The sequence below is a fragment of the Niastella sp. sgz303648 genome (assembly GCF_059587045.1).
Genome location: NZ_JCAPSW010000001.1, coordinates 288,357 through 403,699, shown reverse-complemented (window position 1 = coordinate 403,699; position 115,343 = coordinate 288,357). Strand labels below are relative to the sequence as shown.

Annotated in this window: 73 protein-coding genes and 1 tRNA gene (2 of these 74 cut by a window edge); 58 read left to right on the top strand and 16 right to left on the bottom strand. The window is 43.0% G+C overall.

Translation table 11 applies throughout. The features are described 5' to 3' along the window. Together AC59IL_RS01450 and AC59IL_RS01445 are read left to right on the top strand one after the other, a co-directional pair. Window positions 1–221, top strand: partial view of a RagB/SusD family nutrient uptake outer membrane protein gene (locus AC59IL_RS01450; RefSeq protein ID WP_496550286.1) — the 3' portion only. Its footprint begins 1,330 nt before the window's first position; 221 of the gene's 1,551 nt are visible here — the last part of the coding sequence; the start codon falls outside the window, past its left edge; its stop codon occupies window positions 219–221. A gap of 330 nt (window positions 222–551) precedes the next feature. After that, window positions 552–1,490, top strand: a complete 939-nt coding sequence (locus AC59IL_RS01445) for a glycosyltransferase family 2 protein (protein ID WP_496550285.1) — start codon at window positions 552–554, stop codon at window positions 1,488–1,490. Between the two features lie 54 nt (window positions 1,491–1,544). Here the strand turns inward: AC59IL_RS01445 and AC59IL_RS01440 are convergent, their stop codons facing one another. Both AC59IL_RS01440 and AC59IL_RS01435 read right to left on the bottom strand, forming a co-directional pair. Beyond that, window positions 1,545–2,354, bottom strand: coding sequence for a glycosyltransferase domain-containing protein (locus tag AC59IL_RS01440; RefSeq protein ID WP_496550284.1), 810 nt, complete (start codon window positions 2,352–2,354; stop codon window positions 1,545–1,547). A gap of 461 nt (window positions 2,355–2,815) precedes the next feature. After that, a complete protein-coding gene (locus AC59IL_RS01435) occupies window positions 2,816–3,715 on the bottom strand; it encodes a hypothetical protein (RefSeq protein ID WP_496550283.1) in 900 nt (299 codons plus the stop codon). A gap of 370 nt (window positions 3,716–4,085) precedes the next feature. Here AC59IL_RS01435 and AC59IL_RS01430 point away from each other — a divergent pair, with 370 nt between their 5' ends. Beyond that, window positions 4,086–4,439, top strand: coding sequence for a hypothetical protein (locus AC59IL_RS01430; RefSeq protein WP_496550282.1), 354 nt, complete (start codon window positions 4,086–4,088; stop codon window positions 4,437–4,439). A gap of 267 nt (window positions 4,440–4,706) precedes the next feature. On the opposite strand, the gene AC59IL_RS01425 is transcribed toward AC59IL_RS01430, so the two are convergent. Together AC59IL_RS01425 and AC59IL_RS01420 are read right to left on the bottom strand one after the other, a co-directional pair. After that, entirely contained in the window at window positions 4,707–5,957 is a 1,251-nt protein-coding gene (locus tag AC59IL_RS01425) for a site-specific integrase (RefSeq protein WP_496550281.1), read from the bottom strand. A gap of 262 nt (window positions 5,958–6,219) precedes the next feature. Further along, a tRNA-Lys gene (locus AC59IL_RS01420) sits at window positions 6,220–6,292 on the bottom strand. Window positions 6,293–6,498: 206 nt separating this feature from the next. Here AC59IL_RS01420 and AC59IL_RS01415 point away from each other — a divergent pair. The 14 genes from AC59IL_RS01415 to AC59IL_RS01350 all read left to right on the top strand — a co-directional run bounded on the left by AC59IL_RS01415 (window position 6,499) and on the right by AC59IL_RS01350 (window position 34,520). After that, entirely contained in the window at window positions 6,499–7,305 is an 807-nt protein-coding gene (locus tag AC59IL_RS01415) for an SDR family oxidoreductase (protein ID WP_496550280.1), read from the top strand. Window positions 7,306–7,431: 126 nt separating this feature from the next. Next, entirely contained in the window at window positions 7,432–8,247 is an 816-nt protein-coding gene (locus tag AC59IL_RS01410; RefSeq protein WP_496550279.1) for an SAM hydrolase/SAM-dependent halogenase family protein, read from the top strand. 398 nt (window positions 8,248–8,645) lie between these two features. Next, window positions 8,646–11,552: a triple tyrosine motif-containing protein gene (locus tag AC59IL_RS01405; protein WP_496550278.1), complete on the top strand. Its 2,907-nt coding sequence runs from the start codon at window positions 8,646–8,648 to the stop codon at window positions 11,550–11,552. Window positions 11,553–11,950: 398 nt separating this feature from the next. Further along, window positions 11,951–14,344: a cellulase family glycosylhydrolase gene (locus AC59IL_RS01400; protein WP_496550277.1), complete on the top strand. Its 2,394-nt coding sequence runs from the start codon at window positions 11,951–11,953 to the stop codon at window positions 14,342–14,344. A gap of 214 nt (window positions 14,345–14,558) precedes the next feature. Then, a complete protein-coding gene (locus AC59IL_RS01395) occupies window positions 14,559–16,562 on the top strand; it encodes a glycosyl hydrolase family 18 protein (RefSeq protein WP_496550276.1) in 2,004 nt (667 codons plus the stop codon). Between the two features lie 796 nt (window positions 16,563–17,358). After that, window positions 17,359–21,531, top strand: a complete 4,173-nt coding sequence (locus tag AC59IL_RS01390) for an alginate lyase family protein (RefSeq protein WP_496550275.1) — start codon at window positions 17,359–17,361, stop codon at window positions 21,529–21,531. A gap of 47 nt (window positions 21,532–21,578) precedes the next feature. Continuing rightward, complete coding sequence (locus AC59IL_RS01385) at window positions 21,579–23,492, top strand: RICIN domain-containing protein (protein ID WP_496550274.1); 1,914 nt, start codon at window positions 21,579–21,581, stop codon at window positions 23,490–23,492. 296 nt (window positions 23,493–23,788) lie between these two features. Next, window positions 23,789–24,340 (top strand): RNA polymerase sigma-70 factor, encoded by a 552-nt coding sequence (locus AC59IL_RS01380; protein ID WP_496550273.1) that lies wholly within the window; start codon window positions 23,789–23,791, stop codon window positions 24,338–24,340. 103 nt (window positions 24,341–24,443) lie between these two features. After that, window positions 24,444–25,679 carry a FecR family protein gene (locus AC59IL_RS01375; protein ID WP_496550272.1) on the top strand — a complete coding sequence of 412 codons (1,236 nt, stop codon included), beginning with the start codon at window positions 24,444–24,446 and terminating at the stop codon, window positions 25,677–25,679. A 345-nt stretch (window positions 25,680–26,024) separates the two neighbouring features. Next, window positions 26,025–29,447, top strand: coding sequence for a TonB-dependent receptor (locus AC59IL_RS01370; RefSeq protein WP_496550271.1), 3,423 nt, complete (start codon window positions 26,025–26,027; stop codon window positions 29,445–29,447). A gap of 33 nt (window positions 29,448–29,480) precedes the next feature. Continuing rightward, window positions 29,481–31,265: a RagB/SusD family nutrient uptake outer membrane protein gene (locus AC59IL_RS01365; RefSeq protein ID WP_496550270.1), complete on the top strand. Its 1,785-nt coding sequence runs from the start codon at window positions 29,481–29,483 to the stop codon at window positions 31,263–31,265. Between the two features lie 68 nt (window positions 31,266–31,333). Next, the gene (locus AC59IL_RS01360; RefSeq protein ID WP_496550269.1) at window positions 31,334–32,638 is read left to right on the top strand and encodes a LamG-like jellyroll fold domain-containing protein; all 1,305 of its coding nucleotides are present in this window, start codon (window positions 31,334–31,336) and stop codon (window positions 32,636–32,638) included. Between the two features lie 17 nt (window positions 32,639–32,655). Further along, the gene (locus tag AC59IL_RS01355; RefSeq protein ID WP_496550268.1) at window positions 32,656–33,927 is read left to right on the top strand and encodes an alginate lyase family protein; all 1,272 of its coding nucleotides are present in this window, start codon (window positions 32,656–32,658) and stop codon (window positions 33,925–33,927) included. A gap of 200 nt (window positions 33,928–34,127) precedes the next feature. Further along, on the top strand, window positions 34,128–34,520 hold the full coding sequence (locus AC59IL_RS01350) for a winged helix-turn-helix transcriptional regulator (protein WP_496550267.1): 393 nt from the start codon (window positions 34,128–34,130) through the stop codon (window positions 34,518–34,520). A gap of 450 nt (window positions 34,521–34,970) precedes the next feature. Here the strand turns inward: AC59IL_RS01350 and AC59IL_RS01345 are convergent, their stop codons facing one another. The 3 genes from AC59IL_RS01345 to AC59IL_RS01335 all read right to left on the bottom strand — a co-directional run bounded on the left by AC59IL_RS01345 (window position 34,971) and on the right by AC59IL_RS01335 (window position 38,279). Next, entirely contained in the window at window positions 34,971–35,816 is an 846-nt protein-coding gene (locus AC59IL_RS01345) for an AraC family transcriptional regulator (RefSeq protein ID WP_496550266.1), read from the bottom strand. 78 nt (window positions 35,817–35,894) lie between these two features. After that, entirely contained in the window at window positions 35,895–37,607 is a 1,713-nt protein-coding gene (locus AC59IL_RS01340) for an ArnT family glycosyltransferase (RefSeq protein WP_496550265.1), read from the bottom strand. Between the two features lie 63 nt (window positions 37,608–37,670). Then, window positions 37,671–38,279, bottom strand: a complete 609-nt coding sequence (locus AC59IL_RS01335) for a phosphatase PAP2 family protein (RefSeq protein WP_496550264.1) — start codon at window positions 38,277–38,279, stop codon at window positions 37,671–37,673. Between the two features lie 171 nt (window positions 38,280–38,450). Here AC59IL_RS01335 and AC59IL_RS01330 point away from each other — a divergent pair, with 171 nt between their 5' ends. From AC59IL_RS01330 to AC59IL_RS01305, 6 genes are all read left to right on the top strand, one after another. Beyond that, window positions 38,451–39,287 carry an endonuclease/exonuclease/phosphatase family protein gene (locus tag AC59IL_RS01330; RefSeq protein ID WP_496550263.1) on the top strand — a complete coding sequence of 279 codons (837 nt, stop codon included), beginning with the start codon at window positions 38,451–38,453 and terminating at the stop codon, window positions 39,285–39,287. A 175-nt stretch (window positions 39,288–39,462) separates the two neighbouring features. Beyond that, on the top strand, window positions 39,463–40,131 hold the full coding sequence (locus AC59IL_RS01325) for a phosphatase PAP2 family protein (RefSeq protein WP_496550262.1): 669 nt from the start codon (window positions 39,463–39,465) through the stop codon (window positions 40,129–40,131). Next, complete coding sequence (locus tag AC59IL_RS01320) at window positions 40,106–41,683, top strand: ArnT family glycosyltransferase (protein ID WP_496550261.1); 1,578 nt, start codon at window positions 40,106–40,108, stop codon at window positions 41,681–41,683. Before AC59IL_RS01325 ends, AC59IL_RS01320 begins: the two co-directional genes overlap by 26 nt. 141 nt (window positions 41,684–41,824) lie before the next feature. Next, complete coding sequence (locus AC59IL_RS01315) at window positions 41,825–42,394, top strand: helix-turn-helix domain-containing protein (RefSeq protein ID WP_496550260.1); 570 nt, start codon at window positions 41,825–41,827, stop codon at window positions 42,392–42,394. A gap of 153 nt (window positions 42,395–42,547) precedes the next feature. Then, window positions 42,548–45,799 (top strand): SusC/RagA family TonB-linked outer membrane protein, encoded by a 3,252-nt coding sequence (locus AC59IL_RS01310; protein WP_496550259.1) that lies wholly within the window; start codon window positions 42,548–42,550, stop codon window positions 45,797–45,799. Between the two features lie 41 nt (window positions 45,800–45,840). Further along, window positions 45,841–47,412 carry a SusD/RagB family nutrient-binding outer membrane lipoprotein gene (locus AC59IL_RS01305; protein ID WP_496550258.1) on the top strand — a complete coding sequence of 524 codons (1,572 nt, stop codon included), beginning with the start codon at window positions 45,841–45,843 and terminating at the stop codon, window positions 47,410–47,412. Here AC59IL_RS01305 and AC59IL_RS01300 read toward each other — a convergent pair. Next, entirely contained in the window at window positions 47,402–47,548 is a 147-nt protein-coding gene (locus tag AC59IL_RS01300) for a hypothetical protein (RefSeq protein ID WP_496550257.1), read from the bottom strand. The two genes, AC59IL_RS01305 and AC59IL_RS01300, sit on opposite strands and share 11 nt — an antisense overlap. Before the next feature lie 460 nt (window positions 47,549–48,008). Here AC59IL_RS01300 and AC59IL_RS01295 point away from each other — a divergent pair, with 460 nt between their 5' ends. The 5 genes from AC59IL_RS01295 (at window position 48,009) to AC59IL_RS01275 (ending at window position 52,948) form a co-directional block, all read left to right on the top strand. After that, complete coding sequence (locus AC59IL_RS01295) at window positions 48,009–49,085, top strand: alkaline phosphatase family protein (RefSeq protein ID WP_496550256.1); 1,077 nt, start codon at window positions 48,009–48,011, stop codon at window positions 49,083–49,085. A gap of 2 nt (window positions 49,086–49,087) precedes the next feature. Further along, a complete protein-coding gene (locus AC59IL_RS01290) occupies window positions 49,088–49,657 on the top strand; it encodes a phosphonate degradation HD-domain oxygenase (RefSeq protein ID WP_496550255.1) in 570 nt (189 codons plus the stop codon). 88 nt (window positions 49,658–49,745) lie between these two features. Then, the gene (locus AC59IL_RS01285; RefSeq protein ID WP_496550254.1) at window positions 49,746–50,429 is read left to right on the top strand and encodes an HAD-IA family hydrolase; all 684 of its coding nucleotides are present in this window, start codon (window positions 49,746–49,748) and stop codon (window positions 50,427–50,429) included. Between the two features lie 7 nt (window positions 50,430–50,436). Further along, the gene (locus tag AC59IL_RS01280; protein WP_496550253.1) at window positions 50,437–51,714 is read left to right on the top strand and encodes a DUF5690 family protein; all 1,278 of its coding nucleotides are present in this window, start codon (window positions 50,437–50,439) and stop codon (window positions 51,712–51,714) included. A gap of 106 nt (window positions 51,715–51,820) precedes the next feature. After that, window positions 51,821–52,948, top strand: coding sequence for a TIGR03364 family FAD-dependent oxidoreductase (locus AC59IL_RS01275; protein WP_496550252.1), 1,128 nt, complete (start codon window positions 51,821–51,823; stop codon window positions 52,946–52,948). A 95-nt stretch (window positions 52,949–53,043) separates the two neighbouring features. On the opposite strand, the gene AC59IL_RS01270 is transcribed toward AC59IL_RS01275, so the two are convergent. Then, window positions 53,044–53,340 carry a hypothetical protein gene (locus AC59IL_RS01270; protein WP_496550251.1) on the bottom strand — a complete coding sequence of 99 codons (297 nt, stop codon included), beginning with the start codon at window positions 53,338–53,340 and terminating at the stop codon, window positions 53,044–53,046. 312 nt (window positions 53,341–53,652) lie between these two features. On the opposite strand from AC59IL_RS01270, the gene AC59IL_RS01265 reads away from it, so the two are divergent. Next, window positions 53,653–54,108, top strand: a complete 456-nt coding sequence (locus AC59IL_RS01265; RefSeq protein WP_496550250.1) for a hypothetical protein — start codon at window positions 53,653–53,655, stop codon at window positions 54,106–54,108. Between the two features lie 38 nt (window positions 54,109–54,146). Here AC59IL_RS01265 and AC59IL_RS01260 read toward each other — a convergent pair whose 3' ends face one another. Continuing rightward, on the bottom strand, window positions 54,147–54,428 hold the full coding sequence (locus AC59IL_RS01260; protein ID WP_496550249.1) for a hypothetical protein: 282 nt from the start codon (window positions 54,426–54,428) through the stop codon (window positions 54,147–54,149). A 338-nt stretch (window positions 54,429–54,766) separates the two neighbouring features. Further along, the gene (locus AC59IL_RS01255) at window positions 54,767–55,402 is read right to left on the bottom strand and encodes a DUF6266 family protein (protein ID WP_496550248.1); all 636 of its coding nucleotides are present in this window, start codon (window positions 55,400–55,402) and stop codon (window positions 54,767–54,769) included. A gap of 306 nt (window positions 55,403–55,708) precedes the next feature. On the opposite strand from AC59IL_RS01255, the gene AC59IL_RS01250 reads away from it, so the two are divergent. The 3 genes from AC59IL_RS01250 (at window position 55,709) to AC59IL_RS01240 (ending at window position 60,855) form a co-directional block, all read left to right on the top strand. After that, entirely contained in the window at window positions 55,709–55,819 is a 111-nt protein-coding gene (locus AC59IL_RS01250; protein WP_496550247.1) for an integrase core domain-containing protein, read from the top strand. Window positions 55,820–56,520: 701 nt separating this feature from the next. Beyond that, a complete protein-coding gene (locus tag AC59IL_RS01245) occupies window positions 56,521–58,062 on the top strand; it encodes an AbiV family abortive infection protein (RefSeq protein ID WP_496550246.1) in 1,542 nt (513 codons plus the stop codon). 312 nt (window positions 58,063–58,374) lie between these two features. Then, complete coding sequence (locus AC59IL_RS01240) at window positions 58,375–60,855, top strand: T9SS type A sorting domain-containing protein (protein WP_496550245.1); 2,481 nt, start codon at window positions 58,375–58,377, stop codon at window positions 60,853–60,855. 48 nt (window positions 60,856–60,903) lie between these two features. Here the strand turns inward: AC59IL_RS01240 and AC59IL_RS01235 are convergent, their stop codons facing one another. After that, window positions 60,904–61,932 (bottom strand): LacI family DNA-binding transcriptional regulator, encoded by a 1,029-nt coding sequence (locus AC59IL_RS01235; protein ID WP_496550244.1) that lies wholly within the window; start codon window positions 61,930–61,932, stop codon window positions 60,904–60,906. 55 nt (window positions 61,933–61,987) lie between these two features. Here AC59IL_RS01235 and AC59IL_RS01230 point away from each other — a divergent pair, with 55 nt between their 5' ends. The 10 genes from AC59IL_RS01230 (at window position 61,988) to AC59IL_RS01185 (ending at window position 79,881) form a co-directional block, all read left to right on the top strand. Beyond that, entirely contained in the window at window positions 61,988–63,484 is a 1,497-nt protein-coding gene (locus tag AC59IL_RS01230) for a DUF4832 domain-containing protein (RefSeq protein WP_496550243.1), read from the top strand. 252 nt (window positions 63,485–63,736) lie between these two features. Next, the gene (locus AC59IL_RS01225; protein WP_496550242.1) at window positions 63,737–66,742 is read left to right on the top strand and encodes a SusC/RagA family TonB-linked outer membrane protein; all 3,006 of its coding nucleotides are present in this window, start codon (window positions 63,737–63,739) and stop codon (window positions 66,740–66,742) included. Between the two features lie 12 nt (window positions 66,743–66,754). Further along, entirely contained in the window at window positions 66,755–68,260 is a 1,506-nt protein-coding gene (locus AC59IL_RS01220; RefSeq protein ID WP_496550241.1) for a RagB/SusD family nutrient uptake outer membrane protein, read from the top strand. A 4-nt stretch (window positions 68,261–68,264) separates the two neighbouring features. Further along, window positions 68,265–69,125: a PKD domain-containing protein gene (locus tag AC59IL_RS01215; protein WP_496550240.1), complete on the top strand. Its 861-nt coding sequence runs from the start codon at window positions 68,265–68,267 to the stop codon at window positions 69,123–69,125. A gap of 278 nt (window positions 69,126–69,403) precedes the next feature. After that, window positions 69,404–72,061 carry a bifunctional YncE family protein/alkaline phosphatase family protein gene (locus tag AC59IL_RS01210; RefSeq protein WP_496550239.1) on the top strand — a complete coding sequence of 886 codons (2,658 nt, stop codon included), beginning with the start codon at window positions 69,404–69,406 and terminating at the stop codon, window positions 72,059–72,061. Between the two features lie 225 nt (window positions 72,062–72,286). Continuing rightward, window positions 72,287–72,883: an RNA polymerase sigma factor gene (locus AC59IL_RS01205; RefSeq protein WP_496550238.1), complete on the top strand. Its 597-nt coding sequence runs from the start codon at window positions 72,287–72,289 to the stop codon at window positions 72,881–72,883. Between the two features lie 90 nt (window positions 72,884–72,973). Continuing rightward, entirely contained in the window at window positions 72,974–74,023 is a 1,050-nt protein-coding gene (locus tag AC59IL_RS01200; RefSeq protein ID WP_496550237.1) for a FecR family protein, read from the top strand. 70 nt (window positions 74,024–74,093) lie between these two features. Continuing rightward, entirely contained in the window at window positions 74,094–77,282 is a 3,189-nt protein-coding gene (locus tag AC59IL_RS01195) for a SusC/RagA family TonB-linked outer membrane protein (RefSeq protein ID WP_496550236.1), read from the top strand. A 126-nt stretch (window positions 77,283–77,408) separates the two neighbouring features. Continuing rightward, on the top strand, window positions 77,409–78,815 hold the full coding sequence (locus tag AC59IL_RS01190; protein ID WP_496550235.1) for a RagB/SusD family nutrient uptake outer membrane protein: 1,407 nt from the start codon (window positions 77,409–77,411) through the stop codon (window positions 78,813–78,815). 160 nt (window positions 78,816–78,975) lie between these two features. After that, window positions 78,976–79,881, top strand: coding sequence for a glycerophosphodiester phosphodiesterase family protein (locus tag AC59IL_RS01185; RefSeq protein ID WP_496550234.1), 906 nt, complete (start codon window positions 78,976–78,978; stop codon window positions 79,879–79,881). A gap of 73 nt (window positions 79,882–79,954) precedes the next feature. On the opposite strand, the gene AC59IL_RS01180 is transcribed toward AC59IL_RS01185, so the two are convergent. Next, entirely contained in the window at window positions 79,955–80,182 is a 228-nt protein-coding gene (locus tag AC59IL_RS01180; protein WP_496550233.1) for a hypothetical protein, read from the bottom strand. Between the two features lie 128 nt (window positions 80,183–80,310). Here AC59IL_RS01180 and AC59IL_RS01175 point away from each other — a divergent pair, with 128 nt between their 5' ends. Further along, window positions 80,311–80,799 carry a hypothetical protein gene (locus AC59IL_RS01175; RefSeq protein WP_496550232.1) on the top strand — a complete coding sequence of 163 codons (489 nt, stop codon included), beginning with the start codon at window positions 80,311–80,313 and terminating at the stop codon, window positions 80,797–80,799. Window positions 80,800–80,823: 24 nt separating this feature from the next. Here the strand turns inward: AC59IL_RS01175 and AC59IL_RS01170 are convergent, their stop codons facing one another. Together AC59IL_RS01170 and AC59IL_RS01165 are read right to left on the bottom strand one after the other, a co-directional pair. Further along, window positions 80,824–81,258 (bottom strand): GNAT family N-acetyltransferase, encoded by a 435-nt coding sequence (locus AC59IL_RS01170; protein WP_496550231.1) that lies wholly within the window; start codon window positions 81,256–81,258, stop codon window positions 80,824–80,826. Between the two features lie 66 nt (window positions 81,259–81,324). Then, a complete protein-coding gene (locus tag AC59IL_RS01165) occupies window positions 81,325–82,143 on the bottom strand; it encodes a tyrosine-protein phosphatase (protein WP_496550230.1) in 819 nt (272 codons plus the stop codon). Window positions 82,144–82,283: 140 nt separating this feature from the next. Between AC59IL_RS01165 and AC59IL_RS01160 the strand changes: the two genes are divergently transcribed. The 14 genes from AC59IL_RS01160 to AC59IL_RS01095 all read left to right on the top strand — a co-directional run bounded on the left by AC59IL_RS01160 (window position 82,284) and on the right by AC59IL_RS01095 (window position 110,299). Then, window positions 82,284–83,417, top strand: coding sequence for a helix-turn-helix domain-containing protein (locus AC59IL_RS01160; RefSeq protein ID WP_496550229.1), 1,134 nt, complete (start codon window positions 82,284–82,286; stop codon window positions 83,415–83,417). 187 nt (window positions 83,418–83,604) lie between these two features. Then, window positions 83,605–86,916, top strand: a complete 3,312-nt coding sequence (locus tag AC59IL_RS01155) for a SusC/RagA family TonB-linked outer membrane protein (RefSeq protein ID WP_496550228.1) — start codon at window positions 83,605–83,607, stop codon at window positions 86,914–86,916. Window positions 86,917–86,941: 25 nt separating this feature from the next. Beyond that, window positions 86,942–88,546, top strand: coding sequence for a SusD/RagB family nutrient-binding outer membrane lipoprotein (locus AC59IL_RS01150; protein ID WP_496550227.1), 1,605 nt, complete (start codon window positions 86,942–86,944; stop codon window positions 88,544–88,546). A 132-nt stretch (window positions 88,547–88,678) separates the two neighbouring features. Further along, window positions 88,679–89,293, top strand: coding sequence for a DUF6886 family protein (locus AC59IL_RS01145; RefSeq protein ID WP_496550226.1), 615 nt, complete (start codon window positions 88,679–88,681; stop codon window positions 89,291–89,293). Window positions 89,294–89,568: 275 nt separating this feature from the next. Beyond that, window positions 89,569–90,594, top strand: a complete 1,026-nt coding sequence (locus AC59IL_RS01140) for a LacI family DNA-binding transcriptional regulator (protein ID WP_496550225.1) — start codon at window positions 89,569–89,571, stop codon at window positions 90,592–90,594. A 13-nt stretch (window positions 90,595–90,607) separates the two neighbouring features. Next, on the top strand, window positions 90,608–91,696 hold the full coding sequence (locus AC59IL_RS01135; RefSeq protein WP_496550224.1) for a glycoside hydrolase family 43 protein: 1,089 nt from the start codon (window positions 90,608–90,610) through the stop codon (window positions 91,694–91,696). Between the two features lie 140 nt (window positions 91,697–91,836). After that, on the top strand, window positions 91,837–95,106 hold the full coding sequence (locus AC59IL_RS01130; RefSeq protein ID WP_496550223.1) for a S41 family peptidase: 3,270 nt from the start codon (window positions 91,837–91,839) through the stop codon (window positions 95,104–95,106). Between the two features lie 465 nt (window positions 95,107–95,571). Then, window positions 95,572–97,788 carry a glycoside hydrolase family 43 protein gene (locus AC59IL_RS01125; protein ID WP_496550222.1) on the top strand — a complete coding sequence of 739 codons (2,217 nt, stop codon included), beginning with the start codon at window positions 95,572–95,574 and terminating at the stop codon, window positions 97,786–97,788. Between the two features lie 58 nt (window positions 97,789–97,846). Further along, on the top strand, window positions 97,847–100,444 hold the full coding sequence (locus AC59IL_RS01120) for an alpha-L-arabinofuranosidase family protein (RefSeq protein ID WP_496550221.1): 2,598 nt from the start codon (window positions 97,847–97,849) through the stop codon (window positions 100,442–100,444). A gap of 82 nt (window positions 100,445–100,526) precedes the next feature. Beyond that, on the top strand, window positions 100,527–101,330 hold the full coding sequence (locus AC59IL_RS01115) for a polysaccharide deacetylase family protein (protein WP_496550220.1): 804 nt from the start codon (window positions 100,527–100,529) through the stop codon (window positions 101,328–101,330). Window positions 101,331–101,491: 161 nt separating this feature from the next. Continuing rightward, on the top strand, window positions 101,492–102,808 hold the full coding sequence (locus tag AC59IL_RS01110) for a glycoside hydrolase 5 family protein (RefSeq protein WP_496550219.1): 1,317 nt from the start codon (window positions 101,492–101,494) through the stop codon (window positions 102,806–102,808). A 103-nt stretch (window positions 102,809–102,911) separates the two neighbouring features. Then, window positions 102,912–103,574: a DUF1349 domain-containing protein gene (locus AC59IL_RS01105; protein ID WP_496550218.1), complete on the top strand. Its 663-nt coding sequence runs from the start codon at window positions 102,912–102,914 to the stop codon at window positions 103,572–103,574. Window positions 103,575–103,718: 144 nt separating this feature from the next. After that, the gene (locus AC59IL_RS01100; RefSeq protein WP_496550217.1) at window positions 103,719–105,896 is read left to right on the top strand and encodes a glycoside hydrolase family 3 C-terminal domain-containing protein; all 2,178 of its coding nucleotides are present in this window, start codon (window positions 103,719–103,721) and stop codon (window positions 105,894–105,896) included. 239 nt (window positions 105,897–106,135) lie between these two features. Further along, window positions 106,136–110,299: a hybrid sensor histidine kinase/response regulator transcription factor gene (locus AC59IL_RS01095; protein ID WP_496550216.1), complete on the top strand. Its 4,164-nt coding sequence runs from the start codon at window positions 106,136–106,138 to the stop codon at window positions 110,297–110,299. A 1,002-nt stretch (window positions 110,300–111,301) separates the two neighbouring features. Here the strand turns inward: AC59IL_RS01095 and AC59IL_RS01090 are convergent. After that, window positions 111,302–113,629, bottom strand: a complete 2,328-nt coding sequence (locus AC59IL_RS01090; protein ID WP_496550215.1) for a T9SS type A sorting domain-containing protein — start codon at window positions 113,627–113,629, stop codon at window positions 111,302–111,304. A 447-nt stretch (window positions 113,630–114,076) separates the two neighbouring features. Here AC59IL_RS01090 and AC59IL_RS01085 point away from each other — a divergent pair, with 447 nt between their 5' ends. After that, window positions 114,077–115,343, top strand: partial view of a glycoside hydrolase family 95 protein gene (locus AC59IL_RS01085; RefSeq protein WP_496550214.1) — the 5' portion only. It continues 1,157 nt past the right edge of the window; the window shows 1,267 of its 2,424 coding nt (coding positions 1–1,267); its start codon is at window positions 114,077–114,079; its stop codon lies off the right edge, out of view.

Sequence of the window (115,343 nt, the reverse complement as noted above, 5' to 3'; positions counted from 1 at the left end):
ATGTTGAGCTGGCGCTGGAATTTAACCGCTGGTTCGACCTGGTTCGTTACAACAAGGTGGCTGCTGCCGATGGCAGCAACGGCACCGGGTACACTGAAAACCTGTTGAAAACTGTGTATGGAAGAACCGGTTTTAACTATGCCAGATACAGCCATTTTCCCATACCGGCTACCTATATTACTTCTTCGAACGGAGTGTTGATTCAAAATAGTAACTGGTAAAAAAATATAGCCATATATAATCATAAGTCCGGCAGGCATTAGGCTTTGCCGGACTTTTATTTTTGGGGGTTTACCAAATACGAACTTGCCTTTTTGAAATTCCGATCCTGTTACAGGACATCAGTATGTATAGAAAAATCATTTCGTAGAACCCGCAAAAAAAAAGATGACTACTACTAATACGGTTTCCCCTTTTGCGATTAATTTGTACTTATTGTTAATCCATCCCCTTTGAATATTCTCATTCACCCTTCACTTTTTTTACGCAGATGATTAAAAAACGGCAGTGTTATCTGCAAAAGCGAAAGGTGTATTCTTAATTATTAGTATATGAAATTAAGCGTTTGCATTTTTGCATACAATCTTGAAAAGTTCATTGCAGAGGCAATTGAAAGTGCTTTATGTCAGGTAACAGATTTTGAGTATGAAATTGTAATTGGAGAAGATTGTTCCAAAGATTCAACCAGAGAAATAGTGATTGGTTATCAAAATAAATATCCTGAAAAAATAAGAGTGCTGTGCAATAAGCAAAATCTTGGAATAATGGAAAATTATAGTCATACTATAAATCAATGCAGGGGTGAATTTATTGCTTTAATGGATGGCGATGATTATTGGATAAGTAATCGAAAACTTCAGGCTCAGGTCGATTTTTTGACTGCCAATCCTGAATTTGCCCTTTGCTTTCACGATGCAAAAATATTTAAAGCGGATGGCGGCTGGGATCACAGAACCTGCTGCGGTGCAGATCATAAAAAAATTGTTTCATTCAACGATGTAGTTTGTGATGTACATATTCCCACATCTTCCCTTGTTTTCAGACGAAATGCACTTACCGATTTCCCTCCAAAATGGTTTAATTATTTATATTGCCCTGACCGGCCTATATTTTTAATGTTATTGGCAAACGGGCCGGGATATTATTTTAATGAACTGTGGTCGATTTATCGAAAACATCCAGATGGATTCTGGACAGCCCAGGACTCTCAATCGCAATTGCGTATTCACCTGCAGATATACAAGTTGATGAACCAGCGCTATAAAGATCGGTATAAACCTGCATTTTGTAAATGCGAAACGAGATTGAACTACATTTTAGCAATTGATTTGATTAAAGATAACAAGGTTAAAAGGGCGCTTTGTTGTTTCAGGAATTACATTAGAAACGGTAGAAAGACCTCCCTTTCAATGAAATTCAACTTTTATTGGAATATTTTCTTTTTTATCTTATTGTACTTCAAAAGAAGGCTTGGCTTATCGACGAAATAAAGTAATATTGTTGGCCTGTCAAATGGCGGTGCCTCTCATAAGGTGGTTTAATTATTAATAAGTACCTACCGGCGAATTAATTTCTACTTCAACAAACTGAGCTACCGGTGAGCCCGAAATTCCGCTAAATACCATATTGATTATATCAAAATCCGCTATCAATTTGGACCGACCGTTAAAATGAGCCTGGCATGGCCTGGTACCGGAAATTTTACTGAATAGTCTGCCCTTTTCAATTACAAAGTTCGATGTGAACCATTCTTTCATACAATTATAGTATGGAATCGTATTGTTGCTTTCGTCTACCGGCCAGTAATGTTCACCAACTTCGGGAGAAAATGTTTGAAATATTTCACAGCCTGTATCCAATCCTATTAAATCAGGATTTTTTAAAAATCTCTTTGTCCATACATATTGATTGCTTCTGTCAAAATTGTTGTCGAAGCGCAGGTCATCCTTCAAAAATTGTTTTATTAAACCTGCTTTACCCATAAAACCTCCGCTATTGAGATATCGGTAAATAGAAGTTGTGGTTGGATGCAGTTCTGCAAGATTTATATCGGGCCAGCAAGCGCTTTCAGCCGAAAAAAACAAATCTTTACCTGTTTGATAAAATTTATGAAGTATCTCCGCTTCCGAACACATTAGTATGGCATCATAGCCATCAGTAAAAAAAATGATTTCATCATCTTTTACATGATTATCCAGATAGTTTACCAGTATTTCATCTTTTATGCGATTGGTGTAAAAATCTTTTTGTTTCCTTATAAGTGCTATCAGCTCCAGATTATTGATAGCGCACGACAATCTGAGCAAATTAAAACCGGGGTGGTTTTGATTATTAATAACGGTAAACACTTTCATATTTCATTGTATTGTTGCGTCATCAAATTAATTGACCAAACGATGGAATAATTAGGGCCGTTACTAAAATTTATTGTGGTTTTTGCGAAAGGAATGAAGCGGAACACGGGTTGCCTGGGAAGTGAGTGATCCGGAAAAAATCAGGGATCCACCACCACCTGAACTGCGAGAGGATCAAATAAGAATTTTAGTAAATAAAAAAGAGGCTACCATTTCTGATAGCCTCTTTCCGTTTTTCTGTGATCCCGCTGGGATCGGGAAATATCTTTTGAAACCCGCGTAAAATCTGTGTTTTGGGATGGTGCGCTTGTTTGCTAACCTGAATGCTAACCTAGATTTTCAGTTGCCAATAAGATGTCAAGAACTGTGATATTCAAAAATATAGATAATATTTGAATAATATTGATACAAACTAATTCAATATTATTCCAACTATACCTATAATTCAATGTATTAGTGATTTATTTCTTTCCTCCCTTTAATGCATCTCGTACCTTTTTCAACTCGGAAGATTCCTCATTTAATCTTTTTATAACGAATTTTAGTACGGTATCGATAGATTCAGCAAAATCTAAGCATTCAGCTTCTGTATATTCATGTATGCCTCCTGATAGTTGCTTATATAAAAACTTAACAGGATTGGAGTCGACTTCCTTAAAGGAATTTGGCAGGTAATCGCCGATTGCAGAAATGAGCTTCTCCATTTGATGATCCTTTTCATAATTACTTAGGAGAATTTTAATTTCTTCGCTTTCTGGCCTATCAATTTTGCTTAAATCCTCAACAATTTGAAGTATTTCATTTTGGACGATTCGTCTTAAATACGCATAAGCTCCCATGCCATAATTCTGGGAAATACATATAAGCGCTTTCTTATAGTTCACCTTATCTTCTTCTTTTAAAAACTTTAAGACTTCAGCATCAGGGGAAATTTCATAAGGAGGGAATTGCCCGACTTTAGTATAATAGATTTTACCATCTGGGTTACTGAAAATATGGACTAGAAAGTGAATTCTACATTCGTTACAAAACTGGCAGCTGGCTGAATAATATTGAAAATAATTGTATTGACTTTTTTCCTTGTCCATAAAGTTGAAAAGAGCACGGACATTTGGATCTTGACCATGATAATTAAATACCTCAGTTATGAAACTATCAGGTTCTGCACGTAATTTAAATGTTTGACGCCCATCAGTAGGACATATTGCACTAAAAGTCAAACCTTGAAGCCCCATAGGAAGGGCTAAGGGAGGTGCACCTTCGTTAAACGCAATAGGCAACTTTTTATATAATGGATAACTTTCAAAAAATTTGGACAACTGTTGTTTTACGCTATTACCATTATTAGAATTGTTTTGCATGGAATTTATTTTGGCCTTTGGAAGCGGAAAAAAGCATATTAATATTATCAAAAATACTATTTAAAAACGCTTCTATAATTATCCATTGAAAGAAATACTTAAATTATATCAACCGAATTTTGAATTCAGACAGTCACCTGGAATTCGGGTAGCCAGCTATGTTTTGGTCGGACCAAAACTGTTTTTCTTCATCCCGCTTTGCGGGATTCAGGAAAATTACGGTTTATCCGCTTTGCGGGATGATATTCCGGAAACTGGTTAAATTTTCTTTAGAGCTATTTGCTTATCCTTGTATATTGCGGTAGTTTTTTTGATTTCATAGCACCTTAAATTTTAAAAGCATCAGTGACTATAAATGAGAAATTAAAAAATGAGTTTTTGGAAAAAGACAAAAAAACAAAATGAGAATAACTCAACAGTAACCAAAGCAGAAGTTCTGGCTGGTTTACAAATGGTATGCGCACATTTTGAACGCAATAGCCAAAATTATCCGCTATTTATTCCGGAATACGAAGTATCGAAAGCTATTAATTCGATAATAGAGCAAAGAGATAATCTCGCAAAGGCTGATGTTATTGAAGTGCTGAATTTGTTTAATGATATAGACAAAGTAGAGCATTATGACGGTACCGCGTGGTTTGACTACAAAATACGGTTAGCATTTTTCCTTAAATTAAACGGCTTTAAAACGGAAACAAGAGAAAGAAGGCTTTACTTGGTATAAGGTTTTCAAAACCCACTACAACAACGGAAGAAACGAATTTTTAATCGACACCTAACAAATTTTCTTTTCACCAGCCTCTTATTTATTGCGACCAACAGGAGCAATAACGAGCGTGTTTTTGGCCCCTGCCAATTTTTGTTCGACAAAAACACCGCTCGCCTTAAACGTCGATCTGTCTGCGTATCGGCTAAACCCTGTTACTACGCTGGTGAAAAAAGAAAATAAAATGGAGCAGATCATCTCTTAGTATGACTGCTCCGTACAGTTTCAAACAGATTTTTGTTTTAACGTCTTCTCGTCCCCAAACAACTTATTCCGTAAAGCCTGCATATTATTACTGATCTTTCGCTGGGTAATCTTAGCATATATCTGTGTAGTACGTATGCTTTTATGCCCTAACATTTGGCTAACCGTTTCAATGGGAACATCGTGTTCCAATGTTATTGTCGTTGCAAATGTATGTCGGGCTGTATGGGTGGTAAGGTGCTTTTTTATACCACAAATTGTCGCTACTTCTTTTAGGTACGCATTATACCGCTGGTTGCTATTTACCGGTAATAATTTTTTTGTCAATTGGCAATAAGGAGAGTTTTTATACCGGTCAATTATTTCCATAGAAATGGGCATTAAAGGCAATCGTTCCGGTGTATTCGTCTTTTGTCGATCTTTTACAATCCATTTTTCACCGTCAATGCCCGCTACAATATTATCGGGTGTAAGCTGCAGCACATCCAAATAAGAATAACCGGTGAAACAACAAAACAGGTACACATCCCGTACTTCGGCCAGCCGGGGCATTAGTTCTTTAGTATAAAGCACCAGGATTTCATCCATAGTCAGCCGTTCCCTTTGTGGATCGGTATATGTACATTTAAACCCCGACAAAGGATTCACCGTAACCCAACCCTGGTCTGCCGCTAACTTTAATACTTGCTTTACGATTTTTACGTACTTCATTGCCGTGTTACTACCAATACCCTGTACCGTTGTAAGAAAATGCTCTAAATCGGGGGCGAAGGAAAATTTCAATTCATCAAGTGCCAGGTCTGTTACCCGGAAATGATACTTTAAAAACGCAGTCACTTTTTCTTTGGTTAGCTCAAACCGTTTTAGGGTATTGGCTGATTTTTTATCGGCTTTTACCTTTTCAGCAAAACGGCGATTGTGAAATTCGAATGCTTCAACAAGGGTGCGCTGTCTTTCACCTATACCCAGGAAAGAATTTTTTATGGTTTCTGCTGTGATTGGTTTACCCAATGCCAGCAAATGGCTATAATGCCGCTGCAAGTCAGCTTTCATCACCGTTAGCTGCGAATTGATGGCTTTTGCTTCCTCGGAATTACCTTTTACACATTGGCCTTTCTGGTTCCATAAATTGGGTTCAATGTACCGGTACGTTGAAAGTTCTACACGCTTTTGATCAATGATCAGCCGGAGATAAATGGCGGGCTTGTTGTTTTTGCAGCGATGCTTGTTAAGCCAGAATAAAATAGAAAAACTTTGGTGACCTTTTACCATACAACACAGATTTTTGTTAACCAATTTTGTTTCAACTTCACTTTTCCTGACACCACTAAAAGTTGGTCAAACTCAATCCAGATCGGCATTTCAGCCGATTCAGGTTAGCGCAATTTAGAGAATTGTCTGCTAACCTACATGCTCACCTTTTCCACATGGGTTAATTTGATATGCTTTGATACAGATAAAAACAAAAAACCCACGCAATCATCGATTTACGTGGGCTTCTTTACTTAGTTGTTCTTAGTTGAACATTTTTCTGTGATCCCGCTGGGACTCGAACCCAGGACCCCAACATTAAAAGTGTTGTGCTCTACCAACTGAGCTACGAGATCAAGATCTTACCCAAAATTACTCCAACTCCTTCATTCTCTTCCCTTTTGCACCGTTTCCGTATCGCTGCGTTTATTTTGGGAGTGCAAAAATAGGGGAAAATCAAATTGTACCAAATTTTTTCAAAAAAAATTATTCGTATTTTCTGAATATCAATTTTTTCAGCGGAAACAACTCCGCTATTTTTGTGTTACTAATCGAAAACGTTATGTCATTTTTAAAAGATAAGGTAATAGCTATCACGGGAGGCAGCGACGGAATAGGAAAGGCTTTGGTAAACGAATGCATTGCCGCAGGCGCCAAAGTGGCCACCTGCGCCCGTAATTATGATAAATTGTACACCCTTCAGCTCGAACACGCCAATGTGATGCTGCATACCATCACCTGCGACGTAAGCAAAGAGGCCGATTGCCGCCGTTTTATCGAATCTACCATTAAAACCTTTGGCGGAATCGATATCCTTATCAATAATGCCGGCATTAGTATGCGCGCCTTATTCAACGATGCCGATATTGAAGTGATTAAAAAAGTAATGGATGTTAACTTTTTTGGCGCCGTATACTGCACTAAATACGCATTACCGTCCATTCTCGAACGCCAGGGTACAGTAGTAGGGGTGTCTTCAATCGCCGGTTACAGGGGCTTACCCGGCCGCGCCGCTTACTCTGCCTCAAAATTTGCTCTACAGGGATGGCTCGAAGCCATCAGGACCGAACTGTTACATACCGGCGTGCACGTAATGTGGGTGTGCCCCGGATTTACCGCCTCTAATATTCGTAATGTTGCGCTCAACCAGCAGGGGCAACCTCAGGGCGAATCTCCGCTCGATGAAGCCAGCCTGATGTCTGCATCAGCATGCGCCCGCGAAATTCTTAAAGCCATGGAACACCGCAAACGTACTTTGGTGCTTACCTTTAATGGCAAAAGAACCGTTTTTATGAATAAACTGTTTCCCTCGCTTACCGATAAACTGGTTTATAAATTCTTTTTTAAAAACAATGAACTCACGAAATAGAAATGAGAAATGAAAAATGAAGAATGAAAAATTAAATAGGATCACCTTTTGCGTATACACATTAAAATAAGACACACTTTTGCATTTCAAATTTTTTATTTCTAATTTTTAATTTCTATTTCTCTAATGCCTTTACTAACCCTCACATCTGATATTGGTCAGCAGGATTACCTGGTGGGTGCAGTTAAAGGCAATTTATTGCAGCTCAATCCGGCTTTTTTGCTGGTTGATATCTCGCATACTATTTCTCCGTTCAATTATCCGCAGGCCGCTTATATATGCCGTAATGCCATTAAACAATTCCCTTCACATACTTTTCACCTGTTACTGATCAACCTGTTCGAAAAAAAGCCTGAACAATTGTTACTGGCCTGGCATAACGAACAATATATTCTATGTGCCGATAACGGCTTGCTCACCATGATACTGGAAGATAAACCCGAAATGGTCATCGGTCTTCCGCTCGATAAAAATGCTATTAAAAATACTTTACATTGTGTGCAGGTAATGGGCGAAGCCATTCAGCAATTGCATAACGGCGCCCGCCTGCAGGATATCGGTATCCCCGATGTGTCGTTCATCGAAAAAAATCACCTGCGTCCTTTGTTTGGCGAAAACTGGATGGAAGGACAAATTATTTTTATCGATCATTTCGAAAACATTGTGGTTAATATTACCCGCGATCAGTTTGAAGAACACCGAAAAGGCCGCAAATTCAAGATCGTGTTCAAACGCGATGAAGTGATCGATAAAGTTGCCGATAGCTATGCCGATGTGCCCGAAGGCGAAAAGCTGGCATTGTTTAATTCGGCCGGATACCTTGAAATTGCCATCAATAAAGGCAATGCCGCCGGATTGTTCGGTTTACAGGGCTTTACCGAACAGGCGCAACATCTTCAAAACCGGCTGTTCTATCAAACGGTTAAAATTATGTTCTCATAACATAAAACTGTTTAAATCCAAAACAGGCGTTTCTTCAAAAGAATTTCGAAAACTGAATTAAGGATTCCTTCTATAACCTGCATTTTAAAGAATAATCTGCATCTGCTAAAAATCTGTTTAGCTGAATATGTGCATAATGTTGACAAATAAAGTTATCGTGCCGTACTACAATATCTACCAGTAACCTATATTTGTTTTACCAATGTATCCTACCTTCTTTCATTGGCCGTTATTAGTATTAATATAAGATAATTGCCTCTTGCTTATCGTAAATGGTCCGGTGTATCAGGTTATACCCGGTTTTATCCCCTGTTTGCTGCTCGTAAATCGTATGGAATTTTATTGTCACAACGCTTTAAAAAACACCAATGAGCTAATAAAAAATATTGTCGCTACCCATGAAAAAAACGATTGTGATGTTGTTTGTAATAATCCTGAAACAAACAGCATATACACAAAACACCATTGGCATTCCGAATATCAGCAATTACAGCGAACAGGATTATAAAGCCGGCCGCCAGAACATGTGTATAGCACAGGACAGCCGGGGGATTATGTATTTTGCCAATAACAATGGATTGCTCAGTTTCGATGGTACATTCTGGCGGGTTTATCCATTGCCCAATGCCACTATTGTGCGATCGATTGCTATTGATAAAGACAACCGGATATTCGTTGGCGCACAACAGGAGTTTGGGTATTTTAGTGCGGGCGCTAATGGCGAACTGACGTACACTTCGTTGCGAAACCTGTTGAAACCAGCTGACAATGATTTTGCCGATGTATGGAATATTCAAATTGTGCAGCAGCATATTTTCTTTCGGTCAAATTTTAAAATATTCGAATATACCGGCCATACGATCAGGGTATACAACAGCGATTACTGGGCATTTTTTGGCTATGCAAACGGAGAATTACTGGCATATGATTATGAAAAAGGACTCGTTTATTTAAAAAACTCACAATGGCTGCCACGTCTTAAACCCGGCAGTTTGCCGAAAGGAATTCAAATAACAAGCGTTACCCATATTGGCACCGATAGCCTGTTGCTCACTTCTGAAAGCCATGGATTGTTTATCCTGAAAAACAATACCGCATCCTGCTTTGAAAGTGCAGCCATTAAAGAAGTCGCCGCCAAAAATATACTGGGGGCCTGTTTGCTGGCGCCTGATAAAATTGCGTTGAATACCAGCCTCGGTGGTTGTATTGTTATTGATAAAAAAGGAAAATTTATACAGCGTTTTACCCGAAATGAAGGTGTGCAAACAAACAATGTACTTTGCCTTTTCACCGATCAGCATAAAAACCTGTGGCTCGGTCTCGACAATGGGATTGATTGCATTAGCTATAACAACGCCATCAAAAATATTTTTCCCGAATCCCCCGATCGCAATAGCGGTCATACATCTATTATTTATAATAACCGGTTATACCTCGGTACTGCAAGTGGTTTGTATAAAGTAAACCTTTCGGCTACAGATTCAGATCTCAGTTATACAATTGGTTCATTTTCGCTCGTTGAAAACACAAAGGGACAGGTATGGAATGTATCGGAAGTGAATGGCCAGTTATTGCTGGGTCATACCAATGGTGCTTTTTGGGTGAACAACGACAAGGCTGTTAGTATTGATAACAGATCGGGTTTCTGGGCATTTGTTCCGGTATACGATAGTATTCCTTCTTCCGTGATTGCGGCAGGAACATACACCGGTGTTAACTTTTATCGGTTTAAAAACAATCGCATCATCGATTCCATTAAGGATGTACAATTTGAATCGGCCCGGTTTGTAGTTCGGAATAACAACATAATTTGGGTCATTCATCCCTATAAAGGGTTGTATATGGTAACTTTTAATGAACAAAATCGTCCGGTTGTAATAAAATATAACGATCGCAAAAAAATATTATCTAAAAACCATAATCATCTGTACCGTCTCACAAACAAGGTAGTGCTCACAACCGATAATGGAATTTTTGAGTTGGATGCCAAAACAAATGATTTTATTCCATCCCGGTATTTCAATCAGTTATTTGGTTCTATGCGGGTTGATTATCTGAAAGAAGATAATGCCAGTAAAATATGGTTTTGCAGTAACAAACGGGTGGGAGTGATCGATCGGTCGGGAACAGGTTCACGGGTCGTATACATTCCGGAACTGGATGATCAAATCATGCCTAACGGCTTTGAGCACATTAATAGTATCGATAGTAATAATGTGTTGATCGCTGCAGAAAAGGGTTTTTTTCATCTCAATTATGCACAGTATACCAAAAGCTGCTACCCCATAAATACGCTTATCAGAATGGTGCAAACGGCCGGTAAAAACGAACAGGTTGTATACGGCGGCTATACCGGTACAGTGAACGCGTGTGCCGCTCCTGATATTAAGTACAGCAGTAATTCATTATATTTTCAATGCAGCGCTGTTGTATTTGGCCGGCGGCAGCGCATTTCCTACAGTTATTTTTTAAAAGGTTTCGATAAAGACTGGTCGGGCTGGACTTCCAAAGCCGAAAGGGAGTTTACGAACCTGCCTCCGGGACATTATGTATTTCAGGTAAAGAACCGTATCAATTATACCAGTGAATCGGCGGTTGCTGCTTTTTCTTTTACCATTTTGCCTCCCTGGTATCGCACCTGGTGGGCTTATGTCATTTATACCATTCTTTTTGGCGGAGTGATGTATTGTTTTTACATATGGCAGCAAAACAAATTCCGGCGCCGGGAACAACAAAAACTATTACAGCAACAGCAACGATACGCCGAAGAGCAAAAGCAGCTGACAATATTGCACGAACTGGAGATAAGAAAAAGCGAAAAGGAGATCGTTCAGCTCAAAAACGACAAACTGCAGTCTGAAATTGAATATAAAAACTCGCAACTCGCTTCTACTGCAATGAACCTGGTACGAAAAATTGAGGTGTTTTCAAAAATAAGAGATGATCTTAATGAGTTCAAAGGCAATCACACCCTTAATGGCGGATTGAAGGATTTTGAAAAAATCATCCGTTTAATAAATGGTGAGCTTGATGTTACCAGTGAATGGGAACAGTTTACCGAACATTTTGACCAGGTGCATGCTAATTTTTTAAAAAAGCTGAAAGAGCACTGCCCCGCGCTTACCACTACCGAATTAAAACTGGCCGCTTATCTGCGTTTAAATTTAACCACCAAGGAAATTGCGCAACTGATGAATATTTCCATTCGCGGTGTTGAAACTGCCCGTTACCGGCTGCGCAAAAAACTGGGTATTACTTCCAACGACATCAACCTGTACGATTATTTAATTTCTGTTACGAGCTGAAATTCAATTTCTGAAATCTCAAAATCTCACATCCGAAATCCCATATCCATAATCCCAAAATCCCAAAAATCCCAATATCCCAGTAAAGTTTTCCATTGTAGAGGTTTTGACGTACCCCACAATTTGGTTTCACACCTGTTAACAGTGCATTTTTACAGCCAATAGTACTATTCCCCTTTACATGTTGCAAAAGCCAATACACGGCTCAGGTTATATAATCTATCGATAATATGTTCGGTCAGGTTAGTAATCAGGCATCATGTTTTTGCCCGCCCGATCTGTAGATATCAGCTTGTATTCTTTTTTGTAAACCTATAAAATAGAAAAACCATGAAGAAAGATTCGGGGATGCATAAATCCATCCTGTTGCATTTTCCTAAAATTAAAAACCACATTCTATGAAATTAAATTTTAAAAACTGTTATGCTATGTCGTACCGTTTGATGCGGTATGCGTGTGCTCTTTTGCTTATAATAAGTATCGGAAATATGCAGCCCGCATGGGCACAGTTGAGCCGGTTGAGCGCCGGCGGAACAAAAATTGTAAATGCTGCCGGTCAGGAAGTGATATTAAAAGGCGTAGGCCTTGGTGGCTGGCTGTTGCAGGAAGGCTATATGATGAAGCCGGGAGGCGGTGGCACCCAGTGGTCGATGAAAAAAGGGTTATACGATCAGGGTGTTTCAGATGCCGGTGTGGAAGCATTTTATCAAAGCTGGCGCGACAATTTTATTACCAAAGCCGATATTGATTATATCGCCTCGCTGGGATTTAACTGTTTGCGGCTGCCGTTGCATTACGAATTGTTTTTAACCAGCGCCCAACGCGCAGTTCGTAATAGCGTGGCACATAATACAGGAAATTATAATAATTATGTAAGCTCCTTAACCAGCTGGTATAACGGTAACTCGCTGTTCACCGATGCAAACCTCGAAGGGTTTCGCATTAGCGACAGCCTGTTGAAATGGGCAGGCGCCAATAACATGTATGTAGTGTTAGACCTGCATGCGGCCCCCGGTGCGCAGGGTACCGACACCAATATAGCAGATGCTTTTGTAGGAAATGATTTATGGAACAAAAGCATTTACCGGGATATTACGGTTCGTTTATGGCAAACCATGTCGACCCGCTATAAGAATGACGACCGCGTGGCGTTTTACGATCTTATCAATGAACCCAACAATGTACCCTCAAACAGTCAGATACACGATCTGTTCGAGCGGCTTATTAATGTTATAAGAAACCAGGGCGATAACCACCTGCTGATGATAGAAGGAAATGGCTACGGTAATAATTACGATTACATGGAGCCGTTTACATTTACCAATAAAAGCAACCTCGTATATAACTCACATCGTTACTGGTTAACCAATTCTACTACCGCAACCGATCCAAATGTGAACCAGATTAATCTGATTGCCAATATCGTTAATTTCCGCAATACCAATAACGTTCCTGTATGGGTAGGCGAAACAGGCGAAAACGACAATGGATGGCTTGCTGAAAACATCGCAGCCCTAAATTCAAAGGGCATTGGCTGGTGCCACTGGACCTATAAGCGTTTTGATGCAGGTGAAAACCCTGCCCTTATGCACATCAACGGGCCCTATTTGCCTGATGGGGCCGGTAATATGAGCGCTGTGCTGAACAATATAAAATTTGCAAACTGTGTAAAGAACACTGGTACCATTGCTGCGGTAGCGCCGGGTAAACCTGCTGCTGTGGCACCTGTTGGCAAAACCATTTCATTATTGGGAGTGAATGGCCAGTATGTGAGTTCAAATGGTGCAACCGGTCCTATGTGGTGCAACGCCACCGCAGTGCAAAACGGGAACCAGTTCCTCGTTGTTGACGCCGGTAATGGAAAGGTTGCCCTTCGTAATCAGGGCAAATATGTTAGCAGTGAAAATGGCGCCGCTGCCATGAACTGTAACCGCGATACCATTGGCTCTTATGAAAGATTCGACTGGATCGAAAATGCCAATGGCTCCATTTCTTTAAGAGGTAACAACGGATTGTATGTAAGTTCTGAGAACGGTACACAGGCTATGAACTGTAACCGTACAGTGAACGACGCCTGGGAACAGTTTACCGTTGGTGTTATACAGGTAGCCCCCGTAAACAAAACCATCTGGCTGCAGGGTAATAATGGATTGTTTGTAAGCTCTGAGAACGGACAGCAGGCTATGAATTGCAACCGTACTACAGCCCAGGCATGGGAACAATTTTTAGTGGCCGATGCCGGTAATGGTAAAGTAACGCTGCAAAGCATGGGCAAATATGTGTCATCTGAAAATGGCGCACAGGCTATGACCTGCACCCGCACGGCCGCACAGGGCTGGGAACAGTTCGACTGGGTGCTAAATGATGATAGTACTATTTCGTTGCGTGGCAACAATGGTTTGTATGTAAGTTCCGAAAATGGTGAACAGGCTATGAACTGTAACCGCACCAGCATACAGGGATGGGAAAGATTCAAATACGGAATTGTTTCTGCAACTATTACGCGGGTTGCTGCATCTCAGGCGGCTTCATCGCTGGCTGCGGCTACTCAACCCGGAATCGTTTATCCTAACCCGGTGCACCGTGGTTCATCCCTAACCGTTTCGGTAAAGGAATACAATGCAGCTTCACGGGTTCAGGTAACAGTAATTGATATTACGGGCAAAGCTATCGCTCAATATAATGCTAATAAGGCAACATTAACAATACCTGCTGTTAATACTACAGGCGTATTTATATTGAAAATTAAAAACGGAAATAATACTTATGCTGAAAAGATAATTGTGCAATAGTCCCGTCAGGGACTAAATATCGGTAGCAAGATATTGAACAAAGGATACGTCCCGTAGGGACGAAACGCAGGATGGGTCTGAATACCTCATGTGTCGTCCCTGACGGGACGATAAAAACCCAAACGATCTTTCTACCAATATGCAGTACCTAACGGTACAATTAATGCGCAATTATGACATCTTTTTTATTATCACAATTTAAACCAGTTACCAAATGAAAACAAGGTTATGCAGAATGATGTGCTGTATAATGCTGGTGCTGCTATCGTCGGTGATAGCGCCCGCACAGGCACAGTTTAAAGTAATAGGATACCTGCCCACCTGGGCCGGTTCGGTGAGTGACATACAGTTCAGCAAATTAACGCATGTAAACTATGCGTTTTTGATACCAACTTCCACAGGCGGGTATCAGGGAATTGAAAATCCATCTAAACTGCAAAGTCTGGTGGCTGCTGCACACGCCAATGGCGTAAAAGTGCTGGTATCAGTTGGCGGCGGCGGCGGTGGCGATGGCTTTCATAGCATAGTGGCCAATGCAACCTATCGTACTAATTTTGCAAACAACATGCTTGCTTTTGCAAACCAGTATAACCTCGATGGTATTGATATCGACTGGGAATATCCGAGCGATGGAACTGAGGCCAATAACTTTTTAGTGATGATGCAACAGTTGTCGACCACCATGCATAATAATGGAAAGCTGTGCACCGTTGCAGTTATCGGCGATTATGGCACCCACATTGTAACAGGTATTTTTGATGTAGTAGATTACCTGATGATTATGGCTTATGACGATAACGACTACGAGCATTCTACCTACAACCTCGCCGTACAGTGTATGAATTACTGGTTGGGCAGGGGCGTGCCGGCTGCAAAAGCTATACTGGGTGTTCCTTTTTATGGACGCCCTACCTGGGAAACATATGCGCAATTGCTGGCCAAAGGAGCCGATCCTTATTCCGATACCTATAATGGCGTAGGCTATAATGGTATTACCACTATTAAAAGCAAAACCAACCTGGCCTTTGACCGGGGCGGTGGTATTATGATGTGGGAGCTTTCAGGCGATGTAAGCGGTCAGTACTCTCTGGTATCGGCCATACATGATGTGGTTGTAACCCACGGTGGCGGAAATGTAATAACAACAGCTCCCATCGGAAAAACCGTATCGTTGCTGGGCGTGAATAGTCAGTATGTAAGCTCAACAGGCAATGGTAGTGCCGTATGGTGCAATGCCGCTGCTGTACAAAGCGCAAACCAGTTCTTAATTGTTGATGCCGGTAATGGTAAAATAGCTTTACGTAACCAGGGCAAATATGTTAGCAGTGGAAATGGCACTGCTGCCATGACCTGTAACCGCGATACCATCGGCGCTACAGAAAAATTTGACTGGGTATCCAATAGCAATGGCTCTATTTCATTAAAAGGCAGCAACGGATTGTATGTAAGTTCTGAGAACGGTGCACAGGCTATGACCTGCAACCGCACTGCTATCAATACCTGGGAACAGTTTACGTTGGGTGTTGTACAGGTAGCGCCGGTGAACCAAACCATCTGGCTGAAGGGCAATAATGCATTGTTTGTAAGTTCCGAGAACGGAGAGCAGTCCATGAATTGCAACCGCACTACTGCCCAGGCATGGGAACAGTTTTTGGTGGCCGATGCCGGCAATGGTAAAGTAACGCTGAAGAGTATGAGTAAATATGTGTCGAGCGAAAATGGTGCACAGGCTATGACCTGCACCCGCACTGCTGCACAGGGCTGGGAACAGTTCGATTGGCTGGTGAATGCAGATAGCACTATTTCGTTGCGTGGTAACAATGGTTTGTATGTAAGTTCCGAAAATGGTGAACAGGCTATGAACTGTAACCGCACCAGCATACAGGGATGGGAAAAATTCAAATACGGAATTGTTTCTGCAACTATTACGCGGATTGCTGCATCACAGGCGGCTTCATCGCTTGCTGCAGCTACTCAGCCCGGTGTTGTTTATCCTAATCCGGTGCGCCGTGGTTCGTTGCTGACTGTTGCCATAAAAGACTACAATGCAGCAGCACCTGTTCAGATTACAGTGGTTGATATCGCCGGCAAAACAATTGCTCAGTACAATGGCAATAAGCCAACAATAGCAATAGCCGCTGTTAACACTACAGGTGTATTTATGTTAAAAGTTAAAAACGGAAATAATGCATACGTTGAAAAGATAATTGTGCAATAAAATCTGTCCCGTCAGGGACCAGAATGTTGGTAGGAAGATGTTGAGCAAGGGGGACGTCCAGCATTTGGTACCTAACGGTACTATTATTGTCACCATATACTATGCACGAGGCTTCCCGGTACACCGGGAGGCCTCTTTTTTTGTTATGCAAAAGCTTATATTGGGTCACAGAGGCTCTGAATGGGGGTAGTTCAATGATGCGGTGCAAAAGGCGACTGATTTAGCGTTTAGCCTTTGGCATTGCACGTACTGCGTTTTGAGTTGTGCTAACGTTTGCCCAAATAAATTTCGGGTTCTGTCATTTTGTGATTGTCAATAATGTTAATTTGACATTATATTATTTTTCTCTCATTCAATTTACCCAATAGCCTTTTTGCTGTTCATACCCGAAGTACTGCTTCGGTAAATGATCAATGCAATAAGGCAAAACCAGATTGTTATGCCACTTAATAAAACTTTATTGAGCTATTTATTATACAGCCGGCATTTGTATGGTTGTATACTTATTTATGCATCGCTGAAGCACTGAGCAAGTCATTAATACACATGATGGTAGCAGTGAATAACAGCCTGTTATAAGCAGTAGCAGGTTGTTAAAGGGACTGCTTTTTTAAAAAATAATCGCCTAATCGATTAGGCTAAATCGCCAAACGCAGAACGCCAAACGCCAAACGCAGAATGCAAAACGCAGAACACCAAAACGCTTAAAGCAAAATACCAAATGCAGAACGTGCATTCAGCGTTAAGCGTTGAGCGTTAAGCATTCAGCGTTCGGCATTAATTAAAAATATATACAATGAAACACGTTTACAACGAATTGCCTGCTTATGATACGAAGTATAAAAGCCGGTTTGCATACATGCTGATAAGTATACTGGTTTTTGTTGTCGCAGGTTTGCAACAGGCAACTGCACAGGATTTTGTTCATCCGGGTTTGTTGCACAAACAGTTTGATTTCGATCGCATGCAAACAAAAGTAGCTGCAGGCGCCCAGCCATGGAAAGCAGGCTGGGATGTGCTGGTAGCCAATTCGCGTTCATCACTTTCAACAACATATGCCAATCCTGCTCCTTCCATAATTTACCGGGGTTTCGACGGTACGCATACTGAAAATTATGCAACACTGTTCCGGGATATTGCATCGGCTTATCAAACTGCCTTACGGTGGAAGGTATCGGGCGATACCGCTTATGCCAATCGCTCTGTTGCCATTATGAACTCATGGTCTGCCTCGTTAACACAGCTCAGCGGTACATCCGACAAGTTTCTCGCTTCCGGTATTTACGGATATCAGTTTGCGAATGCTGCTGAAATTATGCGCAGCTATCCCGGATGGGCAGTTGCAGATTTTGCCCGGTTTCAGAATATGATGCTGACCGTGTTTTATTCAATGAACCACGATTTTCTGGTGAATCACAACGGCGCCTGCATCAGCAATTACTGGGCAAACTGGGACCTGTGTAATATGGCTTCGATGCTGGGCATCGGTGTTTTATGCGATCGCAGGGATATATATAACGAAGCGATTGATTATTTTAAAAATGGAGCGGGTATGGGTTCTATTAATAATGTGGTGCCTTATCTGTACGATAGTTTAGGGCAGTGGCAGGAAAGCGGCCGCGACCAGGGACATACAACACTGGGGGTAGCACTGGCCGGCTCATTTGTCGAAATGGCCTGGAACCAGGGCGACGATCTGTATGGTTATGATAACAATCGCCTGTTAAAAGGTTTTGAATACATCGCCAAATACAATCTGGGTTACGAAGTTCCTTATACTACTTACCAGAATTGCATAGGTATTGTGCAAACTATTATTTCCGACGATGGACGGGGTGCTATTCGTCCGGTTTGGGAAATGGTGTATAATCATTATGTAAACCGCAAAGGATTAAACGCACCTTATACCACTTTGTTTGCACAACGTGTAAGGCCCGAAGGTGGCGGCGGTAATTATGGTCCGAATAGCGGCGGTTACGATCAGTTGGGATTTGGTACGCTCACCTTTTCGCTCGATGAAGCGTTGAAACAGAATAATCAAACCATTACATTTCCTGCTGTTGCCAATAAAAACATCGGCGATGCCGATTTTAATCCGGGTGCTGTGGTAAGCTCAGGATTGCCGGTTGTGTATTCGGTAGCAGATCCTGCCATTGTTTCGGTAAATGCCAATGGCACGCTTCATGTATTGAAACCCGGCACTACTATCATCTATGCGCAACAAATGGGTAACGGGCAATACAATGCAGCGCCCATTGCGCAACAAGCTGTTACTGTGAACCAGATCCCCGGCACTAAAGATGGTGTATGGAGTAACACTGCAGGAACAGTTACTACTGCGTTGTCGTTTGTAAATGGCAGCGCCAATGTAAAATGGAACGGGCAGTCATTTGTTGCCGGTGAACATGTTAAATTAACCGGAACTGTAGCCGGAGGTTTTACTGCCAATACTGTTTATACGGTAGCAGCCGTTAACAACGATAGTTCGTTTCAGCTGAGCCTTACACCGGGCGGTACTGTTATAAAAGCAACCAGTACTATCACCAATGGTACAGCGCAACGGTTTCAAAAATGGGGTACTGCTTCTAACTGGACAAATTCAATTTTACCCGGAGGCTTAAATGCTACAGCCGATTTTGGCGGTATTTCATACAGCAATATTCCGGGTGTAACCTTGAACGATACCGTTACAATAGGCACCTTACGATATGCATCTAACGGAACAGCCGAACTGGTGCTGGGCAGCGGTATTAACAACGGTTCGCTCAAATTTCAAAGTTACTCGGGCATGCCGCATATCATTATGTACAACACGGGTAGCCGTAAACTGTTTATGGGATATGCAGTAAACAATACCCGCGTACCGCTGAAGATAAGAGGAACGCAGGGGCTGGCTGTTAATACGCCGGTATATGGCGGTGGTAATCCGGCCGGTTTGCGCATACAGGCAGCTATGGATTGGAGCGGTTTGAGCGGCGGTCTTGTACTTGAACAAGGTACCATTGAATTGCACAATACACTGAATAGTTTAACGGCTTCCGATAATGTACTATTGCCATTGCAACGGTTGAATATGGGAACGCAAAACACAGCGGTTATGTATTTCGCCGGTGTAAGCTATGCCAGCAAACAAACCATTGGTGCATTGAATGGTACCGATGCGGCCTTCATTTTTTCAAAAACGAATATTACCAATGGTATTCCTGTACTGGTAGTAGGTGCCGATAACGGCGATGGTGATTTTGAAGGCACCATTGGCATGGGACCGGTTTTGTCGAACACCGTTGATATGGGAAGAATTAATATTGAAAAAACGGGAACCGGTTCACAGATACTCGGCGGCAGTATAAAGAACAGTTCATTGGGAAATAATGCGGTTACGCTGAATGCAGGAAAATTAATTCTGAACGGCGCCAATGAATATGCGGGAAATACTACGGTTAATGCAGGTACGCTTGAAGTGAATGGAAGCGGTCCCAGCCCCGTTATTGTTAATGCAGGTTTACTAAAAGGTACAGGTAGCATCTCAGGAACTGTAACTGTTGGTACAGGTTCGGGTATTGGAGCAACACTGGCACCCGGAAATTCAATCGGCACTTTCACTACTACAGCTGCACTTATTTTAAACGCCGATGCAACTTATGAAGTTGAATACAACAGCAGCACCGGTTCTTTGGATAAGATCGTAAGCAATGGCATAACAATTTCCAATGCCACGCTTAACCTGGTTGAAACCGGTAATGCGGTTACACAGCCTGCAGGTTCCGTATTCACAATTATCGATAACACAGGCAGCTCGCCGGTGTCGGGGAACTTCAACAATCTTCCCGAAGGCGCCATTATTGATAACGGCGTTAACCTGTTTAAAATAAGTTACCAGGGTGGAACGGGTAATGATGTTGTGTTAACCGTTATAAAACTTGATCAAGCCATAACTTTCGATACGTTACAAAGCAAAGCAGTGGATAGTCCCGATTTTGATCCTGCTGCGGTAGCTTCTTCGGGTTTGCCTGTAACCTATACCAGTTCAGATACCAATGTGGTAACTATTGTTGATGGCAAGGTTCATGTTGTTGGCGCCGGCTCAACAAATATTACCGCAACGCAGGTTGGTAATTATAAATACAATGCAGCAAACCCCGTATCGCAAACGCTTGTTGTTTTCAAATTAGATCAAACCATAACTTTAGATACACTGCAAAGCGTAGGTGTGGTGAGCGCTGATTTTAATCCCGGGGCCGTGGCTTCTTCGGGCTTACCGGTAAGTTATACCAGCTCAAATGCCAGTGTGGCTACCATTGTTGATGGCAAAGTACATCCTGCAGGTGTTGGAACTACCGTTATTACCGCAACGCAGGATGGCAATTATAAATACAATGCAGCCGGTGCTGTATCGCAAACACTGGTTGTATTTGATAATGTAGCGCCTGCGGCGCCGCAGGCATTGACCTCGTCCAAAACTGCCGATGGCAAAGTGTTGTTGTTGTGGCAGGCTTCAACCGATAATGTAGGTGTAACAGGGTACTTCGTGTTTTGTAATGGCGTTCAGTTGAATGCCGATCCCGTTGCAGCAACATCTTATATTACCAGCGCTCCTTCGGGCAATACCTATAATGTGTACACGGTAATTGCAACCGATGCCGCAGGCAATTTATCAGAAGAAAGTCCGATTGAAATATTCTCCAACAGCAATAGTGTTGGTGGTTCTTCAGGTGTTATGGATGTGGTGAAAATATTTCCCAACCCTAACAGCGGCAACTTTAAAGTACGTGTAAATACAAAAGAAACCGGCAAAATTGTGATCACTGTTTATAATGCCGGTGGTTCTGCTGTGCAAACGATCGAAGACTCGAAGATGGGTGATGTATACCAGAAAGAAATAAAGCTGGGTTGCATGCAACAGGGAACCTACTACATAAAGATAATGGTCGGCAGCTTCAGTAGCATTAAAACGGTACTTGTACAATAATCAACAGACTACACTTTTTATTTACTTAACCATAAAAACTAACGATCATGCAAGCCATTTTTATTCCTTTGGGAAATTATTTGAAAAAACTAACCGCTGCGACATTGATGCTTTTAACAGTGATGTCGTATAAGGCACAGGCGCAGGCTTTTGTTCATCCGGGTCTGCTGCATAAGCAAACAGATTTCGATCGCATGAAAGCGCGGGTTAATGCCGGCAGGGAGCCCTGGGTTTCGGGCTACAACAAGCTTACTGCCAATTCGCATTCGTCATCAACATATACAGCTCGTCCGGTTGATTCGGTATTCAGGGGGGCCGATGGTGTTCATCCCGAGAATTATGCGCTGTTGTTTAATGATTGTGCGGCCGCTTACGCAACGGCGCTTCGCTGGAAGATATCAGGCGATAATGCCTATGCCAATAAATCGATCGAAATCATGAATGCATGGTCGGCCAAACTGAAATACATTGGCGGTACCTCCGACCGGTTTCTGGCAGCTGGTTTTTATGGATACCAGTTTGCAAATGCGGCAGAAATTATGCGCAGCTACAGTGGATGGGCGGCTGCTGATTTTGCCCGGTTTCAGAATATGATGATGACGGTGTTTTATCCAATGAATCACGATTTTCTGGTGAACCATAACGGCGCCTGCATCAGCCATTACTGGGCTAACTGGGACCAATGCAATTATATGTCGGTATTGGCCATTGGTGTGTTGTGCGATAATCGCACATTGTACAACGAAGCGATCGATTATTTCAAAAACGGCGCAGGCAACGGCGCCATTGGCAAAGCGGTGTATTATATTCATCCGGGCAACCTGGGTCAATGGCAGGAGAGTGGCCGCGATCAGGGACATGCCGTACTGGGTGTTGGTATGATGGGCATCTTTTGCGAAATGGCCTGGAATCAGGGCGATGACCTGTATGCGTATGACGATAGCCGTTTTTTAAAGGGAGCCGAATACGTGGCCATGTATAACCTCGGTAACGATGTTCCGTATGTAACCTATAACAACTGCGATAACGTAAATCAAACGGTTATCAGTGCAAACAGCAGAGGTAACATTCGTCCCATCTGGGAACTGATATACAATCATTATGTACGCCGTAAAGGACTGTCTGCTCCGTATTCAACACAATTTGCACAACAGGTGCGGCCTGAAGGTGGCGGAGGCGATTATGGTCCGAACAGCGGTGGTTATGATCAGCTGGGGTATGGTACTTTGGCATATACGCTCGATTCGGTGCCTGTTGCCGGCGGAACCTATCGCATCAATGCGCGTCACAGCGGCAAGTCGGTTACCGTAACCGGAGCCAGTACGGCTAATGGCGCTTTTATTGAACAGCGCACGTATAGCGGCGGCACTAACCAGCAATGGGTAGTAACGCATCTGGGAAATAGTCAGTATAGCATTACCGGTGTTGGAAGTGGTAAAGCACTGGATGTTTCAGGCGCATCAACTGCCGATGGAGCACGACTGATCATCTGGCCTTACAGCGGCGCCAATAACCAGCGTTATATTTTTACCGAAATAAGCAGCGGTTATTATCGCATTACACCTATTCATAGCGGTAAGTGTGTTGACGTAAGCGGCGCATCAACTGCCGACGGAGCTACTGTTTTTCAGTGGACTTATAATGGCACTAATAACCAGCAATGGCAGTTTACGTCTTTATCGGGCCGGATGGCAACATCGGCTGCAACAACTACCGAAGCGACAATTGCGCCAAATATGATTTACCCCAATCCGGTTGTAAACAGGCTTACAGTGCAATTAAATGAATTTAAACAGGGCGCTTCACTTTCGTTATTCGATGAAAGCGGTCGCCTGATAAGCACCCGCCAGGTAAAGGGCGCCCAGTATGTGCTGGATGTTAGCAGGCTGGTAAAAGGTATATACTTTATAAAGCTCACCAATGGAACAAAAACAAGTACGGTGAAGGTGGAGAAAAAATAATTTAGTTGCAACGGCCAAATCCCCGAGGGATGATAGGTCGGTAGAATAAATTGTAGGTTTTAACAACGTCCCGTAGGGACGAAACCCAACGTTTCGTCCCTACGGGACGTTCTACGCATATTTGTATTTGCTACCAACATATTGTCCCTGATAGTACATGCTGCATAATGATAATGCATTACATAAAAATCACCCACAATCCTTTCCCCGCTTTACTATTAATTTGTTAGTTTTACGTTTATTTCAAAGGGTATTTGGAAGCACACGTAATCCATACTGATGAAACTTTGCTTGCAATGATGGCGGAGGGTGATAAAAACGCTTTCACGTTGCTTTATCGCCGCTATTGGGAGCAATTGTTTGAAACCGCCGCCAAAGCCCTCCGTTCAAAAGATGATGCAGCCGATCTTGTACAGGACGTTTTTCTTTCCATCTGGAACCGCCGGTATGAATTAAATATTACCGGTTCACTGGCTGCCTACCTGCAAACCAGTGTTAAGTACAAGGCAATTAATTATATAGAAAAGAATATTACCCGCCGCGATTACCTCGCTTTGCTCACCGAAATGCTTGTGACCTGGCAGCCGCCCGATGCAGAATCGCAACTACAGATAAAAGAATTACAGCGCGTTATTCAAACGGCAGTTGATCAAATGCCGAATAAAATGCGCGAAGTATACCAGCTCAGCCGGCAACAGCACCTTAGCCATAAAGAAATTGCAGAACAGCTGGGTATTTCTGATGAAACAGTAAAAAAGCACATTCAGCATGCACTGCAGGTTATTAAAGCGGCTGTTGGTCAAAATGCGGTTTCCTTTGCTGCATTGTTGCTTCACTGGCTGAGTTAAAGCAGGTTATAATGATCTGAAAAAAGTTTTTCTTTTTTTACCCCCTCTTTCCTTTTCAGCTGACTAATATATATCGGATACCGAATCATTTTATAAACCACACATGGGCGTACAACAATTGACGGATATTTTAAAAAGATACAGCACAGGGGAGTGCTCTGTTGCTGAAAAACACCTCGTAGATGCGTGGTATGAAAAGCTGGTAAATACCGGCGAATTACAATGGAATGAAGAAGAAAAGGCATTGCTGCAGGCAACTATCGAAAACCGGTTGTTGCAAAGTATTTCACAGGATGAGGTGCCGGCAGAACCCGCTGGTCGTATTCGCTTTATAAATCGCAGCTACTGGTGGGCTGCCGCCGCAGTATTGATCGTGCTGGCAACAGGCGCTTATTTCTTTTTTAATAAAACTGAAAAACAGCCAGCCATTGTAAAAACCAAAACACCGGTACCCGGCGATGTGGCGCCCGGTGGCAATAAAGCGGTGCTTACCCTGGCAAATGGTTCTGCCATCGTTCTCGATAATGCAGCCAATGGAACCCTCGCGCAGGAAGGAAGTAGTGTGGTGAATAAAACAAAGGATGGGGAAGTGAAGTATCAATCGATTCCGCAAGGCGGGAGTCCCGCCAAAGGGCGGGAGCAATCTGCAATGGTGACCTACAACACGTTAAGTACACCTCGCGGGGGACAATACCAACTCGTATTGCCTGATGGAAGCAAAGTGTGGCTGAATGCCGCTTCTTCTATCCGTTTTCCCACGGTATTTACAAGTAATGAAAGAAGAATTGAAATAAGTGGCGAAGTATATTTCGAAGTGAACAAGGTGTTCGACGAGAGCGGGCATAAAAAAACTTTTGTTGTTGACCTTCTCCCCTCCACCGGAGGGGTTGGGGGAGGCCGTCGGGGAGGCCGTGTTGAAGTTTTGGGAACCCACTTTAATGTGAATGCCTATGACGATGAAGATGCCATCAAAACTACTTTGCTCGAAGGTTCGGTAAAAGTAACCAGGGATGCTGCTTCAGTAATTATTAAGCCCGGCGAGCAGGTATCAATATCCCAATCATCCCGGATATCTCACCCCATCCCAGTCCAGACAGATGAGGTAATGGCCTGGAAGAACGGACTATTTCATTTTGAAAGCGCAGATATAAAAACAGTGATGCGGCAATTGAGTCGCTGGTACGATGTTGACATTATTTATAAAGGAACAACGGTAAAAAACGATCCGTTGTTTGTTGAAATATCGCGGAATACCAATTTGTCTGATGTGCTGAAGGCGCTGGAATTATCCGGTAGCGCCCGCTTCAGCATTGAAGGAAAAAAGGTCATTGTATTGTAAAATTAAAAACGATTTGTATGCTTATGCCATTGAAAAAAATTCTTCATACACAACTTCTTTTACGTGAAACGTAAAATGTAAAACGGAAAAAAGAATGAACGGCTTCTGATCGTCGATTGCCGTTTGCCGTTTCACGGTTGCCGACAAAAAAAACCGGAAGTACAGCGAATACCTCCGGTTTGAATGTCAGGTTAAGCCAATGCAAGACTGTCTACATCCTTTTATTGTTTAACCCAAACAATCCCGACGCTGCCGCCGGGGTTCAAAACCAAATTTATGGATTTAACTGCTTGCCGCAACCTTTTATGCAGGAAAATAAAGGTTGGGCGAAAACAATTGCTTGTGATGAATTTCATGTCAATTTTCTTACTGGTTGCCTGTTTAAACGTTACCGCCGGCGTGTATTCCCAAAAGGTTACGCTGTCGGGCACCGACATGCCCCTGAAACAGGTTTTTAAAGAAATTAAAAAACAAACCGGGTATACGTTCGTATACCGCGAAGTATTGCTGCAGAAAGCCGGGAAGGTTACTGTAAACGTAAGCAATGCATCTATCGAAAAGGTGCTTGAAATTTGTTTTCAGCATCAGTCCCTTGGGTTTACCATCATCAACAACAATATTGTTGTGGTGAAGGAAAAAGAATTGCCACTTCCTCCCAAACCGGTTCAACAGGAAGCCGCCCCGCCATTAAAAATTACGGGTAAAGTGTATAGCGAATCAGGCGTGCCCCTGGCAGGCGCCAACATAAAGGAAAAAGGAAAGAATTATGGTACCTATACAAAAGAAGACGGATCATTTGAAATGGAAGTGGAAAGCGCCCGGTCTGTGCTTGTTATAACTTATGTGGGGTACGAAAGCACAGAAATGACTGTCGGTAATCAAACTGAAATTTCAGTAAAATTATCACAGGCGCCAATCTCCATGAACGATGTGGTTGTTATTGGTTACGGCACCGCAAAAAGAGCCACAGTGACCGGTGCTGTAGAGCAGGTAAGCAGCAAAACATTCGAAAGCCGTGCGGTTACTAATCCTGCTCTTGCGTTGCAGGGCCAAACACCAGGTCTGCTGGTAACACGCTCTTCTTCGCGACCCGGTAATGAAGCCATCAACTTTCAGATACGCGGCGCTACTTCAGTGAACGGCGGTTCTCCACTGGTTGTGATTGATGGAATCCCTGCTGCAACAGGCAATGCATTTTTTACCATGAACCCCGATGATATCGAAAGCGTGAGCATATTGAAAGATGGTATGGCTGCTATTTACGGAGCACGTGCCGCCAATGGAGTTATTCTTGTAACTACCAAACGCGGCAAAGGAAAAATGAAGATCGATTATAATTTCAATACCCGCTTCAATACCGTGGGCATTAAAACCCCATCACCTTCGATGCAGCAATATGCCACCATGTGGATAGAAGCGAATAAAGAAGAAGTGGTGCCCGACTACTGGGGATGGCAATCGCTTGAGAATCTGCAAAAGATGCAGCAGGGTATCGAAGGTATTTATTCAACGGGGAGCTACTGGGGCGATATATTTATTGGCCAGGCCAACCGCTATGATGAATTGTTTGCACCCCGCCTGTCGCAGCAACATACATTGAGCCTTTCAGGATCATCTGAAAAAACATCGTATCGTTTATCCGCCGGATATGCCGATAACCAGGGTAACCTCGCCACGGCTTACGATGGACAAAAACAATACAACCTTCGTTTAAACTACGATTACAAAATATCCGATAAAATAAAATTGCAATCGGGGGTTACTTATCAGAAAGATGTAACATCAGGCCCCTCGGGAGGATTAGGTTTTGATATGATTGCCGAAGACCCTCCCTTCTTCCCGGCAAAAAATCCATACGGACAATGGTATGCCAATTTTAATGTTGCCGGAAACAGAAACTCGGTGGCCAGCACTACCGACGGCGGAAGAGACATTAAAGCGAATGACCTGATAAGAGTTGATATGAAAGGTACCGTTGAGTTGTTGAAAGGTCTTGAACTGGAAGGTACCGGTTCGGTGCAGAGTAACCAATACAGATGGGATAATTATAATCTCACCATTCCAATGTACCAGTGGGATGGCACCCTGGCCCCTTCAACAATAAATCCAACTTCCAATATCAGGGCTGAATCGGATAATGTTTTTTACCAGAACTATACCGGTTTGGTGCGTTACACCAAAAACATCGGCGAGCATCATATAACCGCTATGGCCGGTGCGAATGCCGAAAAAAATGATTTTAAAGGATTATATGCCTATCGCACCAATATCGGCAGCAATGGCGTGTATGATCTGAACGCAGCGCCTACTACTTATGTTGAAGGTAGAGGCGGCCGCAACCACTCGGGATTTTATTCATACATCAGCAGAGTAAATTATTCCTATAAAGACAAATACCTGCTCGAAGTGCTCGGTCGCCGCGATGGTTCTTCGCGTTTTGCACCAGGTTATAAATGGTCAAATTTTTATAACGTATCTGCCGGCTGGGTAGTGACCAATGAAGAATTGTTCCGGCGCCTCAATGTAAATGTGATCGATAACCTGAAACTGCGGGCAAGCTATGGCGTTACCGGCAATCAGGCAGACCTCGGTTTATATGAATATGTTTCTGTCATCAATACCGGTAATGCTGTATTTGGCAGTACGGCGGCCAGCCAAGGTTCGGCCTCGATATATAACAGCGGATTGATCAGCAATACACGTACCTGGGAACGGGTGCATATGATGAACCTTGGTATTGATATGGCATTTCTGAAAAACCGGTTGACTGCTCAGTTTGATTATTATAAGAAAAGAAATAATGGCATGCTTATAACTGTGGCCTATCCTTCGGTATTGGGTGGCACAGCGCCCAAATCGAACAGCGGCGTGCTGGATGTTCATGGCTGGGAAGCCATTCTGGGATGGCGCGATAAAATAGGGGCCGTTAGTTATAATGTAAGTATTAATGTAAGCGATAGCCGTAACAACCTTGTATCGATGGAAGGCGCCACTACCTGGAACGCCGGTAAAGTAACTACTATAGTGGGGCATCCGTTGAACTCGTGGTTTATGTATGCAACCAATGGTTATTTTAAAGACCAGGCAGCAGTAGATGCCTATTATTCCAAATACACTTCTGCAGGTCAGGGTGAAGTGCCCTCACAATTCGATAATAAACTGAACCTGCGCCCCGGCGACACCCGTAAGCTCGACCTCGATGGCAATGGTTATATCAGCGCCATCGGCGACCCCACCAAAGGCGATAAAGGCGATGTGAAATATATGGGCGATGCCGCACCGCATTATATATTCGGATTGAACCTCGGCGCTTCATGGAAAGGTATTGACCTTACCGCTTTCTTCCAGGGCGTGGCCCAACAGTATATCGAGCGCGATGGAACACTGGCATATCCCTTCTGGGCTGTATGGACCAACTCAAATACCTCTTTCCTCGGCAAAACTTGGACAACCGATAATACCGGTGCAAAATATCCAAGACTTACGGTGAATAATGTACGCGCTCAATGGAATTACCTGCACAATGATTTCATGCTGCAGAACAACCGGTATGTGCGTTTGAAAACATTGATCGTAGGATATACATTGCCCAAATCATTGTCATCAAGGGCAAAGCTCGACAGAGTGCGTGTGTATTTCTCAGGCAACGATTTGTTTGAGTTTACTTCTATCAAAGATGGTTTTGATCCCGAGCAAAGCACCGTTTCTCAAAACAACGGTTATCCGTTTATGAGAAGCTGGTCGTTTGGTCTTAACCTTGGTTTGTAATTCAATTTGATCAGTTTAAAATTATTATATAGAATGAAAAAATTTTTGATTCCTGTTGTTATCGGTGCGGTAATGCTGTCGGCCGCTTCGTGCAGGAAAAATTACCTCGACCTGTTGCCGGAGGACCAGCTTACCGATGCAGCATATTTTACCACTCCCGACCAGTTCAAATTTGCTGTGAATGATTTCTATAATAAAATGATCAGCTGGCAGGCGATCAACAGCAGCAATGTGTACGATTTTATGGATTTCGGTTCCGACCTTTCATCGAACGTCACTGTAGGGAATACGATAAATTATGGCCGCGGATCGGTGAATGCACCCAATAAGGATATTTACTGGGACAATCCATATAATTATATCCGCAATATCAATATACTGCTGTCGAAAGCCAATAGCTATAAAGGCAACAAAGCCGATATAAAGGAATATGCGGCTGATGCTAAGTTTTTCAGGGCATGGCAGTATTTCTTTTTATTAAAGCGCTTTGGTGGTGTTCCTATTGTAACAACCGTACTTGATTTGAATTCGCCCGAACTAACATCTCCGCGGAACAGCCGCTACGAAGTGATTAACCAGATCAATGCCGATTTAACCGAAGCTATTGCCGATCTGCCAACAGAACAGGCCATTCCTTCGGCCGATAAAGGACATGTTAGCAAATGGGCGGGCGAAGCATTCAAAGCGCGTGTATTGTTATATGAAGCAACCTGGCGCAAATACACGCAAACCACTACCGATTTTAATGGCTCTGCCGGTCCGGCTACCGATCAGGTATCGGCGTTTTTAACAGAAGCCGCTACGCTGGCAAAAGATGTGATGGACAATGGCGGGTACAAATTATGGAATTATAACAGCACGCTGAACAACAGAAGCTATTACTACCTGTTCAGTATAGACGGCGCCAATTCAAATCCTGCCGGATTAGATAAAACCACCAACAACGAGTTTATCCTGAAAAGTATATATGATTACAATTTGCGCAAAGGCGGCATCAACCTCACCCATACCGTGCAGGGCTTTATGACACCAAGCCGAAAAATGATGGATATGTATTTATGTGCCGATGGATTGCCCGTTACCAAATCGCCTTTGTTCCAGGGATATACCGATGTAACGAAAGAATACCAGAACCGCGATTACCGCATGCTCAGCTATGTGCTGGGATATGGCGCCATACCGCCGGCCGGCTCAATAACCCTGAACGGTGGTATTGGTTATGGCAATCAGAAGTTCGCGGCGTACAATTATCCAACATACCGCAACGATCTTCAGGAATCGCAGGATTATCCGCAGATACGCCTGGCAGAAGTGTACCTGACTTATGCCGAAGCCCTGATGGAAAAGAACGGAAACATCAGCGATGCCGATCTGAATGCTTCGATTAATATAATAAGGGCAAGAGCCGGTGTAGCTTCGCTCACCAATGCGTTGGTTACTGCCAATGGGTTAAACATGCTGGATGAAATACGGCGCGAAAGAACACTGGAGTTATACGGAGAAAATACCCGTTTCGATGACCTGAAGCGTTGGGGTATTGCAGAACAGGAACTGAACCAGAATATATGCGGCATGGTAGTGGGCGATGCTTCTTATCCCACCGAGTTCAGGGATGCCGGCGGTAATGCAACCAGTAAATATATTCCTTCGAAATATGTAAATGGCGAAACTAACGTAGCTACCGGTAAAGGCAACCTGAAATGTGTTGTGATAGATGCATCTGTAAACCGCAATTTCAAAAGAATGCACTATTTATATCCTTTGCCATTGCAGCAAATTCAGCTAAACCCGAAATTGGTTCAGAACAACGGATATTAATTGTTGCCGGTTACCAGTTGCCGGTCACCGGTAACTGGTATCTTTTCATCAGCTAAACGAATTGTAATATGAAATCTTCTATAAAAAATATTTCTTTCATACTGTCATTGCTCTGTGTGGCAGCCATCTACAACAGCTGCACCAAAGGCCCCAATTTAAAAACATATACCTATCCGGCCCCATTGCCGCAGGCATTTAACCCCGGCAGCGGTTATCCCGGCACCGATATAACCATTACCGGCTCCAGCTTCGGTGATTATAAAAATGCCGTGAAAGTATTTTTTAATGGCGTAATGGCCGACACCATAAAGTCCTGCACCGACGGACAAATTGTTGTACGTGTGCCTGATAAAGCAGTTACCGGCAAAGTAACCTTACAGGTTTGGACAAATACGGTTGATTCCATCGGCATTTTTACCGTTATACCGCCGCCCTTAATTAAATCGGTCAGTGCCGATGCAGGTGCACCCGGTGATACGGTTATTATAAAAGGTACCGGTTTTGGTGTGAATATGTTGAATGTGAATGTAAGTTTTAATGGAACCAATGGCGCTGTTAATGCGCTGGCCGATACGCTGATCAAAGTAATAGTTCCGGCCGGGTTCAGCTCAGGTAATATTATTGTATATGTAAATAATTATCCGGTAACAGGTCCCGGTTTTGCCTACCTCGTTCCGGTACCCAATGCGGTTTACCAGCTGGATTTTGATGGCGACCTTACCGATAAAGTGGGTGGAACTGCAGCTACCTACATACAGGGCACCGGAGCAGCCATCAGCTATGTAACGGGTGTAAACGGAAAAGCGGTTTATCTTCCCGGTTATGCCAATACAACAGGCGGTATTAATCAAACCATATCGCTGCCCGCACAAATAAGCAAATACAGTGAGCTTACGGTTACCTGCTGGGTGAATTGGCTCGGGCAAAGAGACCAGGAGCCTGTTTTTGATTTCGGCGAAACCAGGGGAAACCGCCTTTGTTTGATAACCCGGATGCCAGGCTGGTGGAATGGAGCCGGTTCAAATCTGGTGGGCCGCCTGATCTTTGAGAATAAAACAGGGTTTACCGGCTATAATGAATACAATTTAATAACCTCCAAATCGCTGCCTTTAAGTTCATGGCATCATCTGGCAATGACCGTATCATTCGCTACAAACACTATGAGCATTTATCTCGACGCTACTTTGATTGGTACAAAAACATTGCCTGCTGCAGCAAACCTTACCCTCTTCAATCACAACAGGGAGTATATCGGTGCGCCTGCATACGGAGTGGCCAATGAACCGGCCTTTGGAGGAAGCATCGACAAGTTCCAGATATTTAATTCGGTATTATCTGCGAACCAGATATATACTATCTATTATAAGAAGTAACACAATCCAATCACAATATGAAACGAGTATTTATATTAACAGCGCTGTGCATAACTATCTTATCAACGATGTTCTGCTCAAAGAATAGTTCGGGGGGCGAATCACCGGAAGACAGCACTTCGGTTACTACGAGTATAAAATACATCGATACGTTGCCCGGTACCACGCCAATGGTGCATCCGGGTGGTTTGCAAATAGCCGAAGATTTTACCCGCATTAAAAACGCCATAAGCGCCAATACCGAACCGTGGGTTTCGGGGTGGAATAAACTGCTGGCCAATTCACATGCGCAGTTAACGTATGCGGCAAGTGCGACCGTAAAACTGATCAGGGGTGGTAATAGTCGCGAAGAACCCGAGCCCGACAATTACTCGCATGCATTCAATGATGTAGCTGCGGCCTACCAAACAGGATTGCGATGGAAGATATCGGGCGATACGGCCTATGCCGAAAAATCTATTCAGATACTGAATGCCTGGGCCGCTACGTGTACTACTTTAAGCGGCGACCCGAATATAGCTTTGGCTGCTGGTATATACGGTTTTCAGTTTGCTGTTGCCGGCGAACTGATGAGGGATTATAAAGGATGGAAAGCTGCCGACTTTCAAAAATATCAGCAATGGATGCTGAATGTCTTCTATTCTTATAATCATAGTTTTTTACTCAATCACCAAAATACTTGTCCTGATTTGTTTTGGTCGAACTGGGACCTGTGCAATATTGCTTCTGTAATGGCCATCGGCATATTAGCCGATAAACGTACGATTTATAACGAAGCGGTGAATTATTTTCAACATGGCAATGGGAACGGCAATATTCGCAAAGCGATCAATTATGTATTCAGGGACCAGGGGCTGGCGCAGCTACAGGAAAGCGGCCGCGATCAGGGCCATGCTACACTGGTGATATCTTTACTGGGCCCCATTTGTGAAATGGCATATCACCAGGGCAATGATTTTTATGGCTTTAACGACAATATGTTGCTGAAGGCTTCGGAATATACCGCCAAATACAATGTGGCGAATTTAACGGTGCCTTTTCAAACATACACCTATTATAATTGCAGCACTACCACCACGCTTACACAAATAAGCGCTGATGGCAGAGGTACCGTGCGCCCTATGTATGCCCTGATCTACAACCATTATGTAAAGCGCAAAGGTTTAACAGCGCCCTATACGCTTATGGGCGTTCAAACTACGCAACCCGAAGGCGGCGGCGGCGACTATGGCCCCAACAGCGGAGGATTTGATCAGTTGGGTTTTGGTACGCTGCTGTACACGAGATGATCTGTCAACAGGCAACAGGCAATAGGCAAAAGGCAAAAGATAGAACTTCCCTATTTAAAAGGCGAGCAAATTTTATTTTGTTCGCCTTTTTCGTTAATGTTAAAACTTACTCTACCGGAAAAATGGGGTAATGGGCCGTTAAAAATGAACTATCTTTACTTTCCAAATGTTAGTAATGTACAAAATGTAAGTGCTTACCAATGGAATCAACAACCAATCAAACGCTACAACAACTTTCGCCTATAGAATGTACTGCGCGCCTGAATGCGGTAGGAGATGCCCTGTATGCTATTGGCGGTAAATGGAAATTACGCATCATTGTTGCCCTTATGAACGGTCGTAAGCGTTTTAATGAGGTGCAGCGGCAGGTAGAAGGCATTTCAGCAAAAGTGCTTTCGTCTGAATTAAAAGACCTTGAGCTGAACGGTTTTATAATGAGAAACGTAATTCCCGGATCACCTGTTGCTGTTGAATATGAGTTGACCGAATACAGCATGACGCTTTATGACGTTTTAGCCGCTTTAGGTAACTGGGGCCTGATGCACCGCGAAAAGGTGAAGGCCGGCTTTAAAAAAGAAGTAGTTGCTGAATAGCAGAAGATTTAGAGATTTTGAGATTTAGTGATTTTTAGATTTATCGAATAGCAGAGTTTTCTGATTTCTTTTGCAGTTGAAACAAAAGAAATCTCAAAATCCGGAACCCCCGAAATCTAAAAATCAATTTATGATATTCAATGTTAAATTTGTGCCAACGTTAGCACAAATAAATTTCAGCGAATGAACCTTAACATATTAAAAAAGATTTTAGTTTTGCATCCGAAACGAAAATTTTGTGTTCGCTACGGCTATATGATTCATTTCTGATAACTTACTTATAGCCTCACCAAAAGGACCTGAGCCATCTGCTAATACGGATGGCTCAGCTATTTAATGAAGGCACAGGGAACAAGTCACAAGGCACAAGTCGTTCAACATTGAACAGGTTACCTGTAATCAAATAGACCGAATCTCAAGACTTGTGCCTTGTACCCTGGATCCTGTACCTTATGATTTATACTTCTTCCTGAACTCAACCGGCGATACACCCGCCAGTTTGGTGAACAACCGTACAAAATAAGCAGGATCGTCGTACCCCAGGTTATACCCGATTTCCTTTACGTTTAAAGCGGTATGCGCCAGCAGTCTTTTGGCTTCGAGCATTATTCTTTCCTTAATCAAATCATTTGGGGCGGTATGGGCATGTTGTGTTATGCGCTTATGTAGCATTTTAGGCGAAACAGATAACATATTGGCATAACCCGCAACCGTATGTTCGGTTTTATAATGCAATTCAACCAGTCTGCTGAATTGCCGCATAAATTCAACATCGGGCCGCGCTTCGGATGAAGCAACGGCATGCCCGGTTTTCCATATGCGGGTAGCTTTAATAATTAGTTCCTTCAATAAAATGCGCAGCATTTCTTCCATCGACGATTCATCATTATTTACTTCCTGTACTATTTCATCAATAATACTCTGCACCCGCCCCGATTGCTCTTTCGACAAATACACGACCGGTATTTCATAAACATTATTGTACAGTATGCCGTCGCACGACACTTCGCGGTCGTGAATTTCAACGCAATAAAAATCGCGGTTATAATAGAGCAGGGCGCCGGTGCCGGCATTCTTTTCTGTATCCAGCTGATACCACTGATTTACATTGATAAAGAAAAGAGCATCTTCCTTTAATTTATAAGTATTAAAATCAATGGTAACACAACTTCCTTTTTTTAAAAAGAGTATTTTGATATAGGGATGGTAAACTGTTTCATTCACTTGTGCCGAAGCGGCAGGGTCGAATGGCAGAATGCCGAATTTCTTATAGGTGAATTGCCTGAACAGGGTCATTACGGGTGATTTTCAACAGCAAATGTCGTGAATTTATAAGTCCTGAGCGTAGTCGAAGGATGCGCCTTTGTGCGGTTATTATTTGGCGACTGCTTTCGATGGATTAACAACCTTTGCCAATACAAAATAATCAATAACGCTGTCGCGCGTATGTTGATTCAGGAACTTACCCGTAAGCTGACTTATATGAAAATGCGGGAAGTGCTGAAGGGTTTCAATGGCATAACCTGCCTGTTGCAGGGAGTCGGCCTTCACCTTTGGTGTATATACAATTATATCGCTTTTTAAAGAATCAAGATCGGCCCTATTGATTTTGCTAATAGGATTACGCGAGTAGAATTGAAACGCATATTCCGACGAAAAACCATTAAATAAGTATACCGGGCGGCTGTATGATTGCTTTTTCATAAATGCAGCTGCTGCATTGCCCGACTGATAGTTAAACAAATCAGGATAAAATACCAGGTTCAAAAAAAGGGTTACTGCCATTATTCCTGCAAATGATCTTGCTATTGCATGTTGCAACGTGCGGGTAGGAAAAAGCCAATAAATCAATACCGCCGCCAGTACCAGCATAATAATTACCGGAACAACAGGCTTAATGCCAAAAATTATGGCGAGGGCAATGCATGCTATAAAGAACAGTGCATATAAAACATGCTGGCTGTATAGTATTGTTTTGGTGATCAGGTTATTGCTGAGTTGTATTAAATAGGCGGCAACAATTATTGAAAAGAAAGGGAATAAAATATTCAGGTAGTGAGGTAGCTGAAAAGATGATAAGGAAAAGATCACAAAACCGGTAAATGCAATGCCTTCACAAATATAGCTGCCTGATTGTTGAATAGCCGATTTGAAGTTTTTGATCTTCGAAGCGATCATAATAAATAATATAAGCGACCAGGGTAAAAATGCCCATAACAAGGTGTGCACATAAAATAACCTGTCACCGGTACCTTTAATGGGGCCCGTATTAAAAAAGCGGCCGAACTGGCTATCCCAGAAAAAGAAACGAACGCCCGATACATGGTTGCGGCCAAATACTATTTTTTCAGGATGCATATCGAACTGTAAATACAAACTGATCAGCTCGGGCATGGTGAACAACAGCACCAGTAGTACACTCAGCCACCAGCGGTAATTCAGCAACTCGTTCCATTTCTTTTTTAACATCCATTCAATGCCAAAACCTGCAAACACCATTACGGCAATAAAAATGCCTTTTGTCATTACAGCCAGTGCCAGGAAAAAAGAGCCTGCAACAAAATTTTTGAGTTTGTTGTTGCGATATGCCAAAAAATAATAATAAGCGGCTGCAATCATTAACCCGGTTAAATAAGGTTCGGCCCGAACATCGTTGTTGGAAATAATAAGATGCTCAGCCGCTAAATAAATAAGAACCGCTACCTGTGCTGTTTGTTTGTTGTATAATTTTTTCGCCAATGTAAAGGTATAATAGGCACCGGCCAGCCAGAATAATAAGGCAGGAAATTTATAGGCGAAGGAGTTGATGCCGAAAATTGTAAAACTAAGCGCGGTGATCCAGAACGGAAAGTGCGGTTTATCGAGCCAGTCGCTGCCTTCAACCATCAGGTTTATGTAATCGCCTGTAATGGCAATTTGTTTTGCTATCATGGCATACAACGCACCATCGGGCTCCAGTATGGGAAGCAATAAACCGCTGGCATTAACCACAATGCCAATAACTGTTAACCATACAAACCATTTATCAAACCAGTGTGTCCATTGAGGAGAAGCAGTTGAATTGTTTAGCGGGGTCAATGCGTTCATTCGTATAATTATTGCCTTTAAACAGATATGCCATGCCTTAAAGACGTGACATACCTTTCAAAATTACGGCAAACTTAAAGAAGGGTTTTTCAAATATTTTTTATGGTCGCGTTTAACCCAGACTTCAAATAATTTAAAAAGTCCAAGTCCGGTAGCGATGCCCGGCAGGGCGCCGGCTACTATATCAAATGGAAAATGTTTGCCTATATATACCTGTGCCATACATATAAAAAATGCCCAGGGCCAAACCCACAACCATCTTTGCTTTGTTAAATAATAAATGGCGAAAAACCAAAAGGTAGCCAGGCCAAAATGGTTGGCAGCATGGGATGAGGGGAATGAATATTTTCCACCACAGCCGATTATACCCCGAACTACACCTGCGGTATCTTCGTCGTAACAGGGGCGCAGGCGTTCGAAGTATAATTTAAAAATACCTGAGCTGGTATAATCTGTAATGGCAAAGCACAAAAAGGTTAGGCAAATAAATTTTAATCCGGTAGTTCTGTCAATTCGCAACGCCCATATGAGCATGAATACATACAGGGGAATCCATGTGTACGGATTTCGTAACAATAGCATAAACCCATCGAGCCAGCGGGCACACAAATGTTGTTGAATAAAAGTAAAAGCAATTTTATCAACATGATCTAACCATTCGATAAACGACATGCTTTGTATTTTTCATAAAAATATCCCCCATGTGATGTCATTTTTACCGGCGCATTAATTGAATATGATCATAATATGATGTAACTATTATTGTTATGCCTGTTCCTTATTTCCTGTACCTTGCGCCACGTATATTGTGTTTTGTTCTTTTGTCATTTATTAAATCATGATATGCTATTCAAAAAAATATTTCTTTCACTAACAGTTATTGTATTTATTACAATTGTCAATGGTCAAACGCTCACCGTAGGTACTTTCAATTTACGGTATGATAATCCAAACGACACCGGTAACCTGTGGGTTCATCGGTTGCCTATAGCAGCAGCGCTGATTCAGTTTCACGATTTTGATGTGCTGGGCACACAGGAGGGATTACAAAATCAACTCGATGACCTGAAAGCAGCTATGCCGGGATATACTTATTATGGCATCGGACGCGATGATGGTAAAGAAAAAGGGGAGCATTCTGCTATCTTTTACAAAACCACAAAATTCGATGTATTGAAAAGCGGTGATTTCTGGTTGTCGCCCACTCCCGAAAAACCGGGACCCGGCTGGGATGCTCACCTGAACCGTATTTGTTCGTGGGTGTTGTTACAGGAACGTAAAACAAAAAAGAAGTTCTATTTCTTTAATGCGCATTACGACCACCAGGGTGTGCAGGCGCGTATTGAAAGCAGTAAGCTGATCGTGCAAAAAATAAAAGAAATAGCAGGCAATGAACCCACCGTTTTCACCGGCGATTTAAACGGTTCGCAAACCAGTGAATGGTATCAAACGCTCAGCAACTCGGGTTTTGTAAAGGATGCTTTTAAGCAGGTGGCGAAGCCTTACGCGAATAACGGCTCGTTCAATGGGTTTGGAGAAACTTTACAAAGCAATGAGATCATTGATCATATTTTTATCACAAATCAGCTACATGTGCAAAAGTGGGGCATATTAACCGACAGCTATCATGGTAAATTTCCATCCGATCACTTTCCCGTGCTGGCAGTGATTATATTATAAATAAAGCAAATAAATCGCGCAGGCGCAGTGCAATAACTATTATGCACTGCGCCTTCTTTTTGACCTGTAAACCTGTTAACTTATCAACTTATCAACCCATATTTATATTTTCTTAAAGTTGCGGTAACGGTTCGGTAACATGACAGCTATACTTTAGCGATGTTACTCTTATTGTATGCAACAACCAGGCAAACTCACCGGCACCCTTTTTATACAATTATCTGTACTGATGGGGGCATTTCTTTTGTTCTTCGTAATATTCTTTTCGAAGGCCACATCATTTATGTGGTTTAACTTTTATCATAATAACCGGCTCGATGTTTTTTTTACGTACTTCACTTACCTGGGCGATGGGTTAATAGCGGTGTTGGTTGTGGTGTTGTTGCTGTTGCTGGGATACCAAAAGCTCGCAGGCAAATGCTTTGTTGCTTTCATTGTATCGGGCCTGGTGGCACAGGTGTTGAAAAATTTATTTCATGCACCGCGCCCCCAATCTTATTTTCTGCATCAAACCTATCAGCATTTTATTGCCGGTGTAACACACGCCGGTTTTCATAGTTTTCCTTCGGGCCATACTACTACAGCATTTGCCATAGCCACCCTGCTGGCCTGCCATATGCGTAGAAATATAACCTGTATTGTGTTTTTTGTACTGGCATGCGGGGTAGGGTATTCACGCATTTACCTGGGACAGCATTTTGTGCCCGATGTGCTTGCCGGTATGGTGATTGGAATTTCAACCGCCATGATCGTTGAAAATCTTACCTTGTTCATTAAAATTCCTAAATTAAAACGATACGCGGCTACCATACAACATCATGAACAACCCGCTCTTGAGCTTTGAAAAACGTACCTTTTTACTGATTGCTGTAGCTACCTTCATACGATTATTTTTTAGTGGAATAGTTGAGTTGAATAATGATGAAGTGTATTACTATACCTATGCACAGCATCTGCAATGGAATTATTTCGACCATCCGCCCATGGTTGCTCTGTTCATCAGGTTCTTTACAGCAGGTTGTAATTTGAACCATGAATTCTTCATAAGGCTCCCGGCTGTTTTTGCGGCGGCAGTTTGCACCTGGATACTATTCAATATTGGTAAACTATTGCAGGATGCTTATACCGGTTGGCTGGCTGCTTGTTTGTTTACGGCCTCGTTTTATGCCAGCGTTATAACCGGACTGATCATTTTACCCGATTCACCACAGCTTATTTTCTGGATGCTGAGCGTTTATTGTATGCTGAGCATCGTTAAAAAACAGCTTACCAAACGGGCATTGAATATCCGGTTGCTGGCAACCGGACTTTTGATCGGCCTGTGTATGTTGAGTAAAATTCATGGCGCTTTTTTATGGGCCGGCTTTGGCGCATATATACTATTCAAAAAGCAGGAGCTGCTTAAAAATCCTTTTTTGTACATCGCCGGGTTGATCACTGTTGCGATGCTTATTCCATCTTACTTATGGACTGTTCACAACCAGTTCAGTACCTATAATTATCATAGCAGCAGAATCAGCTTCAGGCATGTGCAGGTTGATAGCTTTTTCAGGGAGTTGATCGGATCGTTCTTTTATAATAATCCGGTGAATGTGATTTTGCTTATCAGCGGCATTGTATATTTTAAAAGAAAGCGTATGCCTTTAGCTACAAACGGGAACGGGTTGTTGTGGTGGCTGGGCCTTCCTTTAATTTTTACGGTGCTGCTGCTGGCAGTATTCAACGATACACTGCCACACTGGAGCGGGCCCGGATTTACTACGCTGATTCCATTAACGGCGCTATATGTACGAAACAGAAATAAAACCCAATTATATACTGCACGATGGAGCATGCCTGCGATCATAAAATGGGCATTGGGGCTAACATCCGGCCTGCTGGTTGTTGCTATTTTATTAATCAATTACTGGCCGGGATCGTTGGGAAAAAAGCAACTACCTGAATGGGGAAAAGGTGATGTTACATTAGATATGTGCGGATGGCGTCAAATTGGAAATAAATTCAGTGATGTATATAAAAAAGACCAGCAGCTGTGGCAACACAACGCGCCTGCCACTATTTTTGCCGATTACTGGTTTCCGGCAGGTCACCTGCAATTTTATGTTGCTTCGCCTTTGCATTTGCCGGTGATGGCTGTTGGCAGCATGGGCGACATTCATCATTTTGCCTGGTTGAATCAACGACTTATTCCCCTTAAAAAAGGCGCCAACGCATATTATATTACGGTGTCGAATTTTTATGAACCACCGCCGGCTGAACTGCTCTCTTATTTTGAATCAGCATCTCTGCCTGTACTTATTGCGCAAACAAGAAGCGGGAAGGTGGTGCGGTATGTTTACGTGTACATGCTTATTAATTACAAGGGTGGGTTGCCGACAAATGGAGTTGTCAAATAGTTAACCGGTTAACAAGTTGATCAGTTAACAAGTTGATAAGTTAACATGTTAACCAGTTAACTTGTCAACTTATCAACTTATCAGCTCATGTCCAGGTTTTTCCATAACTTCTCGTCTTATGATTATAAACAAACCGCGGTTATGCATGAAGATTTAATATTACTCATTGGCCAGCACATTAAATATAAGCGCACCGAAAAAAAGATCACCCTCGAAGAGCTGGCTAACCGGGCCGGTGTTACCAAAGGATTAATTTCACAAATTGAAAATAACCGCACTGTTCCCTCTTTACCGGTATTGTTCAATCTGATACATGGGTTGAACGAGGATATTAAAACTTTCTTCGATGGTATGCATGAACATTTCACCAATGGCCATGTATTGATTGTTCGCAAAGGCGACGAAAAGCCCTTTGAAAAAGAACCGGTAAAAGGTTTTTCCTATAAACGCATTTTGTCAAAAAGTCTTATTACGCAGGCGGTTGATTTTGTATTGCTCGAATTAAAAAAAGATGCCGGGCGAAAACAACTAATCCGTACAGAAGCATTTGAATGCAAGCATGTACTTAAAGGAAAAATCGAATACGAAATAGAAAACGAAAAATTCATACTGCAATCCGGCGATACTATTTTTTTTGATGGCCGCGCCCGCCACCGCCTCCGCAACATTGGTAATTCAGATGCTTCGCTGCTGGTAGTTTATTTCTTTTAACAGGTCGTTTTCTGATATTTATAAATACTGTACAACGGTTTAGTATTTATAAACCTTAATGTTTTCATAAAATAGCCCTAACTATTACTTTACAGTACCTCGATAATTTCGCTGCCGTACTGGTTCCACTCTATTCATCCAAAAAAGCTGTTTATGGACCTGCAAATCCTAAAGAGAGCATCTTCTTTTTTGCTGCTGCTCTTATTACCTTTTTTTGTTATCGCTCAAAAATCAATTTCAGGAAAGATCATTTCTTCAAAAGACAATATGCCGGTTGCCGGTGTATCTGTGCTTATTAAAGGATCTTCAAAAGGCACATCAAGCAGTAGTGATGGCGCTTTTATCATTCACGCCAAAGAAGGCGATGTACTGGTAATAAGCGGCATTGGCTTCGAAACAAAAGAAGTAAAAGTTGATGGCGGAGATAATATTTCAGTAACGCTTAGTGAATCTACGAGGGGATTAAACGAAGTAGTGGTAACCGCACTGGGCGTAAAAAAAGAAATTAAAAAACTCGGTTATGCCATCCAAGAGGTGAAAGGCGAAGACCTGGTAAAGGCAAGAGAGCCAAACCCGATCAACAGCCTTGTTGGTAAAGTGTCGGGGTTAGATGTGGCTATTTCGCGTGAAATGCTGGCAGCGCCTGCTGTTTCGTTACGAGGCGCCAACATTTCGTTATATGTGGTAGATGGCATGCCCATTACATCAGATACCTGGAATATTAGTCCGGATGATATTGAAACCTACACCGTATTAAAAGGCCTTGCTGCTACTGCTATTTACGGCAGCCGTGCCCAGAACGGCGCCATTGTTATTACCACAAAACGTGGTAAAAAGAATGGCAAAGGCTATTCGATCGAATATAACTCCAGCACACAAATCGATAAAGGCTTTATTGCCATTCCCAAAACACAGGCTTTATATGGCGGTGGCGATTATTCGCAATACGCGTTTGGCGATGGCAAAGGCGGCGGTACAAACGATGGTGATTATGATGTATGGGGGCCTAAATTTGAAGGACAACTGGTACCGCAATACGATAGCCCGGTGGATCCTGTAACCGGTGTAAGAAAGGGTACGCCTTATGTTGCACGCGGTAAAGACAACCTGAAGAATTTCATACAGGCTGGTTTGTTAACCACCAATAGCCTTAGCTTTTCCGGCGCTACCGACCGGGGAAGCATCAGAATGTCGTTAAGCCACAGTTATCAGAAAGGCATTGTTCCCAATACGCGGTTGAACATTGCCAACTTTAATGTGGCGGCTTCTTACGATTTGAACAGCCGGTTGAAAATTGATGGTAACCTGAATTATAACCGCCAGTTTACGCCGAATATTCCCGATGTATTATACGGTCCCAACAGTGTTATATATAACCTCACTATCTGGACGGGCGCCGACTGGAGTGTAAACGATATGCGCAATTACTGGCAGCCCGGTAAAGAAGGCGTTCAATCTTTATTTGCCGAATACCAGCGCTACCACAACCCCTGGTTTATGAGCTATGAATGGCTGCGGGGTCATTATAAAACCGATGTATACGGAAACATTGGATTAACGTATAAGATCAATTCGCACATCGATGCCATGCTTCGTTCGAATGTGAGCACCTACGATGTATTGCGCACTGAAAAAATGCCTTATTCAGCCCATCCTTACGGACGTGAAGGAAACAAAGGCGATTATCGCGAAGACAGGCGTTCGTTATTCGACAACAATATCGAGGGTATTGTAAAGTACAGGTATCAACTGCCTGCCGGTTTTTCATTAGAAGCTTTTACAGGTGTTAATGCCCGTAACTTTAAATATAACTCAAGCTTTGTAACCACCGATTACCTGAGTGTTCCCGGTTTATATAATTTCGCCAACTCATTAAATCCGGTAAAGGCTTACAGCAGTGTGGCTGATATGACTGTGCTGAGCGCCTATTATTCGGCTACCATCGATTATAAAAATTATTTCAGCATTTCTACAACCGGTCGCGTAGATAAGCACTCGGCCCAACTCCAGAATAACAATACCTATTATTATCCGTCTGTTTCAATAGCTTCAAGCATTTCAGACTATGTGCAGCTGCCGGCATTAATTAGTTTTTTAAAGGTGCGCGCCAGCTATGCATCTGCCAAAGCAGCTAATACCACTACGTATATCGGCCCGGCTGCATATCCTCTTGGCTATGGATCACCTTATGTAACTATATATAATGGTCCAAATTACGATGTGAACAACGGTAGTATAACTGATCCGGCCTATACTATCGGCACCGTATATAATAATCTTACCGGCGCTTATGCACCCGGCAATAAAGTAGATCCCAATGTAAAATCGTCGGTATTAAAAAGTACTGAATTCGGTCTCGACTTCAGGGTGTTACAAAATCGCCTCGGACTTAGCGCTACATACTATACGAATATCAAAGGCCCCGGTATACAAACCACACCGGTGTCGCAAACAAGCGGCATTACAGGTATCACCACCAATGCCATTACCACCAAATTATCAGGTGTTGAACTTACTTTAAATGGAACACCCATACAAAGCGGCAAACTGCGCTGGGATGTACTGGTTAACTGGAGCACCTTTAAAGAAATATACAAAGACCTGCCCGCTGCTTTTGAAAGCTACCAGTTTCACCAGGGCGACCGGGTTGATAAATTGTTTGCCAGTGTAGCCGCTAAATCACCCGACGGACAGGTAATCAACAACAGCGCCGGCTATGCCGTGTATTTGCCCAAAGCGCAATATGTAGGAAACGGCGATGTTGACTTTAGCTGGGCTATCAATAACCGGTTTACCTATAAAACTTTCAGCCTTTCGTTTCAGTTCGATGGCAAAGTGGGTGGCATGGTACAGGATTACGTAAAAAGAAAATCTATCGAAGGCGGCAGCAATATCGAAACGGTTCAGGGTAAAGTAGGAGAGGCGAGAGATTATGAGTTTCATCATTACAGCGATGCCGGTTTTAAAGGAACCTATATTGGCGAAGGTGTGCAAATTTCAAACGGTGCTACTATTCAATACGATCCTGTAACAGGTGTTATTACCAATTATAAAGACCTGCAGTTTACACCCAATGCTTCACCTGCCAAATACATACAGGATTATGTAAGCAGCTTCTTCAATAATTTTGAGCATACATCGGTGGCAAAAACATATGCCAAGCTGCGTGAAGTGGTGCTTACCTATTCGGTTCCCACAAAATTTTTCGGCAATCAATCATTCATTACCCGGGTAGATGTGTCGCTGGTAGGCCGCAACCTGTTGTATTTCTTCCCTTCGCGTTTTAAGGATATCGATGTTGACCAGTATTCGGGAAGAAATATTTACAATACCAACCCGCGTGAGCCGAACCTGCAAACACCTACTACCAGAAGCTACGGGTTTAATTTAAATTTTGTTTTCTGATAGAAACAGAAAAGATATTTATTCAAACCAATACTATTAAAATGAAGAAATATATAATACACATTGCATTGCTGGCAGCCGTTATCACCGGCGCCGGTTGCAATAAACAGTTCGAACAAAATACCAATCCCAATGCGCCGGTGAGCGTGCCTGCCTACCTCGTATTGCGTCAGATATTAAATGATATGGTGGTATTGCCCGGTGGTGATGCCGATAAATTTTGCCAGTATACTTTATCATCGTATACCTATTATGGTAACAATGAATACTGGACGGGTGCTGCCACCCTGAATTATGGCACCCTGCGCAATGTGGTGGCTATGGAAAAAGAAGCCTCGAAATCTTCAGGCGATAATACACCTTATAGCGCCCTGGCCAAATTTCTGAAAGCCTACTTTTATGTAGGCATGAGTTTAAAGGTAGGTGATCTGCCAATGAGCGACGCCTTGAAACAACTGGATAATCTTACGCCGAAGTACGACACACAGAAAGATATCTTCAAACAATCGCTGCAGTTGCTCGAAGATGCCAATACCCAACTGGCATCTCTGATCAGCGCCGGTAACAATACATTGCTGGGAGATTTTTATTTTCAGGAAAGGATCAATAATGCCAAAGATCCGTTTGCCGCTTTAAAACTATGGCAAAAAGTGGTGAATACATTTAAGCTAAGAGTGCTTATTCATTTAAGTCATTATGAAAGCGATGCCGATCTGAATATAAAACAGCAATTCAGCAACGTTATCAACAATCCGTCGAAATATCCCATCATGACCGATTTGTCGGATAACCTTGAATACGTGTACAATGCCACGTACAATAAATATCCGAACAATAAAGACAATTATGGAAATGATGCCCTGCGCTTATGCGTGGCGGCTACCTGGTTAAATACGCTGGCCGGTTTGAATGATTTACGCGCCATGAAAGTGGCCGAGCCTGCCCGTGGTTTGGGTCATTCTGATACTTCTTATAATTCATTTGTAGGCGCAAGCAACGGCGAAGATTTAAGTACCATGGGTGGTAAGGTAGTGGCAGGGATGTATTCAACCATCGGTCGCAAACGGTATTACGACGGATATACCGGTGAAAATACCTTTATCATCAGCTATCCCGAAATGTGTTTGAATATTGCCGAAGCTATTAACCGCGGCTGGGTATCGGGCAATGCCGAAGACTGGTATCAGAAAGGGGTTAAAGCCATGTTCGCGTTTTATGGAATTGTTGATGGCGATAATACCATCAGTTTTTTACGAACCAATGCGCCCGGCGATTACATCAATTACACGGTAAATTTCAGCTTTACAAATTATTTCAATCAACCCGCGGTCAAATATGCGGGTAATAATGCGGCCGGTTTAAACCAGATACTTACGCAAAAGTACCTGGCCTTTGCCCGCAACTCGGGTTTTGAAGCCTATTATCAATGGCGCAGAACAGGCGTACCTGCATTTGCAACCGGACCTGGCATTGGTAACAGTGGTGTAATTCCGCTGCGTTATCAATATCCGGCATCTGAATTATCAACCAATAAAGACAATTATACGGCTGCTGTTAAAAGTCAGTACAACGGTGATGATAACATCAATGCAAAAATGTGGATCATAAAATAGCCCTGAGCGCCCTGTGCGAAGTCGAAGGGCTGCTGCAAGCGTTGAGTGTGCTGAGCGAAGTCGAAGCATCGAAGGGATGTTGAGCGCCCTGAGCGTAGTCGAAGGGTGAGCGTAGCCGAAGGGTCGAAACGCGCATAGTGAATAGAATTTACGTACCCATAATAAGTGTATATAATATCCTTGGGTTCATTCATGTGACACGGCGAAGCTTGTCGAGGTTTCGCCCTTTTTTAACCTACAGGTAATGTATAAGACATAGGTTTACATAGAGTGAGCGTAAAGAAAATGTTGAGGTATTCAAGATTGACCATTGACCATTCATCATTCACCATTGACCATTGACCCCGTCCGACCGGGTCGTCTGGGCGGGCATTCACAATTTTTGTCATAGGTAAGTAAGCTAAGTAGTTTTTTAAAGTAAACACGGCGACGCCTTTTCAGGCATCGCCCTTTTATAGATCCTGAGCGTAGTCGAAGGATTGAAGGATGAAAGACCCTGAGTCCCGCCATAGCGGGAAAGGGTAAGCGTTGAGCGTCGAGCGAAGTCGAGACGCGGGGATGGGAGTAATTCGGTCAGCTATAATAAATACATCTATATGAAAAAACTCATTCTCTTCTTTATCATAGCCGCCAGAGCCACACAACTGTCGGCCCAAAGCAAAACCGAAAACGTGGTAATAGTTACCCTCGATGGTATGCGCTGGCAGGAAGTGTTTTCGGGCGTTGATGCTGCTTTGATGGCCAATAAAGAATTTACCAGAGACAGTGCCGACATGGTACAAAAATTCTGGAGTGAAGATGCCATGGAACGCCGCAAAAAACTGTTCCCCTTTTTCTGGAATGTAATTGCCCAACAGGGACAATTATATGGCAACCGAAAGCTGGGCAATAATATTGATAATGCGAACAGATACTGGTTCTCGTACCCCGGCTATAATGAAATATTTACAGGCTATCCCGATACGGCTGTTAATTCGAATGACAAAATTCCAAATGCCAATGAAAATGTGCTGGAGTTTTTGAACAAACAGGCTGCGTTTAAAGGAAAAGTAGCTGCCTTTACTACCTGGGATTGCTTTCCGTATATTTTAAATGCCAAAAGAAGCGGCGTATATGTAAATGCCGATGTTGATACCCTTAAATTCAATTCACCTGCGCTGAAGCTGATCAACGATATGCAGTTTTTGACCACGCGTCCCATTGGCGTACGGCCCGATGTGTTGACCTATATGGCAGCGCGTGAATACCTGAAAGAATATAAGCCCAAAGTGTTGTACATAGCTTTTGACGAAACCGACGACTTTGCCCATGCCGGCATGTACGATCAATATATTGGCAGCGCCCATGCAGAGGATAATATGATCGCCGACCTATGGAAAACCCTGCAATCGATGCCCCAATACAAAAACAAAACAACGCTGATCGTTACCTGCGATCACGGTCGCGGTGACAAGGTAAAAGAAAACTGGCGCCATCACGGCGAAAAAATTGAAGATGCACATGAAATATGGCTGGCTGCCATGGGACCCGGTACACCCGTGCTGGGCGAAGTAAAAACAGCCACACAGTTATACCAGAAACAAATAGCTGCTACCATAGCCGTATTGCTGGGATATAACTTCACGGCTAATCATCCTGTTGCCGAACCTATTACCACCATCAGTAAAAAATAAATATGGATACAACACAGGCAACAATAATTGCCAACGATATCATATCGCTATATGAAAAATATGGCCACTCGGCCTATGCCGGTGAAAAAGTGTCGCAGTTGGAGCATATGGTACAGGCTGCTCAGCTTGCCGAACAACAGGGGTATGATGAAGAAGTTATACTGGCCGCCTTTCTGCACGATATAGGACATATATGTGTGGCTGTATCAGGCGATAACCACATGGATGGATGGGGCATCAAAGATCATGAAGAAGAAGGCGCCGCCTTTTTGCGCGAAAGAGGATTTTCAAAACGTCTTGTTCGTTTGGTTGAATCGCATGTTGAGGCGAAGCGGTATCTCACCTGCAAACATCCTGAATACTACGAACAGTTATCGGAAGCCAGTAAAAAAACACTCGATTACCAGGGCGGACCTATGGAGAACGATGAGACGGCTGCCTTTGAGCAGCATCCGTTATTTGACCTGATCATTCAAATGCGGCATTGGGATGATGATGCGAAAGTAGAGCACCTGCCCGTCGCTGGTTTGGAAAAGTATCAGGAAATGATGATACGGCATTTAACCCATTAAGTAATGTCGAACATCGAATGTCGAATGTTCAACTTTGAAATTCGATATTCAATATTCAACATTCAATATTTAATTTTTAACGGTTTTCATGAGCAACATACAACTTATTGTTTTCGATATAGCAGGTACAACGGTGAAAGACAAGGGGAATGTGGCTATCGCATTTACCGAGGCATTCATGGAGTTTGATATTAAAATATTTCAAAACGAGGTAAGCCAGGTAATGGGTTTCAGAAAGAAAGATGCCATTCGTATACTGCTTGAAAAATCGCGCATCACTGCTGCGGATGATAATCATGAACTGATCGAAAAAATTCATGAGGCTTTTACCCGGAACATCATTCGCTCTTATGAAAATGATGCAGACTTAAAGCCGATGCCCTATGCCGAACAGCTATTTACCATGCTGAAACAATGGGGCATCCGGATCGCGCTGAATACCGGTTTTACCCGAAGCGTAACCGATACCATATTACAAAAACTGCAGTGGGATCAATCGGCCAATATTGACATGGTGGTTTGCAGTGATGAAGTTCCGCAGGGACGTCCGTACCCGTATATGATACAAGCCATCATGCAGCAAACAGAGGTTGCCGATAGCAGGTTCGTGGTAAAAGTAGGGGATACTTCTGTTGACATAGAGGAAGGACGTAATGCAGGATGCGGACTGGTAATAAGTGTTACCACCGGTGCGGCCACCCGTGCCGAGCTGGAATTGTCAAAACCCGATAGGATCATTGATAGTCTTGAAGAATTGCCGGCATTGATATAATCATCTTTTGAGTACCATTACCACCACCATACCATCCAATTCAAAAAAGCAGGTTGGCCTTGCTTTAGCATCAGCTGCTGTATCATTTCTGGCTTATACTTCTGTGTATGCTTTTCGCAAACCATTTACCGTAGCCGGTTACAATGATAGTTCTTTTGCCGGTATAAGCTATCAAACCCTGTTGATCATCAGCCAGGGCCTCGGCTATATGCTCAGCAAATTCTGCGGCATTAAATTCATTGCCGAATTAAAGCGGTTGCACCGGTGGAAAACAAGCGCCCTACTAATTACCGTTGCCTGGTTATGTTTACTGGTATTGGCCCTTGTACCTGCCCCCTGGGGCATGCTGTGCTTATTTGTAAACGGCTTTGTATTGGGTTTTATGTGGGGTGTTATTTTCAGTTATGTAGAAGGACGCAGAGCAACCGACTTCATCGGATCGGCCATGGCGGTGAGTTTTATATTTGCCGGCGGCTTCACCCGTTCTGTAGCTTTGTGGCTGCACGATACCTGGCATGTGCCCGGCCCCTGGCTGGCGTTTGTAACCGGATTGGTGTTTGTTGTACCCCTTGTTATATTTATTTACCTGCTTGAAAAAATGCCTGCACCCGATGAAAAAGATGTGCAACACAGAAGTGAACGGCTGCCCATGACTGGGGCCGACCGCAAAAACTTTCTGAAGCGCTTTGGTATTGGTGTTATAGCAGTAACCATCACCTACCTGATGTTAACCATCATGCGTGACATACGCGACAATTTTATGGGTAATTTGTTTGAAGAACTCGGCTATGGGTCAAAGCCGGCTATTTTCACGCAAACCGAAACCAATACTTCGGTGGTATTACTGCTGGTGATGAGTTTGCTGGTATTCGTTCGCAACAATATGCGCACATTACGTTTGGTGCATGTAGTGGTGATCATAGGTTTTTTACTGGCCGGTATATCTTCTGCTTTATTTATTGCCGGTGCCATGAATGGTTTGCTGTGGATGCAGCTGGTGGGGCTTGGTTTATATATGGGATATGTGCCTTTTAACTGTATTTTTTTTGAACGCCTGATTGCATCGTTCAAGGTAGCCGGCAATGTGGGATTTTTAATTTATGTGGCAGATGCCTGGGGTTATCTGGGCAGCTCGGCCGTGATGTTATCGAAAGAAATATTTCAGATAAAATTAATGTGGTCGCAGTTTTATCCTGCCATTGTAGTACTATTTTCGATAGCAGGGTTATTGGGAACCTGCTTTTCGTTGATATACTTTAACAAAAAGTATTTTTCTACCATGTAGGATACAGTGTTGTTACAAGTTACAGGTTCCATGTTACATGGACCTTGTAACTAACCTGGAACCTGAAACCTGAAACATGCAACCTGAAACCTGAAATACAACTTCAATGTCTGATAAAACCGCAATAGTAATCGGCGCCGGTATAGCCGGATTGGCTATGGCCCGTGCGCTGGCTATAAAAGGAATTTCGGTAAAAGTTTTTGATCGTGCCCCACAGGCAAGCGGCGCCTCCATTCGTAATTTCGGAATGATATGGCCCATTGGTCAGCCACCCGGCAAATTATTTGAATGTGCTGTTCGTACCCGCAATATATGGAAGGAGATCAGCGATGCAGGCGCGTTTGATTACAACCCATCGGGTAGTTTGCACCTGGCGTACCATGCCGAAGAATGGAACGTGTTGCAGGAACTGCATGATCAGTTCAAACAGGAAAGAAAAGTGAGTTTGTTATCGCCGCAGCAGATTGCCGGTAAATCACCAGCTGTAATAACTGATAATCTGATTGGCGGTTTGTATAGTGAAGAAGAAGGCATTGTTGATCCGCGTGCAGCCATTGCCGCCCTGCCGGTATGGTTACACGAAAAATATGGAATCACTTTTTGTTTTGGCAAATGCGTTAGCTATGTAGCCGATAACACCGTTTATGTTGGACAGGATGAAGATTATGAGGCCGATCTGATTGTTATTTGTAGCGGCGCTGATTTTGAAACCCTGTATCCCGAAGCATTTAGTCAGTTAAAGATCACCAAATGCAAACTGCAGATGATGCGATTTGCTGCACAGCCCGGTAACTGGCATATTGGTCCGGCCCTGTGTGGCGGGTTGTCGCTGGTACATTATAAAGGGTTTGCAATGGCGCCTTCGTTACTGTTATTACGCCGGCGGTATGAGCAGGACCATCCCGATTACCTGCGGTATGGCATACATGTAATGGTATCGCAAAACAGTAAGTTCGAATTAACCATAGGCGATTCGCATGAATATGGCCCGTCGCCCGATCCGTTCGATAAAGCCTTTATCAATCAGATGATCCTTGACTACCTGAAATCATTTGCGCGGTTTAAAGACAACACCATCACTGCCACCTGGAATGGAGTATATGCAAAACTTACCAATGGCGACAGTCATTTATTTGTTTCTCCGGAACCAGGTGTGTATTTTTTTAACGGGCTGGGTGGTGCAGGGATGACCCTGTCGTTCGGACTGGCAGAAGAAGTTACAGCCTCTTTATAACCATTTATTCTACAAATATCAACCCCTGATCATTGCAATATTCGAAAGCCAGGGGAAGTTAGAAAAATGAGTTTGTTATAGTTGCTGCTACGTGTTTATTCAGCCGCCGCCTGTTCCTTTTGTTTTTTTACCGGTTTTTTACGGGTGCGGGTCTTACCGGCTTTTGGGGCTGCTTTCTTTTTGCCTGCCGCAGATTTTTTATTGGTTTTTATAATGTCAGAAGCCAGTTGTTTGCTTACTTTTTCAAGCCGGTTTTCGAGCTTTTTTTCTTTCAGTTTATATTCAACCAGGCTGCCGGAGAGCTTTTCAAATACAATTTTAGACAGTTGCTTTTTAGTTACCTTTTTAGGTTTTGCATCCCGCCCCGGGCGGGATTTTTTTGCCTTAGCCATAGAATAGTTGATTTTTAAGATTTAATACAATAATAATAATTACTTAACATTTGCAATGTTAAGTTTTGCAATGTCCCACCTGCGGCGGTTCTGAGTGAAGCCTGCCCGACTATTGGCGGGTTGAAGGATGTCGCGCCAGGGCGCAAAGGCGCAAATATGATCGCTTCGCGATCTATAAGAACGCTAAGAAAAAGGCTTTGCGGCTTAGCGCCTTTGCGCGAAATTTAAAAGCGAATTAGTAACAATGACTTAATTCTATCAGTCAGCGCTTATCGATACCTTGCGTCGGTTTTGGCTAAATACTTACACTGCATGAAATGGACCCTGATAAGCACTTCATCGACCGGCATTAAAGAGTATCATCTGATAAATGACAATCAGGTTATAATGGTGCTCAAGTACAGTATAGAGCAGCAATCGGTTCGTATTCGAATAAGTTTTGCCAATGAGCATCTTGTTTTTCTGATGGAGCCTACGGGTTTTGCCAACAGGATCTTTATTAAAAACGCCTATGGCGTTGATCTGGGAAAATTTGCATACAATAGTCGCAGTAACACCGGCAATATCGAGATCAATAATGCGGCACTTCAGTATAATGTTATAGATAGTAATCCTTTCAAATTAATCCTTCACAATCGTTCGCGGCAGCAGCCGATGGCGGTATGCCATTTACCGGTAAATTCAGTTGGCTTATCAATATATGAATATGCCTGTTTTGTATTGAGTGTGTATTGGTATACGGCTGTGCATGCATCTAATAAAGTGTAAGCGCATCAACAAAAAAGCCCCGCATTTCGCGAGGCTTATTATTGACCGTAAGCGGCCACGATTATAATAGCAAGATTATAAGGCGTTACCTGTTTATTCCAATAGCAGAAGCTAATCTTTATCAAATCTTTTATACTGTGCAAAAAAAATGTTGCTGTTGCCATTTTTAATCGTTGTGCTGATTGCGCCGCCGTACCTGTGGCCTTTATCGTGCCGGAAGGCATACTGCGTACACATTGTTTGCCATTTTGTACATAGTAAATTTTGTCGCCTAATTTGCCTGACAACTGGCCTGAAAGAATTGATTTATATTTTGCCATATAAGTAAGTTTTGAAAATGAATAATTTGTTTTTTGTTTTTGGTATTGCCTTGTTTTAATCATTACCGCCTATCGTTTAAAGCACGTAAAGCAACAAGCACGAAGTGTAAAATTGTTAATACTATTAAATAAGTTTTTATATTTTCCATACGTTTAAATATTATTAGTGATGAAATTTGTTGGTGTTAAAATGTTACTTGTTCCAGGTTACATGGTTCCAGTGAACTCCCGGATTGTCGGGTTACAGTGGCTCAACTAAAGTATCTTGCCCGTTAATATGCTCATGAAACCTGTAACCTGAAACTTGCAACATAAAAGGATAAGGTCTTAATTAACCATTAGGTAACGGTTACCACACCCGTGTAGGAACTGTCGAAAACGGTTTTACCATCGGCCGAAATAAAAGCCAGCCAGGTATGTACCTGCTGCCCGCTGAATTCGGGCATTTCAAGGCTTGCAGTACCTGTGCTGCGTGCAGGGCCTTCCAGCGCGTATTCGCTTACGTTAAGCGCTTCGCAATACGCTACCAGAATAGCCTTGTCATCGGGCTTTACGCCACTTTTACTTCTGTTACTCCAGGTAAACGTAATGGTTTCCTTTAGCGTTGATGATGCAGTGGCGGCTATTGCCCCTCTTACTTCACCGCGGCTTACCATTACCTGGGTGTAATCAATACCAAAATCGGGCGACTGACCGATGATGGCATTTTTCATAAGGTCTCTTACGGCTGCGTTAAATCCCGAAATGCTGGATGACACATCGCGGAAACCAATCCGTACGACCTTTTTGATAGACCTAAGGAACTTTACTACTGCAGCCATTTTCTCACGGTGTTCCTGTTGACCGGGAGTTGCTGGTTTGTTACTACGTGATCCACGGCTGCGAACATAATTTGTGTTCTTCCATTTGCCGCCTACCACGGTGCCTACTTTGCCGCGAACGCCGCCAAGTATGCCTTCTTCGATTCTAGCCATAAAAAGCTGTTTTTAAGTGAACAAATTGGGTTTACTAACAACCGAACCGCCGGCTGTAACCGGTATATTCCATTGGCCCGATTGACAACACAAACATACTTCGGCAAAAAAAAGGGCCATTCGCGTTTACTCACATTCGCTCACTTTTACTCATTCTTACTCACTTTGACTCACATTTGTCCGCTTTTGGCGCATTTGTCGCCATTTTTTTAAACATGTTGTTGTAATTTGTATCTGCGTGTGAATTCCGGATTGGCTTACCAGTGAGTAACTGCTATGAAAGAGGAGAGACTATTTTAAATTTAGATGGACAAGCCATTTTCAGTGAAAGATGTTTTGACACAACCCGGCAGCCCTTATGACAACGCTATTGCAGAAAGAGTAAATGGTATACTTAAAACCGAACTGGAGCTGTAAAGCTATTTAGGGCAAAACCACAAACTGTAAAGTTATATCCGTATTATTGTGAGCACTGTAAAGCTATATCAGTATTAATCACCCCCACCTGTAAAGCTTTTTCAGTATAAGACATTTACCCATTGTATACCCAACGTTTACCCAAAGTATACCTGTTGTTTACCTTTTGCTTACCCTTTGCTTACCTTTTGTTTACCCCGCGGTTACCCGTTGTTTACCCTTTTCGATACCCTGAAGAGGTATTTTCTTTATACCTCGCATATATTTTCTTTACCCCTTCTTTACCTAAGGGGTAATAAAAAGGTAAGCATGGTATTTACCAAATACTAAGGAAAACTAAAGAAGGTGGTAAAGAAAGGTAAACCAACCCTGTTAATGGAGCGTGCAGGATTAATTAACAGTATATCTCCGCATAAAGAAAAAGCCCCGCGATGCGGGACTAAAAATTAAAACAAACTTAAAATGATTCTACCCGAATCACAGGGCATGCTATTGATCATGGGCCCGGCGTCTGTTGTTTCAGGAATACCTTAGCTCGATATCACCGTCCACAGACGGATGATCTTTTATATGGCGCGACGTTAATATGGCCTGTTAAAGCCGTTGTTATTCTATGTTACCAGTTAAAAGGGAACAGCTGTATTATATTTGGTATTTTTACAAATTGTGATACATATTAACGATTGAATTTAATTAGCTATATGGACAAAAAGGATAGAATTATTAAGTTTAATGCATTCCGGGAGTTTTGTTTGACTAATGCTGAAACTGCATTGAAATCTGCAAAATTATTGACAAATCAAAATGCAAACCATATTGCATACCACATAATTGTACTTGCACTTGAAGAAATAGGGAAAATTTTTGTCGGGTTTAACGAGTTTGTAAGGGATAAAAGTTGGAATAAAGAGGAGCTAAACTTTGGCTTTGATGACCATATTAAAAAACTGTTTTGGGCGATTTGGGGTACTTCAATTGGCAAAGATATAATTACGAAAGAACAGTGGGCTGAAAATCAAAAAATGGCTTCTACACTTCACCAAAAAAGATTAGATTCTTTATATACAGCTCTCTCTGATACAGCGGCAGCTTCTACTAAAATTAAAGACGAAGAAGTAGCAACGCTGTTATCTTTTGCAGAAGCACGGTTAAATCTGGCTAAAGTGGAAGGGGAAGTTGATATAAACAATGAACCCAACCCTGACATGGATTGGTTAATGAAGGTAATGGATGATCCTGCTAAACGTAATTATATATTAGGTTCCGAATCACAGGGAAAATTGATCGAATTAGGAAATCCTAAACTTTGGGCAGCTTGGCTACGGGATTACTACAAAAAAGAGGAAACAGACTTAGCTACACTTGCGCAAAATGAAATAGATCGTGAAGTTGTATCCGACCTTGTGAAGGTTACTCCAAAATGGAAATTGAAAATTAAAATAATTACACCTTCTCATTCAATTAGACAAAAGACTTTAGATTCATTTAACAAAACTGAGGAAACAATTAAGTTATTCAAGGGCGGCGATAATCAAACTTTATATATTGAATTTATTTTTGAAAATAATGTATCAGTAACTACACTGTGGCAACAAGGTTGGCTATTTAGTAAGCTGTATGTGGCTGCTTTAAATGTAGGGACAAATGGTTTTTTCTATTGGAACTCTGTCATTGATACTGAAAAATATTATGATACAATAAGAGATTTAGAAAATAATAAGCTTTTAGAATTACGGCTTTCATCCGAATTAATATTAAATTGGGAAATAAGAAAAATGGTGATAAATGAACAACATCTCCATTTATCAGGTATGGTGTTTAGATATTTTTTGGAGGTTCGTGAACCTTCCCTTGTAAGAGCTATTGATATGTATATTTCTGGGCTTGCCCTTCTTTCAAAATCTGATATACATTCCCGATTTGAATTGCAAATATTTAATTTATTTTTTACTGCTTTTAAGGAAGCGCTAATAACAACCCTAAAAACAGATGCAACTTTGGATATAACTGAAATTGGGTATCAACAATTAGAAAAAATGATTCGTACAAAGTCGGAGTATGAAAGAATAATGAGATTAGGTTACGAGCTACAACAAAGAAATGGTGTTACTTCAAAACCCATTACACTGGTTGAAGTAATACTGGCAAAGCAATACTGTGGATTTTATTTTATGACGTTAGCAGCCAGAAAACTACACGGTGATAACAGCTTATCTCTTGTGGTTCAGGAAGGAGAGCTATAATAAATAAGTCGTTGTCGTGTCTTCTGACCGACAACCGGTGAGCGAATAACCGACTATCGATCAGTTTGCGGCTTTACTACTTCATAGGCCGTGCCCTGAAATATTTTTACCCTTTCTCTGATAATAAGAAATATATTTTCCTCTGCTTTAAATTCATTATCTTAACAGGCGACAACATACCTTTTTTTCTACTTCGATATCTTCAGTTTTTTTCATTTATATACTTCCTGCCTTTTTTTATGCAAACGCTTGCACGTTGTTTTCCTGTTTCTATAGCATAAGTTTGGTAAACAAAACCAGAAAACAATTGCTATGAAAAGGAAATCAACACTACTATCTATTTCCCTTGTATTGCTTAATTGTTGGGCATATTCCCAGTCGCCTGCCGAATACTATGTTGATGGTTCATTAACCACCAATGGAAACGGTACGGCAGCCAGTCCATGGAACAGAATATGGTATGCCATCAACCGCAGTCCGCGCGATACCACCAGGGATGCTATCGTATATATTAAGGGCGGCTCCTATGTTATTGATTCTACTGATTACCTCACGCAGTTATACATAGGCAGCGCCAATGGAGGTGCCAACGGTAAATACCTCATCCTTAAACCGTATGCCGGAGATGAAGGAAAAGTGATTATTGATGCAAAAAAGCTGGCTACTACCTCTTTTTATCCGAATATGCTCATCATAAGCGGCGCTCAAAATGTTCGTCTTCAAAATTTGGTGTTCAGGAATCTGAAAAACACCAATGGATATGTTATCAATGTACAAAGTTCACAAAATGTTGAAGTGAACAATTGTGCATTCGATTCTTTACAATGGACAACCACCAGTGCTGAATATGGTTATCCTACTGTAAATAACACCAGTAATTTTATTTATCCCGTTTATCTCGCCAATAATTCAACCGTAACAATAACGGCAGATACGTTGCGCAATTCGGCCATTGGCTGGGGCGAGTTTGCGAAAGATGCCGGCGGTAACACGGGTATCAGTGTCAGCGCACAGGTAAATGCAAATAATACGGGTATTGCTTCAGACTATTATGTGGCATTGACCGGTAACGATACCACAGGAAGTGGTTCGGTAGTTAAACCATGGCGTACGGTTAAAAAGGCCATTGACCTCGCTGGTATTAATTATACGTATTCTCCGTCGCAATTGGCCAATGTACCGGTAAATATTTATCTGCGTGCGGGCACACATAAGCCAACAGGGGGCGGATTGTATATTGGCAGCAACAGAGGATCCAATGGCCAGTGGTTTGCCATAAAAAACTACCCCGGTGAAAGTCCTGTTGTTGATGGCAGTAATCTTACAGATAAATATTCAGCATTGATTTCAATTGCCGGTGCAAAGAATATTCGTATCGAAGGTTTGAAACTAACAAAGGTTACCAATGATTCGGCTTATCAGAATACATCAAGTAAGGATACCCGCTTTGGTATTATTGTCAGCGGCAAATCAGGTAATGTCGTTATTAAAAAGAACGAAATATATGATATGGCCTGGACCAGAGATACCAGTAAACAAAAATATCCTTCTGCTTCAGATAACCTCAATCCGCTGGTAGTGCTGGGTACAACCGATACTTCTATAAGAAATGTAATTATCGACAGCAACTTAATATATAATAATGTACCTGGCTATAGCGAGGCCGTTACCATTAACGGAAACGTTGATTCATTTGCCGTAACCAATAATGAGGTGCACGACAATGCCAATATCGGTATTGTAGCAGCAGGGCATTACCAGTGGATCGTAGATGATCCGAATTATTCGGTAACAGCGCCCAATAACTATTCAAGGAATGGTTATATAACCGGTAATACAGTATATAAGAATATTTCGCCCGTGGCTGTTTCGGCAGGTCTTTATCTGGATGGCTCGTCCAATGTAACGGTATCGAACAATGAATCTTATAAAAATGGAGTTGGTATATCGGTGGGCAACGAACAAGGCAACAGCACCAGCGGCGGTCACCTGATTCAAAGCAACGTATTCAGAGATAACCTGGGCGCCGGTATGTATTATGGAAGTACTAATTCAACTTCTATGGTGCAAAATTGCGTGGCAAAATGGAATACCATTAAAAATAATTATATACTCGATTCTGCCCTTCGGGCAAAAGCCAATAACCAGTATGGGATAACCAATGCATCACAACGGTATACCGAACTGAACGTATACCGTCTGCAAAACAGCACATTTGAACAAAATACCATTGAGCCGCTGTCGAACATCGTATTGGGATTTTACTTTACCCAATCTACACTTACGTTCCGGTATAACGAATACTATGTTATCAGCCAGGATGCCTGCCAGGCCACTTTTGTTCGCGATAACAATAACGACGGCAGCATTGCATTGCCGGCCGATAACATTTTTACTACATTTCACCAGTATGCTCAGCAAACCGGTTACGACCAAACCTCAAGCTGTGAAGGCCAAAATTACAGCGCCACCGGATGCGGTACAGCAAGAAGTGTAGTGGCTGCACCGGCATTGCAGCAGGAACCACTGTACAGGATCACTGTAACTCCCAATCCGGTTGTTAACAATACTACTGTTTGGGTAGGCATGCAAAAAGAAGGAATAGTTCGATTGGAGTTGTTTGATATCTCCGGCAGATTATTGTTAAGCAAACAGCAACAACTATTAGCCGGTAATCATAAATTACCATTGGCAATTGTTGGGCAAAGCGGCGTAACAGGCGGCGTGTATTTATTGCAGGTAACTACTCCGTTCGAAAAGAAGACCATTAAATTGCTGGTTAAAAATCAGTAGAGCTTTTGAGATATTTATGGCCCCGATTATACGATCGGGGCTTTTTTGTTACTTGTTTTTTTCATGAATTACGAGTTGCGAATCAAGAATGATCTTATAGTAAGTGGTGTTTCCTGAGTCCTGCCCATCCTTTGATAAAAGCTCCAGTAGTATTTCCATGGCCTTCTGGCCCTGTAAGTAAGGGAACTGTTCAACAGAGGCCAGTGGCGGAAAAGCCGTGTAATTGCTGATAGGCAGGTTGGCGTAGCTTACAAAGCACATTTCTTTGTTGATCTTTTTGTTGTTTTTTATGGCGCATTGAACCGCGTCCATAGCCACATAATCATTGAATGCAACAATGGCGGTTGGTTTTCTTTTTGATTTTAGCAGCTCTTCTGTAGCGCGATAAGTGCCCTCGGAAGTTAAATCGGTGTTGACTATTAAAAACGGATCAAACTTCAGCCGGCTTTTTGCCATAGCCTGCTGATAGCCTTGTTTTCGCTCCTGGCTGGCAAATAGTTTTTCGGGTCCGTTGATCATACCGATAACACGGTGCCCTTTTTTAAATAAATAATTAATGGCCTGTATAGTGCCTGAAGCCATATTACAGGCTACATAATGAATGTTCGTCATGTTGGGTATGCGGTCAAAGAACACTACCGGTATGTTGTATTTCTTCAGCGCTTCAAAATGCTGATAATTTGAAGTGCTTTTTGAAATGGAAACGATCAAACCGTCGACCCGGTGATTTTTCATGGTTTCTACAATTTTCTTTTCACGCTCTTCATCATCATGGCTTTGACCAAGCAATACGGTGTAGTTGTTTTTTTCGGCGGTATCTTCAATACCACTGATAGAGGCGGAAAAGAATAGTTCAGATAGTTCAGGTAATATAACACCTATAGTGTAGGTTTTTCGTTGCTGAAAAAATAAAGCTGTTTGATTGGGTTCGTAGTTAAGTTTTTTGGCCAGTTCCTGAACCCTTGTTTTGGTGCGCAGGCCAATGCCGGGGTGATCGTTTAATGCACGTGAAACGGTAGATGCGGATATGTTTAATTGTCGGGCAATTTCTTTTATTGTTGGCAACCTCGAAGACATTCTTTTATTTTTACATAAGATAGAATATTTTGTCCAAACGTATAAATGAAGTACAGTGAAAGTAAATTTTATTTTATTCCTGCTATTGGCGTCATTGAGCGTTTGCTCACAATATAAAAAAATATCATACGGATTAGATGACTCAGATTTCACCAATCCCGAACGAGGGTTTTATATACCGGGCGGTACAAGGGCCGGTAATTTTGAATTGTTGAATGCAGATCAGTTACGCAATTACCGGTTAACTCCATACAAAGCGGGCAAGGCCGGTTACCAGATAAAAGCATCGTTGATTTACCGGGGATATGAGCTGGATATATTTAAAGACAAACCCCTGTCGAATGATTTTTTAACTAACCTGCAGAAAGATTTTGATGCAGTAAAAGAAGCCGGACTTAAAATGATCCTGCGCTTTGCCTATACCAATACTGCAAAAGGGGGCGATTGCAAAGATGAATATAAGATATGCCCGCCGTATGGCGATGCGCCGGTAGCTATAACATTGTATCACATTCAACAGCTAAAACCATTGTTGCAAAAGAATGCGGCTGTTATAGCTGTGCTGCAGGAAGGTTTTATAGGTATCTGGGGCGAAAATTATTTTACCGATTATTTCGGCGATGCGTCTATGAATGGCATTGGAGTTATCCCCGACAGCAGCTGGCTGCAACGTAACCGGCTGCTTAAAGCTTTGCTGGAGGCATTGCCTGCAAACCGGATGGTGCAGGTACGTACACCTCAGATAAAACAAAAATATGTATATGGCCCATCAGCACCGGTAACAAGCGACCCGCTCACCATAAAAGAGGCTTTTAACAACGCTGATAAAGCAAGGATCGGTTTTCACAACGATTGTTTTTTATCATCACCCGATGACTATGGTACCTTTTATGATTACGGCAGCAATTCGCAACCGAGGAAACCGGCCAACGACGTATTGCGACATTACATCGAAGCTGATACAAAATTCACTGCGGTGGGAGGCGAAACCTGCGATGATGCATTCAGTCCGCAAAACGACTGTGCCCCTGCAGGATATGCCGAATCTGAAATGCAGCGAATGCATTACAGCTTTTTGAATGCTGCGTATAATACTGATGTTAACAACGACTGGGACAGCAGCGGCTGTATGAACAACATCAAAAAGAAGCTGGGTTATCGCTTACTATTGCACACGGCCACATTTCCGGTACAGGCAAAAAGAGGGAAGATGCTTAACATTTCACTGCAAATGGAAAATACCGGATATGCTTCGCCCTTTAATCCAAGACCTGTTCTGCTGGTTTTTCGAAACACCCATACGCATGCAGTATATACCTGTAACCTGAAGACTGATGTGCGATTTTGGTTTACAGGCAAATTTTTGATCAATGAGTCAATAGCATTGCCGGCGAATATACCGGCTGGTTCTTATCAGTTGTTATTGCATTTGCCGGATGCTGATCCTGAGCTCTCGAAACGGCCCGAATATGCTATCAGGCTGGCGAATATAAATACGTGGGATCAAAGTACTGGTTATAATAATCTCAATCATACGTTGCTTATTAACTAAGTCTGTAGAGTAGTGCTGTTACACTAAGATTATTTCGCGCAAAGGCGCTAAGCCGCAAAGTTGTCCCGCCCTGGCGGGACTTTAAGAACGCAAAGAAAAGGTTTTGCGCCTTGGCGCCTCCGCGAGAGATTAAATACCTTAACCTAATAGCATGGCCCGTAGGGCCATGTAAAAAGTTCTTCAAAATCATGCAAACGCTTGCATGCTTTTTATATACAATTAATGTTGAAATTAGAGGAAACCAAAACTGCTATGAGCCTTTTCAAAAAAACTCATTTCTTTCTATTGTTGTTATTTACCGGAATAAGCGCTCAGGCACAGGAGCATACAGTTACCGGCAAAATTACTTCGGCTAAAACGGGCGAAGTTTTACCCAACGTTACTATTACATTTCCATCGCTTTCAAAAGTTGTTACTTCAAATGAAGAAGGAGTATTTACCGTTTCGCTACCAACCCAAAAGGTTCCTGCTACGGTAAGCTCAGCTGGTTTTTTATCAATGAAGCTGACAATTGATGCTTCACAAACAAACATCTTTTTACAGTTGCAGGAAGATCCCCAAAAACTGGATGAAGTTGTGATCGTAGGCTACAGCGATAAAAAAAGAAGCGAATTAACAAGTGCCGTACAAATCGTAGATGCTAAAAAGCTGAAGGATGTAACAGCCGGGAATATTGGCGCTATGTTGCAGGGTAAGGTAGCGGGCCTGCAGGTAATCAATAGTTCCGGCGTACCGGGGGCTACTCCCGAAATTCGTTTGCGGGGCATTTCATCGATCAATGCCTCTCAGGCGCCATTATTTGTTGTAGATGGTATTATTGGCGGCAGCTACGATCCCAACGATGTTGAAAATGTAACGGTACTGAAAGATGCCGGCGCCACGGCTATGTACGGGTCGCAGGCCAATGGAGGCGTTATCATTATTACCACTAAAAAAGCCAAAGCGGGTAAAATACGGTATGAAGCAAAAGCTACCACGGGGTTTCGGACGCCCGATTTTGGTGAAATGAAAATGATGAACGGAAGAGAGCTGTATAATTATCAGAAAGAGCTGTACCGCGATTACAATCCAACCGATACAGGTAATTCTTATAAAATTGATATTCTGAAATTTTATAGCGAAAGGCCTTTGTCGCTGCGCGATCAGGACCATAACTGGCTGACCACTATTTTTAAACCGGCCATCATGCAGAACTATTATTTATCCCTGGCCGGCAAAACAGAAAAGAGCGATTATTATCTCGGCTTGTCGTATTATAACGAAGATGGTACGTTTATGAATACGAACTACAAGCGTATTAATATGCGGGGCAATTCTACGCTACGGCTCAATAAAAATATCAGTGTTACCAATAACATTAACCTGAATGCATCTTCCGGTAAAAGCTATGATTACAATGATATATATTATGCATACCTGAATATGCCCTGGGACAATCCGTACGACAGCACCGGTGCTCCGTTGTATGTTGATGGCAACTCAACTTTCAAATGGTGGTCGCGCGACAAGATCAATCCCGTTCATACCATTAAAAATTCACAGCACCCATACAAAAGTTTTTCAGCTAACTACGATCTGGCATTACAGATCAGCATAACCAAATGGCTGTCTTTTTCAAGCAGCACCCGCCTTGCAGCCGGTTACAGCAAAAGCACCAATTATTTTTCTCCCACAGTGGCAGGGCAGTATCATAATACCGGCTACCTCGATCAGAACAGCCAGTTGGATTATGGTGTTGTATCGAATAACCTGTTGAAATTTAATTTCAATATGGGGCCTCATAGTATTAGCGGTTTGGCAGGGGTGGCCTATGAAAAAAACAGAACCGAATTACAGGGTGGTTCAGGAAGAGGATTGCCATTGGGATTAAATGTGCTGAATGTAGTATCCAATAATATCACTGTCAGCGGGTCGAACAGTGAAACCTCTATTCAGTCGCTGATTTCACAGGTAAACTATAGTTATAAAAACAGGTACTTCGTTACCGGTTCTTTCAGAGTAGATGGTTCTTCCAACTTTCCAAAGTCTAACCGGTACGCATCATTTCCTGCTATATCAGCAGCCTGGCTGGCCAGCAACGAATCTTTCTTTTCATCAGCTATTATCGACAACCTGAAACTGCGCGCCGGTTATGGAGTAACAGGCACGCAGGATATTGGTTCATCACGGTATATGGGATTATATTCACTATCTGCCAGCTACAATGGCCTGGCAGCAGCTACGCCGCTTCAATTGCCAAGTCCTAATCTTACCTGGGAAAGCAAGTACCAGATGAATGCAGGGATCGACATCAGCTTTTACAAGCGGGTAGGAGTAACCATAGATGTGTACAGGAATCTTACGAAGAACCTGTTGCTGCAGGTATCGCAACCGCTTTCGGTGGGCTTTGAGCAGCGCTGGGAAAATGCCGGTGAAATTGAAAACAAAGGCATTGAAGTGGGATTGAATACCATAAATATTCAAAAAAGAAATTTTGAATGGACATCCGATTTCAACATCAACTTCAACAGTAATAAATTACGCAACCTGCCCGGCCCCATTATTAAAACGGGTTCATGGGCTATTTCGCAGATCTATCGTAATGGCGGTAACCTGTATGAATTTTATATGCCTGTGTGGGCAGGTGTAGATAAGCAAACCGGTGCACCGCTTTGGGAAAAACAAACCAAAGATGCACAGGGCAATGTTACCAAAACCGAAACCACTTCAAGTTATGCCGAAGCAACCCAGCAGGAAGCAGGATCGGCTTTGCCAAAGTTTCAGGGTGGTATTACCAACCGGTGGCGGTATAAGAATTTCTCCCTCGGCGTAAATATGTATTTTATATCGGGCAACAAGGTGTTCAGTAACAACCTGCGTTTTGTAATGAATGATGGCAGTGAACCTTACATGAACCAGATCGTATTACCCAAAGGCTACAGCATCTGGACAAAACCCGGTGATGATGCCTCCAACCCCAGTCCGCAAAATGCCGCCAATTCAACACAAACATCAACCCGTTATTTAAAAGACGGCAGTTTTCTTTCTGTAAGAAATATTACACTTGGTTATTCGGTGCCCGGCGCCTTTGTACAAAAACTGAAACTGAATGAAGTAACCATATCGGTATCTGCCGATAATGTATATACGTTTACAAAATTCCTTGGGCAGGACCCGCAAACAACAATTACACCGGGTGCGTATGTAACTCCGGGTGTGTCGGATTTTAAATACCCCAATAACCGCCAGTTTTTATTCAACATTAACCTGAAATTTTAAATGAAACCAGCAATGAAAAAATTAATCATACCGGTTTGCTTTGGCTTACTTGTTTCGGGTTGTGTTAAAGAAGTAACCCCAAGCGATGCTATCACTACCGAAACACTGGTACAAACCAAAGATGGCTTAACCAATGCCGTAAGCGGCGCTTATGCCTTATTTAAAGACCATGTAACTTTCAATAATACAACCGATCAAAATCTGATGTACCTGCGGCAGTATTTTCAGTTATCAGATTTTGCCGGTGATGATATTGTATGCAGTCAGGTTACAACAGATCCGTTCATGAATAGCTTTACGCTGAACCATTCCCCGGCACAAACCAATACCCGGTATTTCTGGTATATATCCTACAAGATCATCAACGATGCGAATACCGTAATTGAAGCGGCCGAAAAAAATGCATCAGGGGATGCTTTTATGCAGCAATTGATTGGCGAATGTTATTTTCTCAGGGCTTTGGCGCATTTTAACCTGGTAAGGTTGTTTGCAAAGCCATATACCACCAACCCCGATGCGGCGGGCATCATTCTCAGAATGTCTACACAGGATCCTTCCCTGAAAGCGAGGGCAACGGTAAAAGAAGTATATGATGCCGTTATTGCCGATGCTGAAAAAGCAGCTTCATTGATGAATCAGTCGAGAGGCGTGCAATATGCTTCGAAAGAAGCGGCCTGGGCGCTGTTGTCGAGAGTGTATCTATACAAAGAAGATAATGCCAAAGCCATTGAATACAGCGATAAAGTGATCAGCTCGGGCCGGTTCAACTTAACAACGGCTGCAACTTATCCCTCTTTATTTGCGCAGGCACAAACGGCAGCCGAAACTATATTTTGTATTGCGTTTACCACCAAGGAAGATTATGGAAAGTTTGGCTCAATTGCTTCCATGATCTATTCAGATGGAAATTCAGGCTGGGGCGAAGAGTTTGCATCAAAATCGTTAAGAGACAGCATGAATGCCCAACCCAATGATGTTCGCTGGTCGTATATAGTTCCGTCAAAGAGCAGCGGCGTTGTACAAAAGAAAAACGGTATTGAAATATATTATATCTCAAAATTCTCATTTCAGGGCGGCAGTCCCACTTTAAGTTCACCCATACTGTTCAGATTGTCTGAAATGTATCTGAACCGGGCCGAAGCGAAAGCCAAATCGGGTAACATTACCGGCGCATTGAATGATGTTGACAGTATACGTAATAACCGGGGTTTATCGAATGCTTTGTATAAGGGCGTATTGCCTGCAGGCTATACCGCACTGGATGTAGTATTAAATGAAAGAAGGATAGAGCTGGCATTTGAAGGTCACCGCATGTATGACTTATACAGGAATAAGCGATCGGTTAACCGTACTTACTGGGGGTATCATCTGGCGGGTTTAAGTGAGTCGGATATTGATCTGTCGAAACAACCCTCGGGCTATGCCAATATGGTCATTCCATATACCAATAACCGCACTATTTATTATATACCGGTAGATGAGATCAACACAAATACATTATGCACTCAAAACGACTAACAGTATGAACCCAATAAGAACTTTATTATTTATTATCATATGCTCAGGGTTAATGTTGCAATCATGTAAAAAAGATATTGTTGATGATGGCCCGGATGTTAATTTCACTACATCGATAGATGCATATACCGTAGCCTTTACCAATAAAACAACTGGTGGGGCATCTTATAAATGGGATTTTGGCGACGGTACCGTTTCAACGGAAGAAAATCCTTCGCATACTTATCCGGGAAAAGGGAAATATGTTCCTACGTTGTATGTTACTACTTCAGGCGGAAAAACAAATGAAGGTTCAACGGTTATTCGTATTGCCAAAAGTTCGGCCATTAAACTAAATGATAATTCACTGGCCGATTGGGATACGGTAACCTATAATGTAAAAGTTTCCGTTACAGGAGGGGGCATATTTCGCAAAGCCAAACTGGATTATGATGCTGAAAATGTTTATTTCTATTTTGAAATGGCATCGTCTGTAGCGAATGGAGATATTTTTGATTTTTATCTGGATGCAGATAATAACAGCAGTACGGGTTTAGTAACCTGGGTAGCTAACGGCAGTGGTAATGATGTATTGATGGAAGGCGCTATGCTTAGCAATTGGTTCGATATGTTTTATCATACCGGCGCGCAAAACAGCTTTACTTTCGATATGCAGTCTGTTACCGACTTTTATCAGGTAGGAACGGTGCAGGAATCAGGAGGCATTTTGAAATTTGAAGGGAAACTGGTACGGTCAAAAATAAAATACCTCACGGGCAAAGGGATGAAACTGGCCGTAACCGCCACCAAAAGTGACTGGAGTGCAACTCTCGGTATTATACCTGACCCCGGCACACCGGCATTTTATCTTAATATGGCGGATTAATATTTGTTTCTGGTTTGTGCCCGCCCGGATGACCCGGTCGGACGGGGTTTGAGGTTTGTGGTTGTGTTCGCGTTTGGGACTTTCAATTGTAAATTCTACACCTTAAAAATGCAACAGGATTATAATTACCTGAAGGGATTCACCAAAAGAACCACAAACCACAAACCTCAAACTTCAAACAGATCCAAAGAACCACAAACTTCAAACCTCTAACAGATCCAAAGAACTACAAACCTCAAACCTTAAACTTTTTGATATATTTATGGTTTTTTTAAGGTATGAAGCAATTTCTCATTCTGATTTCTTTATTCAGCATAAGTACCCTGTATGCCCAACAGGCTGCATCGTATCACAGGAGTCATGATGATAGTACACTACAGCAGCATGGCCCATTCACATTGATGCCCTTCAACAGGCTGGTGCATTCTGCCGGGAAAGTGGTTGCTTATGGTAATCCCGCTCTGGAAAACCATGCTTTGGATTTTGCTGTTTTGCCAGGGGATAGAAATATTGTTGTGGAAGACCGGTATGGCATTGCTGTGCTTGATGTGGGCACGCAACAAATAAAACATAAATGGAGCTTTGATGATGACAGGCAAGACACGGGATTAATGAGCACGTACTCCGGTATAAAGTCTTTTAGCTATAACGGGCACATTTATATAACCTGGGGCGCCGGTGGTACAAGAGGTACAGGAAAGTCGGCCGTGATGATCGCCGAATGGGATGAAACCGGTATAAAAAATGTTACAAACATACCTGTTAATGCAGTTCTTCCTGCAACTGCAGCTTTGCCCAATGATATAGCCGTACAATTTGAAGCAGGCATTCCTTATTTATACGTAGTGCTTAATGGAAATAATCAATTGTTAAAGATACGTTTTACCGACAGGCAGGTAATATGGGCGGTGCCTACCGGAGTAGCGCCTTATGGAGTAAGAATAATTAACAATAAGGCATATGTTACCAACTGGGCAGGGCCGGTTGTTACAGACAGCACTTTACAATATGCGGGCGTACCCTGGGGCAGTGCATATACTGATCCGGCAACAGGCAGAACGGCAAGGGGATCTTTATCTGTTATCGATGCACAAAGCGGTGTATTGCTGAATGAGTTATCACTCGGTTTGCACCCTAATGCTATTGTCAGCAGTCCCGATAACCGGTACCTGTACATTAGCAATGGAAACAGCGATTATATAAGCGTGATCAATGTGCGAAGTGAAAAAATAACAGATTCAGTTAATGTGGGTTTGTTTTCGGGCAGTGTTACATATTATGGAAGCAGTCCTAATGCTTTACAAACAGATGCAAAAGGTACAACACTGTATGTTGCCAATGGTCTCGATAACGCGGTTTGCGTAGTGAAGCTGGGTTCAAAGGCTGCTGAACATGGGCAGGGAATAAGTAGCGTACAAGGATATATACCCACAGAAGCTTACCCCGGTGGAATTGCTTTACTGAATAACGTATTATATGTTGCCAATATTGAGGCAAAAGGTGCACGGGTTCTGACCCCAATAAAAGGGTTGAACCAATACAACAGTACACCCGTAGACGCATACACCATTCACCAGCAACTGGCTTCGTTAAGTATTATACCCATTCCTTCCGAAAGGGAATTGAAGGCGTATACACAAAAAGTGAAGGAACAAAGTTTGTTTTTCAGAATTGCATTAACCAATCTTGCGCCACGAAAAAATAGTATACCCAGGCCTGTTCCTGAAAGAATAGGAGAGCCTTCTGTTTTTAAGCATGTGGTGTATATCATAAAAGAAAATAAAACCTATGATCAGGTGTATGGCGATTTACCGCAGGGCAGGGGAATGAAGCAGTTGTGCATTTATGGCGATAGTGTTACACCTAACCAGCACAAACTGGTAAATGCTTTTTCCCTGCTGGATAATTATTATGCGTCCGGTAAATCATCAGCCGAAGGGCATCAGTGGACAGATGCAGCCATGGTATCGGATTATATTGAAAAAAGTGTGCGTGCCTGGTTCAGAAGTTATCCGCACCGGCAGGAAGATGCACTGGTATACAATAAGAACGGCTTTATCTGGAACAATGCCCTGGATCATGGAAAAAAAGTACGTATTTATGGCGAAGCATGCACAACACATTATGATAAAACGCTCAAGTGGAACGACATTTATAATCGCTATCTGAATCACCAGGATCAGGGCTTTACAAATACTACTACCATTGCAAGGATAAAGCCCATCATTTCGCCGGGTTATCCTGATTGCGATAATTTTATTTTTACTGATCAGATACGTGCTGATATTTTTATAAATGAATGGAAACAGTATGAGCAGGGCGATAGCCTGCCCGATCTCATGGTGCTTTCACTTCCCAACGATCATACCGCCGGTACGTCTCCCGATTTTCCGGTGCCCAAAGCTATGGTAGCCGATAACGACCTTGCATTGGGCAGAATAATAGATGTAATTACGCATAGCCGTTCCTGGGATTCAACGGTGGTTTTTATAACCGAAGATGATTCACAATCGGGTTGGGATCATATCTCATCTTACCGTACCAGCGCATTGGTAATAAGCCCATATTCGGTTTTAGGCAAACCCATACATACAAACTATAACCAAACCTGTATGGTACGAACGATAGAACAAATACTGGGCATACCACCAATGAATATTATTGATGCCACTGCTATGCCTATGTTCGATTGTTTCGCCGATAAAAAGACAACCTATGCTTATGCACACATACCAAATATAATTCCACTAAACACGATAAATAAGCCTTTGGCTGAACTAAAAGGTAAAGCATCTTATTATGCAAAGCTTTCTGCCGAAAGTGTGTTTAAAGATGTGGACGGAGGAGAAGATGATATGATGAACAGGATATTGTGGTTCGATGCCAAAGGAAATGCGAAGTACCCTGTTCACAATAAACCGGAAAAAATGGAGTAGGCTTATAATGGTAGGTTGTTCATAAAATGGTATTATTAAAATAACAACCGGAATTATTGTACAACCGGCCTGTTAAGTAGCTTTGTTATTATACTTCACTATACACATTAGCTTTTCTACGGCTTTCTTTTCGGGAGGCCGTAGTTTTTTTGTGTATATTAAGTTTGTGTAAAGAAAAGAGGGCGACCCATCAAATAAATTATTTTTGCCACGCAAAGGGCAAAAGTGGATAGCAATACAACCAACAATATACTACTTCAGCAATTATCAGCAGGCGATGAATCTGCCTTTGCTTATTTGTACCACAAATACCATAATGCAGTTTTAGCCAATATTTGTAAACTGGTCAACCATCAGCACGAAGCCGAAGATATTTTGCAGGAAGTGTTTATTACCCTTTGGCAAAACAGGCAAAAGTTAACAAAAGATCAATCGCTCGCTGGATGGTTGTTTACCACCAGCTATTATAAATCGCTGGAGCATCTGAGAAAATCGATCAAACAAAGTTTTCAGGCGCTTGATGAACAGGTGGTATTAATGGAAACAGATACCCCTGCCGACTTTGAAAAAGAATATGCCGAAAAGCTCACCGTTTTAAATGCCGCTATAGAGAACCTGCCTCCCCGTAAAAAATCGGCTTTCACTCTTTGTCGCCTCGAAGGCAAAACCTATAAAGAAGCCGCCCTTGAACTGGGTATGTCGGAAGAAACCGTAAAAGATTATGTGAAGACGTCTGCAAAAATGCTCAAAGAATACATCGTTGCACAAAATCCTGCCATGTCGGCGATCAGCGCCGGCTGCCTGGTTATTTTTTTGTATTGAATGGTGAATCGGCTTCAGACTTCCGGCTTAACAATTCCGTAATACAAAACATCACCCCCTTTTTTACAAAGCTGTCATTTTATAGTAACGATGGAAACATTAGACTATTTACTGGAAAAATATAAGAACGGAACAGCCTCGGAAAAGGAAAAGCAGTTGTTGTTGCAAACATTATCGGTGAACGAACAGCAGTTGATGAAATGGCTCGAAAAAGAATTTCACGATAATATTCAAAAAGATATACAGCTTATTACACCTGAGCGGTCGCAGGAAATATTCAACCTTATTCAGCAAAAGAAAGCCCAGCCTGCTGAAACACCGAACGTACAAAAAGCAAAAGTGATTCAATGGCCGGTAGTCGTAAAATGGCTGGTGGCAGCCTGTGTTGCAGGTATTATAATTACAGGCACATGGTATGTGATCGGTACTTCAAAAAAAGAATCGCCGGCGGTGGCAGCTGCTGTTACAAAACCTGTGCTTAAAACGTTTTCCAATTTACTCGAAAGAGCCACTACAACCACCTTACAGGATGGTTCGGTAGTTACACTGGAACCCGGCAGCGCCATATCGTATTATCAGCCTTTCGATTCGCTGAAGCGCGACATCAGTTTAACGGGAAAAGCTTTTTTCAAAGTGGCTAAAGATCCGCTGAAGCCGTTTACTGTATATGCCAACGGCATTGCTACCACAGCGCTGGGCACGCAGTTTTGGGTTGATGCCCGGTTCGATACCTTGACCGTAAAGTTGCTCGAAGGCAAAGTGCGTGTGCGTTCGGTTGCCGGAACGGCTATGCAGGAAGTGATGCTTAAACCAGGCGAACAGGTAGCCATCAACGAACAAACAGGAGGCTGGGCAGTAACTACATTCAAAACAGGCGCAGATAATAATAAACCGGTAAGTAAAAATGAAACCAATGCAGTTGCCCTGGCGTTTGAAAAAACACCGCTGCCCGAAGTGTTTCATGCAATCGGCAAAAAATACCATGTGGCATTGCGGTACAATGCCGGCGACCTGCAATCATTGTCATTTACAGGAACCTTTTTGGTAAACGATTCTTTACAAATCATCCTGAACATTATTTGTAACACCAACGATTTAACCTGTAAAAAGGAGAATGGGGTTATTGTAATAAGCAAATAATCAGAAATACATATTTCAAAAAATTACACTTTAAAAAGTGAACGGGCTGCTATTGCCCAAAACCAACGCTATGACACATTATTGTAAACAATTGAAATGGTTTTTTCAGCTGGTATTTTTGGGGTGTTCGCTATTGGTGAACGCACAGGAAACCGCACAGGTAAAAGGTTCTGTGGTATCTGAATCGGGCGAATTGCTGAGTGATGTTACCATTATGGTACATCACGCAGGTAGTAAGGAAAAGCAATCTGCTATCACCAATGAAAAAGGATTGTTTGTAATTACCGGGTTAAAAGCCGGCGATAAGTATAATTTTTTATTTACCCATGTTGGCTATGAAGAAGGCCGGCTGATGAGCTACCTCGTAAAAGCAGGTGATAACAATTCGGTGCTCATCAGGTTAAAGCAGGCTGTATCATCGATGAACGATGTAATGGTGATCGGGTACGGACAACAATCGAAATCAAAGATCACCGGCGCCATGTCGCAGGTAAAATCAACTGAACTGAACCGTTATAATGCCGGTAGCTTCGGTTTGCAGCTGGCCGGTAAATCGGCCGGTGTGGTGATCAACGATGCCTCGGCGCAACCCGGTACCAATCCGCAGGTGGTGATCCGTGGCATTGGCACGCTTACGGCAGGAAGAAATCCGCTGGTGGTGGTAGATGGATTTCCTTTATCGGAAGGTTCTTCATTCAATGCCATCAACCCGCAGGACATTGAAACCATAGACATTTTAAAAGATCCTGCCTCGGCAGCGATATATGGCTCAAGGGCTGCCAACGGGGTTATATTGATCACCACCAAAAAAGGAAAAGCCGAAAAAATGAAAGTGGCGGTGGATGTGTATACCGGCGTGCAGCAGCGGGCCGATAAAGTAGAATATGTAAATGCATACGACGCCGCACTGTTTTTAACCGAGGCCCGCGACTGGGGCTATGTATCGAAAGATCCTGCCAGCAGAAGTGCAGCCGACGACAGGTCCACCCGCGTTGCCAAAGGCGCCAGCCTGCGCGAATTGCGACTGAACTATCTGCAGCCATACCTTGATAAGCAACCGGGGCTTACCGATACGTATTGGCCCGATCAGGTATTCAGAAAAGCCGGTATGAAAAGTTATAATGTTTCTTTATCGGGTGGTTCGGCCAAAACAAATTATTATGTATCGGCCAACTACTTCGATCAGGAAGGTATTGTTATTGAGAACAGGTTAAGACGCTTCAGCGGGACCGTGAAGATGGATTCAAAAATATCTGACCGGCTCGATTTTGGTGTGACCATGAATCCTTCGTACAATATCCAGAATTATTTCAACAACAATGCCGACTGGAGCAACGACCCTATTGCCAATCTGGATATTGCCTATCCCTTCTTTGCACCATATAACGACGATGGTACGCTGGCGATCAGTAAGCAGATCATCGCCAATACGCCCGAAGACGGCGCTCTGGGCGAAAACCCTGTGGCGCTGATGAAAAAGATAAAGAATGTAAGGAACTATTTCAAAACATTTGGCAATAGCTACTTATCGTTCAAAATAATAAATGGGTTAAAATTTAAAACAATGGCCGGGGCGGATATCGCCACCAGTTACCGCGATTTTTTTAATCCCTCCGATGTAGGAATGTACCGGGGCGCAGCTCCCAAGCCTGCAGTGGCCGAAGAGATAAAAGAATTTACCATTAACTACATAACCGAAAATACGCTGAACTACACCAACAGCTTCGGTGCCCATGATATAGATGTGCTGGCCGGTTATACTTTTCAGAAAGAAACGGGCAACAGCACCGATGTAATCGGCTCGGGCATTGCCGATAATAACCTGCCCAATATAGCCGGCGCAAGCGCTTTTACGGCAACGGCTAACCGTTATACCTGGACACAGCTTTCGTACCTTGCCCGTTTGCAATACGCTTACCGGAACAAATACCTGTTCTCGGCCACCATACGCCGTGACGGATCATCGCGGTTCGGCGACGATAAAAAATGGGGCAATTTTCCATCGGTTACGGCAGGCTGGATAATTAGTAAAGAATCTTTCTTCCCAAAATCACCAATTGTAACATTTGCCAAGTTAAGGGCTACCTGGGGCCAATCGGGTAATAACCAGATCGGCTCGTACAGCTCAAAAGCGCTGGTAGCAGCTACCGGCACCACAAACAGTAATTATGTTTTTGGCTCTGCACTGGCCTCGGGCTTTTCGGCTAACTCAACAGCCAACGCCAATCTTAGCTGGGAAACAAAAACATCTTCGAACATAGGCATCAACGTTGGTTTGTGGAACCGGTTCAACATCAGCGCCGACTATTATAATTCCATAACAAAAGACCTGTTATTGAATGTGCCGGTGCCTGATCAGTCGGGCTTCAGTTCTTCTATACAAAATATCGGTAAAGTAAAAAATACCGGTGTTGAAGTGGAAGTATCCGGACATGATATCAACCTCGGGCCGGTGAAGATGGGTTTCAGTGGCAATATAGCTACCAATCAAAACAAAGTGCTGGCATTGGCGCCGGGGCAGAACCAGATCATTTCAGGAAATGATGGCCAGTTCTTTACAAAAGTAGGCGGACCGATAGCAGCCATGTATGGCTATAAAATAACCGGCGTATACAAAACGCAAGACGAAATCAATAAAACACCGCACCTCACGGGTACGCTTCCGGGCGATTACATAGTGGAAGATGTAACTAAGAACGGAGTGGTTGATTTGAACGACCGCATATCTTACGGAACATTCAATCCTAAATTTACCTGGGGCGCTTCGGCCAATTTCCTATACAAACAATTTGAGCTGAGCTTTCAGGTAATGGGTGTTGAAGGAAGAAAGATCTACGACCGCAGTATTGCTTCGCAGCGCGAAGTTGGAGAAGGTTTTGGTATTCCTGATAAATATTATTTCGAAAACCGGTATCATCCTGTAGATAATCCAAATGGTTTTATGGCGCAGCCTAACCTGGGTAATTTTTCCAATGCCCGGAAAGCAACGCGTGTATCTAATTTCGTTTATCAGAATGGTGATTATGTACGGCTGCGGAATGTGCAGTTGTCGTATAACCTGCCGCAACAAATTACATCAAGGCTGAAAGCATCTGACATAAGAATATATTTTACCGGCAATAACCTGTTTACCATAACAAAATTCCGCAGCTTTAATCCCGATGCCACTACTACTGATAATGTATTGACCAACGGATATTCAGCATCGAACTACCCGGTAGCAAGATCTTACACGTTTGGGATTAATCTGGGGTTTTAAGCAATGTCTCGCGCAAAGGCGCTAAGCCGCAAAGCCTTTTCTTAGCGTTCTTAAGGATCGCGTAGCGATCACCTTTGCGCCCTGGCGCCTTTGCGAGAAAAAAAATCACATACGAAATAACAAAAGATGAAAAATTTATTTTTATCCTTTCTCATAGCAACACTCGGCATATTTTCCGGCTCGTGCAAAAAACAACTATATCAGAACCCCGAAACATCCAAAGAGCTGAGCGTTTTTTTGAAGAATGAAACCGAAGTGGAAGAATACGTAAACTCCACGTATGCAGCCTTACAGGCAACAGGTTTGTACGGGTTGTACCTGCCGGCCATTGGCGAAATACCATCAGATAATACTTACGACGAAGTGCCTGCCAATGATGATGGCATGTACGGACAGTTAGATCAGTTTACGACCATTCCCTCTAATGGTATTATTGCCGCCCTATGGCGTAATTCGTACCAGGCCATTCAAAAAGCCAATGTAGTGCTTAACCGCATCGATAACATTGCCTATGCTTCGGATGCCGTTAAGCAGGCACGAAAAGGCGAAATGAAATTCATACGCGCGTTGCTGTATTTTAACCTCGTGCGTTTGTATGGCGATGTGCCGTTGGTTACCGAAGAAACAACCGATCCCAATAAATATTTCGGTCAGGGCCGTACACCCGTTGCCACGGTATATGAGCAGATAAAAAAAGACCTTACAGAATCCATATCATTGCTGCCTGCCACCAGCACACAGGCGGGCAGGGTAAGAAAAACGGCTGCTCAAACATTGCTGGCGAAAGTGCAGATTACATTGGGTAATGACGCCGATGCAAAAGCCTTGTTAACCGAAGTGGTTTCATCGAACAATTATGCATTGTTGCCGAACGTGGCAGATATATTTAATATAAACAACGAGAATAATAAAGAGATCATTTTCGCCGTGCAGTTTGCATCGGGCATCAATGGCAATACCGAAGGCAGCACCATGTTTCAGCAGTTTAGTCCATCGGGTACTCAAAGCGGCGCCAAGGGACATAACCTGCCTTTAAAAAGTTTATACAATTTATATACCCCGGCCGATAAAAGAAAAGATGTGTATGTAAAGCTCACCGCTGCCGGTGTTCCGTATAATAACAAACTTACAAAGCCAACTACCGTAATTACCGACGGCGGCAACGATGTAGTAGTATTGCGTTATGCCGATGCAATACTGATGCTGGCCGAAGCTACCAACAACCTGAGCGATACAGTGGCTGCAGCAACGTGGCTAAACCAGATACGTACACGCGCAGGCCTTTCTGCTACCACCGCTGTTACCAAAGCCGACCTCGACAGCGCCATTGAACTGGAAAGAAGACTGGAACTGGTAGGCGAGGGCCATCGCTGGTTCGATCTGTTGCGTACGGGCAAAGCCATCAGCACCATGAATGCATGGTTTGCTGCCAACGGCATCAATATCACCATCGACAAAGACAAACTGCTAATGCCCATACCGCAAAGCCAGGTGGATACCGATAAAACCATTGCGCAGAATAAAGGATACTAATCAAGGCACAAGGTACAAGGAAGGCAATGGACAATGGGCAATAGGCAATAGGCTAATGTCGTTCGGGTTATTCTTTGTGCCGTCAGGCTCATCATGTCGGTAGAAAATGGATATTATAATCGTTTTACGTGCCGTTAGGCACGAAACTTCAAATAAGAGTATGAAGCAAATCATTATATGTATAACCATTTGCATGCTGCTGGTACAGGCGCATGCACAAACAGGTAAGGTTGATATTATTATTAAAGACCTGCATCACGCCAACGGCGCCAATGTATTGGTGGCAGCCCACCGGGGCGACTGGAGGAACTACCCCGAAAACTCCATTGCTGCTATTAACAGCGCTGTTGCGATGGGGGTAGACATTGTTGAAATAGATATTGCCAAAACAAAAGACGGGCAGCTCGTCGTGATGCATGATGAAACTATTGACCGTACCACCAACGGAAAAGGAAGAGTAAGTGATTATACACTTGATTCATTGAAAAAATTCCATCTTAAAAACGCACTGGGCAGGGTTACCCCGCATACCATTCCTACGCTCGAAGAAGCTATGCTTGCCGTAAAAGGTAAAATCATGGTTAATTTAGACAAGTGTTATGAATATATGCCCGAAGCTTATAACGTATTGCAAAGAACAGGTACGGTAAACCAGGCCATTTTTAAAGGTTATTATTTGCCGGTTGAAAAATTGAAAAGTGATTATGGCGCTTTACTGAATAAAGTGACATATATGGCCATGGTAAAGATCGATGAAGAAGGTGCTGCAAAAACGATCACTGATTTTCAGCAACAGACGCATCCGGTAGCCTTTGAGCTCAGTTTTAAAACCGATACAGTTCAGTTGTTGCAAAGCCTGAACAACATTAAGCAGCATGGATCGCGCATATGGATCAATTCATTATGGGCAAGTCTCAATGGAGGGCATGATGATGATAAAGCGGTAGATGAACATAATATTGGCGATAGCTGGCAATGGATAATCGACAGGGGCGCCAACATTATTCAAACCGACAGACCAAAGGAATTGCTGGAATATTTAAGAAAGAAAAAATTGCACCGGTAATAACAGGTTATAGTAAAACGCAAAAGCTATTGCGCAGGCAATAGCTTTTGTTGAATTAATGGGTCAATCAAAACTATTTTTCGGTAGTCTCTTTGGCTTTGGCTTTCTCTTTTTTACGGGTTGCTTTTGCAATATCAACTGCAAATAACTTACTCACCTTTTTCAGCTTGTTATCGAACTTCTTCCCCTGCAGATTGTACTCTGCCAGGCTTCCGGCGATTTTTTCGTATACCGATTCAGAGATCTTTTTCTTAGATAGTTTTGTAACTTTTGGTTTTGTTGTTTCAATGTTTTTAGCCATATCGTAAAATGTTTATAATCAGATAATCTAAAGATAACAATTACTTAATATTGCCAATGTTAAGTTTTTGCCCGTTTGGTTCATTTATGCCTACCTTGCCTTTGCTTTCTGTATAAAAAACGCTGGTTATGCAATGGAAACTGGTTAAAGCATTTGATGAAGTACTGAAGGAGTATCACCTCATAGAAAATGATAAAATACTTATACTGCTGAAGTACAATTCCTTACAACAATCGGTGCGCATCAGCAGCAAAGGCGAATACCTTTCCTTTTTTATGGAACGCACCGGCTTTGCAGCTACGAGAATTGTTTTTAAAAACGGATATGGCGTTGAGGTAGGAAAATGCACCTTTAACCGGCGGCACGATAAAGGTTTTATTGAATATGACGGAACGTTATACAAATACGAGATCGCAGGCGGCACTTCAATAAAAGCAATGCTATATGACCTGCATTACCACCAACCCGCTGTTATTTGTGACTGGCCATTAAATGCCCCGCAATTTATTACCTTATTTAAGCCGGGCTGGTACGAAGAATATGCCTCTTTATTGCTGGGTTTACACTGTTATATTCATTTATTTCAGGTTAGCGCCAGGGAAAGCGTAAAAGTGTAAGCGTATTCTAAATGTTTAACTCACTCACTCACCCGTGCGCAGCGATTTCATTAAATACTTAGGCGATTCAACATATCCTTGTCTGAAGTAAAAGCGGTGGGCGTCTTTGCGTCTTTCGTGGCAATGTACTTCAATGCGGTCGCAGTTTTTTTCACGGGCCAGTTTTTCAATATGCATTTCCATTTCGCGGCCAATGCCTTTGCTTCGAAATGCTTCGTCAACGGAGAAATAGCCGATGCGGGCAATATCACCCTTCAATCCAAGTTGTGGTAAAAACTCAATTACAATAAATGCGGCTACCTGTTGTTCGTATTCATAAACCAGCAGTTCTGCAAACGGGTTGTTGATCACTATTTCCATCTTCTGTGCTAAAAATGGTCCGGTGCCGGGGTAATCAAGCTGGTCGAGTAATGTTGAAATGCCTCCGGCATCGGCCATGGTTGCTTTACGAATGCCCATTGTAAAATAGTTTGTTGTAAAGATAGCCACGAATTATTCCGCCGAAGGCGGACGGATTAAGTACCACTAATTCAGATATAAAGCCTTTAGCTGATGGCGTTTTTGGGTATCCAGTCCCATCTCTTTTTCAAGATAATTATCGATAGAACCGTATTGGTTTTTGATAGCAGTAAAAGTTGCCTGCAGGTATTCGGGTTTGGCAGCCATCATATTCCTTGCGGCGGCTTCGTCAATACCATATGCTTTTATCATTCCTGCCATAGCCTTTTCATTTTCTGCCGCCCGGTAATAATTGGTGGCCACATAATCCTGTATGATTGTTTGTTCATCTACCCCCAGCGCATATAATACCAATGCAGCTGCAATACCGGTTCTGTCTTTGCCGGCTGTGCAATGGAACAATAATGCACTGTCTTTATTCAGCGACAGCAGTTCATTGAACAAGGGTTTGTATCTGTCTTTAAAGGGCGTGATCACGCTGTAAAATGAAATGATAAAAGAATCATTGCGAATTTGTTTGCCCATGTTCTTCATAAAATTACTGTCGCCTACATGCTCGCTTCCGGCAGGTAACGAAATGCGGGTTGCTCCGGCCGGTATGCGGTCGGGAGCGGCCTGTACTTCGTATGGCCCTCTGAAATCGGCCACGCGTGATAGTGACAGCCCCTGTAATTTCTGAAGATCGGCATCGGTTAATTTACTCAGGGCGGCAGACCGGTATATTTTCCCCCACTTTACATGATGGCCGTCTTTGGTGGCGTAGCCGCCGATGTCGCGAAAGTTAATGGCGCCCTGTAAGGGAACGGCCCTTTTGGCGCTGTCGGCTATTTGTGCGCAGCAAAAAAATGGCAGGGTAAATAATAATATCAGTATGCAATTTTTCATATCAGTTCCCGATGGTTAGTTGGTTTGGCAATTTATGTCGCGGTTGTTATGCCAGTGTTAATGACACGATCATAATAATATATTAACCTTTTCGTAATATAGCAGCGATAGCTTTACAGCGAAAAATTACAACCCAAACTATGTTAAGCAGCATTGTACTGTCGTGCATCATTGTGCAAATAGGAATAGCGCTTTACCTGTTTAATAGTGTGAAGCTGAAAGATGGATTTGAGAAAAAACTAAATACCATTTTGATCATACTGGTATTTCATCTGGGTACTAAGTTTTTCATTCTGACCGTTCTGAAAAATTCATTTCTGTATCATAATAATGCAACCGGGTTTGGTTTATCGTATGGCCCCTTATTGTTTTTTATAACCCGGTCGTATGTAAAACAGGCGCTGCCTGCGCGGACTGTTTTGCTGCACCTGCTGCCATTTTCTTTGTTTACTACATCCTGGCTCATTGTTGCTTCGGGGTACGTATGTAAAATAATTCCCGGCACCTTTATAATGATGTATGCGCCCTGGTACCATTGGCTGGCTGCTGCTTCGCTGTTGATTTATCCGGTTGTAACGATCAGACAGTTAAATAAATATTCAGCGCTTTCGAATGCACAGCAACAGCATAAAGCAAATTTGCTCAGGTCTATGTCCTATATAATGCTTACAGGCGTGTTGCTCGGCATTACAGTGGCATGCATTCATTTCATACAAACCCGCAATGTTGAGTTCGACCTGAGGCTGGTGCCTTATATATGTTTGGCCGCCCTGCCGGTATTGATATTACAATATAAAATAAGTGCTGCAACAACAACAACTGTTACGGCGCCTCCGGCACCTGTAATAATTACCGAAGAAACGCAGCCTGAAAAACAGTATAAAAAATCGGCTTTGGATGAACCCATGATGGATGAATATGAAAAAATGCTGAAGCGGTTTATGAAAGAAAGTAAGATCTATCTCGAAACAGAATTATCACTCGAAACATTATCTTCCAAAGTAAACATACCCAAACACCATGTTACGCAATTATTAAATGAGCGGTTTAAAAAAAATTTCTATGCTTTTATTAATGAGTACCGTATTGCCGAAGCCATTGAAAAATTGAAAGACCCCGGTATTGATGAAAGCATTTTATCGCTTGCCTATGATTGCGGTTTTAATTCAAAATCTTCCTTTAATAATTACTTTAAAAAGCTAACCGGTTATACCCCTTCGATGTATCGCAAAGAGCATGTTGTTAACGTTGTCTGTGAGGGTCAGTTATCGTGATAACGTTGGCGTAATAATAAGGTAACAGGGGCTTAATATTTTTCAATTATCTGCTTTTCAATCGCTTGTAAACGTATGATCGTTTTTCCCGCACGGCTGATACCATTTTTTGTTCTTGCCACATGGCTATGTCGTAGAAGTTTGCACGCAACTTCACTTTTGTGCTTCAAACTTTAATTACAAGTAAATGAACAAAAAACTAACTCGCTTAAGCAGAATGGGATGCCTGTTTCTCATTCTTGTTTTTGTTATCGGGGTTGCAAATGCCCAGAATATTATCGGGGGCAAAGTAACCGGCTCCGACGGAAAAGGGATTGCCGGTGTAAGCATTCAGGAAAAAGGAACAAAAAACGGCACCTCGTCAAAAGATAACGGCGAATTTTCTTTAAAAGTATCTGGCCCATCGCCGGTGCTCATTTTTTCATATATCGGTTATGTTACCCGCGAAGTAGATGCAGGTAACCAATCTGAATTGAATGTGGTATTATCAGAAAACACCAAACAGCTTTCAGAAGTGGTGGTAACTGCTATGGGTGTAAAAAAAGAAACCAAAAAGCTGGGCTATTCTGTACAGGAAGTAAAAGGAGCTGATCTCACCAAAGCGCGCGATGCCAACGGTATCAATTCGCTGGTGGGTAAAATAGCCGGTTTATCGGTAGGCGCCAGCTCCGAAATGCTGGGCAGGCCCGAACTGGTTTTACGTGGCAGTAAAGATCTGTTGTTTGTGGTAGATGGTGTTCCGGTTAACTCAGATACCTGGAATATCAGTCCCGATGATGTTGAATCGTACACTGTTTTAAAAGGCGCTAATGCTTCTGCTTTATATGGTTTCAGAGGTTTGAACGGGGCCATTGTAATTACTACCAAAAAAGGTTCGAAAGATAAAAGAGGCTGGCAGGTAGATATAAACAGCAGCACCATGTTTGAAAAGGGGTTTCTGGCCGAACCGCAAAGCCAGACTGAATATGGACGCGGTACTACATTTGCCTATAGTTACGGCGATGTGTTGTACGACAATAAACAACGTTTGCCCGAATGGGGCCCCCGCTTTGAAGGCCAGAAGGTAAAACAATACGACAGCCCTTACGATACCATCACAGGCGTTAGAACGGCCACGCCATGGACTGCCCGCGGCGCCGGCAACTTTCATAAGTTTATGCAAACAGGTATTATTAACTCCAATAATATCTCTTTGTCTACTGCTACCGATCGTTCAGATGTAAGGTTTTCGCTGAGTGATATGAACCAGAAAGGGATGGCGCCTAATACCAAACTGCATTCTTACACTTTTGCCATGAATGCAGGATATAATGTTACCGATAAATTCCGCATAGAAGCAAGCGTAAACCTGAACAGGCAATATTCGCCCAATATTCCTGATGTGAACTATGGACCTAATTCATACGTGTATATGTTTAAGGTGTATGGTTCGGCAGATTATGATATCGATGATTTGAAAGACATTTACAAAAAGCCCATGGGCGTTCAGGATTTAATTCCCTATGCCCAGGAATATGGCCGTGAAAACAGCGCCTGGTTCATTGCCAAAAAATGGTTGCGCTCGCACGACAAAAACGACATCAACGGTTATGCAAAACTGACTTATAAATTTAATAATGCATTGAACCTGAGCTTACGTTCACAGGTTACCACCTGGAGCCAGGTAAGAACCGAACAGGTGCCTTCAGGTATTAACCTCAATACCTATACACCCTGGTATTATTTCGGCTGGTATGGCGATTATCGCGAAGACAGGCGCAATCTTTTTGAGAACAATACCGACCTGATCCTGAATTTTAATAAAACAGTACACAAATGGAATATATCGGCTTTTGCCGGCGCCAGTGAGCGTTCATTTACCTATAACTCATTGTACGGCACAACAAAGGCATTGTCTATTCCGAATGTATATGTGCTCACCAATTCACAAACTCCGTATGCCTCTTATACCTGGGGTTCAAAAATGCAGGTGTACAGCGGTTTTTACTCGTTTGATCTTTCGTTCGACAGATATCTTACGCTTTCCAATACAGGCCGTGTAGATCATTTGAGCACCTTACCTTCGGGCAGTAATACATTCTTTTATCCTTCAGTATCGTTGAGCACGGTTATCAGTGATTATGTGCATTTGCCCGCTGCCATATCATTATTAAAGATCCGGGGATCAGTTGCAGAAGTAAAAGGTGGTTTAACCCAGGCTACCGTACCATCGGCATTCACCCAGGTAACAGGAACCAGCACCAATAGCGGGTTATTAGGTTACGGAAGTGATTTGTATTCTTCTTATGATGGCCCCAGCTATAACAACCAGAACGCTTATAGCCCGGCTACTTATTATAACAATACCCCTTCGGTTAGTTACACCAGCACCATTGCCAATCCTACCCTTAAACCGTTTAAGGTAACTTCTTACGAAGGTGGTATCGATTTGCGTTTCTTACAAAACAGACTGGGTGTTGACTTCACTTATTTCACCAGCGTAAACGGCCCGCAGATATATTCTTTGAATGTAGCTTCTTCAACCAGCTATACTGCTCAAAATGTAAATGCGCTTACATCGCTGAAGAAAGGTTTTGAAATTGCCGTTTCGGGCTCGCCCATCAAAAGCGCCGGAGGATTAAACTGGGATGTGTTAATTAACTATGCTACATACAAAGAAACATTGAAGGAAATTTATGGCGATGAAACGAAAATAGCATTGAATGGCCATAATTATGTAAAAGGCGAAAGACTGGATGCAATTTATGGAGTAGGTTTTGTAAGAGATGGCCAGGGTAACATAGTATATGCCGGTGGTTTACCGCTAAGAGCTACGCCTACAGATATTACCAACAATACCTTTTTAGGATATGCTAACCCCGACTTTACATTTGGTATCAACAACCGTTTTTCGTACCAGAACTTTAGTTTAAGTTTTCAATTTGATGGAAGAATAGGAGGGAAGATCTACGACGAGGTGTACAAAGACGGTATGAATGGCGGTACAGCTATTGAAAGCGCTACCGGCGCCTTTGGCGATGCCCGTTTGGCCGAATGGAAAACTACCAATACAGGTACCGTAGCACCTACCGGTAAATATGTTGCCAATGGCGTGAAGATCGTTTCGGGAAAACCTGTATACAGCAATGGTCAGATAACTAATATGAAAGATCTCACTTTTGCTCCCAATGATGTAGCTACAACCGTTCAGTCATTTATTTCTTCGGGTATTGGTAACGTAACTGAATACTGGATGACCAATCGCTCGTTTGCCAAGTTGCGCGAGGTAACACTCACTTATAGCCTTCCTGCAAAAATGCTTTCTAAAAACAGATTTGTAAAGGCTGCTTCGTTTTCACTGATCGGCAGAAACCTGCTGTATTTTGCTCAGAGAAAAGATATAGACCTTGATCAGTTTGCTTCGGGTTTCAATAGCTCTGACAGATCGTTAAATAACGGTGGTGTATTGCAAAGCATGACCGGACGCCGCTTTGGTTTTAACATTAATGTTAACTTTTAATTTTAAAGTTGTTTAAAAAACAAGTATGAAAATAACATATAAAAATACCTTTGTTGCTTTACTGATGATAGCAACGGGCATCAGCAGTTGTCAAAAAGGCGATTTGCAATCCAGTCCCAACGTAGCACCCGAAAGCGCTAATGTACCGCCTGCTTTAATACTCAATCATATTACCGGTAATTTCATGCGGGAAGAAGAACCTGTTATTTCAACTGTTTACCGGTACAACCAGAATATAGTATCGAATTATTCGTACTATTTTGGCAGCAACAGCTATAACTGGTCAAATACTAACCATACCTATGATTTTATCAGATATTGTACAAAGCTCGAAGAGCAGGCCTTGAAGCGATATGGTAATAGTACCAACATATACTTTGCATTAAGCAAATTTTTCAGGGCCTATGCCTTCATCTGGTTAACCCAACGGGTAGGAGATATTCCTATGACTGAGGCTGGTGTTACCGGCAATTTAACGCCTTCCTATAATTCGCAGCACGATGTATATAAAAATTGCCTGGCGCTGCTGGATACAGCCAATACGTTAATAGCAAATTTAATTGCGGCCCAGCCGGGTCTTTCGGGCACTAAAGTAGATGCGGCCGGCGATATATTTGGTTTAACGTACCAGCAATGGCGTAAAGTGATCAATACATATAAACTACGTGTATTGATCAGCTTAAGCAAAAGAGCCGATGACAATGCAGATTTAAATATTAAATCACAATTTGCGGCGATCATAGGCGATCCTGTTACATATCCTATTATGGCATCCAACAATGATAATATGGTGTACAGGTATACTACAATTACCTTATATCCGCCCAACCGCAGTGGCAATGCGCCATACAATAACTGTGAAAATATCAGTCAGACTTTTCTGAATGTAACGGCAGCCTATAAAGATCCCCGTGTATTTGTGTTGGCCATTCCGGCTCCTGCGCAGTTAACAGCAGGCAAACAGGTGAGCGATTTTACAGCATACATAGGGGAAGACAATGGTAAATCGCAGGGGCTGATGTCGAACTTTTCGGCCGATGGTAAATATTCATCTTTAAGCTATAACAGGTATATGTCGTCGGCCTCGGGCGCCAATGCCGAACCCTATATTCTGCTCGGTTACCCCGAATTGTGCTTCAATATTGCTGAGGCTGCACAAAGAGGATGGATCACCGGCGTTAGCGCTGCCACCTGGTACGACAATGGCATTAACGCCTCTATGAATTTATATGGTTTAACACAGGGTCTGGTGGTAACTATCGGCAATGTTGACGGAAACAAACCGAACCAGGGAACTGCCACCATCGATATCAATACTTTTAAAGCCGATCCCAATGTGGCGTTCGATAACACCGATAACGCAAAAGGATTAACACAAATTCTGACGCAGAAGTATGTGGCATTTTTCATGAACTCGGGTTATGAAGCGTATTATAACTGGCGCAGAACAGGTATCCCAACGTTTAGTCAGGGAGGTGTTGGAATTGGCACATCAGGCAACCAGATACCGCTTCGCTGGCAATATCCGCAGGATGAAATTAATTACAACAGCGATAAATATAAAGCGGCCATTACTACGCAATACAATGGCACGGATGATATTTTTGGAAAGATGTGGTTGATTAAATAAAGGGGTCCACCTTCGGTGGACGAAGTGAATACAATTTTGCCACAGATTGCACAGATGAACACTGATGTCGGGAATGACAGCCGGCTATTTGATTTCGGAATAAGAATTTATCTGTGTAAATCAGTGCAATCTGTGGCAAATAAATATTGTGAGCGTAGCGAACAATTCCCGAAGATCATGAAAAAAGAGAACCTGTTTCATATCAGCGATAATCCGCGCATAACAATTTTTGAACCGCTGGCAGCCCCTTTTTACACCAATATTATAATGGGAAAAGTGGTTTTTGCCATCAACAACAAAATGCTGCATAATTACCTGTTGCCCCGTAATTGTCCACGGGTAACCTTTTATGCCGGCCTGGCAACTACTGAGGCCGACAGACAGCAATTCATGGGCACCACTACCGCTGATTATGTGGTTTGTGTTGAAAAAGCCTGGTTGCAAACAATACAACGAACTACTTTATATCGCTACGAATTTTCGCCCGACACCTTTTCATTGTTTGATGAATGTGCCGGCTATTATATTTCCTATGCGCCGGTTGTTCCTGTTTCGGCAAAGCCTGTTTATAATTGTATGGAAGAAATGCTGAAGCGAAATGTTGAACTGCGTTTTATGCCTTCCATCACCGAACTGGCTGCCAGTGTGCAGCAATCAACACTGCGGTTTTCACTTATACGCATGCACTATGCGCAGCAACAGGATGACCCACACAAAAAACCTCTCCCGAAGGAGAGGCCTGTTTAATGGTTGCGTAACCAGGATATAAAAATGTTTTTCTTATTGATTTAAACAAAAGCCCTCAGATTGCCGCCTACAGGTACAGCATTCCTGGTTTTGAAGGCTGTTAAGCAATCGGCTACTTATAAACAACCCCACATTAATAGTGCCGCTGACAGGCTGATTGTAACCGATTACAATTTATTTTTTTTAAAAAGAATTTCTTTTAGCTTTACACAGTTAGAAGATGAGTTATCGTTTTAATTGATGCCTGTTTTAGTGTACCTATAAATCCTGCTACTTTGAAAGAGAAAGAAATTACCATATATGATCTTGCCAAAAAGCTCAACATTTCCATTGCTACTGTAAGCCGCGCATTAAAGGATGATCCGGTAGTTAATAAAAAGACCCGCAAAAAGATATTCGACCTGGCCGAGGAAATGGGGTATCGCTCAAACCACTTTGCCCGTAACCTGCGCAACCAGCGTACCAATACCATCGGCGTTATTGTTCCCCGCCTGAACAGCTATTTTATGAGCACGGTTATTGCCGGCATCGAAAACGTTGCGAACAGCGAAGGGTATACACTTATTATCAGCCAGTCGAGCGAATCGGCCAAAAAAGAAATGGCCAGTGTGAAAACCATGTTTAACAACAGGGTTGACGGCCTGCTGGTGTCGCTGGCTTATGATACCGAAGACATCTCGCATTTCGATATGCTGTTCAAAAAAAATATTCCGTTGATCTTTTTCGATCGCGTGATGGAACATAAGAACACAACCAATATTCTCATTGATAACCGCAAGGCAGCTTATGAAGCTACCACCCACCTGATTCAGCAGGGCTGCGAGCGGATCGTGCACATTACCGCCACCCTTAAACGTAATACCTATATTGACCGTTTTAAAGGATATAAACAGGCGTTGGCCGAAAATGGCATTCCGTTCAGGGAAGAGTATGTACTGATCAATAACCTCAGTCAGGAGGCTGGCATTGCTGCTGCAGAAGCCATTCTGGCCATGGACCCTTTGCCCGATGGGGTTTTTGTGGCCAACGACAATTGCGCCGTAGGCTGCATGGTGGCTTTAAAAAAGGCCGGTATACGCATTCCGCACGACATCGCTTTTGTAGGATTTAACAACGACCCTGTTTCTACCGTCATCGAGCCAAACCTCACCACTGTTGATTATCCCGGTTACCAGATGGGGGAAGCCGCCGTTCGCAATCTGATCAATCATTTGAATGGTGTTTCAAATATCAGTTCAACCAACACCATCTTATTACGGTCAGAGCTGATCGTAAGAGACTCATCACTGAAAAAAAAATAAACACAAATCTGTCATGCAAAAACTGAACAGTACGATTGCAATTGCTGCAGCCGCATTTTTGTTATTTAGCTGCAACAACGCTGAACAAAAGCCAAAGGAAGAAGCCAAAAGGGAGCCACAAACGGAAAAAAAGAAAGAATACCTTTCGCAACCGCTCGTTTCGCATATTTATATTGCCGACCCGTCGGCCCACGTATTTAACGGTCGCATTTACATTTACCCTTCGCACGATACGGCTACCGGCACGCCCGAAGACGACCTGGGCAGTCATTTTAATATGATGGATTATCACATTTTGTCAATGGATTCTATCGGCGGCGCCGTTACCGATCATGGCGTGGCCATGCATATCAAAGATATTCCCTGGGCAGGCCGCCAGTTGTGGGCGCCCGACGCGGCATTCGCCAATAACACTTATTACCTGTATTTTCCGGTTAAAGACAAACACGATGTGTTTCATATAGGAGTGGCCACCGGCAAAAAGCCCGAAGGACCCTTTGTGCCCGAAAAAGAACCCATCAAAGGAAGTTATAGTATTGATCCCTGTGTATTTAAAGATGATGATGGTTCGTACTATATGTACTTCGGCGGCATCTGGGGCGGACAACTGCAACGCTGGAACAACAATAAATACGATTCAACTGCCGGCAACCGCAAACCTGAAGAACCGGCCATTTTACCCCGCATAGCCAAACTGAACAGCGATATGAAAAGCTTTGCCGGTGCAGTAAAAGAAATTCAGATCCTTGGAAAAGATGGCAAGCCATTTACCGAAAAGGATAACGGCAAACGTTTTTTTGAGGCTTCGTGGATGCATAAATATAAAGGCAAATATTATTTTTCTTATTCAACCGGCGATACCCATTTTATCAATTACGCTACCGGCGACAGCCCCTATGGTCCATTTACTTACCAGGGTGTTGTGTTGAACCCGGTTGATGGCTGGACGAACCATCATTCCATTATTGAATCAAACGGCAAATGGTATTTGTTTTATCATGATGTACAGCTCAGCGGCAAAACCCATTTACGCAATGTAAAGGTCACTGAGCTGAAATATAATGATGATGGATCTATTCAACCAATAACAGCGTATAAATAGATATCAGTTGCCAGTTCCCCGTTACCGGTTCCCGGTTGCCGGAAACCGGTAACGGGTTTTAACAAGCCATTCAACACTTTTATAACTTTTTCACAGGATATAATTTCGTAAGTTCCGGCTACCAAAAATTTTATCCTGATATGAATAAGTTCGCCATCACTTTATCGGGGATTATTATACATGTTGCAGCGTTTGCTCAAATTGACGCCGGACTGTTTCGCTATCCCGATGTTTCAAAAGATCAGATCGTTTTTACTTATGCCAATGACCTTTGGCTGATTCCCAAAGACGGGGGTACGGCCATCAAGCTGAGTTCGCCGTCCGGCGTGGAAGTATATCCAAAATTTTCGCCCGATGGTAAAAGCATTGCTTTCTCTGCCAACTACGATGGCAATTACGATGCTTATGTGCTGAGTACTTCGGGCGGCGTACCCGTTCGGCTTACGTCGCACGGTTATCCCGACAGGGTAGTAGATTGGACAACCGATGGCAAAAGGGTGCTGTTCGCCTCATCACGCGAAAGCGGCAAGGCCAGGTTCAACCAGCTTTATACCGTGGCATCGTCGGGCGGCCCCGCCGAAAAGCTGCCCGTGGCTTATGGCGAGTATGCCTCTTATTCGCCCGATGGCAAACAACTGGCTATGGTTTATCGCACACAGGTAGGGCGCAACTGGAAGCGGTACCGTGGCGGATGGAAAGCCGACCTGCATATTTTCAATTTGCAAACCCTCGCTGATCAGGATATGTCGACCCCCGAAGAGGCCGGCAGTGAATTTCCTATGTGGAATGGCAACTTTATTTATTTTTTGAGTGACCGCGGGCCCGAGCTGCGAATGAATTTGTGGAGATATGATTTGTCGACTAAAAAATATGAACAGCTAACAAAGTTCACCGATTACGATGTGCATTATCCCTCGATGGGCCCCGATGATATTGTATTTGAAGCAGCCGGAAAATTATACCTGTATAACCTCGCTTCGCAAAAGCAAAAAGAAGTGAAGGTGAACCTTGTGAGCGACCGGGCTATGCTGAAACCCAAAATTGAAGCGGTCGATAACCTGATACAGGCAGGCGGGTTAAGTCCTGACGGAAAGCGGGTGTTGTTGCAGGGAAGGGGCGATATTTTTTCGGTGCCAGCCGAAAACGGTTATGTAAAAGACCTTACCCGTACTTCGGGTGTGGCTGAGCGATATCCCACCTGGTCGCCCGATGGAAAATCGATTGCTTACTGGAGTGATGCCTCGGGTGAATACGAGTTGTACATCATGCAGCCCGATAAAGAAGGTTCTGCCAAAAAACTTACCAGTTACGGGCCCGGCTACCGGTACCAGACCGTGTGGTCGCCCGATAGTAAAAAACTGGCCTTTGTAGACAAGGCCATGCGCATTCAGATATTTGATATAACTACCAATGAAACTGTACAGGTAGATAAGGCCCTTTTATGGACGCATGGCAATCTCTCAGGCTTTTCACCCTGCTGGTCGCCCGACAGCAAATGGCTGGCTTATAACCGCGACCTCGAAAATAATCACGATGCCATTTTTATTTATGATCATAGCACCAAAAAAACAAAACAGGTAACCAGTGGTTTTTATAACTGCAACGAGCCGGTATTTGATCCCGAAGGAAAATACCTGTATGTATTCACCAGTCAGAGTTTTAGTCCCATTTACAGCGATATCGACAATACCTTTTCATATCCCAATACCCGTAGCATTGCCGCTATTGCGTTAAAGAAAACCACGCCCTCGTTGCTGGCCCCGCAAAATGATGTGGTAGCTATTACCGAAGGAGAAGTGAAACCCGAGGCAGGCGCAGATAATAAAAAAGAAAAGAAAGATTCTGCCGCGCTCACCAAAAAGCCCGATACAAAACAGGTAGATATTGATTTCGATGACTTTGAAGAACGTATGGTATTGCTGCCCGTAACGCCCGGTAATTACCGCAACCTCGAAGCAGGCAAAGGCAAGATCTATTATTTACGTGTTCCCAATACCGGTACCGTTGATGGAAAGAATAGTGTGAAATATTTTGATATCGATAAAAGGGAAGAAAAAACGGTGCTTGAGGAAGCTGATTTTTATATCATGGCCTATAACAAACAAAAAATGCTGATTGGCCGAAAAGGAACTTTGGCAGTGATTGGTACCGGCGAAGGCCAGAAGTTTGAAAAGCCATTGCATACTTCCGAAATGCAAATGATGATAAACCCCGAAGAAGAATGGAAGCAACTGTTTACCGATGCATGGCGTTTGGAAAGGGATTATTTCTACGATGCAAAAATGCATGGAGTCGATTGGAATGCCATGAGAACACGGTATGGTAAAATGCTGGATGGTGCGCTCACGCGCGAAGAAGCCGACTTTGTAATTGGTGAAATGATCGGCGAGCTCAATGCTTCGCACACGTATCATGGCGGCGGCGATATGGAAAGAACAAAAAACCAGAATGTCGGATACCTCGGTATTGACTGGCAGGCAGAAGGCGATAATTATAAAGTCAAAAAAATTATTCGTGGCGCTCCCTGGGATGCCGAAGTGCATTCGCCCTTCGATATGTCGGGTGTGAACATAAAAGAAGGTGATTATATTCTGGCAGTGAATGGCGTACCCTTAACAACCGCCAATGATCCGTTTATCGCATTTCAGGGGCTGGCCAACAAAACGGTTGAAATAACGTATAACAGCACGGCTTCTTTCACCGGCGCTAAAACAGCGGTTGTAAAAACTTTGGGTGATGAATACCGCCTGCGCAATCTTGCCTGGATCGAAGACATGCGTAAAAAGGTTGATAAAGAAAGCAATGGCGAAATAGGGTATGTGTTTGTGCCCAGCACCGGCATCGACGGCCAAAATGAATTGTTGCGCCAGTTCAATGCACAATGGAATAAAAAAGCATTGATCATAGATGAACGCTTTAACGATGGCGGACAAATACCCGATCGCTTTATTGAAATGCTTAACCGGGAGCCATTGTCGTTCTTTGCATTGCGCGATGGTGAACCGCTGCCTACACCGGCGTATGCACATTTTGGCCCTAAAGTAATGCTCATAAACGGATGGAGCGGATCGGGCGGTGATGCATTCCCTGATTATTTCAGAAAACGAAAATTAGGACCATTGATCGGAACAAGAACATGGGGCGGATTGATTGGTATAACCGGAGTGCCTTCTTTAATCGATGGCGGCGGCATAACCGTTCCGACTTTTAGAATGTACAATCCCGATGGCACCTGGTTCCGGGAAGGACATGGCGTTGATCCTGATATTGCAGTACCCGAAGATTTAGGTCAGATGGCAAAAGGCGTTGATCCGCAATTGACCCGCGCTATTACTGAAGCAAAAAATTTAATAAAAACCAAAGGATACGAAATGCCAAAAGCGCCTGGCGCCGAAAAAAGGGGCTTTTGATGTAGCATATTCATTTAGTGATCATATAAATAAAACCCGTCCGCCAGCTGGCAGACGGGTTTTGTCGTTTATCATATAGGGCGCGCTATAGCAGCCTGAAGGTAAGTTTTACTATATCTGTTCAAACACAGGTAACCGTAGGGTATCTTACTACACAACCCGACGGTACGCCTGGCAGATTCTGTGATGCAGGGCCTTTGGGTTTTATACAAATTAAAAACGATATTCAACTTTAAATGGGGGGCGTAGCAAATGGTGCTGCGAACCCCCTTTTTTTATTTTGTGATAGTAAATTCCCGGCTGGCGAAATCGGCCAATACCCGCCATGGTACTCAAAAATGTATTTTTAACAATTTAAATAAGGGAAATTTAAGCCAGCTGGCTGATTTTTAAAAATCAATCGTATCTTGGCTTCGTTTTTCGTAACAAATTGTAAAGTTTTATATAACTATTGTTTGTCAGATCATGAAGTTTATACCTTCTTTATTACTGCTATTAGCCTGCAGTCCTCTTGGACTATTTGCCCAAAACGCGGCGAAACCCGTTAAAAAAGGGATTAAGGAAAAATACAACGGCTATTTGTTTGTTTATTTCACCGGTAACGACAAAGCCGGTGAATCGATCCGGTATGCCATCAGCAACGACGGGTTTAATTTCAGGGCCTTAAATAATAACCAGCCTGTGATTGCTTCGGAACAAATTAGCTCAACCGGCGGTGTACGCGACCCGCATATTATTCGCGGTGTTGATGGTGAAACTTTTTACATGGTGGCTACCGATATGATGTCAGCCAACGGATGGAATTCGAACCGCGCCATGGTATTGATGAAATCGACCGATCTTGTACACTGGACATCGGCCGTGGTTAACATTCAGAAAAGATTTCCCGGCAATGATAGCCTGCTGCGTGTATGGGCCCCGCAAACTATTTACGACGAAAAGGCCGGTAAATATATGATCTACTTTAGCATGAAGCATGGTAGCGACCCCGACAAAATATACTATGCTTATGCCAACGACGCTTTCACCGACCTGGAAGCGGAACCCAAACAACTTTTTTTTAGTCCAACCAACGGCGCCTGTATCGATGGCGACATCATGTATAAAGACGAAAAATATAATTTGTTCTTTAAAACCGAAGGCGAAGGCGCCGGTATTAAAATAGCCGTATCGGATAAATTAACCGAAGGATATGTATTGCGCGATACCTATGTGCAGCAAACAAAATCGCCGGTAGAAGGAGCAGGCGTTTACCCGCTTAATAACGGTAAGGAGTATGTATTGATGTACGATATGTACACCAGCGGCCGCTACCAGTTTACCAAAACAGCAGATCTGCGAACGTTTACCGTAATCGACGACAAGGTATCGATGAACTTTCATCCGCGGCATGGTACCGTAATGTCTGTTACAGCAGGCGAGCTGGAACGGATAACCAAAGAATGGTATAATCCTTATGATGCATTGCTTTCAGCAGGTGCTGCCGCTATCAAAAAAAATAACGTTGTATTTGATACCACCGCCGGGAAAGTACTGCTTCCTGTAAAACCCGGCACAGCACTGACTGCATTCGATCCGGGCTTTACTAAGTTTCCCGGAGTATCAATTTCACCCGCCGGTGCGCAGAATTTTACAAAGGGCCCCGTAAAGTATACCGTAACGATCAAAGGACAGCAGCCGCAAATTTTTTCAGTAGCTGTCAAAGTATATGGCAATCCGGTACTGGCCGGTTTTTATGCCGATCCTTATATGATCTATAGTGAAAAAAATAAAAAGTATTATTTGTACCCGACCAGCGACGGGTTCAACAACTGGTCGGGCACTTATTTTAAAACATTTTCCTCGACCGATCTGCTGAACTGGAAAGACGAAGGCGTTATCCTTGACCTGCCCACCGATGTACAATGGGGCAAACGCAATGCATGGGCGCCTACGGCCATCGAAAAAAAGATCGATGGCAAATACAAATACTTTTATTATTTCTGCGCGGCCCAGAAAATCGGAGTAGCAACAGCCGATGATCCTGCAGGGCCTTTTAAAGATGCCGGCAAGCCTTTGATCGAAAACCATCCTCCCGGTACTTCACACGGGCAGCAAATAGATCCCGATGTATTCAGCGATCCTAAAACCGGTAAAAATTATTTGTATTGGGGCAATGGTTATATGGCAGTGGCTGAGCTGAATGATGATATGGTTTCCTTAAAGGAAGAGACTATTAAGATAATCACGCCCGATTCAACGTTCCGCGAAGGTGCCCATGTGTTTTATCGCAACGGCATCTATTATTTTATGTGGAGTGAAGATGATACACGTAGCGAAAATTACCGTGTACGCTATGCTATGAGCGATTCGCCAACCGGTAAACTGACCATCCCTGCCAACAACCTCGTTATTGCAAAAGATAAGGAAGCCGGTATTTATGGAACAGGACATAATGGAACTATAAAAGTTACCGGTAAAGATGAATGGTATCTTGTATACCACCGGTTCACTTATCCCAATGGAATAAAAATGGGCGACAGAGCCGGCTTTAACCGCGAAACCTGTATCGATAAAATGGAATTTAATGCAGATGGAACTATTAAGCCGGTGAAGCCGACGCATGAGGGAATTGGAAGCAGGAAGTCCGAAATCAGAAGTCGGATGTCGGAAGCCGGATCCCGGATAGCATCTGGTCGGTAATTAGAAGACTGAGGTTCTTCTGACTTCAGACCTCCGACTTCAGCTAAAAAAAATTACAATGAAAAAGATTGCATTGCCATTAATATTGCTATTTACAACACTCGCACAATACGGGTTTGCCGGTATAAAAACCAATGAACCCGATTCGGTTTATCTTTTCATTTACGGAACAAATAAAAATGAGGGCAGGAACGGGTTGCATGCAGCCTGGAGCCGTGATAAGCAGCAATGGTACCTGATAGGTAATGAGTTCAGTTATTTACGCAGCGATTATGGCAGATGGGGCCTCGAAAAAAGAATGATGAACCCCTGTATTATAAAAGGCCCCGATAATGTATGGCATTGTGTATGGGGTTTAAATGAGCGCGAGTTGGTTTTTGCGCATGCGGCGTCGGCCGACCTGATCGACTGGGGCCGGCAAAGCTACCCGCCGGTAAACAAAGGAACAAATTGTTTACGCCCTGTATTGCGCTATGATGAAAAAGCAGGCTGCTATGTGATCACGTATACAGATGCAGCCGGAAAATACTTTCAGGTAACAACAAAAGATTTTAAAAAATATTCGGCTGCCAGCGAAGTAGCCGCCGGTGAATACAACGATCATCGTATTAGCATTGATTTGCCAACGGGTAATGCAACCGGACAAATATACCGCGTTGCCTGGCCTGTTGCCGATAAGCTGGTGAAGACATATGAATTGAAACAATACAATAATAGTAAAGATTACGAGGCTACGGCGCAGGATGCACAACGTTTTGCGGGATTGAAACCGGTAGATGCAAAAATTATACTGACGCCTGAAAATGCAAAGCCCATCAGCAATATGCTCACAGGTGTTTTTTTTGAAGATATTAATTATGCTGCAGACGGTGGCCTGTATGCCGAGCTGATCCAGAACCGCGATTTTGAATATGCATTAAGCGACAGGGAAGGCCGCGATAAAAGCTGGAACAGCACCTACGCCTGGTCGTTAAAAGGCGATAATACCACGTTCAAGATTGATTCTGTTGCACCCGTTCATACCAATAACCCGCATTATGCCTTACTGGAAACAAAAACACCCGGAGCGGCGCTGATAAATACAGGATATGATGGTATAGCAGTGAAGAAAGGCGAACAATACGATTTTTCATTATTGGCAAAACAACCCGAAGGCAAAAACGCAAAATTACAGGTGCGTTTGGTAAGCGATAAAGCCGGTTTACTGGCCCAGGCAAATCTGTCGATTGCCGGCGCTAACTGGAAAAACATAAAAACTGTTTTAACTGTTACTGCCGATGCTGATGATGCACGGCTTGAATTGCAACCGTTGAGTCCCGGACGCGTGGCGCTGGATATGATATCCCTGTTTCCGCAAAAGACCTTTAAGAACCGTAAGAACGGACTGCGTGCCGATCTGGCGCAGGCCATTGCCGATATTCATCCGCGCTTTATTCGTTTTCCCGGCGGGTGTGTGGCACATGGCGACGGACTGGGAAATATTTATCGCTGGAAAAATACCATCGGGCCACTTGAAGCACGTAAACCGCAGCGCAACCTGTGGGGGTATCATCAGTCTGTTGGGTTAGGCTATTTTGAATATTTCAGGTATTGTGAAGATATCGGCGCAGAACCCTTGCCGGTATTGGCTGCCGGCGTTCCCTGTCAGAACTCTTTTACAGGCGGCGGCGGGCAACAGGGCGGCATTCCCATGAATGAAATGGATGCTTATGTACAGGATATACTCGACCTTATAGAATGGGCAAACGGTGATATTAAAACGAAATGGGGAAAGGTACGGGCAGAGGCCGGTCATCCAAAACCGTTCAACCTGAAATATATTGGCATCGGTAATGAAGACCTGATCACCGATATTTTTGAAGAACGCTTTACCATGATCTTTAATGCAATAAAAGCAAAGCATCCCGAAATAACTGTGATCGGAACCGTAGGTCCAACATACGAAGGAACAGATTATGAAGAAGGGTGGGAGATTGCCTCGAAACTGCAGGTGCCTGTTGTAGATGAGCATTATTATCAGCCACCAGGCTGGTTTATCAATAACCAGGATTATTACGATCGCTACGATCGTTCAAAGTCGAAAGTGTATCTGGGAGAATATGCTGCGCATTTACCCGGCAGGCCAAATAATCTTGAAACCGCTTTGGCCGAAGCGCTGTACCTGACAACCATCGAGCGCAACGGCGATGTGGTGCATATGGCTTCCTATGCGCCGTTACTGGCCAAAGAAGGACATACGCAATGGAATCCCAATCTGATTTATTTCAACAACACTGTTGTAAAAACCACCGTTGGGTATCAGGTGCAAAAGTTATATGGTTTGAACGCCGGTACCGAATACCTGCCCTGTTCCATCAATGTATCGAACAACCAGGATGCGGTTAAAAAACGCATTGCCTGTTCGGTAGTGCGCGATTCGGTGAGCAAAGATGTGATCATTAAAATGGTGAACCTGTTACCGGTGCCGGTAAATACAGAAATAGATGTAAAGAATATGGTACCTGCCGGTGCTCAGGCAATAAAAACAGTTTTACAGGGCAGCAGTACGGCAGATAAAAATGCATTACCGGTTGAAAGCACCATTTCTATACCTGAAAAATTCACCAATGAATTACCGGCGTATTCGTTTACGGTGATTAGGGTAAAAACAAAATAATATCCGGTAAAAAAGTACAAGCGATATTCTACAATAAATGCAGAACTTCGGGCACTTCATTTCTTATTCAACAGCGTTTTTTATGAATAAGCTTACCTGCATTTGTTTTTTTGTTTGCATGTTTGTGCCTGCATTGGTAACACATGCGCAAAACACACCCTGGAAAGGGAAAAAATGTGCCGTTGTTTTAACATATGATGATGGCCTGAATGTTCATTTGTCCAACGTAGTGCCTGTTCTTGATTCCCTGCAATTGAAAGCCACTTTTTATATTGCTGATTATGCAGGCAATCTAAAAACGCAAATACCGGGCTGGCGGGCGGCAGCTGCCAAAGGTCACGAACTGGGCAATCATACTATTCACCATCCCTGTGCAGGCGGTGAGGGCAGATCGTTTGTTACCCCCGATTATGATTTAAATAATTATTCTGTACGAAGAATAACAGATGAGATCCGGGCTATGAATACGCTGTTGACAGCCATTGATGGAAAAACAAAAAGAACCTTTGCATATCCCTGCGGCGACACAAAAATTCATGATACGGCTTATATAGAATCGTTGCAAAATGAATTTGCAGCAGCCCGTGGCGTTATCCCATCCATGCCTTCGATAGATAAGGTAGATTTATTAAATGTTCCCTGCTACGGCATCAATGGCGAAAGCGCTGATCAGTTGATTGAACTGGTTAAACAGGCACAGGATAAGCAAGGTCTGCTGGTGTTTCTTTTTCATGGTGTTGGTGGTGAGCATAGTTTGAATGTTTCGCTGCAGGCACATAGCCAATTGCTGCATTATTTAAAGCAACACCAAAAAGATATATGGATCGCTCCGATGGTTGAGGTGGCTACGTTTATAAAGGAACATTCAAAAAAGCAGCAACCTTAACTTCTCATTCATCGTGCAACAAAATACCCAAATCAGCCCCGGCCTTCAGGCAGGGGGAATGAAGGGATAACTGATAAATGGTTATGGTGATCAGGTAAATAAGTATCACTCCGCCACCAATGGCTGATTTATTTTTGAGGCAATAAATATAAATTGCTATTATGAGAAGGCGGTTACACGATTGTTTGTTCTTTGTATGTTTATTGCTCTCAGTGCATTCTTTTGCTCAGCATAAATCAGCTTCCGGTAAAACTTTTATACGCAGCATTAATCATCAGTTTATTGCAGATAATAAACCCTGGTATTTTGTGGGCACCAATTACTGGTACGGTCCTTACCTCGGTTTGCAAAAAGACAAACAAAAAGGTATTGAACGTTTGCGCAAAGAGCTTGATTTTCTGAAGGCGAACGGCGTTACCAGTTTGCGCGTGTTGGCCGGGGTTGAAGGATCGGGACAAATAAACGGCGTACAACGCGTTGCTCCGCCATTACAGCCGGTTAAAGGTGTTTTTGATGATGCACCGTTGCAGGGGCTCGACCTGTTGCTGGCTGAAATGGGAAAACGCAACCTGAAAGCCGTGATCTTTTTAAGCAATAACTGGGAATGGAGCGGCGGTTTTTTGCAATACCTGAACTGGAATGGCGAATTGTCGACCCCGGATATGCAACGCAAACTGAATTGGGATGAACTGAGAGACGCCACCAGTAAATTTTACAGTTGCGCTCCCTGCATACACGATTACGAGGAACAGGTAAAGCATATTATTACCCGCACCAATACCATCACCGGTAAAAAATACAAAGACGATCCGGTTATTATGGCCTGGGAACTGGCCAATGAACCACGCCCAATGCGACCGGCCGCCAATGAAAATTACCTGAAGTTCATCAGTGGTGCCGCTGCATATATAAAATCGATCGATACGAACCATCTCATTACAGCAGGCCACGAAGGCGACCAGGCTACAGACGGCGATTTACTGTTGTATGAAAAGGTGCATGCCGACCCGAATATCGATTACCTTACTATTCATATCTGGCCCAAGAACTGGCGCTGGTTCAATGACTCTACCCTTGTGCAGGACCTTCCTTCGGTAAAACAAAAAACATCGGCCTATATACAAAAACATGTGCAGGTTGCTGAAAAGCTCAACAAGCCGCTGGTGATTGAAGAGTTTGGCATTCCACGCGATCATCATTCGTTCAGTATCGATGCAGGTACAAAAGTGAGAGACGAATATTACAGCGTATTTCTGGAAGAATGGAAACGGCACAAACAAAACAATGGGGTAGTGGCCGGACTTAACTTCTGGTCGTTTTCAGGCAAAGGAAGGCCCATACCCAATCAGATTTTCTGGAAGCAGGGCGATAATTATCTCGGCGACCCACCTATGGAAGAGCAGGGACTGAATTCGGTGTTTGATTGCGACAGTTCGACATGGAAACTTATAAATACATATACAGGAGGCAGAAAGTAAGAAGAAGCAAGCGGGGTGGTATGATTACAATCAGCTATTGTATTGATGTTGTCATCCATATATTTGCAACGCTGTATGTAGCATTGCTTAAATGAAAATTAATATGAACAGGCTATTGGTTGCTTGCCTCTTATCTGTATTACTATTTCGGTCGTATGCGCAGGATGTAAAGCTAAAGGCCATACCTTATGTAATGCATTTTGAAAATGTTCCGCTTGGTTATAAGATCAAAAGCGATAATCAGATCTGGTTCTCTGCTCCCCCAAACACCGACCTTTTTATTGCACCAGACGGAGGATTTGAGATTAATAAATCGCCAAGACTTATATTCAAACCTGACTCGGATTTTATTTTTACCGCCAAAATTCAACCCGACTTTAAATCGAAATGGGATGCTGGTGCCTTGCTGATTTATAACGACGGTAAACACTTTGCCAAGTTTTGTTTTGAAAAGGATTATAAGCAACTGCCCAGAATTGTTTCGGTAGTATGTAATGAAGTGGCTGATGATTGTAATTCGATGGCAGTTACAACGAAAGAAGTCTATTATAGAATAACCGGCTCTGCTAAGGGCAATACCTTTACATTTTATTATTCTGCAAACGGAAAAAGCTGGTATCTGATACGCACATTCAGACTTGATAAAGCAGATAATATTCGCATAGGATTTACTGTACAATCCGCTTCCGGCAAACCATGCAGTGCCGATTTTTCCGACATCGATTTTCAGCCCAGAAAACCTGTCGACTGGTGGAAGGGGAACTGAAGTTTTAAGTTTGAAGTATACAGTAAGAAATTAAAGGCTTTATTCATCTCAGTTAACAAACGGCTACCTCTTTATAAACATACCGGCACCCTAACTGCCGCAATACGTCAATAATTTGCTCCTCAATTAATTTTCGAACAACAAATGAAACAAACAATTAATAAAACAACAGCCGCCTTCCTGCTGGTGTTTTCTGCAATGATTGTTGCCAAACCTGCCGCTGCACAATCCTCCCTTTCTGATGCGGTGATCTATCAAAAAATTGAAACGCAGCTAAAACAAATGACCCTCGAAGAAAAAGTGGGCATGCTGCATGCCAGTTCGTCGTTTACCTCTGGCGGCGTACCCCGTTTGAATATTCCTGAATTAACAACCAGCGACGGTCCTCATGGAGTTCGTATGGAGCATGGCCGCGACTGGAGCACCGATAACGATCATGTATTCGACAGCGCCACCTATTTACCAACCGGTGTTTGTTTGGCCAGCACCTGGAACCCGCAACTGGGTGTTGCCTACGGAGCTGTACTGGGCAGCGAAGCCAATGCGCGTGGAAAAGATATCATACTGGGGCCCGGCATCAACATCATTCGTACACCTTTGAATGGAAGAAATTTTGAATACCAGAGCGAAGATCCTTACCTCGTATCGAAAATGGCGGTAGGGTATATAAAAGGAGTGCAGTCGCAGGGCGTTGCCGCATGCGTCAAACATTTTTTGGCCAATAACCAGGAAACAGAAAGAGGTCGTGTAAATGTGTTGATGAGCGAAAGAGCCCTGCGTGAAATTTATCTGCCCGGTTTTAAAGCCGCAGTTACCGAGGGCGGTGTTTATTCAGTTATGGGTGCCTACAATAAATTCAGAGGACAGTTCTGTACAGAAAATGATTATCTCATCAACAAAATTTTAAAAACTGAATTCGGGTTTAAAGGGCTTGTGATGAGTGATTGGGGCGCTGTGCACAGCACGCTCGAGGCATTGTGGAATGGTACCGATCTTGAAATGGGCACCGATTTGATGGGAGCGCCTTACAACAAATTCTTTTTAGGCGATACGGTGGTTACGCTTGTTAAAAAGGGTGTGATCGATGAAAACCTCATCAATGAAAAAGTGCGTCGCATATTGTATGTGATGTATAAGACCAATAAGTTCGGCGGCCGCCAACCCGGATCGTTCAGCACCGCAGCACATTTTGCAACAGCCCGTAAAGTAGCCGAAGAAGGTATTGTATTGCTCAAAAATCAAAACAATATATTGCCCTTTAGCAACACTGCCATAAAATCAATTGCGGTAATAGGAGTGAATGCGGCACGGCTTCAGTCGCAGGGCGGCGGCAGTTCGCAGGTGCGTACGAGATATGAAATAACACCGCTCGAAGGAATAAAGAGCATAGCAGGTAATACCATTGCGGTTTCTTATTCACCGGGCTATGAAATTGTAAAGAACGGAACGGCGAACCAGCAACTGATCGATGCAGCCGTTGAAGCCGCCAAAAAAGCGGATGTAGCCGTAGTGGTTGGCGGCTGGACGCACGGTTACAACAATTATTCATGGACCGATAATGCCTATGATGCCGAAGGCACCGACAAGCCCAATCTCGATATGCCTTTCGGACAGAACCAATTGATCGAAGCAGTGATCAAAGCCAATCCTAAAACAGTGGTGGTATTAATGGGCGGCGGCCCCATCGATGTATCGGCCTGGGTACAACAGGCGCCTGCTATTGTTCAGGCATGGTATGCCGGCAGTGAAGGCGGCAATGCCCTTGCTGAAATAATATTCGGACAGGTTAATCCCTCCGGCAAACTGCCTATGACCTTTCCGAAAAATTTATTGGAAAGTCCGGCGCATGTATTTGGTGAATACCCCGGCGATACCGTAAATGTGTATTACAAAGATGACATATTTGTAGGCTACCGCTATTTCGATACCTGGAAGGTGGAACCGCAATTCGCGTTCGGGCATGGACTTTCGTATACTACTTTTCGTTATGCCAATCTGAATATAGTACCGGGCAATCAAAGCGCTGTTGTTACGCTTACGCTTACGAATACCGGTAAGGTGGCAGGCGCCGAAGTGGTGCAGTTGTATGTGAAAGACAATATAAGCACATTAAGAAGACCTGAAAAAGAACTGAAAGCATTTGAAAAAGTATGGCTGAAACCCGGTGAAAGTAAAAAGGTTACCTTCTCACTCACAAAAGAAGCGTTTCAGTATTATAACGACATCAAACAACAATGGGTGGTGGAACCGGGCGCATTTACCATTATGGCCGGAGGTTCATCGCGCGATATACAACTTTCGAAAGTCATTGAATTGAAGTAATGGTTAGCGCTCTTCGGGGCTGAAAGCCTCGTCCCGACATATCACGTCGGGACGGCAACTTTCGTAAGTGGCCGCAGGCCACAAAAAAGCTCTGCGAAACTGCAAGTCTCGTAGAGCTTTTTTTATTGTGTCGCATAAACTTTTTGAAGCGCAGGCAGCTGGTTTGTGGAAAAAATAAATTATTATTTTCCCTAAAGTTTGTTTTATTTACATTGTACCCGGTACTGTTGTTACATTTTATGCTACCTGTTTTAAGACCAATACTCCGAAAAACACTCGTTATTTCGCTTTTCTTCTGCTTTACAGCACAATTGCTGGCGCAGCAACAGACCGGTTATCATTTCGCCCACCTCGATTTTAACCAGGGACTTTCCAATAATCAGATCAATTGTATATATAAAGACGCCAAAGGCTTTATGTGGTTTGGCACCATGGGTGGATTGAACCGCTACGACGGGTATGCATTTAAAACTTTCAGGCATTCAATAAAAGATACCGCCTCTATTAATGACGATTATATAACAAACATTGTTGCCGGGCCCGATAACCGGCTATGGGTACAATCGCGAATCGGTTTTAATATTTATGATCCAGCAACAGAAAAATTCGACCGGCGTGTTGATGAACGGCTTCTGAGATGGAGTTTGCCCCCCTATGGATTAAGTGATATTGTTAAAACCCATTCTGTATATTGGTTTGTTTACCCCGACAGCGGTTTATACTATATTGAAAATAAAAAAAACGCTGTTCCATTACTTACCGGCAAACAATTAACCGGTACCATAGCTGATGTAAAGGCCGATACAGAAAATAATATCTACATCGTTTATCAGAATGGTATTATTGAAAAGATAGATGCGGCAACGAAAAAGGTGATCTGGCGAACCGATATTTTGCAGCAAAAACAGGGAAACAATAAAGTGCCGTACAGGTTTTTTGTTGGCAGCAGGGGAAACCTATGGGTGTATGCCGATGGATATTTTGATGGCATTTACTACATTCAAACCAAAGAAAATAAACTGCAGCAAATTGCCAGAGACCAGGGAACGGCCATATTGAGCAGTAATATCATTGTCAGCATTGCTGAAGATAACAAAGGCTTTATCTGGATTGCCACAGATCATGGCGGATTGAATATTCTGCGTAAACAGGACCTGACTGTGCAGGTGCTTGTAAACAAACCCGGCGATGAAAGCAGCATTGCTCAAAACAGTCTTACCGTTTTGTATAAAGATGATTTCGGCATCATGTGGGTAGGTACCTACAAACAGGGCATCAATTATTATCACGAAGGGATGATCAAATTCCCTTTATTCAGGCATCAGGAAGCCGATGCGGGCAGTTTGCCTTATAATGATGTAAACCGTTTTGTTGAAGATGAAAAAGGAAATATCTGGATCGGCACCAATGGGGGAGGGCTCATTTATTTCGACCGTATTGCGAATACATTTAAGCAATTCAGGCATAATCCGGAGAATGAGAACAGCTTAGCCAATGATGTAATTGTAAGTCTTTGCATAGATCATAACAATATACTTTGGATAGGCACCTACTACGGCGGGCTCGATAGCTACGACGGCAAAACTTTTACCCATCACCGCCACAATGCAAATGACAGCACCAGCATTGCCGACGACCGGGTTTGGGAAATATATGAAGACAAAGAATACAACCTGTGGATCGGCACACTGGAAGCCGGATTGGAAAAATACGACCGCACCAGCAACCGCTTTTATCATTATAAACCCTTTGCCCGCAACTCGGTATTTGCCGGCTATATTTCTGCCATTACCAGTGATAAATATGGCAACCTTTGGATCGGCACCTCGTACGGAATTGATGTGAAATATAAAAATTCAGCCGATTTCAAATTGTTTGCTTCCAATAACTCAACACTCAGCAACGATAATATCATTGCCCTCTTCAGCGACAGTCGGGAAAATATGTGGATTGGCACAAGAGATGGGCTTAATATTTACAACCCGGCCAACCACAGCTTTCAGGTATTTAGGAAAGAAGACGGATTGCCCGATAATACTATCCTCAACATTGTTGAAGACAAAGCCCAAAATTTATGGGTAAGCACACTCAATGGCATCAGCCGTATTACCTATAGCGGTTCGCTTAAAAATGGCATCTACATCAGTTGCACCAATTACGACCGCCTTGATGGACTTCAGGGAAAAGAATTTAATGACAATGCTGCACTGAGCACCCGCAAAGGCGAAATTATTTTTGGGGGCGCCAACGGTTTTAATCTTTTCGATCCTGCTAATTTAAAAATGAATGAACATGCGCCTCCGGTGGTGCTTACCGGTTTGCAGGTATTTAATCAGGATATCGAAGCAGGCTTCAAAATCAATGATCATGTTATTTTGCAGAAAGCGATAACTGAAACCGATAATATTACCCTTCGTTATGATGAAAATATCTTTTCGATAGAGTTTGCATCGCTAAGTTACCTCAACACACAAAAAAACAAATATGCCTGGAGGCTCGAAGGATTTAATAATAACTGGTTGTATACCGATGGCAGCTCGCGAAAAGTAACCTATACCAACCTCGATCCCGGTAAATATACTTTATATGTAAAAGCCTCGAACGACGATGGTGTATGGAACGACAAAGGCATTGCGGTACACATCACAATATTGCCGCCCTTCTGGAAAACGCCGTGGGCGTACGTTTTATATATGCTGATCTCTTTCGCCCTGCTGTTTTTAGCCTGGCGAATGATTATGCAACGCACCCAAATGCGTTTTGCCATTGAGCATGAAAGAAAGGAAGCTGCACGCATACGTGAGCTGGATGCCATGAAGATCCGTTTTTTTACCAATGTAAGTCATGAGTTCAGAACGCCGTTGTCGCTGATACTTACACCGCTCGAAAGAATGATCCGGTCGGCCAATAATACTTCGCAAAGGGCGCAATACCAGTTAATGCAGCGAAATGCCCGCCGGTTGCTGAACCTCGTAAACCAGTTGCTCGATTTTCGAAAAATGGAAGTGCACGAGCTGAAGCTGCATGCTGCCGAAGGCGATATTATTCAATTTATTAAAGAAACCTCGTATTCATTTACTGATATCGCCGAAAAAAAGCAAATACAGTTTGGTTATTCATCAACGACCGGCAGCTTATATACCATATTCGATCACGACAAACTGGAACGGATCTTATTCAACCTGCTTTCCAATGCATTCAAATTTACTCCGGCAAATGGAAGCGTTTCGGTAGAATTGCAGGCTATTAAAAAAGACGAGAGCACCCTGCTCGAAATAAAAGTAAAAGATACCGGCATTGGCATTCCCGCCGACCGGCAGCAGAAAATATTTGAACGGTTTTTTCAGCATGATCTGCCCGGGAGCGTTGTTAACCTCGGCAGCGGAATTGGTCTTGCCATTACCAAAGAATTTGTACATCTGTTCAATGGAGCCATCAGTGTTGAAAGCACCGAAAACAAAGGTTCCTGTTTTACGGTGTTGCTTCCTGTGAAAGAGGTCGAACCATCGACCGAAGTGAAAGCTATTGAAACCGTTGATGATTTTGAAACAGTAATCGAAAACCTGGCAGCACAGCCGGAGGAAATTGAGGGTACTGTCGAAAGCAACCTTACTTCTTCTCAAAAAAAGCATACGGTATTATTGGTTGAAGACAATGAAGATTTTCTTTTTTACCTGAAAGACAACCTGCGCGAATATTATCATATTGCCGAGGCTGCCGACGGTATCACCGGCTGGCAAAAAACACTCGCTGCTCATCCTGATATTGTGGTATGTGATATCAATATGCCGGGCATGAACGGTATTGATCTGTGTAAAAAAATGAAGAACGATGCACGCACCAAACATATTCCAGTTGTTTTGATAACAGCAGTGAGCGGTGAAGAGCAGCAGTTGCGGGGCATTGAAACCGGAGCGGCCGATTACATGACCAAGCCGTTCAATTTTGAAATATTATTAAGCCGTTTAAAGAATTTACTGGCGCAGCAACAATCGCTCAGGCAAACATTTACCAAACAGGTGGCCGTAAAAACCTCGGATATAAAAATTGAATCGGCTGATGAAAAATTTGTACAGGATGCGCTGGCCATAGTAGAGAAGAATTTGTCGAATTCTGATTTTTCGGTAGAGGAAATGAGCCGTGGTTTGTTGCTCAGCCGCGCGGCCGTATACAAACGGTTATTTGTGCTTACCGGTAAAACGCCCACCGAATTTATCCGTTCGGTTCGTTTGCAAAGAGCAGCCCAATTGCTCGAAAAAACCAAAAAAACGGTTGCCGAGGTGGCTTACGAAACAGGCTTTAACAACCCCAAATATTTCTCGAAGTATTTCAAATCACAGTTTGGTGTATTACCCTCGGCCTGGCAGGCCGAAGCCAAAAAATCGGGCAGTCAAAAACAGTAGTTTGCCAATTGTTCGGATATCTTACGGTTGTATTTTTTTTACAATATATCATACTTATTATTCCAAAGTTGACAAACTATACCGTTTAAATAGACAATTTATATACTCCCGCAACATTTTGATACCCCGTTTTAGACAAATGCATACCGTACTATTCAACTACCCTGTATATTTTCATGCCCGAATAATACGCCAGCCATTGAAGAATGTGTTAATGATATTTCGAAATATGCTATGCCTTTCATGGCTCTTATGTAGAACTTATAGGCTCACACAGGACCTTTTATATACAGTTGTTACAGTTGTTCTGAAAACAAACCGCCTTGTTGATACCCTAACCGGCGAATGCAGGGGCGGTTTTGGTTTCAGACAAACACTCTCAGATTATTACAAAACATCAGGTAAGTATATCGTTAAACCGAACATAAACAGTTGTTGTCACATCAGGAAAGAGCCGGGATTTCTATCCTGGTTCATTTTTATCACATTACCTCTGCAAATTACCGCTCACCGATGTTGCTTATAAAGTGGCGTTTGGAAAAGCGGCCACAGGAGCTACCTATCCGGCTATTTATATACAGGGCACAGTGAGCGGCGTGTACGGTTTTTACCGCTCTGTCGATGAACAAGGGGAATGTTTATTTTTCCGAAGTGCTGAATGCCGCTGACGGTTCGAAGATTAAAGTAGTAAAGCTGGTTTATTAATCAGTTATCATATTATACCGGGATTTTATACATTTTATACCCCTTAAATTATCACAAACACATTAAATTGCTGTTAACCAAAATTGCGCTATATGAAAGAAGGGTTAACGGCTCATTCAAATGCATGTGCTTTGTTTCTATGTTTATTGATAATGGCTTTTTGTATTTTCAGTAATCATGGTTAGTCCCCGGGCAGCGGTATTACTAATCAGAACCAATTAATGTATTATTCTGCCAGATAAAAAAGTCCCCCGATTTTTCGGGGGACGCTTTTTTAAATAGAACAATAGATCATCATTACAATACAACCAGTTTTTGCGTTGTATTTGAACCTGAATTTTTAATGGTTACGATATATACACCGCTTTTAATTTGCTGAGATTTTAAAATATAGTTATTGCCGGTTGTAACCGCTTCAAAAACTTTCTCACCTTTTAAAGTCGTTACGGTAATGAACGTGTTTTCATTGGCCGCATTGGTAAATTCAAGTTTTACCTGATTGCCGGTGGCAACCGGGTTCGGGTACATCTGGAAAGTAGCCGGTTTGATGATCTTTTTCACCGCAGCTACTTCTTTTGCATTACCGAACGAATGGTTACAGTATTTCGACCAGTCGATACCAACGCTGTCGGGCGTTACGATTGCTGTTTCGCGGGCAGTTGATAAGGTAGCTGAATTATACCATTTGGTATTGATATTCGCAGTACCTGTAACACCCGTTACCAGTTGTAAGCGATAATCGTAGTGTGCTTTACGGGTTGTTTCGCCGGTATAGATGTAATCGGTATTGGTAATAACCGCTATCACTACATTGTTGGCCGCAGGAACATCCAAACGCAGGCTGCAATTGCCGCTTGAAACGATCTGGCTATATATTGGCTTGCCGGTTGTTGAACGGTACACCAGCTGACAGGTCATATTGGCTCCGATGGGCTGAAAGTTTACAGTTACCAGATTGCCCGATACAGTTAATGGTATCTGGTTGGCACCTGACCATCCGGGTAAGGTACGCGCTTCGGGTGTAAGTACGCCACCGCTGTTGGTAGTAGCTACATAAGGTGTAGCGGTCCATGCAGCCGGATTCATCCACGAAGGTTGCCATTCGGCACCGATCGATTGTCCGAAGTGAGCGTTCAGCAATGCCAGAACCGCATTTTTCCATACGCCGAAATCAACCAATGCCTGTTTGGCGCGGTATTCCGAAATTAAGTGGCGCATTTGCGTAGCGCCGATACCCGATGCCATTCCTTCCAATACACGACCGGGGGCATTTCTCCAGATCCAGGGCACAGCGCCATCACCTAATGCAAGACCAAGGAAAGTGGGGAAGGAGCTGCTGTACTGGTGACCACCCAAAAACGTACGCCATGTACAGATCTGCTGGTTACCATTGAACATGTCAACGCCTTCGGCCGAAGGACCGCCAAAGCTGCCATCCTGTAACCAGCCCGAATAACATTCAATAGGCATGAACGGCGCGATGAAATCGGTACCATTCAGATCGCCCATTGAACTGAAGTTATTTGTTCTGCGTGCATCGGCAGTTTGTTGTAACCATACATTACCACCTTCCTGAAACCAGGCACTTTGCTTAACACCCGGCAGGTCGGCCAGCAATGCATGTATGCCTTCGTGTGTCATAGCGCCTCTCTGAAACTCACGATCAGAATAAGTGCAGGCAGGATCAAAACAATAAATGGGATAGTAAGAAGCCAGGATCATCGGCCAGCTCTTTCCGTTATAATAGATAGAACTTTGCCAGCCACCTAATTCAGTATTGGGCGCATTATCGGTGCAAAGACCTGATCCGTACAGGTACACCGAGCTGCGATAACCACTCTTTGCACGAAGGTCGGGAGGCCAGCCCATCTGATCACGGAAATAAGCGAAATCGGTATTTAACCGTGCCAGCAATGGAGTAATAGCGGCGCTTGTTACAAGAGAATTTTTGTTGGGTCCCCAGCGGAAGCACCACCAGTCGGAAGACTGCGTTCCCACTACCTGCGGACAATCGTTCAATACATTTGTGGGTGTTGGCAAACTGGGAAATTCATCCTTGAAATTATAGCTGATGTTGGGCGAGTAGGCTGGCCATGTGTATGGATCACCGGTTCCGGTTCCACCACCGCCGCCTGTAACAGTGCCGATCACCCGCCATTCGAGCAGGCCGGTTGATTGTGTTGTGTTGAGCATTGATACGCGTATCCTGCTCATGTCGATCGATGCCACAGGCACTACGTTAAATGCATTGGTTTTTAATGGTACATTGCCAATGCGAACCCAGGCCGAACCATTCCAGTAATCAACATAAGCGGTAGTAGGTGTAAGAACACCACCCGAATCGTTGAACCAGTATACTTCAACAGAAGTAACCTTGTAGGTTTGCGACCAGTCGTATTGTACCCATTGCGTACTGTTGGGATTGTTCCAGTTGCCGTATGCTCCGTGAGATTTGTCGTTTGAGTGTGCCGGTGTGTAATTATCGTTTAAGGCTGCAATCGTTTCCCATGGAGAAACATACGAAGTGGAGGCTGTTGCCTGTGGTGCTATGTTGGTTTGTGCATTTGTTATGGCGCACCATGCCAACATGCTGTAAAAAAGGATTGAGTTTTTACATCTCTTCATAAGTTAGGTTTTATTGGAAATATAACAGGTTATATCCACCTGCTTTCGCAGACAGACAAGTAATGCATTACATAAAAAGTGGAAAGAATTCTTTCTGGTTGAGAAAATATTTTCTATCGCGAAACTAACTAATTTGCATAACCTTTTTGTGAATAGATATTAACAAAATTCAAAAATATAATATCAATTTATAGCAACAAATGATCAAAAAAGGGTTGGTTGAATATTGTTATTATAGGTACATAACAGTAATGTGCATATCCTTTACCAAAAATGATCAGTTATTAAATGTTGTAAGAACATTTTATTGTACTGTACTGGCTTGTATGTCGCTCTATGTGTTACCTGATAAATTTTTATAAGTGGAAAGCATTAAGTTGTTACATTTACATTTATTAAATATTTGCAATAAAAGGATTACCGGATTGCCAAAACGATTTTTGAACAATGCAAACAAAAAGAATTCAGTTAACGGTTGCTACAGTACTGCTTTTTTCATTTACCGTTTATGCCCAACAAAAGCCACTTCATCTTTGGTATAATTCACCCGCTGCATTCTGGGAAGCTGCGCTTCCGCTCGGCAACGGCCGTTTGGGCGCCATGCCCGTTGGCGGTGTAGAAAAGGAAAAAATTGTGTTGAATGATATTACCCTTTGGTCGGGCTGGCCGCAAAATGCCGACCGGCCCGATGCATACAAATACCTCGATACCATACAACAATTGCTGTTTCAGGGAAAGAACATCGAAGCCCAGGAGGTGATGGGTAAATACTTTGTTTGCGACGGAGAAGGCTCGGGCCGTGGCAACGGCGTAAATGTACCCTACGGTTCTTACCAGGTATTGGGCAGCCTTGGTATTGAGTATGATTACGGAACCGGTTCGGCAAACGTTCGTCCGGTGAAATATTACAGGAACCTGTCGCTCAACAATGCTATAGCCACTACAAAATTTACTGTTAACAATACCACTTATTCGAGGGAGTATTTTACCAGCTTCGATGATGATGTGATCGCTATCAGGTTATCGGCCAGCCAGCTTCGCAAAATAAACTGCCGGTTCACCTTCAGCCGCCCCGAACGTTTTCAAACAAAAGTTGTTGGCAACGAACTGCAGTTATACGGACAATTGAATAACGGTACCAATGGCAGGGGCATGCAATACATGGTTCGGCTCACCATTAAAGCCGAAGGAGGAAAAGTAATAAGTACCGATAGTTCATTGCAGCTGAAAGATGCCAGTTCGGCCATTGTTTACATTTCGGCCGGTACTGATTATAAAAACCCCGGTTATCTTTCAACAACGGCTACCATGCTGGCAAAGGCTTTAAAAAAGCCGTACACAGTTCTTAAAACAAATCACGTAAAAAAGTTTCAGCAGCTATTTAACCGGGCAACAATTGAACTTGCGGGCAATACAAAAGATAGTTTACCAACCGATCAGCGGCTGGCTGCTTTTTATACAAATCCTACTGACAATGGATTGCCCGTGTTGTATTTTCAGTACGGACGTTATTTGCTCATATGCAGCACCAGGCCCGGTTTATTGCCTCCCAATTTGCAGGGTTTATGGGCCAATACCATCGGTACACCCTGGAATGGCGATTATCACCTGAACATTAACATACAAATGAATCACTGGCCGCTGGAGGTAACCAATCTGGCTGCATTAAATGAACCGTTTTTTACACTGGTAAACGGCCTGGTTCAAAATGGCG

What these genes read in the sequence shown, in the direction of transcription:
- AC59IL_RS01445 (WP_496550285.1), top strand. Translation starts at nt 552, where the DNA reads ATGAAATTAAGCGTTTGCATTTTTGCATACAATCTTGAAAAGTTCATT.
- AC59IL_RS01440 (WP_496550284.1), bottom strand. Translation starts at nt 2,354, where the DNA reads ATGAAAGTGTTTACCGTTATTAATAATCAAAACCACCCCGGTTTTAAT.
- AC59IL_RS01435 (WP_496550283.1), bottom strand. Translation starts at nt 3,715, where the DNA reads ATGCAAAACAATTCTAATAATGGTAATAGCGTAAAACAACAGTTGTCC.
- AC59IL_RS01430 (WP_496550282.1), top strand. Translation starts at nt 4,086, where the DNA reads ATGAGTTTTTGGAAAAAGACAAAAAAACAAAATGAGAATAACTCAACA.
- AC59IL_RS01425 (WP_496550281.1), bottom strand. Translation starts at nt 5,957, where the DNA reads ATGGTAAAAGGTCACCAAAGTTTTTCTATTTTATTCTGGCTTAACAAG.
- AC59IL_RS01415 (WP_496550280.1), top strand. Translation starts at nt 6,499, where the DNA reads ATGTCATTTTTAAAAGATAAGGTAATAGCTATCACGGGAGGCAGCGAC.
- AC59IL_RS01410 (WP_496550279.1), top strand. Translation starts at nt 7,432, where the DNA reads ATGCCTTTACTAACCCTCACATCTGATATTGGTCAGCAGGATTACCTG.
- AC59IL_RS01405 (WP_496550278.1), top strand. Translation starts at nt 8,646, where the DNA reads ATGAAAAAAACGATTGTGATGTTGTTTGTAATAATCCTGAAACAAACA.
- AC59IL_RS01400 (WP_496550277.1), top strand. Translation starts at nt 11,951, where the DNA reads ATGAAATTAAATTTTAAAAACTGTTATGCTATGTCGTACCGTTTGATG.
- AC59IL_RS01395 (WP_496550276.1), top strand. Translation starts at nt 14,559, where the DNA reads ATGAAAACAAGGTTATGCAGAATGATGTGCTGTATAATGCTGGTGCTG.
- AC59IL_RS01390 (WP_496550275.1), top strand. Translation starts at nt 17,359, where the DNA reads ATGAAACACGTTTACAACGAATTGCCTGCTTATGATACGAAGTATAAA.
- AC59IL_RS01385 (WP_496550274.1), top strand. Translation starts at nt 21,579, where the DNA reads ATGCAAGCCATTTTTATTCCTTTGGGAAATTATTTGAAAAAACTAACC.
- AC59IL_RS01380 (WP_496550273.1), top strand. Translation starts at nt 23,789, where the DNA reads ATGATGGCGGAGGGTGATAAAAACGCTTTCACGTTGCTTTATCGCCGC.
- AC59IL_RS01375 (WP_496550272.1), top strand. Translation starts at nt 24,444, where the DNA reads ATGGGCGTACAACAATTGACGGATATTTTAAAAAGATACAGCACAGGG.
- AC59IL_RS01370 (WP_496550271.1), top strand. Translation starts at nt 26,025, where the DNA reads ATGAATTTCATGTCAATTTTCTTACTGGTTGCCTGTTTAAACGTTACC.
- AC59IL_RS01365 (WP_496550270.1), top strand. Translation starts at nt 29,481, where the DNA reads ATGAAAAAATTTTTGATTCCTGTTGTTATCGGTGCGGTAATGCTGTCG.
- AC59IL_RS01360 (WP_496550269.1), top strand. Translation starts at nt 31,334, where the DNA reads ATGAAATCTTCTATAAAAAATATTTCTTTCATACTGTCATTGCTCTGT.
- AC59IL_RS01355 (WP_496550268.1), top strand. Translation starts at nt 32,656, where the DNA reads ATGAAACGAGTATTTATATTAACAGCGCTGTGCATAACTATCTTATCA.
- AC59IL_RS01350 (WP_496550267.1), top strand. Translation starts at nt 34,128, where the DNA reads ATGGAATCAACAACCAATCAAACGCTACAACAACTTTCGCCTATAGAA.
- AC59IL_RS01345 (WP_496550266.1), bottom strand. Translation starts at nt 35,816, where the DNA reads ATGACCCTGTTCAGGCAATTCACCTATAAGAAATTCGGCATTCTGCCA.
- AC59IL_RS01340 (WP_496550265.1), bottom strand. Translation starts at nt 37,607, where the DNA reads ATGAACGCATTGACCCCGCTAAACAATTCAACTGCTTCTCCTCAATGG.
- AC59IL_RS01335 (WP_496550264.1), bottom strand. Translation starts at nt 38,279, where the DNA reads ATGTCGTTTATCGAATGGTTAGATCATGTTGATAAAATTGCTTTTACT.
- AC59IL_RS01330 (WP_496550263.1), top strand. Translation starts at nt 38,451, where the DNA reads ATGCTATTCAAAAAAATATTTCTTTCACTAACAGTTATTGTATTTATT.
- AC59IL_RS01325 (WP_496550262.1), top strand. Translation starts at nt 39,463, where the DNA reads ATGCAACAACCAGGCAAACTCACCGGCACCCTTTTTATACAATTATCT.
- AC59IL_RS01320 (WP_496550261.1), top strand. Translation starts at nt 40,106, where the DNA reads ATGAACAACCCGCTCTTGAGCTTTGAAAAACGTACCTTTTTACTGATT.
- AC59IL_RS01315 (WP_496550260.1), top strand. Translation starts at nt 41,825, where the DNA reads ATGCATGAAGATTTAATATTACTCATTGGCCAGCACATTAAATATAAG.
- AC59IL_RS01310 (WP_496550259.1), top strand. Translation starts at nt 42,548, where the DNA reads ATGGACCTGCAAATCCTAAAGAGAGCATCTTCTTTTTTGCTGCTGCTC.
- AC59IL_RS01305 (WP_496550258.1), top strand. Translation starts at nt 45,841, where the DNA reads ATGAAGAAATATATAATACACATTGCATTGCTGGCAGCCGTTATCACC.
- AC59IL_RS01300 (WP_496550257.1), bottom strand. Translation starts at nt 47,548, where the DNA reads ATGCGCGTTTCGACCCTTCGGCTACGCTCACCCTTCGACTACGCTCAG.
- AC59IL_RS01295 (WP_496550256.1), top strand. Translation starts at nt 48,009, where the DNA reads ATGAAAAAACTCATTCTCTTCTTTATCATAGCCGCCAGAGCCACACAA.
- AC59IL_RS01290 (WP_496550255.1), top strand. Translation starts at nt 49,088, where the DNA reads ATGGATACAACACAGGCAACAATAATTGCCAACGATATCATATCGCTA.
- AC59IL_RS01285 (WP_496550254.1), top strand. Translation starts at nt 49,746, where the DNA reads ATGAGCAACATACAACTTATTGTTTTCGATATAGCAGGTACAACGGTG.
- AC59IL_RS01275 (WP_496550252.1), top strand. Translation starts at nt 51,821, where the DNA reads ATGTCTGATAAAACCGCAATAGTAATCGGCGCCGGTATAGCCGGATTG.
- AC59IL_RS01270 (WP_496550251.1), bottom strand. Translation starts at nt 53,340, where the DNA reads ATGGCTAAGGCAAAAAAATCCCGCCCGGGGCGGGATGCAAAACCTAAA.
- AC59IL_RS01265 (WP_496550250.1), top strand. Translation starts at nt 53,653, where the DNA reads ATGAAATGGACCCTGATAAGCACTTCATCGACCGGCATTAAAGAGTAT.
- AC59IL_RS01260 (WP_496550249.1), bottom strand. Translation starts at nt 54,428, where the DNA reads ATGGCAAAATATAAATCAATTCTTTCAGGCCAGTTGTCAGGCAAATTA.
- AC59IL_RS01255 (WP_496550248.1), bottom strand. Translation starts at nt 55,402, where the DNA reads ATGGCTAGAATCGAAGAAGGCATACTTGGCGGCGTTCGCGGCAAAGTA.
- AC59IL_RS01250 (WP_496550247.1), top strand. Translation starts at nt 55,709, where the DNA reads ATGGACAAGCCATTTTCAGTGAAAGATGTTTTGACACAACCCGGCAGC.
- AC59IL_RS01245 (WP_496550246.1), top strand. Translation starts at nt 56,521, where the DNA reads ATGGACAAAAAGGATAGAATTATTAAGTTTAATGCATTCCGGGAGTTT.
- AC59IL_RS01240 (WP_496550245.1), top strand. Translation starts at nt 58,375, where the DNA reads ATGAAAAGGAAATCAACACTACTATCTATTTCCCTTGTATTGCTTAAT.
- AC59IL_RS01235 (WP_496550244.1), bottom strand. Translation starts at nt 61,932, where the DNA reads ATGTCTTCGAGGTTGCCAACAATAAAAGAAATTGCCCGACAATTAAAC.
- AC59IL_RS01225 (WP_496550242.1), top strand. Translation starts at nt 63,737, where the DNA reads ATGAGCCTTTTCAAAAAAACTCATTTCTTTCTATTGTTGTTATTTACC.
- AC59IL_RS01220 (WP_496550241.1), top strand. Translation starts at nt 66,755, where the DNA reads ATGAAAAAATTAATCATACCGGTTTGCTTTGGCTTACTTGTTTCGGGT.
- AC59IL_RS01215 (WP_496550240.1), top strand. Translation starts at nt 68,265, where the DNA reads ATGAACCCAATAAGAACTTTATTATTTATTATCATATGCTCAGGGTTA.
- AC59IL_RS01210 (WP_496550239.1), top strand. Translation starts at nt 69,404, where the DNA reads ATGAAGCAATTTCTCATTCTGATTTCTTTATTCAGCATAAGTACCCTG.
- AC59IL_RS01200 (WP_496550237.1), top strand. Translation starts at nt 72,974, where the DNA reads ATGGAAACATTAGACTATTTACTGGAAAAATATAAGAACGGAACAGCC.
- AC59IL_RS01195 (WP_496550236.1), top strand. Translation starts at nt 74,094, where the DNA reads ATGACACATTATTGTAAACAATTGAAATGGTTTTTTCAGCTGGTATTT.
- AC59IL_RS01190 (WP_496550235.1), top strand. Translation starts at nt 77,409, where the DNA reads ATGAAAAATTTATTTTTATCCTTTCTCATAGCAACACTCGGCATATTT.
- AC59IL_RS01185 (WP_496550234.1), top strand. Translation starts at nt 78,976, where the DNA reads ATGAAGCAAATCATTATATGTATAACCATTTGCATGCTGCTGGTACAG.
- AC59IL_RS01180 (WP_496550233.1), bottom strand. Translation starts at nt 80,182, where the DNA reads ATGGCTAAAAACATTGAAACAACAAAACCAAAAGTTACAAAACTATCT.
- AC59IL_RS01175 (WP_496550232.1), top strand. Translation starts at nt 80,311, where the DNA reads ATGCAATGGAAACTGGTTAAAGCATTTGATGAAGTACTGAAGGAGTAT.
- AC59IL_RS01170 (WP_496550231.1), bottom strand. Translation starts at nt 81,258, where the DNA reads ATGGGCATTCGTAAAGCAACCATGGCCGATGCCGGAGGCATTTCAACA.
- AC59IL_RS01165 (WP_496550230.1), bottom strand. Translation starts at nt 82,143, where the DNA reads ATGAAAAATTGCATACTGATATTATTATTTACCCTGCCATTTTTTTGC.
- AC59IL_RS01160 (WP_496550229.1), top strand. Translation starts at nt 82,284, where the DNA reads ATGTTAAGCAGCATTGTACTGTCGTGCATCATTGTGCAAATAGGAATA.
- AC59IL_RS01155 (WP_496550228.1), top strand. Translation starts at nt 83,605, where the DNA reads ATGAACAAAAAACTAACTCGCTTAAGCAGAATGGGATGCCTGTTTCTC.
- AC59IL_RS01150 (WP_496550227.1), top strand. Translation starts at nt 86,942, where the DNA reads ATGAAAATAACATATAAAAATACCTTTGTTGCTTTACTGATGATAGCA.
- AC59IL_RS01135 (WP_496550224.1), top strand. Translation starts at nt 90,608, where the DNA reads ATGCAAAAACTGAACAGTACGATTGCAATTGCTGCAGCCGCATTTTTG.
- AC59IL_RS01130 (WP_496550223.1), top strand. Translation starts at nt 91,837, where the DNA reads ATGAATAAGTTCGCCATCACTTTATCGGGGATTATTATACATGTTGCA.
- AC59IL_RS01125 (WP_496550222.1), top strand. Translation starts at nt 95,572, where the DNA reads ATGAAGTTTATACCTTCTTTATTACTGCTATTAGCCTGCAGTCCTCTT.
- AC59IL_RS01120 (WP_496550221.1), top strand. Translation starts at nt 97,847, where the DNA reads ATGAAAAAGATTGCATTGCCATTAATATTGCTATTTACAACACTCGCA.
- AC59IL_RS01115 (WP_496550220.1), top strand. Translation starts at nt 100,527, where the DNA reads ATGAATAAGCTTACCTGCATTTGTTTTTTTGTTTGCATGTTTGTGCCT.
- AC59IL_RS01110 (WP_496550219.1), top strand. Translation starts at nt 101,492, where the DNA reads ATGAGAAGGCGGTTACACGATTGTTTGTTCTTTGTATGTTTATTGCTC.
- AC59IL_RS01105 (WP_496550218.1), top strand. Translation starts at nt 102,912, where the DNA reads ATGAACAGGCTATTGGTTGCTTGCCTCTTATCTGTATTACTATTTCGG.
- AC59IL_RS01100 (WP_496550217.1), top strand. Translation starts at nt 103,719, where the DNA reads ATGAAACAAACAATTAATAAAACAACAGCCGCCTTCCTGCTGGTGTTT.
- AC59IL_RS01095 (WP_496550216.1), top strand. Translation starts at nt 106,136, where the DNA reads ATGCTACCTGTTTTAAGACCAATACTCCGAAAAACACTCGTTATTTCG.
- AC59IL_RS01090 (WP_496550215.1), bottom strand. Translation starts at nt 113,629, where the DNA reads ATGAAGAGATGTAAAAACTCAATCCTTTTTTACAGCATGTTGGCATGG.